Origin of the sequence: Polaribacter reichenbachii (assembly GCF_001975665.1) — a bacterium.
GTDB lineage: Bacteria > Bacteroidota > Bacteroidia > Flavobacteriales > Flavobacteriaceae > Polaribacter > Polaribacter reichenbachii.
Window position 1 is genome coordinate 3,315,587 of sequence record NZ_CP019419.1, and the last position, 115,343, is coordinate 3,430,929.

Genomic DNA, 115,343 nt, shown 5'->3' on the forward strand with positions numbered 1-115,343 from the left:
AATAGTTTATTGTAAAGCATTACTCCCATAAAAGGAAGCGCATCTGTACTCTTTTGTACTACTGAAAAGGATTTGGTAACAAAGGTTGATGTGGTTAATGAAAACGGATCTAAAATGGCTTGCCAAAACTCATTGGTAATGGCTTTTGTAAGCATAAATATTACAAATAAAAAGATGCCTTGTGTGTATACAACCACAAGATTTCTGCTTAATGCTCCTGTTACAAAAAACAAAGCCGCTCCGAAAAACAAGGTCGGTAAAGTAATGTATACAAAAGTTTTTATGTACACCATAGCATTAAATGCTAATACATCTTCTGGGGAATGCCAAGGCATGAATTCGCCCAACATCATCCCAAATAAAATACCTGAAAAGGCAAAAACTAATACTGTAAAGGCACCTAAAAAACGACCAATTAAGTAATCCTTTTTACGCATTGGTGTAGAAAACAATAAGGATTCTATGTTGTATTCAAAATCTCTAAGTACAGATACGCCCATAATCATTGAGGCTAGAATCATAAAAAGACCAGTAATGGCGCCCATTGTTTTTGCAATGACTAAGGGTGAGTTTTTCTTCATTAGTCCCATATCATTTCCTTGAAAAACAAAGTCTACACCAACAATAGAAAATAGGAATAGAAACAGAAAAAACACATAAGTATCTGGTCTTTTACTACGATATTGTATTTCGAATTTATAAATATTGTACCACATTATTTATTGGTTTTAAGGTTTGTATTGTTAAAGATTTGAGAGAAATAGACATCTTCTAATGCTGCATCTATTTGTATAAATCCGTCACCCGGATTAACATCACTCAAAATATGAATGGTGGGTTTACCTAGAAATAACTTATCGCTAATTACTTTATAATTTTGCTTATACTCGTTTAATTCTTGTTTGTTGATGGTCTTTTTGTAGACTTTACCTTTTAGCTCTTCTAATATTTGCAACGGATTCCCTTTTAAAGAAACCTGCCCTTGGTTTATAATTGCCATATTTGTACAAAGCTCTTTTACATCATCTACAATATGGGTAGATAAAATAACGATCGTATGTTCGCCCAATTCGCTTAAGACATTGTAAAATCGGTTGCGTTCTACAGGATCTAAACCTGCAGTAGGTTCATCTACAATTAGTAATTTAGGATTATTAAGTAAGGCTTGTGCAATACCAAAACGCTGCTTCATTCCGCCAGAAAAGCCTTTTAAGTTTTGCTTTCTTACCTGGTATAAGTTGGTTTTATGTAATAAGGATTCTACCAATTCTTTACGCTCCCCTTTATTTGTGATGCCTTTTAGTACTGCAAAATGATTCAGTAATACTTCTGCTGATATTTTAGGATATAAACCAAACTGCTGTGGTAAATAGCCTAATACTTGACGTAATTCGTTTTTTTGTTTTAATACATTGATATCTCCTAAAGCAATAGTACCAGTATCTGCCTCTTGTAATGTTGCTATGGTTCTCATTAAAGTAGATTTACCAGCACCATTTGGGCCTAATAAACCAAACATACCTGTAGGAATTTCTAGAGAAATGTTTTGTAATGCCTTAACTCCATTTGCATAGGTTTTTGATAAATTGTCGATTATGAGTTCCATATTATTTGAGTTTAGATTGCTAATTTGATACAAACATATTGTGGTTTAGGAGCATTAAAAAATGTTTGGGACACAAGGATGTTAAGGAGTGATGAACTACTAATTTGAGGTTATAACTTTATTTATAACCATTTGAAAGTTGTTTGTCCCTGATTGGATACCGTTTATCAACTTATTTGTGTAAGGGGAATTATTTAATTAATATTGACTTATGAAGTGGAAAATATCCGAAGACAAAAAAAAGAGTATTAAGCGTTATTATGTCATAACCTTGTTAGTTACAGGTGTAATTGTAGTGTTGTTTAATGATTATTTTGGCAAGCAAGAAGGCTTTTTAGAGTTTATTGCTCTGTACTTTATATTGCTCTTTATTTCAGTAGCCTATTGGGTTTTTAAACAAATAAAGTCTATTATTCGATTAAAGCATGAAAAGGAAAAGACAGAAATAATGCATTTAAAGAGTCAGGTTAATCCGCATTTCTTTTTTAATATGCTCAATAATCTTTATGGTTTGGTAGATGAAGACTCCAAAAAAGCCCAAGCCCTTATTTTAAAGCTTTCTGATATGATGCGTTATAGTATTTACGAGGGTGATAAAGACACTGTATTGCTATCCGAAGAAATTAGCTATTTAGAAAATTATATTGAGTTGCATAAAATGCGTTATCATAAAACCATAGATGTGCAGTTTCATAAGGATACCAACAATACGGATTATGAAATTATGCCACTGCTTTTTATTATTCTTTTAGAGAATGCCTTTAAGCACGGCGTAGAAAATTTAAGTACGAATGCTTATGTACATATCCATTTAAAAGCCCATAATAATCAAGTCTTTTTTGAAATAGAAAACAATTTTGATGCTATTGATACAGAACAACAAGTAGCCGGTATTGGTTTGCAAAATTTAAAAAGAAGACTGGCATTGGTGTATCCGAAAAAACATAACTTAAGCCTTTTTAACAACAATGGCATTTATACTGCTAAATTGAATATTAAATTATGATTCGATACTTAATTATAGACGATGAACCTATGGCACATACTATTATTAAAAAGTATTGTGCCCTGTTGCCTAATTTAGAATTTAAAGCCAGTTGTTACGATGCTATAGAAGCTTTATTGTATTTGAATGCACATGAAATAGATCTTATTTTCTTAGATTTAAATATGCCTAAATTAAAAGGCTTTGAGTTTTTAAAAACGTTAGCTAATCCGCCAAAAGTAATTGTAACTACTGCCTATAGTGAGTTTGCTATTGACGGTTATGCGTTAAATGTTGTTGATTATTTATTAAAACCTTTTAGTTTCGAACGCTTTTTAAGTGCGATAAATAAAGTAATTTCTTCGAATGCTACAAGTCTTAACCATGACAGTAATTCTGATACACTATCTGTAAAAAAGCATATTTTTCTTAAACAGCACAACAGCTATGTGCAAGTGGAACTCGCATCCATTTTATTTATTGAGGCTTCTGGTAATTATACCAAAGTGGTTACTGATCGTACTACTATTTCTATTAGAGAAAAAATATCTGATACTTTAGCAATGCTTACAAATAGAGACTTTATACAGGTCCATAAGTCATTTGCAGTTGCTAAAAAACATATTACTAGTATTGAAGGCAATCGGATTTATATTCAAGATTATGTAGTGCCTGTTGGTAAAATGTATAAGGGGAATGTGAATGGGCTTTTTGGGGGTTAGCTGTTGGGTGTTGGCTTTTGGGTGTTGTGTTTATTTCATATTAAGTATTTAATCATTAATAGTGCATTTTTGTTTAAGTAGTTTTTGCATATTATCTACTTCATTTTCAATTAAGTTTAATAGCTCTAGGCGTCGTGAATTATTTAAACCAATATTAAGCGAAGTACTGTATAATCTAGGTTTTATATCTATAGGGATAAATCGAGGAATATCTTCTTGTAGTTTTCGCCTAATGCTATCCGTAAAAATTTGATTATTGTAAAATTCATCATTAGCATTAAAGATCCCCATATCTAACCAGTTTCTAAAACTAGAAATTTGTTTAAAGTCAAGATCGAAATTATTAAGAATAGTTTTGCTGTAGCCATCTGTAATTTTAAAATAGGCGTTTAGAGCTTTGATAATTGTTTTGTCTTTTATTAGACCTAGATTACCACTAGATTTTATGTCTTGAAATGTGGCGTTGTTGGGTTGAAAGGTGTTGGTGCCTAACCGTATTGAAAATCTTAAACTCTTACCAAATTCAGTGGCATCGGATTTGTTTTCTTGAATGATTGAAATCATTTTATTTGAATAATCTATACGTTCTTGCACTAGTGTTTTAAGTACTTTAACTTGTTGTTTGTCTTGGTTTAGATTATCTAGCAGAAGACAATAATAGTTTTTCTCTAAAGTATTAGCTTTTCTATTTTCATTCCAAGTATTTATCTGTAATGCAATCAAAATTCCAATCACAACCAGAATGATTTCACCGATAGCATATTTAAAATACTTTTCAGTTTTTCCTTCCGAAAGCAAGTTTTGTCTAATTTTTCTAAAGAATTTTATCATTGGTTCGTGGTTTCTGGTAATGCAGCACAATTATAGTAAAAGCATAACTTTTATCAGTTTATAAATACAAACCTAAGGTAATGCTTAGTTTTTAGTACGTTTTACATTTTTTTTGTTAAATATATTAATTCACAAAGAAATGGCAAACTATTTTTTTGGATGTTGGATGTTTGGTGATTTGCTAAATTTACCCTATTTTTTTCTAAAACAAAATCCGCAGCATTGTGGATTTTGCGGACTTTGTTAAGATGTATTGTACTTTGTGTTTAGGACTGAAAACCCTATTATTTAAGCTATTGTTGTAAGTGGTATTTATTATTTTTTCTGTTGGACTTATTTAACTATTTCGTAGTGTTTTTGGTAGTTTTCTGGGGTTATTGCAATTTGATCTAATACAATACCTGTTTGATTTACATAGACTTTTAATGTTTGTTTGCCTACTTTGTCAATTGTTATGGGGCAAGTAATGGATGCAAAATTGCGTAATACATTTTCTTTCCATGTTTTACTCCTTCCTTTTGTATTTATAGAAAATTCGTTAATGGGTTTCTCATTTAGTTGTACAGCTATTTTATGATCAAAATTATTAGCATGCGTTGGCAGACTACGAATTTCTAGTTGATAAGTACCCGCCTTTTGAATATTAAATGTATATTCTACATAAGGCTTTTGGTTGTTAAACGTATGTTGTTTAAAAGGAAATAGGGTTAAACTTGAATTACTATATCCTAAACCCTCAATAACTTTCCATTGGTAGTCCTCTATATTATGGGCTTTTGAATATTCTTTTGCCTGTATAAATATTGGCTCTATTTGTACCGGTTTTATCTGCTGAGTTTTTTCGGTAGGTAGCGTGTTGTTTACGTGATAGCTTGGCATTTTAAATGCTGGCAGATTACGCGGTTGCATTGACATCATGTTATTCCATTTGCCATTACTGATATTTTGATTGTACTTCTCTGTAATGGTAATTATGCTATTATATGCTTTTTGTGCTTGCTCTGCTAACTTATTTTTCTCTGCAATGTCTTTACTTAAAAAAGATTGTTGCGCATATAGAAATTTTTGATTCATTAGTGCTGCGCCAGTTATCGGATATTCTACAAGTTGAAAGAAGGCATCTACACGTTCTTTTGATATGGAAGGTTTTATTGCGTTTACTCTATTCATTAATTCGGTATATGCCTCTATTCTGCGTTTTGACTCATCTTGATTGAACTCGGTTCTTCTTGTAGTGGTTGTTGGTTCGGTTTGGCTCCAGCCCATGTATTCTGGCTTGCGTAAAAAGGCTAGACGATAATATTCGTCTAAAATATCGGCAATTTCTTCGGCATTTTTTTCGCCAAACTCTCGCGTACTCCAATTTACCAAATGCTTTTTTATTGTTGCTTCATTGATACTATTGACATCCCAAGCAAGGTCAAGAAAAAATTCCATAGAGTATTCACCGGGTTTGATATCACCTACATTGGCAATCCATATTTTTTTAGCCCCGTTTTGATAGGCTCTTGACATCTCGTACCAGATTAAACCCGGTTGGGTTGTAGAGAGCCAAAGGTAATCATGGGGTCTGCCCCAATAGCTTAAATGATAATATACACCACTACCCCCTTTACGCTGTTGTTCATCAGTATTACTACGTCTACGGATATAACCATAATTATCGTCTGTCCACATTAGGGTAATATCCTCTGGAACATTTAGACCATCGTTATATAAATCTAAAACTTCTTTGTAAAGTGTAAAGACTTGAGCTATATCTTGGATGGGTTTGTTTATGGTATTGCTAAGCATTGTACGTTGATCGACAATAATTTTTTCAAGCAATTTTACCTTTTCTTCTTGTGTGGCATTTCCTTCCATTCCGGAATCATGTATACCACGCATCCCCATAGAAATAAGGTTATCACCATTTTTAGTTTCGGTTATTCTTTCTTGCCAATATTCCTTTATTTTATCGCTATTGGTAAAGTAATTGAAATCGCCATATATTTTTTTGTCCCATTCATCGACATTATTTCTAAGCATTGGTTCTGCATGAGAAGTACCTATGGATATTTTATATTTTTCTGCCATAGCTCGATTTCCTGGAATGCTATAAAATGCTTTTGTGGATGGGTGCATTGCTGGCCATATTGTATTTGCTTTAAGCCTTAGTAATAATTGAAATATTTTTTCATACGTTTTGGGACCAATATCGCCTGTTTGTTTTTCGAATGTTTTTGCCGCCCAAGGTTGTAATCCCCAATCTTCATCATTTAAAAAGATACCACGATATTGTACGGAAGGACTATCTTCTATACCCTCATGAGGCAAGTTTAGTACTATTGATTCTTGTTTTTTAGGATGCACATCTGCCCACCATTGCCAAGGTGAAATCCCTATTCGTTTGGCTACATCGAAAATACCATACACAGTACCTCTAACATCACTACCCACAATAAAGAGATTGTCTTGATGGTTTTTTATGAGGAATTTTTCCCATTTGTTCTTTAGCTGGTTGTTGTAGTTAACTGGTAGGTTTTTTATTAATGTATCTTTAAATTGCCCGATATAAATTCCTTTGTTTTCTGGCTGAAATTTATCTGTGTAGTTTATGGTAATTTTTCTACCCACGATGCTTTCTATATCTTTTGCCAAATCATTTGCCGCCCATTTTATGAGTTGATCAGCATCTTTATGTATATAAACATTAGTATTTGATGACTTTTTACTGATTACAAAACTATTCGTGTTTTTATTTTGACAGGATAGTATTACAAAAAATGTTATGTATAGAATATATACTTTCATGCTTTAAAGTTGTGGTTTTAGTAATTGACAACGTTTATGTGTCTATTTTGTTGTGTGGCTTACCCCATAAAATTAGCTAATAATTCGTTGTAAAAAAAATCTGTGCCGATTATTAGCAATAAGTAATTGATTCTGTGGGATATTGTAAAACGTTTCTTATTCTGCTTTTCATTTTATGTGGAAGTTTTTTTATAAGACTGCATACCCTGTTATTCTTTAGAGGATAGAAAAATGATAAATTTATGGAAGAAGCTTCATTATTATAAAACTCTTTTAGAAATTGAAAGTACATACCGTTTTTTTCTTTAGGCTTTAGTTTGCTAAAAACCTTTTTACGACAAAACCATACTGCCTCTTTTAATTTTTAGTTATACGTATTGCACTTTATGGTTCTGCCCCTTTTAGTATCTGGATGCGCCCTTATAGGACTTGCTGTAAAAAAGTATAGAGGTAACTTTTTTACCAGTTACCTCTTACTTTTAATACTAAGGTATTTAACGCCCTTGTACTTACTTTTATGCTATTGCATTTGTTACCCAACAGCGCTTATTCTCATTGCGTTGGTACTTGATAATTCATATAATTCTGTATTTATTTGTTGATAAAATATAATTCCGGTAGCCATAATAACGCCTACAGTATTTGGCAGCGGACTGCTAAACCCTAAGTCTACGGTTAAGGTTGTGACAGCCCCTAGCTCTCCTACTACAGGAAAAGCGTTGCTGTATGTAATACCGTTGACTTTGTTTTCTGTTGGCGCTACAGGTTCATACTTTTTTAAGCCAGCACTGTAAGTGTAGTTACTTAATACAGTACTTACTAAAATTAGTTTAAAGTGCGTTGCCCCTTCTGGTGGTCTTAAGAAATTGGATGCATTAAAGTCTGGCACCACCCAAGTAGCAATGCTTCGATTAGCATCTAAGGTTGGTGCTGTATATTCTGGGTAAAAGACAGTACTTAATGGTACTTTACTATTAAACTCAAACCCTTCTAAGACTTCGCTATTATCTAAAATTTCAAATTCTCGACGCCCACGTAAACCCGAACCTAGCGAATTGACACGTTTCATAATGCCGGTAATTCTACCGGTTATGGTGCTGTCTTTAATGTTTTTGATAATAGAACTAAACCCTTGTCTTAGTGCTTTGCCGACTGTTGCGGATGCACCAAATTCTGACATGTTTTCTCGTGTTCTTTTGTAATTTGGATCTGAGTTGATTCTGCTTTTGTCTACTCCTCCAGTGGTTTTTACAATGCTATTGCCACCACTTTCGTAAAAAGTTAATCCACCCAAAGACCCTTGTAGCTTGATAAAGCCTTTTTGTTTTGCCATTTTATAAGTGTATTGTGATTGCTATTCTTTTTTACTTCTACTACTTTTGTAAGCCTAGAAATTATAGCCATCTGATTGATAAAATAAATTTGTAGTTTTTACAAATTCTTTAAAATTCATTAGTCTAATGATATAGGATATCCGGTATTACGTTGTAACGTAATTAATTGGGTGTAAGAAATGTATAGCAATTAAAAGTGGGACGAATATATAACAAAATTTATTATAAAACAAATATAATTGTTATTTTTTAGTGATTTATGCGTTTTATTAAGATAATATCTGTTGTTCTGCTATTTTTTTACGTTTTATAGTATGAATTTGATAGTTTTTATTTTTGGGATTTTAAAACTTGATGTTTTGTATTTAGGTTTTTGCGTATTGCATTGAAATTATAAAAATTGTATTAAAAAGTACCTTTATTTGATTTATTTTGGTTGGAAAAAAATGCTTTTTTTAAGTCAAAAAATTTTAGTGTTTTTGGTGGTTGTTTTTTGAGGTTGTTTTTGAAGTGCTTTTTTGGTCTTTTTTTGGCCTTTTTTGGGGTATTTTTTGAGGTGGCTTACTATGGCTTTCCTATGACGTTGATATGACGTTGATATGACGTTGCTATGGGAGTGGTATTATGTTGTTGATTTTGAGTGTTATTTTTGGGTATTTTTTTGCCGTTTTTTTGGTGCTTTTTTGGGGTGTTTTTTTTGGGTTTGGAGTTTACATTTTAAAAATTAAAATTGTTGAAGAATTTGGAGGTTTTTTGGGTGTTTTTTGGTGGTTTTTCTTCTATTTTTTGATGATTTTGCTTGAGATTTATTTTATATAGAAACAATAATTTAGAGCATTTGTGCTTTATTTATTTTCTGAATTTTTAGCTTTTATTTGCTTTTTTTATTGCTTTTTTGTCTTTGTTTGGGATTAATTTGAATGAACAATAATTTAGACTTATCTATTTTTATGAGAGTTATTTATACGTTTTTGTGTATTAAAAATAGCGGATTTTATGCACTAACTTTTCGGATTGTAACAGACCTTTAATTTATTCATTTCTTTTGATTAAGCGATTAAAACGCTTTTTTTTATTACGTTGTTGTGTTTTCGTACTTTATTTTCTATTCTGTTTGTAGCGTTGGCAAATACATACTCTTTTGCAATTTTTGACTTGAGTGAATTGCAAATGTGTATGGCTTTAAGCGTTGGCTTAACCATTAAACATAATTTTATATTTGTCAATAGACTTGTCCCATTGAGCATTTTTTAAAATTTCTACGCTGGGATTTTGTATGCACAAAGGTTCATAATCTTCTTGATTAATTTTTTTTCTATTTATTAAATATAGCCAATATTCAGTAAGTTTTCTTTTAGCAACTTCCATTTCATTCCTTGACCAAAAAAAATAAGGACTTTCTCCTTCATAAGATTTGACCTCAATAAAACGTGTTGGCTTTTCATCTTGAACTGTGTTGAATGAAGCGATATCATAACCAGCATTGACAATATATTCAGCTATCCATTGAATTTCTTTTACACCATTTAATCGATTATGTTCATATTTTAAAACAAATTTTTCAGCTTCTTCTCCATAAATTTGTTGTTGCTCCATTAATTTTTTAAACTCTTCTATGCCTATTTTTCTCTTCTTTATTTGAGGAAGAATTACTTTATCAAAAATCTTTTTGTAGCGTGTATTTATGATTAAATTGTTAATTTCATTTGTAGGATGAACTTTCAAAACATTAAAATCTATTAAGAGTTGTTTTAAGTTACTATACTTAAAGCCAAAAGCAGAACTCTTTAATTGTAACGATTGGTAAACTATATCTTGAGAAAAATTTTCTGAACTAAAAATTTCGTAAATTTCATTAACTGATTCAAGACTTAAAAAGAGACGTTCTACAAATTTATCATTCATTTGATTCTTACTGTTTAAATAATTCTCAAATTTCTGATCGAGTTCTATATTGCCATTAACTTCGATAATTAGATTTATGCGAAAAGCAAGTAAAATGCAACCTTCAAAAACTGAATGATTGTCAATGACTCTGTTAAAAAAGAGCTGGTTTATATCTCCAATTCTCCATTTTTGTTTTTCAGAATCTTTAAGTGTAGTTAATAACTCAAAGAAAAAGTTTGGCGTACCAAGATTATCAAATTTTCTAAGATCTTTTAGCATAGTCTTTTAAAAGAGCTTTAATAATATCAGTTTCATCATTATCGTTAATTCTTGAAAATAAAGGAATATCATCATTAATGATTTTTTCCATCCTCTCAATCTTATCATTCAGTCTATTATTAATTACTGAATCAATAGAATTTTGAGAAATGACATAATAATAATAAGTGATTTGATTTTCATCAAGACCAACCCTATGAATTCTATCTTTGGATTGTATAAAATTGGATGCATTATAATCTCTTTCAAGATATATAGCGTTGTGACAACCTTTATGTAATGAAATAGATTCAGCAACAGAGAATGGATTTGCGATTACTACCTGAAAATCCATATTCTTAGGATTATTGAATTTTTCAATTGTTATTTCACGAGATTCTTGAGGAATTTCTCCAATCAATAATTCTGACTTGATACCATTTGATTCTAAAAATACTTTTAATTCTTTTGCATTTTGAATGAATATCGTCCAAATAATAGCTTTTCCGCCTGAAATTAAAATTACATCATTTAAAAGATTAAGTATTGTATTAAATTTTTCTGGCACAGCAAGTTTGTGATAGTTTACTATTTTGGTAAAAAATTCTGCATCACTAACAAACTCGTCATATCCTGATGTAAAACTTGTATTGGGATCCTGATCTGAGAAGTCTCCTCCTTGCTCCAATGAATCAATTAATGTTTTACTTAATAATGAGGGATTAGTTGATGCTTGTCTTAACCTAATTAGTTTCGCCCTATTTAAAACATCTTTAACTGTGGCAGATTGATTCTCTCTAAAATCTTGAATGTATTGCTCTTCAATAAAGTCGTAAATCTCCCTTTGGTGTGAGTCCATAGGAACTTCAATAACATTTTCAATTACTTGAGGAAGTTGTAAATCTTCTTTTTTTATTCTGATGAAAAAGGGCGAGATATTATTTTTTAGTTCTTCCACTTTATTACTTTCTGCTATGCTATTTACAGTTAAATCTTGAAGATTTTGGTAGTGAAGACCTAAAATTTCTTTGTATTTATAAGGGTATATAAATTTGTATAAATTATAAATATCTTGATAACCGTTGGGAACAGGTGTTCCTGTCAAAATAACGCGCGAAATAGCTTCTTTAGAAATCTCTGTAACACTTCTTCCCCAAACTCCTTCGTGATTTTTAATACGATGAGCTTCATCAACCACAACCATTGTTCGATTGGTTTTTAGAAAGTCAGTAATACTGTTTTGTAAATTCGGAACTCCTCCGTGATAAATAAGTGTTACTTCTGCGGGATTTCCAGAATAAAGGTGCTCAAGTTTTTCATCTTTAGAAATAGTATTATCTCCTGACAATCTTTGAAAAGAAGTGCTGAAGCCAAAACAAGATTTATATTCATTTTCCCAAGGTGCAAATGATGACAATGGACCAATAACCAATAATTTATCAACTCTTTGTCTATGATCTTTAGGTAGATTTTTAAGATATGCATATGCACCATAAACTATAGACGTTTTTCCAGCACCAGGAACAGCAAAATTACAAGAGTTTTGAGCGAACGCCATATGAAAGGAAGAAAGCAATTGCAAAGGATATAAAGTTCTCACTAAATTCTTATCAATTGAATTTTTAAATTCAGTAAATTTTTCTACTAATTCTGGATTATCTTTGAATTCATTGTTTCTTATAGAATTTGCATTTTCTTCAAATTCAGCAAATAGTTTTTCCTCTCTATCAAAACTTTTTACAGCTTGTGCAACATTTTCTAATAGCTGTGTTTCTATACCGACTCGCGCTAATAAATTTTGAATTTCTTGAAGAACTTGAACTTGTGAGACTTCTTCGAAAGGAATTAATATATTATTTTCATCTTTCTTAAAGTTCAATCTATTTAATGAAATTGATAATCTTTTATTATTTAAAATATAGTCTGTTGAACCAGATAAAACATAGAATGAATTCTCTTCCTTGCATAAAATGTCTACTTGAATATTTCTCATTATTATTTAAATAAGTAATAACCAAGATTCTGAATTTTCTTCACTTTCTTTTTTGCATCATCTATTTCGTCTTCTGGGATTTTAGAAATATCAATTTTTTCTAATAAACCTACTATGTGTGATAAAACACGATTAGGGGAAGTTCTATTTAATGAATCAAAAACGTTATTTCCCAATTTTTCAACTAAATCTTGAACTTCTGGATTTGAAAAATTCTTATGTCCTTTATTTATAGAATCAAAAGAATCAATACTATTTTGAACACCTTTTCCAGGTTTGTCTGCAGCTCTGTTGTATTGTAATTTTTGATTGTGTTTACGTACATTTTCTTTAAAAGAATCTTTAACTTTTTCTTTATACTTTGTGTCTCTATCGTCAAGATGGGACTTTAAGTTTGGTGAATCGTAATTGATTTCGATTTCTTTAATTTCGTTTGTGCTATCAAAATGTTCCAAACTAAAACTTGACCAAATATTTTTATCGCCGAAAAAATGATTTTCTTTAAGACCGTGAGCTAAAAGCCTAAATTCTTTACCTTCATACTTAACACGGATATAATCGAATGCAATAGATTTTAATTCATCGACATCTAAATTTGAATATGCCCATCCAGCCTTTTTACTTTCACTATTGTAATAATTATTTATCCAATTAGTTAATGTTATGAATTGATCTTCACGACCATCTAACTGAGTATATATTCCATCGTAATCTAATGTCTGTAAATATTCATCCATTGTATCAATAACACCAAGATATTCTCTCACTTTAGATGTCTTTTCTCCCATCCAATCTGAAATTCTCTTAATAGCCTCATCTTCTCCAATTGTTGGCTTCAATTTGTCTAATATAGTTTTAGCTTTTAAATATTTTTCGATAGGGTTATAACCAAGCTTTTCATCTTCTCCCATTTGATAAGTTGTTTCCAACTTCTCAATTTCTATTGGGTTTTCTTCAAGAGTGACAGGTAAGATAATTGCTTTAAAATAGTCATATTCTGGAATACGATTTAGAAGCATTGCTCGCCTATTTCCATCTATAATAATTCCATCTTTTGTTATTATGCCAACTCTTTGTTGGCCGAATTTCGAAATGCTCGAAAGCGTTTTTTTATTTCTATCTTCTTTAGATTCCCATAATAATTGCTCAATTTTTGCCTTTCCTTCATCTGTCTCAACATCAATTGAATGCTTCTGTTTTTCTAAGGATTTTGTACGACTTAAAATTCTACCGTTAAATTTATTGTAAACCAAATATTCAAGTGGAATCTTATAGACAGCCATAGATTCTAATTTATCTTCCCACATTATTTCTTGCTTCAATAAATCTTTGTTGTCTTTATTTCTGTCTATAACTGATTGAATTTTGTCAATCCTAATTTTCTTGTTCATAAACTATTTACTATTTGCAGTTGAAGATATTTTGTTAATAGCATAAAGTGCTAATAATTGAGTCTTAGGGATTGTACTTTTTTCTTTAAAGATTTTTTTGTTTTTCTGTTCAAAGATTTCTGTTGATAAATCTGTTTTTTTTATGATTTCAGCTAATTTTTCAATTAACTCAGTTGGTTCCATCAAATTATCTATAGAATTTTGAACTTCATACATATATTGTAAGTCGGATTTAGAACCAATTAACTCAGAAAACCCATTGTTGATTATTTTAATAAATTGTTTTCCACCTTTAAATGTTTTTATTTCATCTTCTAATTTGTGATAATAATTGTTTTGAACATTTTGAATTGGAAAGCCTTCTCCTGTTCCATATTGAATTGAAGTAAACCATTTATTTTTAGTCTTGCTATTTTGATCTATCCTGTAATTTGATAGAGTCACAGTTAAATTACCATCTTTAATTGCGTGTCTTCTAAATCTTGATTTTTTATTTCTTTTAGGTTGATTCTCAAAAGAATTTTCCGAAAATGTATTTAAATTATAATCACTATTAATATTAGTTTCTAATTCTAAAACGTAATCTTTAAGTTGTGGTCTTTTTAGTTGATGTAAAAGTTCATTTGCAAATGCTCGACTAACAGAAGGACAAACTGCATTACCTACAAGTCGCCATTTGTTATTAGCAGAACCTATAAATTGATATGTATAAGGAAAGCCCATAATACTTGCTGCTTCTCTTACAGTAGGGTTTCTGAACTCACCGTTTCCTTTTCTATTATACTCGGATTTATAAATTATAGCCTCTCTTGAAGTTCCACTTTTTGTTGCTGTAACAGTTCTACTTGGATTATTTAGATTTTCAGGAAATGACATTCTTCCCATATAGGGATGATTAGTTTTGAGATATTTTGATTGTCTCCACTCACTCTTGTATAAACCTGTATCGTAAAATTGGTCTGTAAGATTTGATTGAGCTATTTTTATAGATGGATATATTGGATCTTGAATTTCTTTTTCAAATATTGTTGAGTTTGGTCTTGGAATTTTAGCAAGAAGGTTTTTTAAGCTTTTCCATTTTTCTAACCCAGACTTTTCATTTTTGGAATGTGTTGGTTTTGGTATGATTAGCTTATTTTTTTCTATATATTCTCCTGAAATAGCACGTTTACGTGATTGATAAGAACCATAATCAGCTGAATTTATTAATGGTTGGTTATCTTTTAATATTATAGCTTTCTTATTTGGGCTTAAGCGATTTTCTTTTGCCCATTTTGCCAAGCCTAAATCTTTGAATGTATAGTAATCAGCTAAATAATTTCTTGAGTTTGATACATTTTCCATATACCAAGCTTTTAACTGTGAATCTCTTTGAAATTTTTTCACAGCAACTATTCTCAGAAAGACTTTAGTTAAAGTAACACCCGATTCTTTGTCGGCTTTTCCAGAAATATTAGAGCTTGAAAATGAAACGCAAGGTGGACTTCCAATAATCACATCAGTATTGGGCAAATTATCTATTTCATCGATTGAATCTTTAAAATCTAAAATATTTTTTACAGATGATTCCGTTTTGAAATTATGATTAAACGTGTTTATCGCAGGTTGCCAATTATCATAACCTTGTATTATTTCATATCCTGCCTGTCGAAATCCTTCTGAGAATCCTCCAGCTCCACAAAAAAAGTCAATTACGGTTAGTTTTTTCAAGAAATTTAAGTTTTAACAAATTTAATAAATTATTCTAATTAAAGCGTTGGCAAGAAACAGCTCTTTTGTTTTTTTAGCGTTGGCTTATGTGTCGGCAAAAAAACCAAATGTACTGTTTATGCGGTTGGATTTTTTAGTTAAAATGTTTGTTTTTAGAACGATTTCCGCATTATGCACAACGTGTTTATATATGGTTTGTTGCGTGGTTTAAGCTACTAATTTAGTAAATAATTACTGAATGGAAAATTCTCAAGGGTTTTGGTAATTGGGCTAAAAGCGAGCAATAAAGTTTATACACTGTTGGCAAGTCGTTTTCACCATAAAACTTCACACGCAAGATAATTCCCAATTAATATACGCACTTTTATATTTTCAGTTGTTGATGTAACACAGTATTGATAAATTCCTTCTTGAACAACTGTCCAATTATCAATAGGAATTCCATTTGGAGTAATATACATATTTTGCATTGCTCGACTTCCAATTTCAAGTGATTGTTGTAATTCAGTTACTGAAAGAAATGAATTCTGCTCTTCTTCTGTCAAAGTATGAATTGGAACAAAACCTAAATGTTTTGGTTTTTCATATTGTCTATCACTATTTTCATATTTCACGTGTCCAAAAGCTAATTTCAAGATAACATTCTCAATTCTTTCTGGTTCAATTTTAAAATATGATTCTCCATTTTCATTTACAAAAGCATTGTCCAATCGAATTTTTAATTTTGTTTGTCGTTTTAAAGTTTTTACGATACTTTTATTTGATAATCCTTTCAAATTAGTTGTACCTGAAATTAAACATTCAATCAAACAAGCAAAATACTCTTCGTCTAATGAAAACCCGTTATTACATTTTAAACAACTTGGAACTACTGGAAGATTTTCAGGATAAGGTTTTCCAAGAAGAATTTTAGAAGGTACGTGGTCTCGTGTGTCTGGAAGTTTTCCGCAATAAGCACATTGATTTTCTAATCTAATATCACTAAATGTTTCTATATGTCTCAATTTTTAATTCAATTTCAGAATTTTTTTAAATGTTTGCCAACTATTGTTAAGCATTACTTTAATCCGCTTATAAATACAAACTGCATGGGTAATGCTTAGTTTTGGTAGGTTTTACATTTTTTTTGTTAAAGATATTTATTTACTTAGTAATAGCCAACTTTTTTTGGGTGTTGGGATTTGGAGGTTTTTTTAAGACCTTGCTACTGGGTTCAAGGGGACTTTGGAGTGTTAATAAGGTTTGAGTTATTAGTTTTGAGTTTAGTTCGTTTACTTTGCTCTTTTGTCTTTAGTTGGGATTTATTTTAAGGAATAATATTTTAGATTTATTATACTTTATTTGAATTTTGTTTTCTTTTATTTCATTTTCTTTTTTCCATTGATGAAAAAAGAAACAAAAAAATCTAGACTTACTATACTTCACTTGAATTCTACCTCCTATTCCACTATCGTGTCCAGACCGTTCCACTGCGCTTCACTCTTTGGACACTTGCCGTTTCATAGGACTTGAATTACTACGTAAACCATAGTATGTCAGGGGTTGGAGTTTAATTCTTTTGTTTTTTTGACTCTTTGGTTTTGTTTGGGGTAAATTTGAAGGAATAATAGTTTAGATTTATTATTTGTTTTGGGAGTTGTTTTTTCTTTATGTTCTTTTCCATTGACCCTTCGACTGTGCTCAGGATAAATTCCAAGAACCAAAAATCTAGACTTACTATACTTTACTCGAATTCTACGTCCTATTCCACTATCGCGTCCAGACCGTTCCACTGCGTTTCACTCTTTGGACACTTGCCGTTTCATAGGACTTGAATTGCTACGTAAACCATAGTATGTCGGGGTTTGGAGTTTAATTCTTTTTATTTATTGCCCATTTGTCTTTGCTTGGGATTAATTTTAAGGAATAATATTTTTTAATTTTATTTTCTTGGATTCAATGTTGTAACGGTTTTGTATAAGATTAGTTACGTTTTTTAAGCACTAAAGTTAGCAAATAAAACCTAATAGAAAATCCGCGAGGATTTTCGTAAGTAGGCTGAACTAACAATAAATTATATATGTTGTTGTGTGTAGTGTTTTTAATATCTAACTTTTATTTCAGTTCCATTTTTCATATTAAAGATTGATTTCAAAATTCTAGTTAGTTCTTTATGAATAAATTCAATTTCATTTTTTGTTTCAGATTTATACCATTTTGAGTAATTAGGTGAAATATTTCCTTCGTTATCTTTTTCATTCGGTTTTGAAAACTCAAGATTTAAAATTTCCTCAATTTTATTTTCAGAGTATTTTTTATTTTCATTGAGAAATTCATTACTCACAATTTCTGTGTAAAATTCCTTACTCTTAACAAAACCTTTGTATTGAATATAATAAGAGTCAAATTCAATAATTAAATATTCTAAATTCGGATTTTTCAATAATATTTCTGTGAAATCTTTCTCAAATTTTTCCTTTTCAGTTTCCCATTTATAGGTTTTTATTTTTTCAAAATTTCTCTTTTTAAGTAATGCTAAAATTCCGATTGTAACTATTAAAACTCCAATTATTATTTTCATTTTCTGTTCGTTTTTTGCATTACACACAACGTTGATGTATAAGCATTACTTTAATCCGCTTATAAGTACAAACTACACGGGTAATGCTTAGTTTTGGTAGGTTTTACATTTTTTTTGTTAAAGATATTTATTTACTAAGTAATAGCAAATTAATTGTTAAGGTTTTTGTGTTTGTTGTTGGGATTTGGTTGATGTTTTTTTCTTTTTTTATGTTCTTTTCCATTGACCCTTCGACTACGCTCAGGATAAATTCCAAGAACCAAAAATCTAGACTTACTATATCGCTATGCGAGTTACCTACAACCAAAATACATTTTGGTTTTGGTAGTTTGAATTCTACCTCCTATTCCACTATCGCGTCCAGACCGTTCCACTGCGTTGAGTTCCCCAATCAAGTTGAGGACAGGCTTTGGACACTTGCCGTTTCATAGGACTTGAATTGCTACGTAAACTATAGTATGTCGGGGTTTGGAGTTTAATTCTTTTGTTTTTTTCTATTGATAAAAGCAAAATATCTAGAAAATATATTCTTCTTTATGTTCTTTTCCATTGATGAAAAGAACCAAAAATCTAGACTTACTATACTTTACTCGAATTCTACGTCCTATTCCACTATCGCGTCCAGACCGTTCCACTGCGCTTCACTCTTTGGACATTTGCCGTTTCATAGGACTTGAATTGCTACGTAAACCATAGTATGTCGGGGGTTCTAGTTAAAAGCTTAATTCCTTTTCTTTTTATTTATTGCCCTTTTGTCTTTGTTTGGGATTAATTTTAAGGAATAATATTTTAGATTTGTTATTCGCTTTGGGAGCTAGTTGTAACGGTTTTGTGTAAAGAAAGTTGCGGGTTTTATTCACTAACTTTTCGGATTATAACTAATCCTTACATTTATAAAAATCATTTTCGTTTATGTACTAAAACCGCTATTTTTTATATACGTTTTTAGCCACAGGTTTTTTTATTCAGTTTTTAGATGTTGTTTGAAATAGACAAAATGGTATTCAACGGATTTTGACCAATATTCAGAGTTGTGTTCTCCGGGTTGAATTGAAAATCTTATCGGCAATTTTTTTGACAAAGCCAATTCCTTAATTTGTAAGGTGTTTGAGAGCAAAGGGTCGTCTCTACCACAATCAATAAAAAATCCTTTATTGAATTCCTTTTGGTTTTCAAGCAAAGACGAAATGCTAAACTTTTTCCAATCATTTTCTTTTGGGTTTCCCAATGTCATTTCCATATCTTTTGTCATTCGTTCGCTTTCAAAGAATTTTAAGCTGACTTTTTTGAAGTTTTCGTAATCAAATTCGAGAGCTCCGCTTGTTGAAGCAGCTGTATTGAAAAAGTCGGAATGTTTTATAAATAAACTCAAAGCTCCATAACCTCCCATACTTAAACCAGTTATAAAAATATTTTTGTTGTCAATATCGTATTTTTCCTCAATTTTGGGGACAAGTTCTTGAAAGAAGAAATCTTCGTATTGAAAGTCTTTTAAATTCGAACTGTTCAAATAATAGTTGACGTATCCTTCTGGACAAACCAAAATCATTTGATAATCTGTTGCCAATTTTTTCAAATCGGTTGTTTTAATCCATTGTTCATAATTTTCGCTGTATCCGTGAAGCATAAAAACTAAGGGATAACTTTTTGAAGATTGATAATTTGCAGGTTTTTGAACGAGAACAGGAACTTTTCTTTCCAATTTATCTGATTTTATGCTAAAAACTTTTTGAGCAAAAAGCGATTGTGTTAAAACCATAGAAATTGTAATTAAAACGATATTTTTCATTTTTTGTATTTTTGTCAAAGGTCTTAAAAAACTGTTTTTAAAACAATAACTAACAAAATTGTAAGCTATTAAAGTATTGATTATGAGAAAAATAAAATCGACAAATTATACCAATGAGCAATTTCTGTTTCAAGTTTGTGAGTTGAATTCTGCAATTGCAATGATAAGTGGTCGTTGGAAATCTCAAATTGTTTATTCCATTTCTCAAGGCAACAATAGATTCCATTTGATACAAAAAGAGTTGCCCAATATTTCGGAAACTGTTTTGGCAAGGCAATTAAAGGAATTGGAAACTCACGCCATTTTAGTAAAAAATGAGATTCCAAATACAGTTCCTGTCGGAATTGAGTATGTTTTAACCAATAAAGGTTTGGATTTAGTTCCTATTTTAGAAAGCCTTTGTGATTGGGGAAAATTGTATGCAAATGGCAAAGAGATTACTTCTCGCTCTATTTCATAAGTTTCCTTTTAGACCACGTTTTTTTTAACTTATGTCTAACGTGTTTGTGTAGGAAAAGTTGCGGATTTAAGCACAAAAATTAATAAATAATTACTGACAAAGAAAATCCGAGAGGATTTTCGTAAGTAGACTCTAACTAGCAATTAATTTTATACGGTGTTGTGGGTAGTTTTTATTCGTTCAACTATTTCGGCTGTCACTTTACTAAAATTAGAATTCACTTCATTTTTAAATTCACTATTAGCATTATTTCCGTCAATATTATTCGCTCCCCATTTATAAATTTCAATAACAATTGGAATTAATTCAATTCCTTTTTCTGTTAATGAATACAGATATGAGGATTTATTATTTTTATCAACTTCTTTTTTTATAATATCATTTTTAAGTAGGCGATTTAATCGGTCAGCAAGAATATTTGTTGATATTTTTTCGATTGTTACTAACTCATTAAAGTGTCTGTTGTCAAAGAAAATAAAATCTCTTAAAATTAGTAAAGTCCATTTATCTCCAAAAATGTCAAGTGATAAGCTAATTGGACAGTCCGACCTTCTTTCAATCTGTTTCATATGCAAATATATAAAAATGCACTTGTATAATAAAAGTTCTTTTGTATATTTGTACTTGTAATTTACAAGTGCTATTAATATTTTAAAATTATATTATGTCATACACAACAATGGTTTCGATTAATGGAACTAAACAAGAAGTATTCAATGCTATTTCACAACACGTCCAAAAATGGTGGGGAAATACAGATAATTCAGTATCTTCAGTTGGTGATGAATTCACTACAAGTTTTAATAGTACTTATTGGAAGTTTAGAATCTCCGAATTTGAACCAAATACAAAAATTGTATGGAAATGTGTTGAAGCTAAACATATTCACAACGGTTATGATGGAATTGAAAAAGAGTGGGAAGGAACTATTGTTGAATGGGTTTTGGAAGATAAAGGTCAAAATGCAACAATTCTAAATTTCGCACATAATGGATTAGTTCCCGAGTTAAACTGTTATGAGATTTGTTTTTCTGCTTGGGAAAGATTTGTAACTCAAAGTTTAAAGAGTTTTGTTGAAACTGGAACTGGAATGCCTCATCTTTCTTAAATTACCCACAACGTGTTGTGTATGATTAGTGGCGTGTTTAAGCACCTAATTTAACAAATAAAAACCGAATAGAAAATCCGCGAGGACTTTCGTAAGTAAGCCAGAAGTAAGCAATAAATTATATATGGTGTTGGCATTAGTTATTTTTTATTTCAGATTCTATATTTACCCATTTCACTTTCCAATTCTTTTCTAGGTGTTCTCCAGTTGTATAAAAAAGAAATTTGTTGTCAGGTGTAACATATGGATTTCCTTGTCCTTTGTTATTAATTTTGTCACTCAATTTTTTAGTGTCTATCCATTTGCCCTTTCCATTATTATAACTAATCATCAAGTCAAGTTCATTTCCAATTGAAGCAAAAATCAAATAATCTTCTTCTGGTGAAATATATGGCGTACATTTTCCGAATTTAGATTTTATTTTAATTCTTTCTGCGTCTACAAATTTTCCATTTACATTTTTTGAGTGATAAATATCCATTTCACTATAATCCAAATTACTTGTGTGAAAATATAAAGTTCCAGAATTGGCAATTATAGGATGTGAAACTAATTTGTTTCTCAAATTTGGAATGTCAACAAAAATTGGTTTAGTCCATTTTCCGTTAACTTTGTCAGATTTCCAAATATGCCAAGTTTGGGGAATTCCTTCAATATTAATTGGTCTTGTTGAACTGAAATAAAGAGAATTTCCGTTCGGTGAAAAACTCATTCCGTGTTCGGAATATTTACTGCTAAAAAATGCCTTTTTTGGTTCAGACCAATCTTCTTGATTTTTTTCTATTACGAAAACTTCAAATTTCTCAAAGTTTTTATCAGAAATAGTATAATAATATTCTTGTAAGTCAGGACTAAATATTCCTTTGTGAATAAGCTTGTTTTGAGGAATTAAATTTTGTTTAAACTCAACAGGTATATTGCTTGGGATTTCCTCGGTTAAAAATTTCATTTTAGTGTTTTCGGTTTCATTTCTACAACTCAAAAAGACAATTGTAAATAGTAAGATGATTTTGAGTTTGTTCATTTCTTTAATTAATGCCAACTTAAGGCTAAACCTAACTTTTTTAATTATTCATATACCTCTCCCCTTTTTAAGTTCAAGAATATAAAGCAATACAAATGTTGTTATTGGGTATTTACTTTAGTAATTTCTTGTAATAGCTTTATAATTTTAGCCTAAAGATAAGAAAAACTGACAATACCTCTGCTTAATCAATACAATTATAGGCTATAATAAATAACTTTTAAAAGTTAAGAAACGTAACGTTGATGTGTATGATTAGTGGCGTGTTTAAGCAATGAATTTACTAAATAAAACACGAACGGCGAAATTCCGAAGGAATTTCCCAAGTGAGCCAAAACTAGCAATAAAGTTTATACGGTGTTAGGCACAGTTTTTATATTTCAATATTAGTTTTTCAAAATTATATTTTTCAACTTCTAAATGTCCATAAATACCATATTTCTTCATAAAATTCCATTTAGCTTTCTTGTCAATTTTTATAGGTAATGTTTTTTCACTCAATGGATTAATTTGTTTTCCAGTTATTTTAAAAAAATCTTCTTCGTAAATTTCAAAGTTCAAGCAGGGAAATTTCCTATTTAAGTTATATTCAGTATCCCAAATATAAAGTACTTCGTTTTCATTCAGTTTAATAATATACATATCATTTTCGTCCTCATATTCTAGAGCAATTGCAATTACTGTACTTTCAATTTGACAAGTTTCAACAGTTCCTTTGTGAAGGAATGAATTCAGTAGATTTAAAAATTCTTTATGCTGCTTTTTCATTTTATAGACTTCGTAAGGTGTAAATACTATAAACGCAAAAGCAAAGACAGCTGATGTTCCCAAAAGAAAAGTCCAAAAACTATCTGGAATTATTGATGTAATGTAAGTCAAACTTATTCCTAAAGAACCAGCAATTAAATAATGGTAGAATTTTATTTTACCTCCTTTATTCTTTTCTGCTTTATTTTTCAGACTTTTTAAAATTCGCAGTTCATTGGAATGTAAAACTCTTGTATTATATTCAATTTTCATAGTTAAATTTCGGAGTTCTCACTAATTGTGCCTAACTAATGTCTATGCTTAATTTTTATCAAATTAAAACTAGCCTCCTATTTTACCCTAAATATAAAACAAATCTTAATGTAAAATAGCCCAATAACAAAAAAATTAAGGCAACAAACCACCAAGAACACAAGCAAATGGTTAAAAAAAGCCACAAATAAACCACCTTTCTATATGTTTTGCTCCAGTTTGCTTCGGGTCTTGTTCGGAAAAGCATCTATTTAAAAAAAATACACCCAACGCTCACCCGAAGGAAACCCGAACAAGACTCGAACAAAACCCCCTAAAATCAAGAAAAGTGGTTCAGGTAATGTCAAGTAGTGTCATTCAGTGTCAGGTGGGTTCATTGAGTGTCAAGTAATGTCAATTAACGCCAAGTAATGTCAATTAGCGTCAACTGGTGTCATGTGCTTGGTTTTTAGAAAAATAGCTTTTAGATTTGGAGCATATTAATTTTTAAAACCATTCAATTATGGCAACATTCGAAAAAGGAATCCTTGGTGGATTCTCTGGAAAAGTAGGTAACGTAGTAGGTTCTCGATGGCGAGGAAAAAACGTTATGCGTAGTTTACCTCAACGTGGTAAATACACTCCAACTACAAAACAAGAGGAACAACGTTTAAAGTTTAAAACCGTAATCTCGTTCTTGAGCCCTATTGTAGGCTAGAACTAGCCATTAATTTTACACTTTGTTGGTGGTAGTTATTTATCCTCTTAATTTCTTAATTTTAATTTTTGTTTTGGTTTTATATTCTTCATTCGGATTTAAATTAATTGCTTTCAAATAATTGAATATTGCTTTTTCAAAGTTTCCGTTCTTTTCATAGGCGTCTGCAAGACTATCAAAGGTGTTCCAAGATTTTGGAAATTCCTTTGTGTTCAATTCAAAAACACGGATTGCCTTTTTAGAATTATTAAGACCTAAAAGCCAAAAGTAACCGACATCATTTAAGTGTGCTTCAAAATTATTATTTTCAAAAATCGGATTGTTTTTAATTACCTGATAATTAGAACTAAAATCTTCATTTTCATAAGTTGCTCTCAACACCGTTTCAAATGCCAAATTATTGATGTCTAAAATATCTCTATCCACTAAACTTGCAATATGATTTACAATATTATCTATGTTATACCATTTAGTAAGTCCATTGGTTAAAAAGATTATACTCAAATTCTTTTCGGGGAAGATTCGGTAAGCTGTACATAAGGAACCTGAAAAACCATAAGACTCATAATTGTTTACCATAATCTTATCCCATCCATAAGTGAAACTTTTATTAGACTTTGTGAATGGAAAACTTTGCCACATTACATTCATTGATTCTTTGTCTAAGATTTCATCTTTAGTTAGCTTTTTATCCCAATTGATAAACTCGTCCAAAGTAATATTCAACCCATTTTTGGAGTGTGCATAACTGCCTTGCAAATAGGGATGGTCAATCATCAATGTCCCTTTTTCAAACGGAAAATAAGGAGTTACACGATTCAGTACTATATCTCTGGAATCAGAAGAGAAAAATGTATTTTTGCCAAAATTAAACTGATTTTTAAGAATATAATCAGCTAAAATTTCATCAGTTACGTTTTCGATTATCTTTTGAAGTATCCAAAAACCTGTTTGGTTATAATCATATTTTTCTCCAGGTTCAAACTTGAAGTCTTGCTTAAATACTTTATTCTTTGCCTGTTCTTCTGTTAAGTCTTTAAACTCTGAAGTTGGTGACATATCTGGAAGTCCTGACGAATGTGATAATAGATGTTTGATTTTTATGTGATTCCAACTAGCTGGTAAGTCAGATATGTATTTTGAAACAATATCATCAAGATTAATTTTTTCTTTTTCAATTAACTGAAATATCCCAACAGAGATAATCGGTTTTGTTAATGAGTAAACTCTAAAGATTGAATTGTCAGAAATAGGTACTTGATGTTCAATATTGGCATATCCAAAATTCTTCTTATATATTATTTCACCATTTTTTACTACAGCTATAGATACTCCTGGTATTCCTTGTCTTTTTATAAGGTGCTTTATATAGTCATTAATTTTCGAATCTATTTCGGACTTATTTTGACTAAAACAAATTAAATGTGATATAAATAAAATTGTGATAAATAATTGTTTCATTCTTATTTGCTTTTATTTAAAGACTGATTTAAAAATAGAATGTTGCAATGAATTTAGGTTAGTTTTAATTAGCACGAACGTAGTTGTGTTATGGAAAGTTGCGTGGTTTAGCACTTAACTTTACAAGTACACACCGAACTGAAAATCCGCAAGGATTTTAAGAAGCAGGCGAGAACAAGCAATTACTTATAGCCATTGTTGGTAGTAGTTTTATTTTCCCCAAATAGTTTAAAATCTAGTGAAAAGTAACCGCTACCACTTATTAGTAGACTAATATAACAAATTAAATAAATAAAACTTTTTTCCTGAAAAATAAAGTCTTTTCCACCATTGACTATCCACGTTGCTACAATCATTGTAATTATTAATGGAACGCAAATCCATCTTGTTAGAAGACCCAATACTAAAAAAAGGGAACAAAAAAATTCCGCAAATACTACTAAAGCTAAACTCGTCTCAGTTCCAATTCCTAAAGGGTCTGCAAATTCTGAGCTGATTTTACTAAAATTTATAAACCTTGGATATCCGTGTAGAAAAATCATTGAAATTGAAATACCAATTCTCAATACAAGTAAACTGAAACTTACTCTCTTTGAAGAACTAGTCACAACCGATTTTTTAAATAACTCTATTATTTCCATATTTTTAGTCTGTAAATTTTTGAAGTATTATATTTCTTGAACCTCTCAAAATGTTGTTATCAGCTTTGGTTAGTGTTGTAATATTGGAAAGTCCGCCATCTCTTTCTATCTTATCCAAATAAGATGCTACTCTTGGGTCATCCGAAAACCACAAGCCAGTTAGCCAATATTCAGGATATTCAGGGTGTTCAATAGTATAATGGATATGTGCAGGTTCTCCATCGTGAGTTTCATATGGTGCAGGACGTATAGTTTCAAATTCATACTTACCATTAGTATCTGTTTTCATCCAACCACGCAAATATCCGTGATATTTACCGTGTCCACTTTCATTCCCTTTTTTTGGATAAATTCCTTTGTTGTTTGTATGATACACGTAAACAATAACATCCTTAGCTGGAGTTTTACCATCTGGAAAATATACTGTTCCAGAAATAATAAGTTTTTCTCCAGGTTCGCTTTTTGGTGGAATTGTGGTTCTCCAGGATACATCTTTTGGGGCTTCGAATGCTCCGCTCCAACTGGGCTTATTCAAGTTTGAAAAGGGTGTTGTTATATTTTTGTTTTGCTTATTAGTCGATTGGGAACAAGCATTAAAAGAAAGTAGGAAAACTACAATACAAATCGTTAGTATGTGTTTTATAATAATCATTACATTAAATTTAGTTGACCTCAAAAGTCAAGAAAATTTAATGTAATAATTATAGAATTGGTGTTAAATAGGCTTAAACGAGTGATTTTATTGCTTAGTGGTTTAGCAAATTGTTCCAATTTGGACGATAATGTCTGCTCAATCTAACAGAATGTTGATTTGTTAGAATAGCATCGTAATCCCCATTTTTTCGAGAAGAAATTTCTTTAATATGGTTTTTATTGATAATTGCTGAACGGTGAACTCTAATAAAAGTATTCGGGTCTAATAAACTTTCAAGTTTTTTTAAACTCTCATCGTGTAGTAATTTCTGGTCTAATGAAAATATTGCTGTGTATGGTCTGTCTGTTTTAATGACTAAGACTTTTGATAAATCTAATTTTGTTATTCGAGTACCGTTTTTTACAGTTATAAATTTTTGTTCCATAACTTTGTTGTTTGGATTTTTTTTTCTGTTTAGGTAGTCTATAACAAAAGGAAGAAAAAAATAGACTAAGATTGTGATTTGTGATTGACTCGAAATAGCGTTTTTAAATATTGTTGAAAATCGATGTGGTATTTCATAAATTAGATTACTCCCTATAATAAATAGGGTACAAAAAAAAGAAATATGTAAAACAGTAAATACAAGACTAGATGTAAAAGCATAAAGTATTTTAGCTTTCTTTATTTTTGGCTGAACTCTTATTTTAGCATATTTAGCAAGTTTTATAAATGGAATAAAAAATAGCCAATAAGTATTATAAAGCATTGTGTCCGACCAATAAAACCCAGTCGATTTAAATCTTGAAAAAAGATAGTCCTGAAAAATTGCTAGTCCATATATCAAAAAACAAAACAAGATTATTGTTCTTAAATTTGTATTTAATAATTTTCTATTCAATCTACTAAGTTTTGGTGTTCTGATTGTCATTTTTCAAATTACTACCAATTATAGTATAAGCATAACTTTTATCAGTTTATAAATACAAACTATATGGGTAATGCTTAGCTTTGGTAGCTTTTAGATTTTTTTTAAAGATATTAATATACTAAGTAATAGCAAATTAATTGTTAAGGTTTTTGTGTTGGGTTCAGAGTTCAAAGTTCAAAGTTTAAAGTTTTGAGTTTGGAAAGTTTCTGAGTTGCAAAGTTGCAAATTTTGGAGTTTATAATTCTAAGTTTAGCTTTCAAAGTTTAGCTCTTTTCTTTTTTCCATTGATGACCCTTCGACTGCGCTCAGGATTGAGAAACAAAAAAATCTAGACTTACTATTCGCTACGCGAGTTACCTACAACCAAAATACATTTTGGTTTTGATAGTTTGCTTTTTTATGTTCTTTTCCATTGACCCTTCGACTACGCTCAGGATAAATTCCAAGAACCAAAAATCTAGACTTACTATACTTCACTTGAATTCTACCTCCTATTCCACTATCGCGTCTAGACGTTATTGAAGCTGAATTAAGATAACAGCGTGTGCAGGTACTTTGAGTGCCAATACTTCATTTTTTATTTTTCCAATCTTAAAATCTGATATAAAAACCTTCTCCTTTTCGCCGAAGTGGTTATAATCAGTAATTTCTTTACCTGTTACTATTTTCCCTTTTACTGATTTAAAATCCCTTCCTAGCTGCAAATCCATTGGAATTGCTTTATTAGGATTGGCATTTGTTATGGTTATACTTGTTACGCCATTTTTCTGCGAAGCAGACGCGGTTAAAGCCGGAATAACCTCGCCATTGTACTCATAGTTTTCAGTTTCAAGATTTATAGGAATAAGATTGGCATCTTGGTGAACATTGTACATTTTAAATATTTGGTAAGTAGGGGTTTTGACCATTTCTTGGTCTTTAGTTAAAATAACCGACTGCAATACGTTTACAATCTGGGCAATATTTGCCATACTGATACGATCAGCATGATTGTTAAAAATATTCAGGTTAATACCAGCAACTAAAGCATCTCGAACTGTATTCTGCTGTTGTAAAAAGCCTTCTTTGGTTCCGGGTAATTTGTCGTACCAAGTACCCCATTCATCAACAATTAATTTCATCTTCCCTTCTGGATCGTATTTATCCATAACAGCAAGATGTTGTTTTATATAATCTTCAATATACATAGTATTGCGCAATGTAGAAAACCACATTTCTTCTTCAAAATTGGTTGATGAGCCTTTTTCACTCCAATTGGCTGTTGGTAATGTATAATAGTGCATAGATACTCCCTGAGCAAGGTGGTTTTTACCTTTTAACCCTTCAAGAATGGTCTCCGTCCATACAACATCATTTCCAGAAGGGCCACATATAACTTTCTGAAAATCGTTTCCACGTATGTATGAAGAGTAGTTTCTAAAAAGGTTTGCATAATAATCAGGAGCCATATCACCACCACACCCCCAGTTTTCATTTCCTATACCCCAAAATTTTACATCCCACGGTTTTTCACGTCCATTTTTTTTACGCAATTCAGTCATTGGGCTTTGATTGCTAGATGTAACATACTCTACCCATTCAACAGCTTCTTGTACAGTACCTGTACCGACATTAATACTTAAATAGGGTTCAATACCTGTTAATTCGCAAAAGTCTAAAAACTCGTGTGTACCAAAGCTGTTATCTTCAGTAACGCCTCCCCAAAATACATTAACTATAGAAGGGCGATCTTCTTTAGGTCCAATACCGTCTTTCCAATGATAAGTGTCGGCAAAACAACCTCCAGGCCAGCGTAATACCGGTACTTTTAATTCTTTAATAGCTTCAACAACATCTTTTCTATACCCTTTAATATTTGGGATATCCGAATCTTCACCAACATAAATCCCTTCATAGATACAGGTTCCCAGATGCTCAGAAAAGTGCCCATAAATTTCTTTACTAATTTTAATATTTGATGAATCAATATCCAACTTAAGATTATTTTGAGCGAACAAATTTACTGTCAATAAAAGGCTAATAATCAAAAACTTTGTTTTCATTTTTTTATTATTTGATATATTGTTTTAAATTCTATTGCATACAACTATAATATAAGCATCACTTTTATCAGTTTATATATACAAACTACAAGGGTAATGCTTCTATTTTACTTTTTTTGTTAAAGATATTAATATACTAAGTTATAGCAAATTTATTGTTAAGGTTTTTGTGTAGGTTATTGGGGTTTGAATAATGGTTTTTCTTTTGACTCTTTATTTTTTCAAATGTCATTCAACTACTTTATATAAAATCGGTTGTGCACCAACATTATTAGCATAAAAATTGTCGAGGACATATTTCTTAAATGTCTTTTTGAAAATTAAATCTGGTAAAATGTCTATATACTTATCCCATCTACAATGATTAACTATTGAATATGTCGTTATGTTTTCATTTAAAGGATATAATAAAGTCGAATTATCTAATTCAGTTTCCTTTTCAAACCAACCCGCTGTGTATTCCCAAACCTTTAAGTTTTGTTCTGTATTTTCTGCTGAAAAATAATTAAAAAGAAATACCCCTTGCTTTTTATGATTTACACTTCCAATTCTTTTTATATTTAAAGCTGTCATTACTTGAAAATAACTTGACACTTTCTCTATTTCACATAACATCATTTTGTAGGTGCTATGGCTTTTAATTTCTGAGCATATTTTTTCTGAAGAAGCCTCAATTAAAATAACAAAATCAAATTTTGCCAAATGTATTTTATTTAAATTCTCTTTTACATATTCTCCCATTCCTGGTGGAATTATTGTAGCCTTAAAAAGGCTGATTTCAATTACACCACTAATTTGGTTTAACTCTTTACACCAATTTTTACATTGCTTTATGAGCTTTTTCTTTTTATAACTCGTTGTTATGAAAAATGGTGTAAAATTTTTATCAATTTCTGAAGCTATGTGAATATAGTTTGATTTTGTAGGTTTTATTAGAGAAACCTTATCGTAATTCAGCTGTTTGTTTACTATTTTTAAATTATTGTTTTCTGTCATTTGTTATCGTTTTTAAATACTCTAACAAATTTACAATGTGATTTTTCTACTTCTTTTAACAAATGATAAAAACGTTATTTATTTGCTCTAATTCTACTTAAAGAAACCTGTGTAATTCCTAAATAACTTGCTAAATCTCCTAAACTTATTCTTGGCAGTATATGAGAATTTTTTGAAATAAAATTCTCATATCTTTTTTTTGCATCTTCTTCAAGAATTTCACTTATACGTTCCATCATATTTAGATTGGCAATTGTCATAAATTTCCGAAAAAAAGTTTCTAATGAATGATGTTTTAAACATAGTTGCTCGAACTTATAAAAAGGTAAGGAATAATATTCTGTGTTTTCAATAGCAATTATTTCATATTTTGAATGTTGTTTAGAGGTATAACTTTCTATATCAGCAAACAATATATTCTCCGCAAAAAAACGCATTATAAATTCTTTTCCATCTCCATTAAAACAGAATTTTACAATTCCTTTTTTAATAAAAAATAATTCATTCGAATGTGAATTAACATTCAATAGAAAATCATTTTTATTTACCTTTTTAAATTTTACAATTGAATCTAAATCAATTATGCAGTCATTATCAAGAGGTGATACTTTTTTACAAAAATTAATAAATTCTATCATTTTATGGTGTGAGTAGTAATTGTGGCTAACTATTGTTAAAGCATCACTTTTATACATTTCTAAGTACAAAATACAAGGATAATGCTTCTATTTTACTTTTTTTGTTAAAGATATTAATATACTAAAGAATAGCACATTATTGTATGCTAGTTTTTCTATTTTAAAACACCCTATTATTCTTAATACATTTTGTTTTCGTTGGCAGAGTTTTTTGGTATTTGCTGAATGGCGTCCCAATGCTCTACAATTTTTCCATTAATATCAAATCTAAAAAAATCCATTGTCACATATTCGTCATTATCAGGCCAAATTTGATGCGTATGTAAAGCCACTAAATCATTTTCTGAAATCACGCGCACGAATTCGATTGTTTTATTTGGGTATTGAGTTTGCATTCGCTCAAAATATTCTATAAAACCTTCAATTCCATTTTCCACGTCAGTATTATGCTGGATATATTTCGATCCGACATATAATTCCGTTGCTTTTCTTGGATTACCTTCGTAAGCCATTTTGTAAAAGTCGACAGCATTCTTTTTTAGATTTTCATTCATTCTGCTTGTTTTTTTCAGTTTGCTTACAACGTCTTTGTATAGAAAAAGTTGCAGATTTAAATATTAAAGTTAGTATATAAAACACAAACCAAGAAAAATCCGCGAGGACTTTTGTAAGTAGGCTCTAACTAGCAATTAATTTTACACGGTTTGTAAGGCGTAATTTTTTATAATAAATTGTTCTTTAAAGCCTAATTTTAAATATAATCCTTTTCCCATATTAGATGATTGTAATGTGATGTAATCACTATTCGCTTCTATAGATTGATTTATTAAAAGTTTCATTATTTGTTCTGCGTAACCTTTTCTTCTTTGTTGTGGTATAATACCAAGAGCATGAATACCAGCTACTTTATTTGTTGTATGTAAAATGGTTGTTCCGACAGCTTCATCTTTGTCATAAGCAATATAGAAGTTAGTATTTCTATTTGGAGTTTTTAATAATATTGGATTTATATAATACCCAAAAGATTTAGAAAAAAGGATAGACCATTGTTGAGCTTCTTTTTCGTTAGACACTTCTTTAAGATTTAAAGTGTTTAATTCAGTAATTAAATCAGGTGTTTTTAATGACATTCCTATTTGTTCAAACTTAAGATGAAATCCATATTGCTCAAGTATTTCAAAAGAATTACTATTGTAAATATTCCAATAAGGTATAGTTAAATTTGTAGAACACGTTATTATTTTTTCTTTAGCTAATGTTATAATGTCTTTGTTTATTTCTTGATGAAACCATAGCCTATTTGGCCATTCAGAATTTTTAATTAAACTATAATCAAAATTCATTTCACTAAAATATGAGTCGAATGGTTCGTTTATTGTTTGCCATAGCGAAGTCAAGTTTTCAATATTTGATTTTATACTGTTCATTTTATATTAATTAATATGATTCCTAGTATCATTGATACTATTCCTATTGTTTTTTTTAAGTTTATTGGTTCTAAAGGTAAATTTAACCAACCAAAATTTCCTGCAATCACAGCAAAAATTAATTGACCACAAAGTCCAATAGAAATCATTGTAGAAATTCCAAGTTTAGGGATAGTGTAATAGTACAAACTTATTCCGATAACACTAAAAAAACCACCGGTAAACCATAGGTAGAAAGGAACTTCCTTTATTTGTATTAATGTAGGTAGCGATTTAAAATTTAAAAATACAAATACTAAGGCAAATAAAGTGCTGCTAAAAAATGCAATTAAACTTGCTAATAAAGGGTTTCTTAACAAAACACCCAATTGCGCATTTAAACCTCCTTGCATTGCTAAAAATATACCACCAACAAATGCTAATACTAATAACCCATAATTATTCATATATTTAAAGATTTCTTAATTCAAATAAGGATTCAGTAGATTTTCTTACTTTCTTAGCGTACCTAGTAGAATCATTAGCAGAACGATAACCAATAGTTGCAATAACAGCACTATTTAAACCCTGCTCATCAAGATTTAATATCTTATTGTATTCCTTAGCATCAAAGCCTTCCATAGGGCAGGCATCTATTTTAAGTTCTGCACAAGCATTTAGTAAATTACCTAAAGCAAGATAAGTTTGATTAGAAGTCCATTTATCTTTTTCTATTTGAGACTTATTATTGATATCTGCTTTAATAAATTCAGAATAACCTTTATAGTCAAGAATATCAACTTTTTCTATTTGAGATTTTAAGGCAAAGTATTCTTCTATATGTTTTTCTGTAACGACTGAATAATTGCAAAAGACAATTAAATGAGAAGCCTCCGTTATTTGACTTTGTCCGTAAGAAGCTGCTTTTAATTTTTCTCTTAGTGCTTTACTTTCAATAATAAGTACTTTATACAATTGAAGTCCGTAAGATGATGGTGATAATTGAATAGCTTTTTTTATTAACTCTAAGTTTTCTGAAGAAACTTTTTTAGAAGAATCAAATTTTTTAGTAGCATGTCTCCACTCTAAGTTTTTTATAAAATTCATAATATCTTTTTATGTTAATTAATAGTTCAAAGATAAAATGAGCGATAAAGTTATGACTTTACATATGTTGATTAAGGAATTTTATTTTAGGGTTTTCCTAATTCTACTTAATTGTGTAGGTGTAATTCCTAAATGAGATGCTATATGTAACTTTTGTATTCTTTGGTCAATGTTTGGGTGCTTTTTTAATAATTTAAGATATCTTTCTGTGGCATTTTCCATTACTAAAGAAACTTCTCTTTGTTCTTTTTCTATAACCCAATTATTTTCTAAATAAGCGATATAGAAGTTTTTTAAGTCGATATTTTGCTCAATTAACTGCCTGTATTTTTTATAATTAAGATTGATTAGAATAGTTTCTTCCAAAGCTTCCAATGTGAAGCTTGAAGGAGAGTTTAATAAATATGAAACTGTTGAACCCGCAAAATCTGTTTCAAGAAAAATATTTTTATTGTAGATGTTTCCATCATAATCAGTTACAAATGCTCTTAAAGCGCCTTCACAGATAAAATGTATATTTTTTGCAATTTGTCCATTCCTTAGTAAAATTTCGTCTTTTTCTAATTTCTGAAATGTGAGTATAGATTCAATTAATGCCCAAGATTGATCTGATATTGGGGCATAGCTTTCAAACTTTAGTTTTAATTCTGAAATGTACTTTTCTTTTGTCAATCGTCAGTTTTTTTCTTATGTCTTACAACTATTGTATAAGCATCACTTTTATACATTTCTAAGTACAAACTACAAGGATAATACTTCTATTTTACTTTTTTTGTTAAAGATATTAATATACTAAAGATTAGCAAATTAATTATTAAGGTTTACCTATACTTCACTTAAATTCTACCTCCTATTCCACCTATCGCGTCCAGACCGTTTCACTCTTTTAATACTTGCCTTTAATAGAACTTAAATTGCTCCGTAAACTATAATGCGTTGTGATAGTTTATCTATTTTGGTTTTATTTAGGGTTTTAAAGGTGTTTCTAAATGATTTGTTGCGGGTTTGTTAACGAGGATTTTTCGAAGTTAAATCAGATACAGACAAACATAAAATTACATATGATTCAGCACTAAACCACAATTATTTTTATACAGCTTAAGTTAGCAACTATTGATTTATCTTATATTTAAGTATAATTCACGTCTAAGACCTCCTTCATTAAAGAGCGCTCTCATTCTTTCTTTTTGCCCTTTAGTAAACATATACATGGCATCGTCTGCTACATAGTCCATAAAATTCATAAACATATCATTGCTACCGCATGATACTTTTGGATATGTTGGTCGTTGCCCGAGGTAAGATTCAAATTGAGTTGGTGTATCATCTACAAGATCAGATGAATCGCAGTTTCGTTCACCAGCAAAAATGTGCCTCAGATTTAACCAGTGTCCAATTTCATGTGTGGCCGTTCTTCCATACTCATGATTAATGGCTAATGGTTCTAAAGTTCCAAATACTCTTGGATCCATGACTACTCCATCTATTCTGATATCAGATCCAGGTGGATTAGCATAACCAGGTAATGCTAAATTCCCAAAACGATCTGAATAATCAGCAATCCAGATGTTTAAATATTTATCATTGGGCCAAGCATCTTGCCCACCTTTGTTCGTAAAATAGAGCTTACGATCTTCAATTGCTCCATTTTCTTCTTGTCCGTCACTAGCTAATACTGTGCTTTCTGTTCTAATAATTCCAGTTGTTGGGTTTCCATTGGGGTCGACTGTTGCTAGCCGAAACTGAATACCTACATCAGCGACTAGATGCTTGAATTCATCAGGTGTATTTATGTGATCTGGATTTAATTTTCTAAAGTCTTGATTCAAAACGTCTATTTGAGAAAATATTTTTTCATCGCTAATAAGAAATGGATCTGGAGTATAATTAATTACATGAACTACGATTGGAATCGTAATTATCTCATTTATAGGCACTGTTGGTGTAACTTCAAATGGGATATCATTTTCTTTAGTACAAGATGCAATTAACATTAAAACTAGAAGTGCTACTAAATTTTTATTCATAAAATAATTCTGGATAACATTCTTTAAATTAACAAGAAACAAATAATGTTTCGCACCTTGTTTTTGGTAGCAAATATATTTAATCTTCTAAATAAAAAATTACTAAGAATTAAGTATTTTTTTAAGAAGTGTTAACAACAGTTAATTTGTCAAATTACCATTTATATATGTTTTTAAGCATTTAATAGTACTCAACTTATCAATTTGAATTGTTAAAGGATTTTTGTTTAAAATAATAAAATCGGCATATTTTCCTTTTTCTAGAGAGCCAATTTTGTCTTCCATATTTATCTGCCAGGCGGCATATGTTGTTAATGATTTAATGGCTTCTAAAACTGCTACACGTTCATTGTTACCTAAAACATCTCCTGAAGATGTTTTGCGTTCAACAGCTGTTTGTATTAATCTAAACGGATTGCTTATAAACATAGGTTGATCTGCATGAATAGAGTATTTAATTTCACTTTCTTTTACAGAGCCTAATGGTAATATATTTTCTGCTCGTTCTTCTCCTAATAAACTGTTTTTTAAAGCATCACCATAGTAATATAAATGATTGATATGAAAACTCGGGGTAATATTCAGCTTTTTCATTCTACCTATATTGCTCTTTTGTAAAAGTAAACAGTGTTCCAGTCGATGTCTTGATTTTGTGAAATCAATAACTTTGTCAAGTTCTTCAAAAACATCTATAACTTCATTCGTTGCAGCATCACCTTGTGTGTGAATTGCTATTTGCCAATCTTTATTATGATATTCTTTTATAAAGTTTTTTAATTTATTTTTTTCGATTAAAGCTTCTCCTTTATGATTTTTGGGAATATGTAATTTCTGAGTTGTAAATGCTGTATTTAAATAGTCTTTATTTAAATACATTGAGCCAATATACGGAGAGCCATCGTACCAATGTTTGATACCAATAATATCATAAAAATCATTTTTTTCTTTATTGTTGATAGGCATTAAATGTGCCATATCATGACGCATATACATAAAATGCCTTGGATTTTGTTGTCTTTTGGGTAAAAAGCCAAGTTTTTCTAATAAACTACCGAATAAGCTGGGGTTTTCATTAGATAGATGTTTAAAAAGCATTAACGGTTTTTTATCTTGAATCGTAATTCCTGCAGATACTATTGTTGTATTGCCATTTTTAGCATAATTAGACATTGTTTTTACAGCTGCATTACTTAATACTTTTGGTGTTAAAACCTCAGATTTTAAAATATCAAAAAAAGGTTTTATAGCTAGTTGTTCTACAATAGTACCATTGAGTTCACCATTTTTATCTTTACCATAATAACTGTGGTTAGAAGGATTAGGGGTAGCTTTATGTATACCTACCATTTCAAAAGCTTTAGAATTTGCCCAATAATTATGTAAACTTTGACTAAAGAAAAGCACTGGGTTATCTGGAGCAATTCTATCTAAATATTCGATAGAAGGAGGAATTAAGTCATTTACTAATATTGGGTCAAGGCCTTTGCAAATAATCCATTCTCCTTTATTTGTTTCTTCTACAATGCTTTTAAATTCATTCCAAACAGCTTTGTTTGTGCTAAATTTAAATCCAGATAAATCATGCATTTTTGATAAAAACATACTAATAGAAAAATGAGTATGTGGATCAATAAATCCAGGTAGTACAGTAGCACCATTTAGGTCTATGATGGTTGCTTTAGTAGAAATGCTTTTTTCTACCTGATTATTTGTTCCTATTTCTATTATTTTTCCATCAGCAACATACATAGCTTCAACTAAAGGTTGTTGCTCATTTAGCGTTATTATATTACCTTTTTATATATTGTTGGAGCCGTTTTTTGAAAATCTTGCTTAAGGTAGAGATATGAAACAGCTAAAAGAAATATAAAAAACAATAGCCATTTTAAGAGTTTACTCATAGTTTTACTTTATTGTAAAAAACGTTGTTGTATAAGAAAAGTTGTGTTGTTTAAGTAATGAATTTACTAAATAAAACACAGATAGAAAGCCCGCGAGGACTTTCGTAAGTAGGCTATAACTAGCAATAAATTATATACGATTTTGTAGCCAGTTATTTAATTCCAAATTTCATTCGATTCTGTTAAAATGACAGGATATTTATCAGTTACTAGTATTGTTTGTTCGTGTTGAGTTACATATCCACCTTTATTTCCCACTAAAGTCCAACCGTCATTCAATTCTACAGCAACAGTTGAATTTGTTGAAATAAAAGTTTCTATTGCTACTGTCGTGTTTTTTCTGAATCTTTCCCTGTTACTTTTCACTCTGTAGTTTAAAATATTTTCAGGCTCTTCGTGTAAACTTCTACCGACTCCGTGACCAGCCAAGTTTTTAATAACTTTAAATCCTGACTTTTTTGCTTCAGTTTCTATTAAATATCCTATTTCAGAAATTTTGACTCCACCTTTTATATTGTTTATAGCTTTACGTAATATATTTTTAGAAGCATCAACAAGCGGTTGGTGGTTATGAATGTCTTTTCCAAGAACAAAAGAGCCACCATTGTCAGACCAAAATCCGTTAAGTTCAGCAGAAACATCAATATTAATTAAATCTCCTTCTTTTAATATTTTTTTATTTGATGGTATTCCGTGTGCAGCTTCTTTATTTACACTTATACAAGAATAGCCAGGAAAACCATAAGTTTTATACGGTGCAGATTTAGCACCATAACTCTTTAAAATTTGACCACCATATTCATCTAGTTCTTTAGTCGACATTCCAATTTTAGCATATTCCCTCATTAATTTTAATGTAGTTCCAACAACTTCACTAATTTTTTTCATTCCGATTAATTCAGATTCTTTTGTTATTGACATTTCGTTTTATTTAATTAGCTACCGTGTTTGTGTATGATTAGTGGTGTGTTTAAGCACCTAATTTAGCAAATAAAAACCGAATAGAAAATCCGCTAGGATTTTCGTAAGTAGGCTAGAAACAAGCAATTAATTTTACACATTGTTAGCCAACGTATTTTTTGATTATCATTGCCGAACAATGACCACCAAAACCAAAACTGTTGCTTAACGCATAATTAACTTTTTTCGAAGACGTTTCTCCTAATGACAGGTTTAATTCCTTCGGTATGTTTTTATCAATTTCGGTTGTGTTAACAGTTGGTGGAATTAAATCTGTCTTCACGGATAAACAAGTTGATATTGCTTCTATAGCACCTGTTCCGCCTAGTAAATGTCCGGTCATAGATTTAGACGCACTAATTTGTACTTTTTCAATACTTGATTTAAACAGTCTTTCGATTGCTTTAATCTCAGATAAATCCCCTAAACCAGTTGATGTTGCGTGTGCGTTTATATAATCAATTTCATTTGGTGTTATTTTGGCTTCTTTTATTCCGTTTTCCATTGCTAAATATGCTCCTAATCCTTCGGGATGTGTTCCGGTTATATGATAAGCATCTGAACTTTCTCCTCCACCAATAATTTCCGCATAAATATTAGCATTTCTTTTCAATGCCGAATCAAGACTTTCAATAATCAAAGCTCCTGCACCTTCTCCAACAACAAAGCCATCTCTGTTTGTGTCGAATGGTTTTGAAGCGGAACTAAAATTTTCATTGTTGGTGGACATTGCTTTCATAGCATTAAATCCTCCAATCGAAGATTCTGTAATAGGTGCTTCTGAACCACCCGCGATAATAATATCTGCTTTTCCTAACCTGATATAATTAAAGGATTGAATAATGCTTTGTGTTGATGAAGCACAAGCGGTAACAGGGCAATAATTGACACCTCTTAACCCATTGTTTATTGATATTATACCAGCCAAACCATTGGATATTATTTTAGGTATAAAAAACGGATTAAAACGAGGGTTGAAATTCCCATTTGTATAATCAATTATTTCCTTTTCAAAGGTTTCAAAGCCACCAATGCCACTCGAAAAAATCACACCAATTCTATTAGTGTCCAATTTCGAAAAATCGAGATTAGCATCTTTGATGGCTTCTTCTGCTGAGATTAATCCATATTGACTAAACCTATCAAGTTTTCTACCTTCCTTACGGTCAAAATAATCTAAAGCGTCATAGTCTTTTATTTCACAAGCGAATTGTGTTTTGAATTTGCTTGCATCAAAACGTGTTATTTTATTTGCACCAGAAATTCCTTTCAATAGATTTTCCCAATACTGTTTTACATTTTTTCCAATAGGTGTAATTGCTCCTAGTCCTGTTATTACTACTCTTTTCATATTTATATATCTGTATCATATACCTTACGGTATATGAGTGATTAAATTTTTTTACTTCTGTTTTAATTGTATAATTTCTGTTTCTAGATGTTCTATGTTATTTAATAATATCTCTGGTTTATTCAATGTTTTTGCTAATAAAATGCTACCCTCAATTATAGCAATCATTCGATACGAAAATAGGTCGATATCTATTTCTTTTAGTTCGTTTTTATTAACTCCTTCAATTAAGATTGATACAATTTTTTTGTGCCAATTATGAATTGTTTTTACAACTTCTTTTTTTAATAATTCATTTCCATCATCAGTATCAACAGCAGTATTTAATATTGCACAACCTCCATTCTTAAAAATTGGTTTAAATGATGTTTTATAATGATTTAGAAATGTAATTAATTTATTTACTGAATTATCTTCTTTCTCTATTTTGTCAATTATTTGACGAGTCTGAAATTTATAATTGAATTTAAAAGCTTCTAAAGCGACTTCGTTTTTATCTTTGAAATTGCCATAAATACTACCCTTTGTCAATCCAGTAGCATTAGTCAAATCGGATAAATACGTTCCTGTATATCCCTTTTTATTGAATATAGAAGCAGTTTTTTCAATTATTAATTGTCTAGTTTTTTCCGACCTTACCATTTTACAAATATACTCTACGGTATATGAGTTTCCAAATTTTTGTATTGATTTTGATTTTTTTCTATGATTTTCATTGGTTGATTGGATATGTTGGCTGACTATTAAGCATAACTTTTATCAGTTAATAAATACAAACTACAAGAGTAATGCTTAGCTTTAGTACGTTTTATATTTTTTTTATTTAAGATATCAATATACAAAGAAATAGTAAATCAATTGTTAAGGTTTACTATACTTCACTTAAATTCTCCCCCCTATTCTACTATCGCATCCAGACCGTTTCAATCTTTGTACACTTACCATTTCTTAGGATTTGAATTGCTACGAAAACTATAAAATGTAGTTGTGGTAGTTTAATTATTATGGTGATTATTTTGGGGTTTTGAACATATTTATATGTGAAAATATATGGGGTAAATGCACTTATATGTAAATAAATATATTGTTAAATAAAAGGAATAGCGGTTCAAGTGTAAACTTAAACCGCTATTCCTTTTATACATTGTCGTATGTAGTTTTAAATCAGCTTATGTAATTTAAAAACCATTAATTTCTCATTAATTCCTGGCAAGTATAGGTGCTTTTTTACTTCGTCCCCAAGCAATAAAAAGTGCAAGTCCTAGTAAAATCACATTCATTCCTATTGCAGAAAACTCTCCTCTATACGCATGAAATCCACTAGCTAATACCATAACCAAGGCTAATCCAAGAGCTGCCAATATCGTTAAATTAGGTTTCCATCTAAAAATAGAAGGGATTAATAATCCTAAACCACCCAAAAGTTCACTAATTCCTATAAATTTAACTAATGCAAGCGGAGTATTTGCTACCCATGGAAGAGCTTCTGTAAGTGCTTCAACAGGTTGTGTCGCTTTCATTAATCCAGCCATAATAAACATAATTGCTAGTAATCCTTGCGCAATCCATAAACCGATATTGACTACTTTGTTATTTTTCATTATTCGTTATTTTAAAATTGTTATACAGTTCAAATTTCGTCCTTATTTAGAGGCCAAGCATTGATGTACATCAAGAAATGACATTAACCTTTTGATTAAACTTTGTATATGGTAAAGAATGCCCGAATTCTAAACTTGCGTCATAAATTGATCTAAATAACTTGGTGTTCTAGATGTTATATCTACAAATTACTCTAGTCACCAACTTAAGCTGCTAACCATTCCTTCAAAGTAATTTTTGATTTTCCGAGTAAGCGTTCTGTATTCACTGGACTTCCTGCTTCTTTTGTTTTTTCAAAATACTCAAACATAGGAATAATCTCTTTTAATTTTTTATTACCAGATACAAAGGCGATTGTTTTTAGCATCCAAAATGGTGCATTGGCAACCTTTTTAATAGTAGGGTGCTTTACTTTAATATATTGCTCCAATGCTTCATTTATTGTCAAACCTTCAGGACCATAAGTGCTGAATTCTTTATTTAAGCATTCTGATTTTTGATAGGCACTGGCTAAATGCTCACCAAAGTCTTTCGAAGCAATCCATCTTATTTTAAGTGGTTGCTTACCCATAACATTGGCTTTGCCGTCTTGTATCATTAATGCCAAAGACTCCATAAACCAAGTAGGTCTAAAAATCATATAAGCAATGCCACTTTCTTTAATCAATTGTTCTGATTTGTATTTGGCATATATAAATGACAACTTTGAGCAGTTTTCTTTACATACAGTAGCTCCACTCACATAACTAATAAGTTTTATCTGTTGTTTTTGGGCTGCTTGTACAATTTTCTGTACAGCAACTAACTCGTCTAATTGCGATAAGGTTATGTGTATGGCATCACAATCTTTAATTGCCAATGCCAAGTCCTTATCATTAAATACGTTTCCTTTTACCGTGTCGTGATTCGGGTAGTTAGCTGCCTTTACGCTTCGAGAAAAGAGTTTAAGTTGAAAACCTGCATTCTCAAATGCCTTTATCGTTTCTTGAGCTACCATTCCGCTTGCACCTAAAATGGCTATTTTTTTTATCGATAGTCCTGACATAATTTCTGAATTAAAGTTTAATGAAAAGCTCGTTTTTAGGTTTTCTAACTTTTTTCATATTAGCCAACCAGTCATTTTCAGAATCTCTATAACCTAATGCTAGGAGAGCAGAACTTTTAAGTCCTTTTTCTTTAAGGTTTAATAATTCATCTAAGGCATTAGGGTCAAAACCTTCCATAGGTGTAGCATCTACTTTTTGCTCGGCTGCTGCGGTTAGACCTATTCCTAAAGCAATGTATGCTTGTTTTGCTGCGTGATGTGCGTGCCAATCTTCTGGTAATTGACTGTACATTCCCCAAAGATTATTTTTATAGTCATCCATCGTGTTAAGTGGAAGACCTCTTTCAGAAAGTGTATAATTAAATACTTTTTCCAATTTTTCCAATGTATAGTTTTCCCAAGCAGCAAAGACTAACAAATGAGAACATTTCGTTATTTGACTTTGCCCCATTGCAATAGGTTGTATTTTGGCTAATAATTCCTTGTCAGAAATTACAAACACATTAAAGGGCTGTAAACCAGAAGATGACGGTGATAATTGAATAGCATCAAGAATGGTTTCCAATTTTTCTTCTGAAACGGTTTGACCGTTCATTTTTTTAGTGGCATATCGCCAATTTAAATTTTCTATTAAGTTCATGCTTGTGTATATTTATGTTTAAATTTTAAATGTAGGTACGCTTCTAATAATTTCTATTCCAGCACCTACCGTTTCATATCTTCCTTTAGCTATTGTTGCTTTAATTTTTATTATGTTTTATCTAAAACAAATGTAGAAGGTTAATAAAAGCTAAACATTGATGTACATCAATAAATGAATTTGATTTATTTTCTGTGCGCTAATTCATTTCTAACTCTGCTCAAAGCTTCCGGAGTAATTCCTAAATAGGAAGCAATCATCTTTTGAGGAATTCGTTGAACAATATCTGGATATGTTTCAATAAAATGAAGGTAACGAATAGTTGCATTTGAACTCATTAACATAATAATTCTATTCTGCATTGTATTCAATCGTCTTAACAGTGGTTCAATATCAGGATTGGAGTTTTTTAATTCTTCCTTAGTAGCTACTTTTATACTACTGTCTTCAAGTGCATCAATAAATAATTGACAAGGCGTATCTATATCACAATTATCTGTCACTAACCAATTTTCAGCACCAAACATATAAATATGCTCTTTCCCCTTGTCGTCTATGATATAACTGCGCAGCAAGCCACTTTCAACTATATATACTTTCGTATTTAAATCTCCTTTTCGTTGAAGTATTTTTCCTTTTTTTACTGTAATTATTTTCAATTTTGTGTTTTTTGTAATTGCAATATGTTTATGTAAGGAAAGTTAGTAAATAAAATGCAACCCAAGAAAATCTGCGAGGATTTTTGTAAACAAGCTTGCACTAGCAATTAATTTTATACGGTGTTAGCCATAAGTTTTTAACTATCTGCTAATTTCTTTATTTTTCTTTTAAGAAAAGCTGTTTTATCTTTTTTAACCTCTTTTAATAGTTTTTTTGTTTTATCCGGAATGTCAGAAAAATATTTTTCTCCCCATAAATTAATTTCAATAAGTACAGGAAGCAAATCAATTCCTTTTTTAGTGAGTTTATATAACACTTTTGATTTGCTATTTGGATGTTCGAGTTTCTCAATTATCTTATTCTGTTCTAAAGTTTTTAATCTTGAGGCTAAAATGTTGGTTGATATTTTTTCTTCTGATTTTAAAAAATCGCCATAAGTACATTGTTTGGCAAACATTAAATCTCGAATGATTATTAATGACCACTTATCTCCCCATAAATCAAGAGAGCAACTTATGGGACAATTCGACCTTTCTTTATCTTTTGACATAAATTATTTTTAATTCACTTGCATTATGCAAGTGAATTTATATATTAGCACTTGCAAATCGAAAGTAAATATATAATATAAAATTTTAAAAGATGAAAAATTCAAATGCAATTAAGACAGAATATGCAAATATTGATAATTTTAAAATTGCCTATCGAAAAAGAGGTAATGGCATTCCAATTATATTAGCTAATAGATTTAGAGGAACTTTAGATACTTGGGACCCGCTTTTTTTAGATTTATTAGCGGAAAACAATACTGTAATTACTTTTGATTATTCGGGTGTAGGCTATTCTGAGGGTGAATTGCCAATGGATATTAAAAAGATTGCAAGTCAAATAATTGAACTTGCTGACTATTTAAAGATTGATAAGTTTTTTGTATTAGGTTGGTCATATGGTGGTTGGGTCGCACAATATGTAACATTTATGAATTTGTCAAGAGTTTTAAAAACTGTTATTATAGGCAGTAATCCAATTGGAAAAAATGAAGTACCTCTTGAGCCTTTGTTTCTGAAACACGCCTTAAAACCAATAAATGACTTAGAAGATGAAATTATTATTTTTTATGAACCTAAATCAGTGAAGAGTAGAAAAGCAGCTAAAGAATCTAGAAGTAGAATTCATTCTAATATAGATATTTCAAAAATTCCATCTAGTGAAGAAGAATTTAAACGCTATTTTGCTGTTGCTCCATCTGTGGTAGAGGATAAAGAAAATTTTAGAGAAAAGTATACAACTTTACAGACACCAATTTTAGTTATTTCATCTGACCACGATATATCATACGCTACGGAAAATTGGTTTCCACTTTTAAAAAACGCTCCTACAATTCAACACATTATTTTACCCGATTCAGGTCACGCAATGCATTTTCAATATCCTAAATTATCGACTGAGTATATTAATATTTTCCTAAAGAATTAAAAAAATAGATTCTTTAATAAATTGTGATTAGCTTGATTAACTTGTGGCTAACGACGTTGTTGTATATGGTTTGTTGCGTGTTTCAAGCAACTAATTTAGTAAATAATTACGGGCAAAGAAAGTCCGCGACGACTTTCGCAAGTAGGCAAGAAGCTAGCAATAAATTATATACGGTGTTGTAGTGCATTTTTAGCTTTCTTATCTTAAGTCAAGGTGATTTTTGTTTTCCGTAACGATATTTGCATAAATAAATAATTTAAAAATGGAAAAAAAAATATTTATAAAAGTACTTTTAATAATCTCTGGAAGTATTGGGATTTGGATTGGATATTCTCTCTTATTTTCTCCAGTTACTTTTGAAGCGTCTGCAGGTATCAATCTCGGAAAGGACATTAATTTACTAAGCGAAATAAGGGCTCCAAATGGACTATTGCTAGTTAGTGGAATAATAATTATTTTAGGAGCCTTTTTTTCTAAATTGACAATTTATTCTATTCAATTATCTTGCTTAATCTATCTATCGTATGGATTGTCTCGTATAATTAGTATTATATTTGATGGCTTTCCAAGCAAACCACTTCAAATAGCCTTGTTTGTCGAACTTTTAGTTGGATTAGTATCTCTGTTTGTTCTTTTGCAATTTTACAAGAAAGAGATTAAACAGGCATAATTGTAATTTAATTTATTCAGATTTTCCCTTTGTCAAAATCCTTTTTCTGATTCTGCTAAGGGATTCAGGAGTAACCCCAATATAACTTGCAATTAAATGCAAAGGAATTCTATTAAGAAGTTCAGGACGTTTTTTTAAAATTGTCTGGTATCTTTCTTCAGGACTATAATGGCTAAGTAATTCGATATGTTCTTGAGATTTGACATAATCGTTAGGCATTAAAGTGTTTATCAAATTTTCAAGTTTTGGATATTTTTTATGTAATTCCTTTTCTGCTGTTCTAGTTCCTGTAGTTAAAATAGAGTTTTCAATGGTTGACAAATAATACTTTGATGGTTTTTTTTCTAAATAACTGGAATATAGAACAGCAGCTTCTCCTTCACAAAAAAATGCTGTCGTCTTTTCTTCTCCATTAACTATCTGATATTGTCGAAGACATCCTTCTATAACAAAAAAGCATTTAGTACAGATTTGACCTTCTCTTAAAATTGTAGTTCCTTTTTTGAAATTCTCCAATTGAGTGTTTTCCACAATAGCATTGATTTCCTCTTGGGTGAATTTGTCGAACTGTGAAATAAAATGAATTAAAGAGTCTTTCATATTTTTAGTTGTCCTTTCGATATATATTCTTGATTTGCAGAGAGCTTCTTCAAATGCACTACAACTACAATATAAACACAACTTTTGTCAGTTATATCAATACAAATAACAAGAGTAATGCTTAGTTTTAGTATGTTTTACATTTTTTTTATTAAAGACATCAATATACTAAGAAATAGCAAATTAATTGTTAAGGTTTACTATATTTCACTTAAATTCTACCTCCTATGCCACTATCGTGTCCAGACCGTATCTTTACGTTGAGTTCCCCAATCAAGTTTAGGACAGGCTTTGGACACTTGCCGTTTGATAAGTGTTGAATTGCTAATTTCGTTCTGATAGTTTATCTATTATGGCATTTATTTAAGGTTTTTGAACGTCTCAAATATGGTTAGTACGGGAATTAAAAGTAGTGAACTTTCGATTAAGCACTTAGCAAAAACTTTTTATTTTGTTTTATTTTTTTCTTTATAAAGCCAAATCAAAAAGATTTGGCGGACTCTATAAAAATACACTAAACTTTGGATTAAATACTAAACCCGTATTAATTTAGCCATTGTTGTGCTTAGTAATTATTTTTAATTATAATTGGTAATAGGTGTCAAGTAGTTGATGTTTATTGTAATATTTGTTTTTACGTTAATAATGAAGTGAATGTTAAATTATAAAATATTAGAATTCAATACCAATTTAACTCCTACAATTAATAACAATACAGCAAATGCTTTTTTTAATGTTGCTGCGCTTAATTTATGTGCAAGTTTTGCTCCTATACGAGCTGTGAAGAAGCTAGCTAAGCTTACACAAAAGAAAGCATAAGTGTGTACAAAGCCTAATACACCATTTGGTAATGTTTCTTTTACACTGTCATCTAGAAATTGTCCAAAGATTAGAAATCCAATAGCACCAGCGCTAGCAATAGGCAAACCACAGGCAGCTGATGTACCTACTGCATTTTGAATTTTTAATCCATAACTACTTAATAAAGGCACAGTTAATGTACCTCCGCCAATCCCAAAAATTGAAGAAACAATTCCTATAAAACCACCTAAAGCGGTTTGTCCAGTAGGTGATGGTAGTTTACTAAAGTCATTTTCTTCTAAGGCTTTATTTTTTATAAATAACATTTTTATCCCTACTAAAAAAGCGCCTACGCCAATTATTGCTTGTAAAGAATTACCGTGAATAACAGATGCAACAGCTGCTCCAAGTAATGAACCGATTATCAATCCTGGAGCCATACGTTTCCATAGGCTCCAGTTTACTGCACCACGACTATTATGTGCTCGAAGTGAACTTATCGATGTAACTATAATGGTCGTTAAAGATGTTCCAATACCTATATGTGTAAGTACAGCATCTGGCAAACCTTGTGCTTTAAAAATATAAATTAATGCTGGTACAATTATCATACCTCCGCCAATACCAAACAGGCCTGCAAGTATGCCTGCAAAAGCACCAGCAATTAGATAGTAAAGAATAAATATATCCATAAGTTATTGTTTTAAGAGTTTGTATTTTACAACATAAAAAGATTAAACAAAGTATAAATAAAGAGGCCGTTTTTTAATTAAATAGTATCAAAGCGAAAATTCTTTACGTATAATTTCTGTTCCTGCTGTTAAAGCATTTAACTTGTCTTGAGCTATATTTCTAGATAAAGGAGCCATACCACAATTTGTACAAGGGTAAAGATTTTCGATATCTACAAACTCAAGAGCTTTACGTAATGTGTCAGCTACCTCTTCGGGTGTTTCAATGCTGTTGGTTGCCACATCTATTGCACCGACCATTATTTTTTTTCCACGAATCAGTTCAATTAAATCCATAGGCACTCCCGAGTTTTGACATTCTAAAGACACAATGTCAATATTAGAATTCTGAATTTTAGGGAAAATTTCTTCGTATTGTCTCCACTCAGAACCCAATGTCTTTTTCCAATCATTATTGGCTTTTATTCCGTAACCATAACAAATATGAACTGCAGTTTCGCAATCTAAACCATCAATAGCTCTTTCTAATACTGCCATTCCCCAATCGTTAACTTCTTCAAAAAAAACATTAAACGCTGGTTCATCAAACTGAATAATATCTACACCTGCATCTTGTAGTTCTTTGGCTTCTTCATTGAGTGCTTTAGCAAATTCCCACGCCAATTTCTCTCGGCTTTTGTAATGGTTGTCATACAAAGTGTCAACCATTGTCATTGGTCCTGGTAATGCCCATTTTATAGGCTTATTGGTCTGTTTGCGTAAAAATTTAGCATCATCAACAAAAACTGATTTTCGACGAGCAACATCACCATAAACTACAGGAACACTTGCATCATAACGGTCACGAATTTTTACAACTTTACGATTTTCAAAATCAACACCACTTAAAGATTCTATAAACGTTGTTACAAAATGTTGGCGTGTTTGTTCGCCATCGCAGATAATATCAAGACCTGCTAATTGTTGTTCTTGTAACGAAATACGTAAGGCATCTTGTTTTCCTTCAAGTAATTTGTCGCCTTTTAATTTCCAAGGCGACCAAAGTTTTTCGGGCGTTGCCAACCAAGCAGGTTTGGGTAAACTTCCAACTGTTGATGTTGGTAATAATTTTTTCATAATAATTTGTTTAAATTAAATAGTGAAATTAGAAGACCACTGTTCTAAGAAACTTTTATAAGGCTTAATAAAATGCTTCTCAGCAAATTTACCTTGCTCAATTCCTAATCTAGTGCGCTCTTCTCGGTTGTATGAAATTTTTGTTAAGGAATGGTCTTGGTTATTCAAGCTAGGATTATAACTTAGCCCTGCAACAGCATTAGCATTATAAATTTCTGGCCTATAAATTTTTTGAAATGTTTCCATTGTGCTAATGGTACTAATTAATTCAAGGTTGGTGTAATCAGCTAATAAGTCACCAAAGAAATAAAATGCCAGAGGTGCAACACTGTTAGGGGGTATAAAATAGCGAACCTTTAAGCCCATTTTTGCGAAATAATCTTCTGTTAAAGAAGATTTGTTACTCTTGTATTCAAAACCTAATATAGGGTGATGATTTCCTGAACGCTGATAGGTTTTATTACTTGATACACTTAAACAGATTACAGGTGGTTTTGTAAAGTGTTTTTTATAGGTTTCTGAATTCACAAAACACTTAAATATATTACCGTGTAATTCACCAAAACCATCAGGAATGCTATACTGTTCTTTATCTTTATTATATTCTGAAAGTAATACGCTAAAATCATAATCACGCACATAAGAAGAAAAGTTATTTCCAACAATACCTTCAATACGGTTACCTGTTTTATGGTCGTTAATGTGTGTTTTTAAAACCTCAATTGATGGAAATGTTGCTCCACTATTATCAATATCGATATCAACAGAAATAATTTCCAATTCAACCGAATATCTATCGTTATTTGCATTATCCCATTTAGCCAAGCTATTAAAACGATTATTAATCATTTGAATAGTATTGCGTAAGTTTTCTTGACGATTTGCACCTCTAGCTAAGTTGGCAAAGTTGGTTGTTCTACGTGTATTGCTAGAAGGAATATAGTTTTCGTTGAAATAATTATTCTTTATTATGAATGTAATGTTATCCTTGGTTGTACTATGAGGGCTTTTAATAGCCTTGCTTTCTTTTGTACTTGAATTGTTTGATAAGATCGATTTCATTTATTAGTAATTTGTAGTTTTTATACCTTACAAATGTGAAAATAAAAGAGTAATCATTTTAATTATGTATTAAAATTAGATAATTTGTCTTTTTAATGTATTTTTGAAGATAATTTATCTTTTAGTAAGTAGAAAAATGAAAAAAACAGATAATTACTCTTTAGAAAACTTAGATATGGTTGACTTGAAGTTGCTTAGAATACTTCAAAATAATGCAAAATTGACGACTAAAGAAATAGCGGCTCGTGTAAATTTATCTCCTACACCTGTTTATGAAAGAATTAGACGATTCGAAAAAGAAGGCTTAATAGAAAAATATACAGCCATTGTAAATGCTGAAAAAGTGGGTAAAAAATTAACTGTCTTTTGTAATATTACTTTAAAGGAACATACAAAAGAAATAGGAAACAAGTTTGTAAAGGATATTGTTTCTCTTAAAGAAGTAGTTGAATGTTACAATATTTCAGGGGATTATGATTTCTTATTAAAAATTATGGTTGATGATATGAAACACTATCAATCTTTTGTCATTAATGAGTTAGGTTCGGTAAAAAATATAGGAAGTGCACACAGCACTTTTGTTATAGGAGTTATAAAACATAGTTATACAGTGCCTATATAAAATATTATAACGTATTAAATAGTTATTTAGTCAAATTTTATTTTACCTAAGATTTTGCCTCTAGAATATGAGTAATTAAGCACAATGTGTATGGTTAGTTGTGTGGCTAAACAATTAAAGTTATTAAATAAAACACTAACCAAGAAAATCCGCGAGGATTTTTGTAAGTACGCTTTTACCAGCAATTTTTTTATACGGTGTTGTACAGCGTTTTTAATTTAATGTTTTCATTGCCAATTCTGCTATTTCTCTGGTGATTTTTGTTGGAGAATTACAATCGCAGTTATTCAGTCCAACAACATAAATATCATAATCAGGAAGATATACACCCATAGACTTGAATCCGAAAAAGTGTCCACCATGTTCTCTGGTAGCAACTCCATTTATTTCTTTAATGTGCCATCCATAACCATAGTTAATATGCTCTCCGTTATTCAATGTATAGTTCGTAAATGCTTTTTTAGCTGTTTCTTTGCTAATTAGAAGGTTGTTTTTTATGGCTTCTTGCCAAGTAAACATATCATTGACGTTAGACATCAATGCACCTGCAGAATAGGCAAAAGAATAGCTTACTTGTCTACGATTAACATAACCATTTTTATTATGGTAACCTGAAGCTCTGTTTTTAATAACTTTTCTATGACTTCCATATTGTGAAGACGTCATTCCTATTCTTTTAAAAATTTGTTCTTCAACAAAATTAGCATAATGTTGTCCAGTTACTTTTTCAATGATATAGCCTAATATTACATATCCTGAATTATTATATTTAAATTTATCTGCTGGAAGAAAATCCATAGGTTCATTTTTAAAAAAGTCTATTAGCTCTAAAGGTGTTAAATCTTGTGTCGAAATTGTATTTAATCCCTTAACTCTGGTGAAATCTTTAATTCCTGATGTGTGTGTTAATAAATGATGAACTGTAATTTTATGTCCATTTGTTGGGTAATCAGGAATGAATTTAGTTATTTCATCATCCAAATTCAGTTTGCCTTTTTCTACAAGCATTAAAATAGATACTGCTGTAAACTGTTTTGTCATAGAGGCTATTTCGAAAACATTTTCCGTATGCATTGGAAGATTTAACTCAAGATTTGAAAGACCAAAAGCTTTTTTATAAACGATATTGCCATTTTTAGAAATTAAGAAGGTTGCTCCTGGAGTATTAGGCAGGTATTTTTCCAGGAGTATACTGTCAATTTTGGATTCGAAATTTTGTGCAAAGATTTCAGATTGTGAATTAAGAGATAAAACTGTAATTAAGATGAATAGGTACTTTAAATAAAGAGCGTTTTTCATTTTTTGTTGTTTTTAAATATTGTTTAATCGTTGGACGTGAGATCAAACAGTTAGGTTACAAAAAAAATGACATATTGGAATTATTGATTAAAGTTATTGAACTCAGCGTAGTTTTTCCAAATGCTGTAAAAGGTGTTTGTACAAGGTTTGTTGCGTGGTTTAGCAAATTCAAACCAAATAGAAAATCCGCAAGGACTTTCGCAAGTAAGCTAAAAGCAAGCAATAAGGTTTATACTTTGTTGCCACCAGTTATTTTATTCCGATAACTATTTCAATCGGTTCGTTTTCATAATCAAATTCAACTTTTTTCATTTTGTGAATTGGACTGTCAAATCCTACAATTAAATTTCCATTAAATGACCTTAAATCTAAAACACGAAATTTCTTCTTGTATTTAGTCAGTGTTTGTTTTTCCAAGTCTAAAAGTCCAATTCTTTGAAATTTTCCGCCAAAAAAAGATTTTTCCCAAATCGGAATTGCTATTTTCTGACCATTTCTTGTCCAAATTGCTGGTCCACCACAATTCTCACTTACTAAAACTGCTTTTGATTCATTAATTTTCAGCTTACACATTCCGCTCAAAGGTGCTCCCATTCCAATTTCATTCAGGTTTGAGTATTCTAAAGTTCCGCTATTTTGATTTTCTATTCCGTTTGAGTTTTTATTCGGAAAATCCCAAGCATTTGGATATTTCAAAGCATCTATTGAATAGCCAATAATTCGGCTTATTGAAACTTCATCAAATCTTAATGCTTGCAATATTGTTCTCGCTAAATATTTATCGTGTTTTTTAGCTTTATCAAACAATGTCATTAATCCACTCGCAGAAAGACGCTCATTTCCTGTCATTCCTCCAATTCCAATTACGCTATTTGCTTTTTCGTAAATTTCTTCTTTCGTCATTTATCTAATTGGTACAACGTTGTTGTATAAGATTAGTTGCGTGGTTTAAGGACTAAAGTTAGCAAATAAATCACAGATAGAAAATCCGCGAGGATTTTCGTAAGTAAGCAAAAAGCCAGCAATAAATTATATATGGTGTTACTTGCAGTATTTTTTTCAATTTTGTTCTTGATTCCATTCATATTCTAAATTATATAATTCGTAATCAGAGAATTTCAATTTTTCAATAATACCATTATATATTTTATCAGGGTTATTTTTTAATGCTTTCCAAATTTTTTCAAAATGTACATCTCTTTGAAAATCCTCTGTTTTCATAATAGAATTTTCTAATAATTTTCTAGATTCTAAATTTTTAAAACTTACAATAGTTTCGTAAAGAACCTTAATAATTATATAATCAAATCCAGTTTTTTTGTCTAATTCTTGTTGATGTATTTTTCTAACGTCACTAAATAAAACTTCATTAGGATGATTTATTACAGATTTTAAACCACAAGTTTGTATTTCAGTTCTTTTGCTATTAAGGAGTTTGATAATTAATGGCAAATTTTCTTTCTTCTTAAATCTTGATAAAGCTATAACAGCTGAATTTTCTCCTAATAATGCAAGTCTTTTTAATTGAGAATAAAACTTTTCTTCTGGCTCAATTTTTTCAAGAAGTTCGTTTTTATAATTTAGTATTAAATTTTCATTAAAAATGACTAAACTATCTAATTCTTTTTTTTGCTTTTTTAAAGAATCATTTCTCAAAGAGTATTTATAAAATAAAGAATTAATTAGATAATCATTAACCCTTGTTTCATCTCCAATACAACCATATTGAGTATAAACAGTTGTAGAATCTTTCAGGTTGTTTTTTAAAATTTCAAAACTATTTTTATTTTTTTGCTTTACTAAAATATCATAAGTGTAACATTTAACGACTGGATTTGGATGTTCCATTAATGCCAATAATTCATATTCAGAAGCATTTTTCTTAAACTCTATAAAGTTATCCCATTGTTTTGGTTTTGTTGGAAGTTCTCCAACAAAAGGCCCTGTGATTTCTCCATATTCAATAATGTTTGAAATTATTGCTTGAGTTTTTGAACTTAATTTTCCTTCATTTAAGAAATCAATTTTTTCTTTCTTTAAATTACAAGAAGTAAATAAGATTAAGAAAGATATTAAGTAAGCAATTTCGTTTCTCATATATTGCAAGTAACGGTTGTGTATAAGAATAGTGCGGTTTTGTATGCGAGGATTTTCCGAAGGAAAATCAGATGTAACAAAAGCGCACGAACTCTTGATTAAGCACTAAACTACGCATTATTTTTATACGATGTTGTACACAGGCTTTTTATTCAGTTATATATTCAAATACTATTTTCGGATTTATAGATTCCGATTCTTTTTTTTGTTTAAAAATCTCTAACTTTTTATTGTATCGAATTGTTAAAGTATCAAAATTTTTCCACTCAAAATTTACATCTTTTGGTTTTATAAATCCAGCACTTGCAACAAAGATTGGTTCAGGTTCATTTTTTTCGTCGTAATTGCATTCAGTCGCGTAAATATGAATTGATCGATTCGTAGTCGCATTTCCAGTCATTTCAGTCATTTTTATTTTCCGCAAACTTTCGTAATCGCATTCCGCTTTTAATTCGGTTTCAGTTGGTTCGTCGAAAACCTCAAAGTTTGCCATTAAAACAACGAATCCGATAATGGCTATAATTCCGAGTAGTAAAATCCCAATTATTATCTTTTTTATCAAGTTTGAGTGAGTTTTTAGCTTGTGTACAACGTTGTTGTGTAAGAAAAGTTACGTGGTTTAAGCAATAAAGTTAGTAAATAAAACACAAACCAAGAAAATCCGCGAGGATTTTCGTAAGTAGGCTAGAACTAGCAATAAATTATATACGGTGTTGTAGCACGTTTTTATTCTGATTTTTTATAAGTCAAGATTATATCTTTATCGTCAGGTTGTATATGTTTTATTGTTGGATAATTATTTGCCTTTACTAAACTATCCCAATTTGTTTTAAAATCTTCTGAATTTTCAGGTTCAAGATATGATTCAGTTCCGTTTTTATATGATTCTTTAATCGATTTCGATTCGTAAAGCAATGTTCTAGTTAAATATTCTAATTGTCCAACAAGTTTTCCGTCTTGATAAAGTTTTATAAAACCATCGCACGTTGTTCCTCCACAATCTCCAGTAGGCAACACATAAATTCCGTTTTTATTCTTTTCTAAAATTGATTTATCATCAATCAATTCAAGAGTTTTATTTGCATAGTTAACATTCACAAGTAACCAATTTCCTTTGTTAAAATTTCGATTTTCTAAAATGTTGTCGGATTTTGAACAACTTGATAGTAAAATAAAAATGGTTGCTATTTTAATTGTTAATTTCATTGATTTTCTAAAATAAATTCATCGAACAGTATTTGTTCATTTTGCTTTTCAGTCGTCATTTCTGATAGTTTTAAATCACTCATTCCTCTTGGCGAATAGAAAAACGTTTTCCAAATTGGTCTATGTTTAATGAAAATATTTTTTCCTCCAAATTCATCGTGAGTATAGATTCCAACCCAGAATTTAGAGACGATTAAAATTCCGATTATTAATATTAAAATCCCTGTCTTTCTTTTCAATTCGTGAGTTTTCTCAAATGTGCTACAACGTTGTTGTATATGGTTTGTTGCGTGTTTCAAGCAACTAATTTAGTAAATAATTACCGACCAAGAAAGTCCGCGAGGACTTTCGCAAGTAGGCAAGAAGCCAGCAATAAATTATATACGGTGTTGGCAACTGGCTTTTATTTCCGTTCTAAAAATCTTATGTCATTCATATTAAATTCGTTTTTATAAGTTCCGATTTTTTTTAAATAATAATATCTTAATCTTTCCGAACACGATTTATAATTGTCAGAACCTGTTACAGAATATTTTAGCATTTTTATTGGCTTAAATTCGTTTTTGTTAAATACAAAACCTTTTCCAAAATATTCAATTCCGCCATTTGGATAATTTTGATATTCGTTAAAAACTTTATTTATTAATAATCCTGCTACAATTTCATTTCCATTCTCCGAGTAAAATAATGTGTCAATAATCGATGCTTTATATTCAACTTTTTCTGGTAAATCAATTGCAGTACCTCTTTCAATCGTGTCATTATATGTTTTACCATTAAAATATCTCAAAGCTAATTCTGCTGGTCTTTCGACTATTTTAACTTTTATTAAACTGTCAACTAATTTTTGAATTCTGATTTTATCAAGTTCATAAGTTTTTGGGTCAACTCTTACATTATAAACAAATTCTTCTGGTGTTGTCGTTTCTGTTATTTTCAGAGAATACTCTTTTGTCAAATGAGTCATTGACAGAATTGCAAGTGGACAACTTAAAACTAGAAGAAACCAAACACTTATTTTTCGAATGTTATTTTTGAAGGATATTAAAATAAATACAATTGTTGAAAGAAACAGAACTATTGATGTAATCGTAAAAGTGTCAATTACATTTCCTAATCCAGAACCACTTTTGTCATTAAAAATATGGAAGATTGAAACTATAATTCCAACTGCTAAAATTCCATATAAAATTTTAATTCCGTGTTCTTTCATTTTTTAGCGTTCTGATTTTAGCTTGTTGCCAACGTGTTTGTGTAAGATTAGTTGCGTGTTTCAAGCAACTAATTTACTAGATTAATCACGAACGGCGAAATTCCGAAGGAATTTCCCAAGTGAGCTAAAACTAGCAATTAATTTTACACGGTGTTGTAGGTAGTTTATTATTCCTTTTGTTTTATTAAACTTTTATCTTGTTTTTCAAGATTATAATTTTTCAATATGTAATGATTAAACAAACTTGGAGTTTCTTTATCATAAGATTTGACTTCTAAAATTAAACCACTTAGGTCAATTTTTTTCTTTAAATCAAGTATTTCGTAATATTTAAAAGGAATTTTGATTTTGTCATTGACATAAATTTCGTTTACATCTATAAGTTCACCAATTGATGATTGTCTTATTTCTGTTATAGTTATTTTATAACCTTCAGTACCATTTATAATTTTTTTCTCGTTTTTATTTATTTCTATTTTATATTCAGTTTTCCATATTTGTCTTAATTTTTCAGTTATTTCAAAACTGCTATTATAAGTTTTATTTTCTTTATATAAAGTTCTATTTTTCTTGAATTTTTCAGGAATAAATATAATATCACTATCAATAGTTTTTATAAATACAGAATCAGGATAAATGAAAATATCAGTTTCCGACGATAATTTATTTAATTTTTTCGTTGCTTCTAAAAGTCCTTTAGAAATTTTTTCAACCATTAAACTATCTTCTTTATTTTTAACGTCTTCATATAAAGTTTTTAATAATTCATTATTTGCTGAATTTCCGACATTTAATGTAAGAGTATACTTCAAATGTGCGTCAGTTACTTTTTGTGAAAATGATTTTATTGTAATTAGTAATAAAATTATTAAATATTTCTTTTTCATATTTTTTTGGTAATTACCTACAACGTCTTAGGCTATGTTTAGTTGCGTTTTCGTAGCTAAAAGTAAGTAAATAAACACAAACAAGAAAATCCGCGAGGATTTTCGTAAATAATAAATAAAGTAGCAATTAAATATAGCCATTGTTGGCATTAGTTTTTTTTAATTCCATTTATTTTGTCAATCTCTTCAGCTATAGATGTAATTTGTTTCCAATGAATATTTGTTATTTTTTCCCAGTGTCCGTTTATAGAATCTGTAATTATAAACTTAAAAATTAAACCAAAATAAAACAACATAACCAAAATGAAATATTTATTAAATTCCAACGTAATAAAGAAGTATATCATAAGTCCAATATTCAAAACATACGTAAAAACAAAAAAAAGAAATTTCTTAATATATGAGATAGCTTTTTTTCTTTCAGGAAGTATTGGTTCAATATATTTTCTTGATAACAGAGATATAGCTGTTGATACAAGTATTAATAATATTCTTATAGTGTTTTCACTCATATTTTGTAATTTTATTATTAGTTACAATATTATTCAAATACTTAAAATAATAGTCCGAAAATATTGGTAATTAATGCCAACGTGTTTATATATGGTTTGTTGCGTGTTTATGCAACCAAGTTAATAAATAATTACTGACATAGAAAATCCGCGAGGATTTTCGTAAGTAAGCAAAAAGCCAGCAATAAATTATATATGTTGTTGGCTGTAGTTTTTTAATATGTTCTTATAACTTCGTCATATGTTCTACACCAATTTATAATTTTTCCTTTGTCATTAAATTCAATATGATAAGTCTCGTATAAATATTTATTCGTTATATGAATATTCACAAAAATGCGTTCAGTTCCGTTTATTTCTTTGTGTGGTGCTGTTATCTGTAATTTTGGATAAGTTCCGTTTCCATTCCTTTTGATTTTGAATTTCTTTTTGTCCAAATTCGAGAAATCAAGTTCAAATCTATCGGAATCAATATTTAATTGAGTTTCTAAATAAGATTCCAATTCTTTAAATTGAGTTTTACTTTTCCAACTTATTCCTAAACAGATTGGATTGTAAAATCCCGTTCTTGGTGGATGAAAATCCATAACATATGGATAAACTTTTATTTTCTTTTTTGAAGGAAAAGAATCAATTATTGTTGATTGATAAAAGTCAAACGCAATTTGTTCATAAAATGGAAATTCGGTTTGCGAGATTCCAATTCCGCAATTGAGTAAGAAAGTCAGAAGTATTGCTTTTTTCAAATCACTTTATTTAGTATTCAATTCCAATTTAATTCAGTTTGCTTTTATAGAAAAGTCTTAATTAGTAAACACTATATTTCGTTTAGTTAACGGACTTTTAAATTACAGCCAACTACAGTATAAGCCTAACTTTTATCCGTTTATAAGTACAAAATACAGGGCTAATGCTTAGTTTTACTACCTTTTATATTTTTTTTTAAAGATATTAATATACTATGGAATAGCAAATTAATTGTTAAGTTTTTGTGTTGGTTATTGAAGTTTGTATAATGTTTTTTCTTTTAGCCTTCTGTCTTTGCTTGTGATAAATTCGAAGAACCAAAAATCTAGACCTACTATACTTCACTTAAATTCTACCTCCTACTCCACCTATCTCGTCCAGACCGTTGCCTGTAGAAAGAGGTTTTAATCTACAACTTTGAGCTATAAATTTTGAGCCTTGAACAGTACACTTTTTCGTATATGCACAAACAAATATTACAATACGTATAGGACATATTAAAAAGTAAAGAGGCAACTTTCTTATCAGTCACCTCCTAATTTTAAATACTAAGGCATCTTACACCCTTATATACTTTTAATTGCATTTTTAATGCTTACCCAACAACGCTTATTCGCATCGCATTGGTACTTGATAATTCATATAGTTCAGTATTAATTTGTTGATAAAATAAAATTCCAGTAGCCACAATTACACCTACAGTATTCGGCAGCATACTGCTAAAACTTAAGTCTACGGTTAAGGTAGTGTCTGCTCCTACTTCTCCTACTATAGAAAAAGCGTTGCTGTATGCAATTCCATTAACTTTGTTCTCATCAGTAGCTACAGGTTCATACCTTTTTAAGTCAGCAATGTAAGTGTAGTTACTCAATACAGTACTTACTAAAATCAGTTTAAAATGAGTTGCCCCTTCTGGGGGTCTTAAAAAATTGGAGGCATTAAAGTCTGGCACCTCCCAAGTAGCAATGCTACGATTGGCATCTAAGGTTGGTGCAGCATATGCTGGGTAAAAGACGGTACTCAATGGTACTTTACTATTAAACTCAAACCCTTCTAACACTTCACCATGATCTAAAATCTCAAATTCTCGTCGACCACGCAAACCCGAACCTAGCGAATTAATACGTTTCATAATGCCGGTAATTCTACCAGTTATGGTGCTATCTTTAATGTTTTTAATAATAGAACTAAAACCCTGCCTTAGTGCTTTTCCCACAGTTGCAGAAGCACCAAATTCCGACATATTTTCTCGTGTTCTCTTAAAATTTGGATCTGAGTAGATTCTACTCTTATCTATTCCCCCAGTGGTTTTAACAATACTATTGCCACCACTTTCGTAGAAGGTAAGTCCCCCCAAGGAACCTTTTAACTTGATAAAGCCTTTTTGCTTTGCCATAATTATAAAATATTATGACTGCTATTCTTTTTTTTATTCTAATACTTGCAAAAGTCCTAGAAATCATAGCAATCTGATTAATAAAATAAATTTGTAAATCTTACAAATTCTTTGAAAACCATTAGTCTAATGATATAGGATATCCAATACTACAATCACGTAATTATTTGGGTGTAAGAAATGTATAGCAATTAAAAGTACTACGAATATAATGCATTTTTTATGATACTACCAAATTTTATGCTGATTTTTTTCGAATTTAATATTTTAGTAGATTATAAATTGCACTTTTAACGGTATCACACCTCTAACTTTATCGAATCATCATTTTCCCTAATTTCACCCAAAAACTTTAAAAACCCCCACACCAACACCCAACAAACTAAAAACCCAAAACTAGGCAAATCCTATGCTGAACTTGTTTCAGTATGTCATCAAAACTCAAAACTCTTAACTACAACCCCCGACATACTATAGTTTACGTAGCAATTTAAGTCCTATGAAACGGCAAGTGTCCAAAGCCTGTCCTCAACTTGATTGGGGAACTCAACGCAGTGGAACGGTCTGGACACGATAGTGGAATAGGATGTAGAATTCGAACTACCAAAACCAAAATGTATTTTGGTTGTAGGTAACTCGCGTAGCGATATAGTAAGTCTAGATTTTTTTGTTTCTTTTTTCATCAATGGAAAAAAGAAAAGAGTAAAAGAAATAGCGTTATTGAACATCTTTCAACCAAAACAATCTCATATTTCAAACACCCAAAACTCAAAACTTAAAACTAGCCTTCTCTGACATAGAACTTGGAAGCGAGTGTCAAACATTTGAAGAATCCGTAAAAATAAATGCTGTTTGAGCATAGCGAGTTCATTTATTTTAGGATTAGAAAATAGTTTTGACCGCTGAAAGTTCAAGTCTAGATTTTTTTGTTTCTCAATCCTGAACGCAGTCGAAGGGTCATCAATGGAAAAAAGAAAAGAATAAAAGAAAAACGGTCATTGCGAGGCGTTTTCCAGCCGAAGCAATCTCAAACTTCAAACCCAAAAACTTTACCCCACACCAACACCCAACAGCTAACAGCAAACACCAAGCACCCAAAACTAGACGAAGCCTATACTGAACTCGTTTCAGTATGTCATAAAAACTCCTAACTAAGTAGAACCCCCGACATACTATGGTTTACGTAGCAATTCAAGTCCTATGAAACGGCAAGTGTCCAAAGCCTGTCCTCAACTTGATTGGGGAACTCAACGCAGTGGAACGGTCTGGACACGATAGTGGAATAGGATGTAGAATTCGAACTACCAAAACCAAAATGTATTTTGGTTGTAGGTAACTCGCGTAGCGATATAGTAAGTCTAGATTTTTGGTTCTTGGAATTTATCCTGAGCAAAGACGAAGGGTCAATGGAAAAGAACATAAAGAAAAAACAAAACACCAAAATTAAAATTAAAATTAGATACTATATTTTAAACTCCAAACCCCGACATACTATAGTTTACGTAGCAATTCAAGTCCTATGAAACGGCAAGTGTCCAAAGAGTGTAACGGACTGGACACGATAGTGGAATAGGACGTAGAATTCAAACTACCAAAACCAAAATGTATTTTGGTTGTAGGTAACTCGCGTAGCGATATAGTAAGTCTAGATTTTTTTGTTTCTCAATCCTGAGCGCAGTCGAAGGGTCATCAATGGAAAAAAGAAAAGAATAAAAGAATAAAAGAAAAACTCCACAATTTAACAATCAAAATAAAGCTCAATTTAATACTCAAAAAAACAACAAAAAAAAACAACAAAAAACCACCATAAAACAAGACTTCACCTTTACCCTAGGGCAAAGCCATAGGAAAGCCATAGGAAAGCCATATCAAAGCCATAGTTAGTCACCTCAAGAATTACCCCTAAAAAACGCAAAAATGCACTAAAAATACACCCACAAATTAACCCAAAAAAAAGCACACAATTTCCCTCCATTGTAAACCCATAAAATCACGATAATTTTCCCCCATAAAAAATGAAATTATCAAGACAAAAATTTATATAAAACTTACGTAAACTAGTAAGCACCCAAACTCTAAACTTTGAACTCTAAACTTTGAACTTTGAACTTTGAAACTTTGAAACTTTGAAACTCTGCAACTAACACACCAATACCCCAAACACCAAGCACCCAAAACTCTAAACTCTAAACTCTAAACTTTGAACTTTAAACACTCATAACTATCAACTTATAACTAATTAGAAACCCCGACATACTATGGTTTACGTAGCAATTCAAGTCCTATGAAACGGCAAGTGTCCAAAGCCTGTCCTCAACTTGATTGGGGAACTAAACGCAGTGGAACGGTCTGGACGCGATAGTGGAATAGGACGTAGAATTCAAACTACCAAAACCAAAATGTATTTTGGTTGTAGGTAACTCGCGTAGCGATATAGTAAGTCTAGATTTTTTTGTTTCTCAATCCTGAGCGCAGTCGAAGGGTCATCAATGGAAAAAAGAAAAGAATAAAAGAGGTACTAATAATAAGATTGCTTCACTCCATTCCCATTCCATTCGCAATGACGCCTACCACCAATACCCCAAACACCAAGCACCCAAAACTCTAAACTTTGAACTTTAAACTTTAAACTCTGCAACTCTCCAACTAACACACCCAACAGCCAACACTAAAAACAAAAAAACCGGTACTATTACTCAAAAGAGTAACAATACCAGTTTATAAAACAATACAAAAAGACTACATTATTCCCCAGCCTCTTGTTTTAATTGGGCAAACTGATTCGATAACTCAATATACCTATTTTCAGCCTCTTGCCCCGGTTTTTGATCAGCACTACTTATCATATACAACAAGTAAGAAACCTGTGCCACAAACATTTGTTGCGGATACACTACACTATCATTTTTAAGTTGTTTTAGTACTTTTTTAGCTTTATCAGACTTGTCTTTTTCTAGTTTTGCCTGTAGCTTGTTCGCCTCAGATAGTAAAACCGTTACTTTCTGTTGTAAAGCAATCTGATGTACTAAATCTGTTTTAGTCAATCCACTTGCAGCCACTCTAGGATCCATTTTAATCTCAAAAGGCTGCTCAAAAGATTGTCCATCTACCTTTAATCTAGCCGTATACATTCCGGGTGCTACTAAAGGCCCTCTTTTATAACTTCTTCTTTTATTGCTAGACCAAGCTCCTTTGCTACGTAAATCCCAATTGAAACGATTAATACCCGCTTTGGCTTCTAGTTTAGTATCTACATATCGAAACACCTGACTCAGGTTCATGTCTTCTACCTCTTCTACTTTAGAAAGTAGTTTTTTATCACTGATAATGCTAGCCACAATGTTTTTATTGGCATCTAAAATTTCCAATGCAATGGGTGCTTTGTTCCCTTTTGGCAAATAATAATCGATAATAACACTGGTTCGTGGGTATTGTGCTACTCCTTTTGTACGCCCAACTTTCGGATAACGATAACGAATAATATCATCGGGCTGAAACAATACAGGCGCATCGCCTAAAGTAGTAATATGGGTATCTCTTAAGGCAGTAATATTATCTAGAATCCAGAAGGCACGACCCATCGTACTTAGTATTAAGTCTCCACGAAATATCTTAATATCCGTAATTGGTGTTACTGGTAAATTCTGCTGAAAAGATTGCCAGCTTTTACCATCGTTAAAAGAAACAAACATTCCGTATTCTGTACCAGCATACAATAAACCTGGTCGCACTGGGTCTTCTCTTACCACTCTAGTATAGTAATCATTAGGAATACCATTGTCTGCGGTAGAGATCAACTCCCAAGAGGCTCCATAGTTCGATGTTTTATAAATAAACGGTCTTGCATCACCCAACAAATGTCTTTCTACAGCAATATACGCCTTAGCAGGGTCAAATTGCGAAGGTGCTACAGACTCTACTCGTCCGCCTTTTGGCATCTTTTTAGGTGTTACATCCTTCCAAGTTTTTCCACCATCTTGGGTTACTGATATCACTCCGTCATTAGAACCTGTCCAGATTAATCCCTCTTTTAATTTCGATTCTCTAATGGAATATAACGTACTATAATACTCTTCTCCGGTGATGTCTCTGGTAATTGGGCTTCCCGAAATTACTTGCTTATCGGCTTCAAAAGCCGTTAAATCTGGTGATATGGTTTCCCAACTTTCGCCATCATTAACGGTTTTGTGTAAGTACTGCGAACCATGATACACCACATCTGGGTTATGAGGCGATACGTGAATCGGTGCCACACGTTGAAAACGGTATTTTAAATCCTTCGGATTATGTCCATAGATATTGGCTGCACCTACATAATAACTTTTTTCGGTACCGGTTGTTTTATCGAACACAAAAAAGCGCCCTTTACAATTGGCATACACAATATTGGCGTTGCCCGGTTTGGGTACGGCTGGCCCAGTTTCGCATCCTCCTGTATTCATAATCCAACCTGCACCCGGATATTGAATGGCACTTGGCGGAAAACTAGGTACAGAAACAGTGCTACTATTGTCTTGTTGCCCTGCGTATAACCAATACGGATATTGATCGTCTACCTCTACCTGATACAATTCTGCAGTAGGTTGATTAAATTGTGTAGACCAAGTTTTACCTCCATTATGAGAAATGTTGGCACCCCCATCATTGGCTTGTATCAATAACTGCGGATTGTTGGGATTCAACCAAATATCGTGATTATCGCCATGAGGTACACTCATTCTTTTAAAACTTTTTCCACCATCGGTAGATTTTAAAAGCGGATTCGCATTCGAGAATACAATATCTGGATTGGTAGGGTCTAATTCTACATTGGTATAGTAAAAAGGTCTATTTACCAAACCTTTATTGCTAGATACTTGTACAAAAGATTTCCCTTGATTAACGGACTTGTATAAACCACCTTCTTTACCCGGTGCTTCTATTACCGCATATAAAATACTAGAATCTACTGGCGATACTGCTAAATCTATTTTACCTATTAACCCTTTTGGCAATCCGTTTTCTAGTTTTACCCAATCTTTACCCCCGTTAATAGATTTATAAATTCCGCCTTCTTCTTGCGTTCCTCCAGAAATAATGGTCCAAGGTTTACGCTCTGCTTTCCAAGCGGCTGCATAGACAATATCTGGGTTGTTGGGTAATAACTCTAAATCTGCAAAACCTACTGCATCAGAGATAAATAAAACCTTATCCCAAGTTAATCCCCCATCTGTGGTTTTGTATATCCCGCGTTCGCTGTTGGCTTTAAAGGCATTACCAATGGCAGCCACCCAAACCGTATTGTGGTTTCTTGGATCTATTTCTACTGCCCCAATTTGCCCGGTTTCTTTTAAGCCTAAATGTTCCCAAGTTTTGGCACCATCAATAGATTTGTAAACGCCTTTACCGGCAATTACATTACTTCTTAATCCGTCAGATCCTGTACCTACATAGATTACATTAGGGTCGTTAATGGCAACTTCAATTGCCCCAATAGATGGGGTAGCAAAATAACCATCAGATACGTTTTGCCAAGAAACTCCATAATCTTCTGTTTTCCAGACACCACCACCAGACGCACCTAAATAAAAGGTGCCCGGTATTTGTGGTGTTCCTGTAACTGTGGTGACTCTTCCTCCTCGTTCTGGACCAACAGTTCTGTACTGAAAAGCGTCGAAATCTTGTGCAGATACAGCTACTGTAAGTAGTAAAAAGAGGGCATTAATTTTTGCTGATATATATTTCATATACTTATTTTATTAATCTTTTTTCATTAATTCGTAACCCTGATTAATTCCTTTTTCTAGTGCAGGTACTCCACGTTCCATCCACATTGGTTTTTGAGCACCTTTTAAATAATAGTCAAAGAACTGCGCCATACGGATGTTAAAGTCTACTCTATTTTGCATTTTTAAAGGCCAGTGTGGTTCGCCATTATAATTCAATAACCAAGATGGTTTGCCCAATCTACGTAAGCTTACAAAAAACTCAATACCTTGATACCATGGCACGTGCCCATCTGCATCATTGTGCATAATTAATAACGGGGTGTTTATCTTATCGATATTAAATATCGGTGAGTTTTCTACATATCGTTGCGGAAACTCCCAAGGCGTACCTCCTATTCTACTTTGTGTATGCTCGTATTGAAACTGACGACTCAAACCGGTCCACCAACGAATACCTCCATAGGCACTAATCATATTTGGTACAGGTGCACCAGATTCGGCTGCTTTAAAAATATTGGTTTTGGTAACTAAATACGCAATTTGATAACCACCCCAACTGTGTCCTTGCACACCAATATTGTCTTTGTCTACAAAGCCTTTGGCTATTTGCGCAGTAATACCTGGTATTACACAGTTTAAGGCACTTTCTCCAGGATAACCATCTCTATACACAATATCCGGAATAAAGATTAAATAGCCTCTACTGGCATAGAATGGATAGTTAATGGTAGATCGACCATAAGTTGGTGCTGAATGTCTGTACAAACGATCTGAGTTTTTCTCATAGAAATTCACAATCATTGGGTATTTCTTATTCGGATCGAAATCTTCTGGTTTAATCAATAATCCTTTTAACGGTATACCGTCTAAAGAAACCCATTTTACCATTTCAATTGTACCCCAGTTGTAGTCCTTTTGTTGCGGATTGGCATCTGTAATTTGTTTCGGTGCTTTTAGGTTGATATCTGTTGCCCAGTAATTCGGAAACTCTGTAAAGTTCTGACGTGTGTACAGTAATCTTTTCTTTTTATCCGTTTGTGCCAATTTATAACCACCATAAGTATGCCCGCTTTCTACAAGTTGGGTGAATTTCTTTTTCTTTAGATTGTAGGTTGCGATTCCACCTAACTTGGTTTCCTCATTAAACGTTCTTAAGAACCAGTCATTTTTACTTGATAAAGACTTTTCTTCGTTATCTAATTTTACATAACGATAGTTGGTGTTTTTAGCCCTACCATTGGTTAGTTTTTCTGATGCTCCAGTATCAGGATCAAAAGCCCAAATGTCATAACGATCATAGATTAATAGTTTCTCGTCGTTCTCTGTCCAACCCATAGAACGATATCCTCTAGGGTCGTCTGGATAGTCATGTGTTTCGTTGTAAAACTGCTTGCCTTTGGTTAAGGCTTTATAATCTAATGTTTTTAGGTTATAAGTAAACCAAGTAGTGTCTTTACGAGAATAACCATACAAGTAGTTTCCTTTAGGGCTTAAAGAATTACCGCCATAAATCTTTTTACCTATAGACGCTTTTTCTCCTGTATTTAAATTCACACGCATCATATCCATAGCACGCTGTCCTGTCCATTGGCTTTCTAACATATAAGGTGTGTTGTTACCAATTATGGCATAATCTGAGTTGCCTTCGTCTGCATAACGCACCACATCATAATCCTCATTTGCGACTTGTACCATTTTGTTGCTGGTAAAATCATACAAAGACAAAAAGGCTTTTTTCTTGTCTCTTTTTACTTGCATTTCTTGTACAGTGTATAGTCTTGGCTCGTTATACATCCATACTTCTACGTTTACAATTTCGTCTGCAATTAAGGTAGTGTCTTTTACAATAGGTGGCTTTCTTAAACCGAAAAACAAACGCTCTTCGTTTTCTGAAAACGTTAACCTTTGGTCTGGAGAAACTAATAATTTTGATGCATTCTTTTCTGATAGCACTAATTCTTTGGCTGCAGTTTGCCCTTTTTGCCAACCGACTAACATTGGTTTTTTAATTAAGCTTTTGGTGGAGTCTGCATCTACTACAAAACCAATTTTAGTACCAGAATCAGATATTCCGATTTGAGGATATTTGGTTTTTGCGTGACTTTGGTAGATTAAACTAGAAGTTCCTTTGCTTACATCGTATTGATATACGCCACTTTTTAAGGCATCTTTAATCCCTGTAGTTGCGTAAGTAATGATTTGCCCTTCTTTAGAAATAGCGTGTTTGGTAACGAATTTTAGGGTATCTTCTACACCGCTTTCTAAGTCACGCACCACAATATGATACCCATTTTTACTAGAAACCTTTTTGGTTTTTGGCTTTTTGGTCTTGGCCTTGCTTTTCGTTTTTTCCTTTTCTTTAGACTTGTCTGTCTTTGTTTTTTTAGGAGTTGCTTCCCCCAATTGATAGGCTACAATACCCGACCATTTCTCTGGGATTTTATAAGACTTTACATTAGGAATCTTCTCTACTTTTTCTTTGTTAATGTTAAAAATGATTAAAGTATCTGTTGGATAATCTTTCTTTTTTACCTTTTTACGTTTTAACTCTGTGATGCTGTCTTTCCAAGCATTTACAGAAAATAACACGAATTTAGAATCGTAGGTAAACTTACCACCTTTGGTTCTATTATAAGACATAATTGGTGTGCCCGAAATGGTTTTTAAATGGAGTGTTTCGTCTTTTTCGGCTTTGTTGAGTCCGTATAAAACATACTCCCCAGAATTGGAAATGTTTGCGTTTTTAATTTGGTTCCATAATGCTTTGTCTTTGTGCTGCATGACTTTTTTCTGGGCTTGCAGAGAAATGGCTAAGCAACACAATACAATTGTTGACAAGATTTTCATAAAGGTGTTTGTTTTAATTTGAATTTATATGTGTAGTACTGTTGTACTACCTAACTACTGAATTTAAAAAGTGAATGCCTTTTACAACATTCACTTTATTTTGTTTATTATTTTCTGTTAATTATTAATTAAGCCTTGCCCTTCTATCCAAGGAGCACCAGCTGCTTTTAAACCTTTTTCGATATTGGTTAGATTGTTTTCTGATATTGCTTTTAATTGCGATTTTACCTTAACTAATTGCGATTTAACACGTGCTAATAATTGTTTATGCGTACCTGTGGGTCCATAAGTATTACCAAAAGCTCTCCAAGATAAACCATTACCATCATTAGCAGTAGGGTTCGATTTTTCGCCTACTTCTCCTTTTACAGGGTTACCATTCAGTTCTTTTTGAATGGCTAATAATTGTAATCTGGTATCGTTAATGTCTTTTAGTAAAGCATCATTTGGTGCTGTAGTTTTGTTTGCTGCTCTTTTCATGGCTGCAATGATTTTCATTTCACGATCCATTAAGAGATTTGTTGCCATTAAATCTTGCTGAAAAGCAAATACTTCTTCTCTAAAGTCATTTACCTCTTTGTACGATTTTCTTGGTAATGCTCCATCATACATTGGTACTACATTAAAGGTTTTTGGTGCTTGTAAAACCGTTGTTACACCATCTACACGTTTTACTAATGTAGCTGTATATGTACCCGGAGTTACCATAATATTACTTCTACCTCCAATTCCGTCTCCACGACCGTTTAAACTTTCTCCTCTTTTATTCGGGTAATTCAATTGCCAGTTTACGCGGTTAAAGCCTTTTTTGTTGGTTGCTTTTACGGTATTAACTATGTTTCCGTTCGCGTCCTTAATAATAAATAATACGAAAGGCCCATCTTGATTGGTTTCCTTTTCTAAGGCCTCCCAACCTGGAAAGTCTGTATTGGTTTTTTCTCTCTTTTTACGGATGTCTTTTAAAGAATTGATTTTATCTGACATATAGTAGGTAAACTTAGCTCCAAATGGTGCGTTAGGCGCTTTATATTCTGCATCTCCCTGTCCTGAAACTCTACTTGCCTCTTTGTACCAAAGTGCATCTTTTATAGGAAACAGTGTTACCTCTTTAGATAACATCTCTTTGTTGAACATTCTTAAAGGTTTAATATCATCTAAAATAAAGAATCCTCTACCAAAAGAAGCCGCTACCAAATCATTTTCTCTTCTTTGAATGGTAATATCTCTAAACGAGATGGTTGGTACTCCGCCTTTTAGTTTTAACCAGTTGGTACCTCCATTATAAGTAAAATAGATTCCGTATTCTGTAGCCGCAAATAATAAATCTTTATTCACGTGGTCTTGCACCAATCTCCAAACTAATAAACGCTCAGGTAAATCTCCGTTGATTAACTTCCAACTTTTACCTTTGTTGGTACTCTTAATGATGTATGGTTTATAATCGCCATATTTATGATTGTCTACAGCTGCATATACTACGTTTTCATCAAATAAATCTGCACGAACATCATTTACAAAAGGTATATGCTCAATACCCTTTATACTATTAATCTTAAACTTATTCCAAGTAGCCCCACCATCTTCAGTAGCTTGTATCATTCCGTCGTCTGTACCTGCATAAACTAATCCCTCTTGTTTAGGTGATTCTGCCAAAGAAGTAATGGTATTATAATCTGACATGGCTTTGGTATCCCAAGCATTATCCCAACTTTGTTGTTTGCCATAATACGGAATGGTCATTCTTTCTGTTTTCTCTGTTAAATCTCCAGAGATTGGTGACCAATCATCTCCTCTATTTTCTGACTTCCATACACGGTAAGAAGCAAAGTATAATCGCTTCGGATTGTGAGGACTTACTAAAATCGGAGCATCCCAATTGAATCTTTCAAAAGGGTCGCCCTCTAACGCTTGCGGTTGAATAAATACAGTTTCTTTAGTCGTTTGGTCTATTCGCCATAATGCCCCTTTTTGAAACTCGCCATACGTAATGTTAGGATTACCAGGTTCTATGGCAGATTGATGTCCATCTGCCCCTAAGGTTTTCCACCAATCAGAATTGGCAATTCCGTCTGAATACATAGACTGAGAAGGTCCACCATGAGACCCATTGTCTTGCGTACCTCCATAGATTTTATAGAAAGGTTTGCTATCGTCTACTGCCAATTTAAAGTATTGTGTAACTGGTAAGTTTCTGATGAACTTCCAGCTATTCGTTAAATCAAAACTCTCGTATAAGCCTCCATCTGTACCAAACAATACATAATTAGGATCTGTAGCTTTAAAAGCCATTGCATGACTATCTACGTGTTTGTTACGTTCGTTCATTCTGTGAAAGGTTTTTCCATGATCATCAGAAATAAGAACATAATTATTCATTAAAAATAGTTTCCCTTCATGATGCGGAGAAGCATATAACTCTTGGTAATATTGAGGCCCTGTACCTCCAGAAACAGTATTGGATTGTTTTTGCCAAGAAGCCCCTCTGTTGGCAGACATGTATAATCCCCCTTTTGTGCGGTCTGTTTCAATCACTGCATAAATAATATCAGGATTAAAAGGAGAAATGGCCAAACCTATTTTACCTAAGTTAGAACCCGGAATTCCTTTTGATAATTTTTGCCAAGTGCTACCCCCATCTATACTTTTATGAATTCCAGAACCTTTACCACCACCTAAGTAACCGGCTACAGTTCTGTGTCTTTGCCAAGTGGCTGCATACAAAACATCAGGATTTCTAGGATCTATAACTAAATCTGTTGCACCTACCCATTCTGTATCTCCTAAAGTTTGTGTCCAAGTTTTTCCACCATCCGTAGATTTAAAGATTCCTCTTTCTCCACCTTTAGACCATAAAGGGCCTTGAGACACTGCCCAAACTGTATTCGAATCTTTTGGGTGCACTACAATTTTAGAAATGTGGTCTGAGTTTTTTAAGCCCATATGTTTCCATGAAGCTCCATCATCATGGCTTACGTAAACTCCGTCTCCGAAAGCAACATGACGTCCACCAACGTTTTCACCAGTACCTACCCAAATGGTATGTGTATTGTTAGGGTCTATGGTAATTGACCCAATAGAATACGAATTTTGTTGATCGAAAATAGGTTTCCATGTGGTACCCGAATTGCTTGTTTTCCATACCCCACCAGAGCCTACAGCCACATACCAAACATTCTCGTTGTTTGGGTGAATGGCTATGTCTGCAATTCTACCCGAAGTAAATGCAGGGCCTATATTTCTAAGCTTTAGACCTTGAAAAGTTTGGTCGGTTAATTGTTGTGCATGCAAAGGCATTATTATTGCGATTAGCAATAGACAAAGCATAGTTAGTTTAGTTATTGTTTTCATTATTAGTTTGTGTTTACGAAATAGTTATTATTTGTAATAGCCCATCAAAACATTCATCTACAATGTTTTGATTGATGTGTTCTCATTAATTTATATATGCTGATATGGCTGAATTACACTTTGGTTATTCAGTTGTTAATCTGTCCTTTATATTAATTATACTGGCTCTAATTGTATTTGCCTAAAATACTAGTAAAGTAACTTTTATACCGTTTTGCACTTGATTATTGTGCTACCTATTTGGGATAAAAAAATATGGCTATACTGTTAATTTGGGACTTAAAAATAAGAACGGTTTCTATTGCAGAAGACTTGCTTTTTGCTTTGTTTGTTGCGTGTGTAAATGGATAGAAATGAGTGTAGTAAATTTCCTTGCATACGTTGGTAGTTTTGAATGAATTAATTGCATCTAATTTAAGAAGTTTTTAACAAATACACAGGGTAAACGCAGTTCTGCTCAGAATTTTAACGCATTTTAAAGAATACTTTAACATAATGAGAAGTCTAAACATTATTTTAACCTGTTGTGCATTTTGAAGTTACAATACAAGCAAATGTCAGTTCGAGTGATTTTGAGGAACGAAAAATTGTATCGAGAACTAATTTAGTAGCTAAAATTCTTATTCTAGATACAAATTTTTCTCATTTCAATCGTCAACTTTACTCGAATTGACAGAAATTTATCAAAATGAGCAACAGGTTATTTTAGTAAAATACCTGTACAATCTGTGAGTATATAATTGAAATGATTTACATCGTCTCTATTTAATTTTAATGTTCCTGTGATGGCCACAAGATCATCAGTCTTGAAATTACTGGGATTGGTATAATGAATTTCTACGGCAGTTTCTGGCCCAGATTGACCACAAAAATAACAAGAAGCCATTGGTCCTTTTGAGAGAATGAATGTATTATCTTCTTGAATGATATCTAAAAAATATCCTTTTATGGTTACTTGTTTTCCTTCTAAAGCTTTTACTGTAGCTAAAAATGTTGGGTACATAAAGTAATCATCAAATTCGGCAAAGTATTTGTCTGTAAAAGTAACATTTGATAATAGTTTCCAAGAGATTTCTTGTTGACTATAACTTACAAATGCTATACACAAAAACAAGAAAAGGATTATTTTATTTTTCATTGCTTAAAATTGTTGAGATGTTCATTTTTAACAAAGGGATTATAGTTAACACCACTGCAATGAATACCATTATCAGCATTAATCCCGCTATTTTTAATACCTCTAATAAAGGTAAATCTTGTAAAATGTTTTGTTGCACACTAATCGATTGGCTATTTATAAACATTGTTGCTCCCACTTTTATGGTGATATAACCAATGGTAAATGCCAAAAACACAAGAATTAGCGCTTCGTAAACTACCATTTTTATCAACTGAAACCTTGTGGCACCATAGGTTCTTAAGATGGCCAAATCGAAAGCACGCTCTTTCATCATTTTATATAAACTCATAAAGATACTTAGTGAAGCTATGCATAGAATTAGATAGCCAATTATTGCAATTGTCTTAAAGCCTACACTGGTATAATCATATAATTTATGGAGTTCATATTTGGGCAATACAGCCTGTAAATTGGTGTTCTCATTTATCTTTCTAGGAAAATTCAATAAGGCACGTTTGCTTTTTAAACTAACTAATAAAGATGTAATTTCTTTTTGATGATCTGCAGAATGTTGATGTGCAGTATGCTCGTCTTCATCATAATGTTTTTCTTCCTCTTCATGTTCTTCATGCTGATGTACTTCCCAAATACTTTCTAAACGGGTAACAATTAAACGATCGATTACTTTTTGTGTAGGTTTTAGAATGCCTACTACTGTAAATTCTTCGGTATGTACCTCAAGGTCATTATCCAATAAACCGTGAGCGCTTAAAAAAGTATCGCCTATTTTTAAATTGAGTTGTTGGGCTACTGTAGCTCCCAAAATCACCTCCATTGATTTTTGAACAAATTGCCCCTGCTCTAGTTCTGCTTTGTATAGTTCTGGATATTTTTCTGTACTACCAACAATTCGGAATCCTTTGTAATTATCGCCATAAGAAATAGGAATTACCCATTTTACCATAGAATTCTCAGTAATTTTCTGTGCTTCTTGATAAAAAATATTACCAGTAGGATTGTCTAGATGCAACACAGAAGCCAATACCAATTGCAGTGGACTGCCTTTTGCACCAATCACCAAATCGATGTTTTCTAGGTTGTTTTCTATTTGATTTTTAAAAGAAAGTTCTATTTGTTTGATACCTAACAACAAGGTTATGCTCAAGGATAACGTAATGATACTTAAAACACTGTATAATGGTTTTGCCTGTATATTTTTAAGAGTGATGCTAAAAACATTCATAAGCTTATGGTATTTTGGAAGTAGCATTTTACTCTAGCATCATGAGTAATAACAATTAAATGCGCTTTGGTTTGTTGTGCCTGTTGTAATAATAATTCAATTACTTTTTTACAATTGAAGTCGTCTAAACTCGATGTAGGTTCATCTGCTAAAATTACTTTGGGATGGTGAATGGCAGCCAACGCTATCCCCAGACGTTGCAACTGCCCTTCACTCAACACATGAATCTTCTTATTTTTATATGCTGATAAATCGAGTTGTGTTAACAAGTTCTCAATTACATCAGTTGTTATTCTTTTTTTACTAAACAAAATGCGTGCTTTTAGGTTTTCTGTAACCGTTAAAGACTGAATAGCGTGTTTTTTCTGAAAAACGAGTCCGATATTTGCACCTCGAAACCCATCTAATTCTTTGTTTTTTAATTTATTAATGACATTGTCATCCATAGTAATTGTACCACTTACAGGTTTTAATAAACCCGCTAAAAGATGTAAAAACGTAGTTTTACCTACCCCCGACTTTCCAAGAATAAGCAAGTTTTCTTGCGCTGATAAATGTATATCAGGGAATCTGAAAATGGGCTCACTATTTTTGTATTGAAAGGTTAGGTTCTTTGTTTTTATCATGTACTGTCAGTTCTAATATGCCTATTACTTTTTACATTTTATGAAATACATTGGTTGATTTTCTTGTACTTCATTTATTTCAAAAAGACCAAAATGTTTAAATTCTAACTTTACAGCTTCTTGATTGTAATAATATATTTTGACTCCTTCGTGAAATTCGTAACGATCCTTTTCTATTTGTTTTCCTTTTTTATAATTGGGTGCATCTTTAGTTATCGCAGTAAAAAACATATATCCGTTTTCATTCAGTTGGTTGTAGCAGTCTTGAAGTAGCTTTATTCTTTGTTTGCTATCTAGTAAATGAATAAGGGCGTGACAAAAAATTGCATCGTACTTTCTATCCTCAAAAGGCATTTGGGTTACTGAGCCGTGAAAAAGGGTGATTTCTCTTCCGTACTGTTTTTTTGCGAGTTCAATAGCTGTTTTAGAAATTTCTATTCCGCTTACTTTAATTCCGTTTTCAATAAAAGGCTGGGCATTTCGCCCATACCCTATTCCTGGAATAAGAACATTCTTCAAAGACTTTTCTATGATGAAGTTTTTTGCAAGTACTGCAGCTTTTGTAGAGTTCATACCCCACATTTCTTGCTTGTTATGAAATGCTGTTTCCCAAAATTCTGTCATTGCTTTAAATATTGTTTTTATTGCACTCTACTTTCTCTTATGCTATCCTTTATGCTGGCAAAGGCCATTGATCTTGAGTAGGAAATAATTTTGTTTTCCAGATTTCAATTTCTTGTTCTGTTAATACACACTCTTGCAATGCTGCAATCATATGTGCTTTGTTAAGGTGTTGCCCTATAAAAACCAATTCCGTTTTACGATCTCCAAAGGTGGCATCCCAATCCGATTCAATCATTTCTTTATTATCCGCAAAAGCAGCATAATTTATTCTTTCAGCAAAAGGCATTGACGCCCACCAAACTCCTGCAAAATCTGCTTTACAAGAACCTCCAGCTGAGCTCCACAATAAAGCCTGATTAGATCTAGAAGCTAACCAAAACAAACCTTTACTTCTAATGATATTTTGCGGAAAAGATTGATTTAAATAATTTAAAAAACGATCTGGATGAAAAGGTGCTTTACTTCTAAATACAAAAGAACTAATGCCATATTCTTCAGTTTCTGGAACGTGTTCGTTTTCTAATTCTTTTATCCAACCTGCAGAAGCCTCAGCTTTATCATAATCGAATAACCCAGTGTTGATTACATCGTTTAAATCTACTTTAGAATGATTGGTGCAAATTATTTTAGCCTCAGGGTTTAACTTTTGAATGATGGCTTTTAATTCTTCTATATTATCACTAGAAACTAAATCTGTTTTATTTAATAAAATTACATTGGCAAACTCAATTTGGTCGGTTAATAAGTTTACAATGGTTCTGTTATCGCCTTCTATATCTGTTAGTTCTCTTGTTGCTAAATAATCTGAACTTGAAAAATCTTTTAAGAAATTAAAAGCATCTACCACAGTAATCATATTATCGATATAACTGAATCTGCTTAAATCGATTTTACCATCTTCACTCTCAAAAGTAAAAGTTTGTGCTACAGGAATTGGTTCACTTATTCCTGTACTTTCTATTAATAAATAATCGAATTTATTTTGTTTGGCTAACTTTTCTACTTCTATCATTAAATCCTCACGAAGCGTACAGCAAATACATCCATTAGACATTTCTACTAATTTCTCTTCGGTTCTAGATAGTGTGTTTTCGTTTTCTATAAACTGAGCATCTATATTTACCTCGCTCATATCATTAACAATAACAGCTACTTTTAAGCCCTCTTTATTGTGCAAAACATGATTTAATAAGGTAGTTTTACCAGCCCCTAAAAAGCCACTTAAAACAGTTACAGGTAGTTTTTTCATTTTATTTAAATCGTTTGTTTGTATTCATTTAACACACTTTCTACTATTTTTTTGAGCAATAAAGGTTCACTACCTGGTCCTATCGTTAATAACTTAGCACCTGTTATCGGTATTCCTCTAAAGGCTCTTATGGTTACTTGTCCGTCTGGTGTTCTTTCGAAATAGGTATATGTTTCTTTTTTATCTATTAGTGTACAGCCATTTACACGTAATATGGTTTTTGGTATTTCTTTACAAATACTTTCTATGATTTCTTTATTGGGCAAAACAGGTAAATCCACAGAACAAGAAGACCAATGTGCTTTTAAATAATCTAATTTTTCTGGAATATTATTTGAAGATGATAACTGAGGCAACAATGAAATATCAATTTCATCCATCGTAATAATTTTAGCAAAAGCATTGTAATCTTTTAACTCTTTAATTACCAACTCTTTTCTTTCTTTAAAACAATCTTTTAAATGGGTAAGCACTATTAATGAAGATACTTGTACTTGATTTGCTTCTAAATCATTATGCTCTTCTCTTTTTTGCCAGTTATGCACATCTACTACCGCTATTTGTATGGGAGGTAAAAACTGCTCATTTAAACCAACTCCTAAAAATTCCATTAAAGCACAAGCATCAGATGTTCCATTTGCTTCAATTAAGGTTACTCCCTTATTTCGTTTCGGAATTCTATTTACAGCATTTCTCAGTTCATTAATTCCGCTACAACAAATACAGCTACCTGTTAGTGCTTTTATATCCTTTATATCTACCAGATTTAAAAACTGTTGCGCATCCATATTGGCATTTTCATAATCATTTAAAATGATAAAAGGGCTCCATCCATTTTCTGAAAAACTATTGCTTAAATATTTTAACAACGTTGTTTTCCCTGCCCCTAAAAAACCTACTATGGTAATAATCACTTCCATATTTTGAATTCTATTTCTATCTTGAAATAGTTGATTTAATGCTTCGGAATTATCCTTCTAATTTATTTAGATGATTCATTTTTTCAATTAAATCTCCCGTAATTGCCACCACGGCAGGCTTCGGAATATTATCTTTATCGAAAGGCCAAGTACTGGTTGGATTACTTAAATCTTTTGTTTGCTCACCTGGGTGTTGTACACTTAAAAACAGTGTTTTACCATCTGGAGAAAACCAAGGCCCGGTTAGTTCTGCATCTTTAGGTGCAGAAGCTACACGAATTACTTTACCTGCATCTTTACCCAATCTCGGAATTACAAATAAACTATTGTTTTTAAAAGCCATGTAAGGTTTGTCTGTTCTGTTCATAGCTCCACCAGACATGTCTGTGGTAATCCAAAGATTACCTGCCATATCAAAAGCCAAGTTATCAGGACAAGAAAAACCATTTTCTGTACCACCAGCGATGTATGTTGATGATTTAAACGTTAAGGCATCAAAAGCTCCGTTTGTTTCTACTATTTTTAAAATAGAACCATGATGATCTCCTTTTGGTTTGTTATTGGTTAAGGTGATAAAAATATGGCCAGTAATTGGATCTATTTCTATATCTTCTGGTCTGTTTAAAGGTGTTGCACCAATTAATTTAGCAGCCTCTCTAGCTCTGATTAAAACCTCTGTTTGGTTTTTAAACTTTGCTTTTAAAACCGGCTGATTTTCATAATCTAAGGCCAACCATTGTCCGTTGATGGTATCTGCAACATAAAGTGTTCCCTCTTTTAAAGAACCTGGTTTAGAAGATACAAACTTGTACAAATGTTCATCATTATGATCATCTCCAGTATATGCTACTACTCTTTTATCTTCTAATTCATAGAGGGTACAACATTCGTGTGCAAAACGACCTAAAGCAATATGTTTTTGCGCTTTACCATCTTTCGGATTCACTTCTACTACCCAACCATAATGCTCAGGAGGATAATTGTAAAAATTCTCCCATCCATATCCACTATTCCTGTGGCTTTCTACATTATTGTCATCATACTCTGTCTCTCCGAAAAAACCATCATAGTTTTCCTCGCAAGTAATAAAGGTTTTCCATGGGGTAATTCCTCCAGAACAATTTGCCAATGTTCCTTTTACACTGGTTTTTCCTTTTATGGGTGCATCCCAATTTAAGGCAATGTCTGTTTGTGCTGTAATTCTTCTGTTGTGCGGATCGTTTTGAACCACTTGCCAAATTCCGTTTTCCTCTTTAATTCTTATTATGCTTCCGCCAACATTGTACATTTCTTTATCTACTTGCGCTTTGGTTCTATGTGCTTTGGGATTATCGAAAGCACGATAATCGAAATCAGAAACAAAAAGTTGATTGACGTATTCGTGGTTTACCCACAACAAACCATCTTTAGGATTATTCTCATCAAACGGAATAAAACAAGTATAATCATTATTAAATCCGAAAGTATCTGTGTCGCTTATGGCATCTCCCCATTTGACTATAGTGTGATAATCTAAACCCTTTGCCAATAACAAATCGTCTTTATCAGAAGCCGGAATTCCTTCTAAAACCAAGTCTTTAAGAGCTTGCAATCTCTCTTTAGACATCTTGCTAAAATCTTTTGTAGGTGTTGCTGTATTACCACAACTCATTAAAAACTGAGGTAAAACTAGCGATGCTAAACTCGCTTTACCCATAAATGAAATAAACTTTCTTCTATTATAATCCATTTTAATTTGTACTTAAAATTTTTATTGATGATGATTTATACTTTTTAATCGCTCACTATTTTTAAGAATTCATTTCTTATTTCGGTTTCAGAAAAACAGCCTCCATACTCTAAAGTGGTTGTAAAACTACTTTGGTCTTTTATGCCTCTAGAAGATACACACAAATGTTTAGCAGTAACCATTACAATTACATCTTGCGTATCTAAAACCATTTGTAAATCGTTTAAGATTTGCAATACCAATCTTTCTTGTACCTGAGGACGACGTGCATAATAATCTACCAAACGATTAATTTTAGACAAACCAATTACCTTGTCTTTTGGGATATACGCTACGTGTGCCTGCCCAACAATTGGTAAAAAATGATGCTCGCAAGCAGAATCTATATTGATGTTTTGCTCAACCAACATTTTTTGATAACTGTATTTATTATCGAAAGTAGAAAGCTTTGGTTTATTAACCGGATTTAAACCATAAAACAACTCTTTTACATACATTTTTGCAACACGATAAGGTGTACCAGATAAGCTATCATCTGTTAAATCTAGCCCTATTTCTTCCATAATCATTTTAAAATGATGCTGAATATTTTTAATTTTTTCATCATCAGATTTATCAAAAGCATCTGCACGCAAAGGTGTTTTGATACTTGTTGAAAAATGAGCATCACCCTCTATTATAATTTGTTCTTTATCCTTCATGAGTACAACATTTATCTGTGTTACATTGGCAATATTTTCTATTGTATAAGTGTAATGCTATTAACGAAATAGTTGGTAAGTAGATAAAACTTTCTGGTATAGGAAATATCTCTAATTTTTCGTTTATAATAACGATAAAAAGGATGAACCAGCTTAGCCAAAGTGCAGGTTTAATCCAGTTTTTACTTGTGGTTTGCGTAGAACGATAAACTGCAATAAAAGAAACTACTAAGAAAAAATAGTCGAAGAACTTCCACCAAAAAGGAGCCTCATTGCCAAAATTGAATAAACTACTTTGTGCTAAAAAAATAAAAGGTGTTGCCACACAATGAATTAGACAAAGTGTACTGGATATAGCACCAATACTATCTGCTTTTTGATTTGATAATATCATTTAAAATCTTATTAATACAACTGAGTTGCAAATCTAATAATAATATTTGTTATTACAACTAAGTTGCGTTATATTTGTTATATGGGAGTCATCAGAAAAACAAAGGCGGTAGAAGTGTTAATGAGCGAGTTTAGAAATAGTGATTCTGCAATTTCTGCTAAGCAATTAATAACACAATTAAAAACACAGTTTAATAAAACTACGATTTACAGGATTTTAGATAAGTTAGAAGATGATGGTCTGCTGCATTCCTTTTTAGGAAAAGACGGAATTAAATGGTATGCAAAATGCACAGGATGCTCTTCTACAGAGCATAAAGATGTGCATCCTCATTTTCAGTGTTTAGATTGTGGTAAAGTAGATTGTATACCTACTAATGTTACCTTGCCCAAAATACCAAGTAGACAGATTGAAGTTACTCAATTATTAATTCAGGGTAAATGTGAGTCTTGTGTTGATGCTATTTAAGGATAAAATACGTTAAGTAAATGGACTTACTTTGTAAATAACAATTCATTTACTAACTGATGTCTTTAAAAGATAATAATAATATGGTTATTTATAAATTAATGACATATCCTATTTATGTTGTTAATTTTTAAAAAGAATTCTTATTGATAAACTCTAAAAACTTTGGTTTGTATTGCTCAGAAACTGTAATTCGCTGTTTGTTAATAATGATTTGACTACGTTCAATGACTTCAATATTTTTTAAAGAAACGATAAAAGAACGATGTACACGCATAAATTGAGTACTTGGCAATTCTTGTTCTAAAGTCTTTAAGCTCATTAAGGTTAAAATGGCTTTTGGGTTGTCTTTTAACCATATTTTTATGTAATCTTTTAATCCCTCAAAATATAAAACATCAGCCAATTTAATACGAAGTTGTTTGTATTCTGATTTTACAAAAAGAAACTCTTTTTCTTCGGATACAACAGGTTGTTTTTTGCCTTTTACCAACTCAAACCAAGTGTTTGCTTTATTCGCTGCTGCTAAAAACTCAGCATAATCAAAAGGCTTTAACAAGTAATCTAAAGCTTCTACTTTAAAACCTTCTAGTGCATATTCATCAAAAGCAGTGGTAAAAATTACCCGTGTTTCTTTAGGTAACATTTTAGAGAATTCAATACCCGTTAAATCTGGCATTTGTATGTCTAAAAACAATAAATCTACAGGTTCTTGTTGTATAAATTGTAACGCTTCTATAGCACTAGTACACTTCTTTTTAAGAGATAAAAAAGGCGTTTTTTCAACATAACTTTCTACTAGATTTAATGCCATAGGTTCATCATCTACAACAATACAAGATATTTTTAGATTGCTCATTTTTTATATAGTTTCTATTTCTAAATTTACTACAAAACGATTCAAAATTACTTCTGTCTGGAAGATATATTTATCAGGATATAACAATTGTAAACGTTTTTCTAAATTCTGAAGACCAATTCCTGAACCACTTTTATCATTCGATTTTTTAGGGAAGTTTGTATTCTCTATGGTGAATAAAACGGTTTTATTGGTGCAAGTCATATTCATATTTATGCTACTTGGTTTGCTAGCAGCTACACCGTGTTTAAAAGCATTTTCGATTAATGAAATAAACAATAAAGGTGCTATTTGTATGCTTGTTTCTGTTTTAGGAAAACTGTAATCGATAGTTGTTTTATCTGATACACGCAGTTTCATCAACTCAATATACTTTTTCATAAAATCTATTTCTTTGGTTAATGAAATGGATTCCTCATTGGTTTCGTACAACATATAACGCATTAACTTGCTTAAACTATGAATCGATTTTTTTGCTTGCTCTGGCGAAAGATCTACCATTGCATAAATATTATTCAAAGAATTAAAAAAGAAATGTGGTTGTAATTGATAATGTAAATGTTGTAACTCCGATTGTAATTTAAAATTGATAGCTTCCTTACGCTCTGCCTCTGTTTTTACCCAACGTTTGGTAGTTTTTACAACGATAGAAAATAGCAAAGGTGCCATATAAGAAACCATTTGAATGTAAATAAACATTTTAAAAGGCGGACCTGTACTATTCTTGTTACTAGAGGGTCTGTTTCTGGTAATATTCTGAAAAAAAACATCTTCTATACTCTCTTTTATGTAAATAAAAAAAACAATAAATATGATGTTTATAAGTACAAACCAAACTGTTTTTTTAGTAAACAAGTATTTATCAATCAATAAAAAATAATTTAGGTAAAACAGAATTGAAGAAAGTAGTAATGGAATCCAGAAATGGATAATGACTCTATCTAATTCTTGTTCTTGCCCATAAGACAACAAATAAGGCATACTAAAAAGCACAAACCAAACCAGTATGTGCGAGAGTAATGTGATGTTTTTATTTTTAATCATATTGTTTTATACTGATGGTTTATTAAAATGATGTCTATTATTTTATCTTGAAATCAATTCTACTTTTTCTATTGTAAAATCTACTTGAATAGACAAAATTTTAATTCATAGTATAAATATAAAACAAATCCTTTTTTTTGCTGTAAAGAATAGACGTTTATAATGATTTAGTATACCAATAAGGATATTTTATAGATGGTAATTGGGAAAGATTGATATAAAAATTTAGAATAGTTTTTATATTTATGATCTGTACTGAAGACAGTTTAAGAAAATTAGATTCTAATCAATCTCTATATATTCTGATTTCCCTCCAGATAAATCACCATTTAGCCAATTCCAATCGAATTTTAATTTTAGTTTTCCATTGGGTAATTTTTCAATGATCCCTTTTGATTTCCCTGCTTTTAATTCACCATTCGTAGTTAAACATTGATACAAGAGTTCTATTTTGTTGGTATCTTCAATTTGTTTACCAATGATTAGGCCTTTTACAATAGAACCTCCTTTGTATTTTCCTGTTATTGTTGTCCCTTCTTGAAAATACTGAAAGTAAGTTTCATCCGAAGATAATCCGTTTTTATTTTCTGAGGTTACAAATTTCTTTTGGTCTAAGTTCAATGTTACTTTTTTTAAGGTTATTCTAATTTAAATCATCGTTTGTGATTGTTAGTTCAAAGCGCAGAGAATTATCTGGTGTATTTGCATTATTTATCATTTCCCAATCTGTATTTGTTATTGTTGAGAGTGTTAAGATGGGAGTTGTTGAGTTTACATCAGTAGCATAAAACTTTAATTCTTTTAAAACTTCTTCTGGTCTAAAATATGACATATCTACTAAATCATAAAAAATTTCTGATTCTTTACTATTTAATAATACACTTTCATTTTCTTGTCCGTTTGTATAACCATCATTCACTACAATCTCTAAACTAAGGTTTGTATCTGTTTGATTATTAATGTAAAATTCTGTAAACGCTATTGGTTCAGTAATAATAGTATCTGAGTTTTTACAACAGAAAAGCATCAGACTAAAAATAAGGATAAATATACGTTTCATTTGCTTTTTTTATTTGATAGTTTTATTCTTTTTGATATTTATAGCTGCACCCTTCTATACAAATGGGGCCACTGGTAGGTGTAAGAATAAAGTAATTGCCGTAAAATTCTAAATTATAGCTAATAAAACCTTGTTCGTTTTCGAATTCTGCACTGATTTCAGCACAATTATAATCCAAAAGTAATTCATCTTCATTTATAGAAAAATTACCCTCAGTACATTCTGCAAATCTATTCGATGTAAATGCTTTGTTTTCTGAGAAAATAATTTCATTACCATTTTCGACATCTACCCAATATTGAGGGCCACCAGCACTAATATAAGCTTCGGTTTGCACCCATTTTCCTGCTATTAAAGTTTCGTTCACAGAAATTGGCTCATCAGATGGATTACAAGCCATAAAGAATATTAGAGAGCAGATTAAATAAGATTTGTATTTCATAGGTTTGATTCTTTATGTTATAGATGCAAATTATCTATAAGGGTTGCGTGTAAATATTGTTAATCAGAAATTTAATCTTAATTGGTCGTTTTCAGCCATCGCATTCCAATCTTTACAAAGTTGATCAAAATCTTGCTTCATATTTTTTATGTCTGATAGATGCATTGCTGGAACTTTAATTCCGTTTATACTTTTAGCTTCCCAATGAACAATCTCAATATATTCATCAATATTTACAGCCCCAGAACCAACAGCTTGAAGATTTCTAGCCATTATTTCTGATAGCCAAGTTTCTGCACCTAATGTTTTGATGGTTTCTTTATCAGACAATTCAGCTATTGTTTTTCCTGATTTTATTTTACCATAAAATCCATTTTCTAGTTTAAACTCTTTCTCTACAATGAAATGCGCAATATCGTGATTAGGAAAATCTGGCCCAAGATTCTGACTAGTGTTACTGCCGTCTTTTCTGATACAAGATAGCGTACTTCTGTTTTTACCCTTTGTTATTATTATTTCCATTGATAAAATTATGTACTAAAGTTAATTAATAAAATACTGTTCTATTCTTTACAAGTTTAGAGCTAGCAAACTAATCCTGTTTTAAAATCCACGTGCCTATTTTTACAAATTTTACAAAACTCAAGACATTCTTTTAATTCCATATTCATTTTTTTAAGTTAATTTATATTTTTACTTATTAATTTATCTAAATCAATTATTTTCAGATTCAATAATCTGTAAAACTAAATCTTGTAAATTAGCATCTTTAAAATCTGGTTGTAAGTAATAAGGATGATAAATTTCTTCTTTCCTTTGAATATATGCAGTTTTAAGTCCTGCTTTTTTTGCACCAAATAAATCCCAATCGTGAGTTGCAATCATTATGATATCTTGTAATTCTAATCCTTCTTCTTTTGCTGATGATTGATAAATATCTTTAAAAGGTTTATATTTTTTAATGCTATCAACTGAGTAATACGAATCAATTTTATCAATAATTCCTGAATTTGTCAATTGTTCTTTCATCATTTCTAAAGAAGAGTTTGAAACTGCAACTACACGTATGTTTTCTTTTTTAAGAAGATTTAACGCAGGCAGCACATCATCATAAGCAGGTAACCTTTTGAATTCGCCAAGTATTTGTGATTTTGTCTTAGCAGTTAAGGGTTTATTGTTTTCAAAGAAAAGATTTTCTAAAGCTATATCTGCTAATTCTCCAAAATTACGATACTCTCCCATTATTCCCATAATGCTTGAACTGTATAATAATTTTGTGAACCAATATTTTAAAACATATTTGTCATTAAAATGTTTATCGAATTGTGCTTGCAGTAAACTCAGATTCAATAAAGTTTCATTCATATCAAAAAATACAGCTTTTATCATCTTTATTTTGTTTTATAACCTGGTTTAATTTACGCTACACTTTTTTAGCACTCTTTATAAAAATTAAACTAAAACCGATTAAGGTTAAAGCATAACCAAAAATCAATCGAAAAGGTAATGGAATAATATGCCACAAAATAAGATTGGCTACTAAAATAAAAACAATCCCTACTTTTTCTATTTTTAAATAGTTTAGGCTTAAAATTAATAAGCCAAGGTTAAATATTTTAGAACTTGGTCCTATTGTCATAAACGTTTTCCAGATAGAGGGTACTTGAGATATGTGCTTTGTAAAATCTGAACGCATTTCATCAGTAGGAAAACTCCACCAAATAAAGTCTAACACACACATTCCTATTATACAAACAATACCAATTAGTGTTAAAGGAATACCAAACAGATTGTATATTTTTTTAGGAAAAGAAACTACTTGAGGAATTAATAAAACTACGCCTACTAACAAAAACCAATGTGCAAAATCAATAGGTTCTTGGGCATACACAAAATCATTGCCTTTAGACAAAATTATTTGACCTATAAGAAAGAAAATTAATCCTATTAGAAAAGAGATTCTGTAAGTCATTTAAAATTTATTTTAGTTTTTAATACCTCTATGCTACACCTTAGGTTTTTAAAATAGTTTTTTTGTTTAAACAGTGAATTTAGCAAATAAAACCGAATATACAATCAGCGAGAATTTTAGAATCTAGACAAGAACAGGCAATAAATTTTGTAGAATGTTGCACAACATTAGTTATTTCATATAATCTAACGCCTTAATCGTGATTTCTTTTCTTAATTTCGGGAATAATTTTTTATTGGTATTCTCATTTGGTTCAATATTAGTAGCAAAAAAATAAGTTTTATTCTTCATTTTAATATAGCCTACAAACCATCCGTTATTATTTCCATTTCTAATTGATAAACCCGTTTTTCCATATAATTTATACCTTTCGTTTTTTTCAATAAAAGATATTTTTCTAAGCACTTCTTCAGTTGTTTTAGAAATTTTCAACTCTGAATTAACAAGACGTTTTAAAAAGTCTATTTGTTGAAATTGATTGATTTTTGATGCTCCTTCTAACCAAAATACATCTAAATTTTTCGAGGTAACATTCATATCTCCAAATTGTAGTTTTTCGAGATATTCATTCATTCTTTTTTCACCAATTTTATTCGCAATTTCTTGATAACAAGGTACACAAGAATACTGAAAAGCATCTCTTAATATTAAATCTTGTTCCCAAATTTTATATGCTCTTTTTTCTCCATTCCATTTAAATAATGTGCTATCATTTTTTACAACCTTAGTTTCTAAAGCAATTATAGAATTCGGAATTTTAAATGTAGATGCAGGTAATTGCCCTATTTTAGCCCAATCAAAGTTATTTGAATAGAATAAATCTTTTTGTAAATCATAAATTAGAATAGAACCATTAACATTACTTGAATTCATAATTGATTGAAATTCAGGTACAAGTATTTCTTTTGTCTTGCTTTTTTCATTACAAGAAACTAAAATACTTACTATTAAAATAATGTTTACTATTGTCTTTTTCATAGTGTTGCCAACGTTTTATGTATATAAGAAGTTACGGGGTTTTGTATTCTAAAACTTTCTGAAGAAAACAAAAATAAACTAAATAACTAACTTTGGTTTAGCACAAAATAGTAATTCTATTTTTATGTTGTTGGTGTAACTCTTTTTAAAACCAGTTATCGTATTTAATATCAAATCGACCACCTAAGACTTCAACTATTTTATTTGTTTCAGGATTGATACAAGTAAAATAAAACACAGACAGAAAGTCTGAAAGCACTTTTACAAGTAGTCTAAAACTAACCATTAATTTTACACGTTGTTAGCAATAGTTTTTATTTTTCATAAAACTCTTTTAGCACAATATTTTTGTCTTTAGTTAATCTTTTTAATTCCTTTAAAATATAATATCTATGCATAAATCCGCATAAAACAACAATTTTTTTGCCTTTATTTTGTTCTGAAATTGTCATGATATTTTTCGCCATTGTTTGGTTTCTTAAATCCCAAAAATCTGCCCAAAGTTGATATCCATTTCTGTAACTTATTTTTTCACCATTTGGTTTTATTAAAAATCTAGAAGAAAATTCCTTTCTAGTATTGGTTATTTTTGGAATCATTTGATACTGGTAAAATTGACGTTTTTCGCATAAACTATCTGCTATGGAATTATTCCAATTTTCAGGACTTTTTGCAGCAATTACTTTTAATGGTTCTAAAGCTTCTTTGTAAGTTTTAAAAATTTCAGCTTCAGTTGTTGTTAGTAAATTTTCATTATACAAACTGTCCACTAATTTTAATGTTAATTTGTCAGTAGGTCGCATTCCATTATCAATTCGATATTGATTTCTACCTTCAAACTCAAATGGTCTTAATTTTGTCTCTGGGTATTTTGCTTGATATTTATCAGAAGCAATAAGTTCATTTTCCATTACTTCTTTTAATTTAAAATCTGGAGTGAATTTAATGGAATCTAATTCTAGTAGTATTAAATCAGGTTTTACTTCTTCTAAAATATTAAAAAGAATTTCCGAATTAAAATTAGGAACAGCTTTGTGCTGAGTTCCCATAACAATAATTTCAGTAGAAACCGCTGGTTTTTTTATGTTGTTACAGGATAAAAATATTACTGATACTATTAATAGTAATGTGATTCTTTTCATTTATTTAATTTTGATGTAAATAATTGTTACTAAAATACTACTAAATAGTTTGTTGCGTGTTTAAACATCTAATTTACTAAAAAGTACCTACCCGTAAGTAGGCAAAATGACAGCAATAAATTATAAGCATTGTTGTGTGTAATTATTTTCTAATTTCATTTTCTAAATATAACATTTTCAACTCTTTATGATATGCTTTAATTCTTGAGTAAGCTGTTCCATCAACTAATAAGATAACTGTTAACATTGCAATAGTTGTAATGCTAATTGCTCTCCAAGTTGGTGTATTAACAAACAGAATTAATAATGTTGCTACTATAATTAAAATTGGAATTACTTTAAATACAACTGTATATTCCTTTAATGTACTTTCAGAACGTTCTATTTCGGATTGGTAAAAAGTAGCTGTATCAGTGTTAAAGTCTTTTTCAAACTGTTTAACTCTTTGTATGTTGGTGTAGTTAAGGCCGCTACCAATTATCAAAAGTAAGATGCCTGCAACTAAAGTCGGAATTATGTATGCTCTGGCTAAATCTGTTTTTCCTAATTGCCAAAATCCAATACTTGCAACTAAAAATCCAATCGCAAATAAGATGAAAAAACGTGTTGAGAATACTTCAGCTTTTGCCCATTCTGTGGCTAATTTTAATAGTTCCATTTTAGTTTAGTTTATATTTTTCTCTGTATTCTGTTGGGCTTACACCTTCTTTCTTTTTAAATAGTCGTGAGAAATATTGCGGATATTCAAATCCCAACTCGTATGCTACTTCCGAAATACTTTTGTTCGGTTTCAATAAAATATTCTTTGCTTCATCAATTAAACGCAAGTGTAAATGTTCGGTAGTCGTTTTTCCTGTTTCTTTTTTTAGTGTATCACTTAAATAGCGTTGCGAAACAGACATTTTATGAGCTATTTGTTCTATGTTTGGAATCCCTTTTTCTTGTAGTACTCCTAATTCAAAATATTCAGATAATTGTAGATTAAATCGCTCCAACAAGTTATTTGATAATTCTTTTCTATTCAAAAACTGTCTTTCATAAAATCGATTGGCATACTTAAAAAGCGTACTTAATTGAGAAATGATAATTTCTTTGCTAAAGGCATCTTGGTTGTTCTGGTATTCTATTTCAATATTTTCAACTATCGATTCTATTTGCTTTTCTTCTTTTGGCGAAAGATGTAATGCTTCATTTACTGAATAGGAAAAGAAACCATATTTTTTTATTTGTTGTGCTAATTCTGTTCCTTTCAAAAAATCTTCGTGGAAGTTTATTGAAAAGCCTTTTCGCTCAAAAACCACGCTACTATCCCATTGTAGAATTTGCCTTGGTGCAATGAAAATTAAAGCTCCATTGGTAAAATCATATTTTGTTCGTCCGTAGTTTAAGTCGCCTTTTACAAATTTCTTTAAGCTAATGGAATAGCAATCGTTTGTAATTGGTGGCGAACTTTCTCTTGGACAAGGTAAATAACCATCGCCTTTTGAGTTGAAAACACTCAACATAGGGTGTTCTGGTCTCGGTAGTTCTAAATAATCTAGATAAGTCGATAATGTTTTAAAGTGCTCCATAATACAAATTTAGAAATTCCATTTTATACCTGTTTCTTTTTCCGAAAGTTCCCATAGCCGTTTTGCTACTCTTTTATCTTTTGCGTGTGATTCTAATTTATGTGCTCCAACGGGACCAGTCCAATTATTTCTTCCCGTTGGACCATAAAAACTACTTTGGTCTAAATTAGGTTCTGTAGCACACATCAATTGCGGATAAGCACCTTTTTCAGCCGATTGTGTTAATGGCGACAATTTCATTAGATTAAAGATGAATTTCATCATAAAACTACCACTAGTATTTATCAAGTTGGTTCTTGAAGAACCAGGATGACAAGCGTAAGCTTTAACATCTGATTTATCTACTTTTTTTAATCGATCTTGTAGTTCATAGACAGACATAATTTGAGCTAATTTGCTTTGACTATAAGCGTTATTAGGTGTGTAATCTTTATTCCAATTCAAATCGTCAAATTTGATGGTTTTAATTCCCATATCATATCCCAAACTTCCTACCGTTACAATTCGTCCTTTGGATTTCTCAATAAGTGGGAACAATAAAGCTTGCAATGTCCAATTTCCATAATAATTTGTTCCCATTTGACTTTCCCAACCGTCAACAGTTAGCGTTTGTTTAGGTACTTGTGCAATTGCTGCATTGCAAATAAGTGCATCAATTTGAGGAACTGTTTTTATAACTTCTTCTGCTGCTTTTTTTACAGAGGTTTGTTTGGATAAGTCCATTTGAATGTTAGTTACTTCAATGTCTTTACCCAATTCTTGTTTTAATGTTGCGATGCTGTCTTCTGCTTTTTTAGGATTCCTATTAAGCATTACCACTTTTGCTCCTTTTGATAGTAATATTTTTGCTGCTTCAAATCCTGTTCCGCTTGTAGTTCCTGTTATTACAAATGTTTTATCTGTCAAATTTGCAATTCTGTCTGGCGTCCAACCTTTTTTACCAAATTGAGTTGTATTCATTTTGTCTCTTTTTATTAGAATAAATTATAAGACAAAGGTCGGTTAGTAATAGTCTTAATTCCTTATACGTATTTTCAAATGTTGTATACTATTTGGTTTGAGTGCTAACTTGTTTTTATATGGTTCGTTCTGTGTTTTAAGCAACTAATTTAGCAAATAAAAACCGACAAAGAAAATACCAGAGGATTGTTGTAAGAGAGCAAAAAGCGAGCAACTAATTTTGTATGGTGTTGGCAATAGTTATTTTATTTCCACTAATCCAAATCCAACAGGAAATTCATTAGTTTTCTTAACTGAGCATAAAGAATCTAATGGAACGTGGTTGCTGTAAAATAATGCCGACACTTCTTCTTGAGAATAGTTTTTTAATTGTATAAATTCTTTAAGATGATAAGGCATTCCTTCTCCACCCATAGCAACATTACTTTTAGATTCTATATGAAAATGTAAATGCGGTAAGTCAGAATTTCCGCTGTTGCCCAATAAGCCTATTATTTGTCCTTTTTTGATTTTATCTCCTATGTTTACTTTAAGACTATTCGGTATTAAATGCCCATAAAGCGCATATAAGTCATTCCCAATATCAATGATTACATAATTACCAGAAATTGTTTTGCTAGTAATACGCACAGCCATTTCTTCTGATAGTGGTTCATTTTCTATGATATTATCTTTTATATCTACAACAACTCCATCAGCAACAGACACTATTTCTAGACCATAGCTGTACCAGTTTTTATTTTGTTTAATATTGTTTTTTGCAAATTTTCCATCATCGTTCACAAAAATCCAATCAAGAGCAAAACGTTGCGGATATATCACTGCTCCATTTAAAAAAAATCTACTGTTTTTATGTCCTTCTGCTTCATACAACCATTTTCCTTTTTTATTAAATGGTAGCCCTAATGTGAGTTTTATTTTATTTGGAATATCTAAAATTGTTGATTCAAAAGTGTATGCTATAGATTCTTCATCACTTTTATTTATATTAAAATGAAGTCTGTGAAATATTTTTACAGGAATATTTTTAACGTCTTTAAACTTTAGGTTCAAATTAAGAACTCCAAATTGATTTGCAGAAATTATTTTTAAGTCATTATCACCTCTTAATTTAGGTCGTTCAAGATTCTTATTTATGTAGGAAGAATCAAAAGTAGCAATAGGTACTTCGGTTGATGATAAATCAAATATTTCAACTTTTTTTAATGCTATAGATGTTTTAAAATTATTGAAAATATTTAATTCGTATGCGAGATAATTTTTATTATTTGCATTAATTAAATTGCTTAAAAAGGAAACGTTGGTTGCAAGCGGAAAAGTAGATTCTTTAAGTTTAGGTGGAATCTCTTTAATAGGTTTTTCAGTACCATTTTTTGGTTCTCCAATGTTTTTGCAACTTGTAATTATTAAGAGATAACTTAATAGTAATAAATACTTCATAAATTTTATTTTAATATTTAATCTTTTAGCATCCATTTTATTAAACTTTCCTTATCAACAATAGACCAAGAATGCGGGTTTCTTTCTCCATTTGCACGGTAGCCTTTATTTTCTGTTTTTATCAATTCTACTTTTTTATTATTAAATCTATTTTGTAGAACTGTATTCAATTTTTCTATTGAAAAAGAATTTAAATCTTCAGGTTCAAATTGTCTGTTTATTTTCCAATAATTGATATCAGGCTCTGTGTAGAACCTTAATTTAGTGTTATTTAAATTAGCAATATTTTCAATGAAGTTAGTTTGTGAAGTAAATGGCGAATTCTTTTCAAAATTAGTAATCCCATTTTTGGGGTTACCTAAACTGTTATTAAAAAGATTTGTTATCCAAGTTCCTTCTTGAACCGAAATCTCGGAAAAATTTCTCTCAATATTCCTTTCACATTTTTCATAAAAAGCAAGTAAATCAATAGGCGAATCCACTATAAAAACCCCTTTTGGTTCGATTTCATTTTCTGTTTTTATCAAATGGTTAGAAAGTAATAAGGATATGTTTCCACCAGTTGAAAATCCACCAATATAAATGTTGTTTTTTGGCAACTTATTTTCCTTAAATATTCTTTTAAGAAGTTCTGTTAACTCTGTTTTATCATTTTCCGTAAGCCAAAATTTCTTATTGAAATTTAAATACAGAATTGCTATGTTATTATTTTTTGCATCTTTTAGAATATTAAATTCTCGTTCAATAGTTTCTGCATTTTCAACATAATTCCCAAAAAGTATTAAGACTGCGTTTGCATTTTTTATAGGTTTATTTAATTCATAATTATCTTCAACTATTTCTTTGTATTCCGTTCTATTAGTATTTTGATTTTTCTTATAAGGTTTATTTTTACAAGAAACAGAAATCACTAAAATCAATATTATTCCTATGAATCTCGTCATTTTTTTATAAGTATTACTAACATATATATGGTTTGTTGCGTGGTTTAAACACTAAATTTAGTAAATAATACACAGATAGAAAGTCCTCGAGGACTTTCGTCAGTAGGCTATAACTAGCCATTAATTATACCCGGTGTAGTAAGTAGGCTTTTATTCATAATATTTTTCTAACGCTCTATTAAAATCTATGAATTCAAGCCATTTTAAATTTTCTAAATCTATAATTTCATTTGTTCTTTTTTTGTCATTTAAATATTCTATATCTTTCGGATGAATTTCAATTAATTTTGCTTTAAATAATTCAGTTTCTTCAATTCCGTAATAAATTGAGGTATAATTAAAGTCTAAAAAAGCAAATTGTCTGTTTTTCATATTTATAATAATAAATGGAAATCCATCTTTTAAATTTTTTGAGTTACTCGCAGGTTTTCGGCAAACTATACATTCAGATTTTTCAAGAAAGCTAAATGTTTTTTCGTCTTGAAAATAAATCCAAGTTTGACTTGAATTCAGTTCAATTTTAGGATTTTTAAAGTTTGAGTAAATTCCGATTAAACCAGCATAAGCTCCCATTCTCGATTCGTTTATATTGTAAACTACAATTCCGTATTTATTGTTTGGTGAAGAAATAAAATAATCATTTGACCAACTTTCAGATTTATAATCAATCAGTTTTGTTTTGTCAATATTCCAATTTAATTTTTCATTCATCTTTTAGATTCTAATTTTGGTTTTTAGCTTACTTATAACGGCTTCGGCTATAAACAGTTGGCGATTTGTTGCCCTAACTTTTCAGTTTACCACCAACCTTTGTTTTATGATTATACTTTCGTTTTATCACTTTCGCCCCAATTGTTTATAGCCATTGTTAGCCATAGTAATTATATCTTTTCAAATTCTAATCCCATAATTTTCATTGAAATAATCTTTCCGCTCTTATTTCGTATGAATTGAATTGAGTAATTGGGAATACTAAATAAGTCTTTAGATAATGCTTCAATTTCAACGTTATACGCTCCTTTTCCATAATAAAATTGCAATTTATCATCTTCAAATTTAATTTCTTTAGCTATTTGCAAACTCTTGTTTAAATAAATGCCTTCAAGTTCTTTTAATTCTAATTCAGTATGCTTATAAGGTTTAAGTTCTTTGAATAGCCAAGGTTTTTCACTTTCGTTTGCGTAAAATCGATATTGTTTGTTATTGGCTTGAATATCAAATTCCATAATTATTCCGTCCATTAAAAAACTTTGATTACCAATAGGTTCTAATTTTCCTATTTCTTTTCCATCGCTTGTCGTTAGAACTAAATGATTTTCTTTTAGTTGAATGATTCCAGTTTTTATATCTTCATACTCATTACCCAAAAAGATGTAAGAACCCTCATATTTTTTAAGGGCATCAATAGGCAGTTCAATAATTATATTCTCTATTTCTTGATTAGTGTTAACTTGCTTTTTATTTGGAATATATAAATCTACAAGTTGAAAAAATCGTTCTTCGAAGTCTTCTTCAAACGTGTTTTGTGTGGAAAAAAAGGCAATATCTAATTCTGGAAAATATAAGTATTTAGAAACGAATCCTCCCATAATCATACCGTCAAATCCCAAAGCGGAATAACCATTATGCGTTTCAAACTCAACACCCAATCCATAGTTAATTGTGGTTCCATCATTTAGCTTTGCTTTGGTGTGCATTTTCTTCCACAAATCGGGTTTACCAATGGTTGCATTTTGAATACCTTGATGCCATTTAAACATATCTCTTGGTGTTGTCAAAATTTGACCATCTCCATTGTAGATTGTAGCAGGTAAATCCATTTTATAATAAGCTTCCTCATCTTCAATATATCCAATGGCTCTATTTTTTATTATGTCATACGTTCTATTTTTCTTAATCGTGTTTTCCATTTTTAATGGTGTAAAAATATGTTCTTGCAAAAATTCTGCAAAAGATTTTTTTGATACTTTTTCAATAATATTGGCAAGCAAAATGTAGTTTGCATTTGTATATTCAAAATATTCTCCAGGTTTAAAGTTGAGTTCTTTTAAATTAACAATTATATTGCTAACTCTGGGTTGCGTAAGTAAGTCATTAAAAGACAAATCTGCCAAATAGAAATATGGGTCAACTTCTGGTATACCGCTTGTTTGATTTAATAATTGTTCTATTGATGGGTCGCCTTTTTTATACCTAGAAAGGTTATTGATGTATTTATAAGCAGGTTCTTTAATGGATAATTTTCCTTCATTCTCTAATAACAAAATTGCTGCTGCAGTAAATTGTTTTGCAATGGAACCAATGTCGAATACGGTTTCGCTAGTTATTGGAATGTTATAATCAAGATTTGCAATTCCATATTGTTTTTCAAGTACAATTTTATTGGCTTTAAATACAGCTATTGAAAATCCGGGTTGATTGCTGGTTAGTTGGTATAGACTGTCTACCTTTGAATCAATATTTTGAGAAGTTGCTAATTTTGGAATTAGTAGTAAAAATATTATTAGTATTCCAAACTGTTTTTTATTCATAAATTTTGTTTTTCTTTCTCTAAAGACTCTTTTAATTTCTCATTATTACAGTTGAGTGAGGTATTATTATTGCCAACGTGATTGTGTATTGAAAGTTGCGATTTTTGTGAACGGCTATTTTCCGTAGAAAAATATAAGTGAGCAAAAAAGCAACAACATTTGATTAAGCTAAAATTAAGCAATTTTTTATACACGGTGTTAGCTTTTAGTGCTTTATTCCAAATAAATTTATTTCTTTTTCTATTCTCAAAATATTTCTAATTCTTTCATTTTATTAAGAAATTAATTCAGTTTTTTCATTATTAATTTAAACTAAACAACTTAAATTGTATTATTCAATAAATAGTTTTTTCTTATTTTACAAAATGTTTTTCAATAGATAAAACTATTAACTGTCAAAAAAAATTATACATTTTCTAATGTAATTCTGCTTTATTAAACTAGAGTTTAAATTCAAAATTTTTAATAATATTTGAATCTAAGTTTGTAAACTGTTTTTTTTCAGTTTTATTAAGTCAATTATTGTTATTACTATAAAAAATATAAATAATAATATTCCTAATGGAATTGTGATAAATAAAAACCAAGGAATAACTCCCCAAAAACAATTAGATTCATTACAAGATTCATTTGTTATCAAATTGGTTATTGTAGCTCCAATATATCCGATTATAAATGGACTTAAAGCTATGATAAATATTAAAATTATTCCAATTGGAAATTTTATAAAATCTTTTTTTCTTTTAAAATAAATCATTTTTATTTTTTCTCAATTTTTCTCAGGTAAACTTGCTTACGCATTAAAGCCAACGTATTTGTGTTATGAAAAGTTGCGTGTTTTAAGCACTAAAGTTAGTAAATAAAACACAGATAGAAAGTCCGCGAGGACTTTCGTAAATTGGCTAAAACCAACAATTAATTATACACGGTGTTGTACACCGTTTTTTATTCCGCTTTTCTAATTGCAATTTCTTTAATTATTCCTTTTTCAACTTTTTCTATATCTGACAAAGTTATTTGAAACCAAAATTCCTCTCTATTTTTGTTAAAAAAACTAAAAGTAAATTCATCCTCAATTCCCTCAAATCCTCCACAATAATTTTCCGTTTGAAATTGGTCGCAACTTTCAATTAAGTTCCATTCCTTTAAATCAAGATTTTCCCTTAAAATTTCTTTGCAAATTAAAATGAACTCATTATTTATTTTATGCGTAATTTCCATTTTCAATATTATGTGATATTTTTATTCTAAATCTGTATCACTTTCTTTAATAGTTATAATTTCAAATTCGATAGATTTTAAAATATCTAATAAAAAGTTTTCAGTTTTATTCTTTTCGTAACAAGGATGAGTTAAGTCAATTCTTGTCTTTAAAATCCATCCACATTCTTTATTCGAATTATTATAATATTTTCCTTCAATATCCTCATTTCTAAAAAGTTCAAACCAAGTTCCAGTTCCTTTATTAAGATTCCAATAAAAGTATTTTAAAACAAAAGGTAATCGAGCTTCAAGCATTGATTTACTTTTCGTTTTTGACATTGTTCTATCAAGAGTTTTTAAATAATCATTCACTCTTTGAACGATTATTTTTTCATCTTTTGCAGAAGACTTAATTCCATAAATAGTGTGTTTTTTCATAGGTATTTCGTCAAATGGAGTACAACGTTATTGTGTATGGTTTGTTGCGTGTTTTAAGCAACTAATTTAGTAAATAATTACCGACCAAGAAAGTCCGCGAGGACTTTCGTAAATTGGCTAAAACCAAGCAATTAATTATACACGGTGTTGTAACTTGTTTTTATTCCTTCTCAAAATAAATATTTGTTGAAATACTATCTTTAACTACGGAATCATTAAACATATAATCAAACGAAATCTTAATTACTCCTAAAATTTCTTTATCTTCTTTTTCAAAGTATGCAATTCTACTACCACTAAGAAGCATTTTTCGCTTAATCTGAAGTATTACAGATTCTTTGGTATTTACTGAATCTATTATCGGATTTGTAATAAAAGTTTCTAAAAGATTAATTTTAGGTTTCATATCAAAGCCTTGAGCTTCTTTAAGAATATATGGTTTGTCATAAAATTCATAATTAACAATTCTAAAATTTTCATTTATAATACTTTTAGTTCCTTGATAAGTAAATTCAATTTTTAAACTGTCAATATTTGTAAAACTATCCATTTTTGTTGTAACTCTATAAGGTTCAACTCTTATTAATGGTTTAATTAACTTATAAGAATTTATATTTGTGTTTTCTTTCTTTATACTAATTTGCAATAATATGTATCCAACAATTAAACCTCCTAAAATAGCTATTGTCCAGGGGTCATAGAATATTTTTTTAAGATTTAATCTACCGTTAGAAGATAGTTTTGAATACCCTCCAAACTTTATGAAATCATAACCTTTTTTTGTTATTTCTGGGTTTATTAATTTATAATCTTTATCAAATTGAAAATTTACTAATTCATCTTCATTTATTCTTCTTAAATATTTCATTGAAGTATTAGTTAATAATTCTAATTGTTGATTTGAATCATTTTCTCTTTTGACTAACTCTTTTAAAATATTATCTAGTGTTTTAATATCATTTTCGTCTAAACTTAAATTAATGTTTGGACTTGTAATATTTATGTTAAAATCTGATTTCTTCATTTAAAATAAGTTACAACTAGCTCATAAACACAACTTATATAAGTTTATCCCTCTTTTTTAGTGGAATATACCTATACTATTTAATTTATTATTTGTGTTTACATATGTTTTTTTTTGATAAATATAAACTTTAGTTTTTTAATGTCAAACTTACAGGCTAGTTTTTATTAGTAAGTAAAAATTATCCTATACTTCCCTAGTTTGTTTTTTAAGGCATAATTAGTTGTAATTACAGGCCTTTTTAGTGTTTAGTTTGGTTTTATAGTTAAGTTACCTTGTAAATTTCATTTAAAAATCAATAAAATGGTTAAAAAAAGCCACGAAAAAACCACCTTTCTATAAGTTTTGCTCCAGTTTGCTTCGGGTCTTGTTCGGAAAAGCATCTATTTTAAAAAAATACACCCAACCCTCACCCGAAGGAAACCCGAACAAGACTCGAACAAAACCCCCTAAAATCAAGAAAATAGGGTCATTGAGGGTCAGTTGGGGTCAGTTAGGGTCAATTAGGGTCAATTAGGTTCAAATAGGGTCAGTTGGGGTCAGATAGGGTCAATTAGGGTCAATTAGGGTCAGTTGGGGTCGTGTGCTTGGTTTATAGAAAAATAGCTTTTAGATTTGGAGCATATTAATTTTAAAACCATTCAATTATGGCAACATTCGAAAAAGGAATCCTTGGTGGATTCTCTGGAAAAGTAGGTAACGTAGTAGGCTCTCGATGGAGAGGGAAAAACATCATGCGTAGTTTACCCCAACGTGGTAAATACACTCCTACAACCAAACAAGAGGAACAACGTTTAAAGTTTAAAACCGTCATCTCGTTCTTGAGCCCTATTGTAGAGATTCTAAGTCAGTATTTTGGGAGTCCGCAGGGCGATAAATCAAGAACTAACTTGGCTACCTCCTATCATCTTAAAAATGCAGTAGTAAGTACCCCACAAGGTATGGTCATGGATTATGCAAAGGTGCTGATTAGCAAAGGAGATTTAAGGGGTTTAGATGGGGCAACCGTAGCTGCTGCTACAGGGCGTTTGTTAAACTTAAATTGGCAAGACAACAGTGGCCAAGGTAAAGCTACCTCAACAGATGCTTTAATGGCAGTGGTGTATGCACCAGATTTAAATTTGTTTTATAGTGGTACAAACTTGGCTACTAGAGATGCAACCTCTGTAAGTATTACTTTACCTCCATTTATGTTAGGGTTCGAAGTAGAAGTTTGGGCATCCTTTTATAAACCAGACACCAATTTTGCAGCCACTAGTACTTATCTAGGTGCAGTAACCGTAGTGTAAACTTTAAATACATAACGATACATGTTAACAACGGATAAGTATATGCGTGTTAGGAATTCATTTGGCAATTATGATGCACTAACACGCTTTTTTAATTTCGTGTTTTTAAAGCCCCCACAAAAAGTGATTAAATTTAACTGTTATTTCTTAAACTTATTAAAGGTATTAAAAGTAGTTTTAATTAATACTCTATTAATTAACTTTTTAGGATACAAACGCATTTTACCTAGTTTACAACTTGGTATCATATCCTTTTTTATCCATCGCTTAAGAGTACTTTCACTAATCTTAAAATACATTAAAACATCTTCGAAAGTAAGCCAGATTTCATCATTTATATCTTCTATCGTGTAACCGTAATTGGGTTTATTATCCCCATCTTTATTCTTTGACATAGGTTTTTGTTTTTAGTTAATATATATCCTTGAATATTAGACAATTGACACACAATATAACAATTTTTTATAGAAATGATAATTTCTACGTAAAAACAGGGGTTTTTACCTAGTGTATTGATTGGGTGTTATTTAGGTGGTTTTTGTATGTATTTATATAAAATGTTAGTAATTACCAAGTGTTGTGTAATACTTTATAAAACATAAAAAATAGAAGCCTATCACCAACTTATTTGTTTAAAATACAGTGTAAAATTTTGCTATTTACTTATGAATTTTAGTACCTTTCTAAACTATTAGTAGATTGCTTACTGATTAAAAAAAGAAATTAAAAGAGAAAAAATATTGACTTGATACCATACAATTAAAACTAAAATTTTTTATTTTTTTATAAGTAAAATACTAAAAATCAAATTTTAATATTTAAGTATAATTACCAAAATTTTAAAAGTCAAAGAATTATTAATTGAAAGAACAGAATTAAATAAATGATTACAAAACAAGCATTAGGAAGCACACTTTTTGGAATGGCAGACATTCTACGTGACAAAGTAGAAGATTACAAAGCCTACATACTTTCACTACTCTTTTTTAAACGTCTTTCAGACAATTACGAATGGGAAACCGAGAACGAAATCAAGGAATTTGTAAAACGTGAAGGTAGACAACCAACCGAAGCGGAAAAAAGAATAATCGTAGCTCAAAAACACGATTTTAAAATTCCCGAAGGTTGTTTTTGGAAAGATGTTCGTGATGCTTCACCTGACAAGAAAAACGAAAAACTGAACAAAGCAGTAAACGAAATTGCAGATGCTAATGTTGACCGACAAGGAAAAGCAGTTTTAAAAGGTGTCATTAACACAGTTCGCTGGAACGAACCAGCACCTGACGGTTCTGGTAGTAAAAAGTTAAGTCCACAGGTTTTGACTTCTTTGGTTAGTTATTTAGATGCTGTGGATTTAAGCAACAAAAATGCTTCTGTTGATGTTTTAGGTGATGCTTATGAATATTTAATAAAGCGATTTGCAGACGAAAATAAAGGCGGAACAACCGCTGGACAATTCTATACACCTCAAGAAGTTGTTGATGTCATTGTTCGTTATCTAAAACCACAGAAAAACACAACGGTTTACGACCCAACTTGTGGTTCTGGTGGATTCCTTATTAATGCTGCTAAATATTGTAAAACTAACTACAATAACTCAAAAGCTGTTCGCTTATTCGGGCAAGAAGATGTTTGGAACACTTGGGCGATTGCCAATATTAATATGATTCTTCACGGATTGGATGCTCGAATAGAAAAAGGCGATACCATTCTCGACCCAAAATTTGTGGAAGAAGACAACGAGCTTGAAATCAAACAATTTGATTTAGCAATGGCTAATTTCCCTTTTTCACAAGAAAACTGGACAAAAACAGGGAAACCAAAAAAAGACAGTAAAGGAAAAACCAAGAATAAAAAAGACGGCTCACCTCAATTAGAATATCCTAAAGATGGTTTTACAGACCCTTATGGAAGATTAGTGTATGGTCAACCACCTTATTCTAATGGAGATTTTGCTTTTTTACAACACATTGTTGCATCTATTAAAGACAATGGAAAAGCAGGAGTTGTTTGCCCGCAAGGTGTTTTGTTTAGAGGGCAACCTGAAAAAACCGAAGAAGAGGACGGACAAAACCGAAAAGCAGATGACGAATATTTAATCCGTAGAGGATTTTTACAAGGGAAAATTGACCACAATGGCGAGTTTACAGAAATGCATAACATTATTGATGCTATTGTAGTATTACCTAGCAATTTGTTTTATGGCACAACCATTCCAGGTGCTATTTTATTTATAAATAAGAACAAGCCAGCAGCACGCAAAGACAAAGTGCTGATGGTTTATGCTGCCAAAGAAGGTTGGTATAGAGAAGAAGCCAATATGAATGTGCTTTTGCCTCACGATATTTTAAGAATTTCTACCATTTTAGAAAGTTGGGGAGATTTAGAAATTGCCAAAACTTGGATTGATTCTCAAAAAACAAGATTAAAAACTTTGATACAAGAAGACCTTGATTTCAAACTATTAGAAATTAAAGAGTATTACGCAGAAGACATAGAAATTAAAAAGGAAAAACTAGCAAAAGCAAAAAAAGTAATTACAGACAGAGAAGCTGCCAACAAAAAACCAACGAAAGGACAAGAAAAAGCTGTCGTAACTGCTCAAACAGCTTTAGACAAATTAACCATCGAAAAAGAAAACAAAATTAACGCAGCACATAAACAAGCGGAAAAAGAAAGACAAGCAATTGATGATGTAGAGCAAGAGTTGATTACAATGTTACAAGACCCAGAGCAACGTAAACGCTATTTTAATATTGCAGATATGGAAGAACTGGAAGAGAACGAGTTCAATCTTAACATACCTCGTTATGTAGATACTTTTGAGCCCGAAGAAGAAATTGACTTAAAAATAGCGATTACCGAATTTAAAAATATCATTGGTAAAGAAACCGAATTAGACAAGTCTATTAATGAACTTTTAAACGTGTTAAATTAATGGAAGATTGGATTGAGATTCGGTTAGGAGGTTTATTTGATGTAAATGTAGGTGGTGATTTAAGAAAGGCATTTTTTTCCAAAAAAACTGATGATTTTTATAGGTATCCTATTTATTCAAATTCGTTAGATAACAAAGGTTTATATGGTTTTACTTCAAAACCAAGACATCCCGCAAATAGTATAACAATTACAGGACGTGGATTTATAGGACACGCTGAATATAGAAATACAGAGTTTGACGCCATCGTTAGGTTACTGGTTTTATCACCTAAAGAAAAAGTCGATTGTCGTTTTGTTACCTACTTAATAAATAGTAGAATAAGATTTGCGATTGAAAGTACAGGCGTCCCACAATTAACTGCACCTAAAATTCTAAAAAAGAAAGCTTTTATTCCTAGGTCTGTTCCTGAACAAACTGCAATAGCTACAATAATTTCCAATATAGATGAAGTTATGGATGCTACAAAAAACAGTATTAAAGCAGCCGAAAAACTAAAAAAAGCTTTAGTTCAAAACTTACTAACTGGCAAGCTAAAACCAGATGGAATTTCACGTAAAGAAGATGAGTTTTATGAAGATGAAAAATTTGGAAAAGTACCTCTTGGTTGGAAAATTAAAAGTATTAAACAGCTTTTTGATTTCTTTCCTACTTCTTCTTATTCAAGGTCAAAACTCATTGATAAAGGAGAAATAGGATATATACATTATGGTGATATTCATACAAAGTTTGATAGGTTACTTGACCTCTCGTCAGAATCCGTTCCGTTTATACCAAATGAACTTGAAAAGAAATATGAAAAACTAAAGGATGGAGATTTAGTAGTTTCAGATGCTTCCGAAGATTGGGATGGAGTAGGAAAATCTATTGAAATAATCAATTCCAATTCTAAAAAAGTAATTGCAGGTCTTCATACATTACACTTAAGACCAAAATCGGATGATTTAATATTAGGAATTAAAGGATATATTATGAATTTATACCAAGTTTCTACTTCAATCAAAAGAATGGCGACAGGTGCAAAAGTTTATGGAGTGTCAAAATCAAGTTTGTATAAAATCTTACTTCCAATTCCTTCTGAACCTGAACAGCAAGCTATAAAAAAGAAATTAGATGAAGTTTCTAATGAAATCAGTCAAAAACAAGATAAAATCAACAAACTTCAACGCTTAAAAAAATCATTAATGCAAAATTTACTAACTGGTAAAGTTCGTTTACCAGAAGAATTTATTGCACAGTTTGAAGATGAAATTGAAGTAACCAATACGACTACAACAGCACAATAATATGGGACATTTATCAGAACTAAAAGGTGTAGAAAAACCAGTAACTGAATGGTTAAGTAAAATGGGTTGGTCATTCAAAAGTAATGAGGATTTAAAAACCTACGAGCGTCCTTTTTCTAAACCCATTATTGAACAAATATTGGTAGAAAAAACAGCTTTAATAAATAATATAAGCGAAGAAGTTGCACAACACGCAGTTGAAATGCTGATGCAAAACTTAAACAACCCAATTCCTATTCTTGGAAATGAAGCATTTTTAGACAAATTGGTTTCAGGTGTTACGCTTTCGGTAAAAGACAAAGACATTGATGTACTTTTTATCGACTTTGAAAACATTTGGGAAAACGATTTTATTGTAACCAATCAGTTTTGGGTACAAGGTTACAAAATGGTAAAAACTGATATTGTCTTGTTAGTTAATGGTGTTCCTTTAGTACCAATAGAAGCAAAACAAAGAGCAAGAAAAGGCACAAATTGGATGGAAGGTGTTCGCCAATTTTCAACTTACGACCAAAGAGCCGATAAATTATATATGTGTCATTGTTTTGGTGTAGCTTGCAATGGTAGGATTACAAAATATGGAGTTCCTGGAGCTTCATCATCTTATTTCAATGAATGGAAAAACACCTTGTTAGACGTAAGTCAACCCAATCCAATTTTAGAACCAACTAATGACCTTTGTCCAACCTATCAAGATAAAAAAGATGGGTTTTGGAATTTTGATGTTGACCGTTTACCAAATGGCGAAGTATTGGAGCGAATGAAACTCGGTATCATTGGCTTATTGCAACCAGCAAGAGTGTTGGATATTTTAAAGCACTTTTTAGTTTTTGAACGAGAAGAAGGAAAAATTGTAAAGAAAGTAGCTCGTTATCAACAATTACGAGCAGCCAATAAAATTGCAGATAGAGTTATAAAAGGCGATTTAGACCAAGGTGTAATTTGGCATACACAAGGTTCTGGAAAGAGTTTAACAATGCTTTACACAGCATATAAACTTCGTCAGAGCAAGGAACTAAAAGACCCAACTATTTATATTGTAGTTGACCGTAAAGATTTGCGAGAACAAATTGGTGGAACTTTTGACGATTGCGAATTTCCTAATGCGAGACCAGTAAATAATATTGGAGATTTAAAACATATTATCAAAACTTCACCTTCAGGGGTTTTTATTACAACCGTTCAAAAATTTGATGAATTAGGCGACCGACAAGATTTGCGAGACAATGTAATTGTTTTAATTGACGAAGCACATAGAACACAATACGGTAATTATCAAATGGAATTACAAGCAGTTTTACCAAACGCCAAACGATTTGCATTTACAGGAACACCAATACCAAAAACACACCAAGAATTTGGAATAGTTGACCAAGAGAAAGGAAAACACGAATATTATTTAGATAAATATAGCATTCAAGATGCAATTGATGATGGAGCTACAAAACCAATTCGCTACACTTTTGGACCTACGGAATGGTTTTTAGACAAGGAGAAATTAAAAGAAGGTTACGAAGAAATAACAGCAGAACTTACAGAAGATGAAAAGAAAGCAGTTGAAAGAAGAGTTTCAGCTTGGAAAGTCTTTTTAAAGCATCCTGACCGTGTTGAAACACTTGCAAAAGATATTGCAACGGATTTTAAAGAAATGCTCGAACCACAAGGCTATAAAGCTCAAATAGTCGCTTGTGATAAAGAAGCTTGTGTTTTGTATTACAATGAACTGATGAACTATTTCGACCGTTCAGAAGTCGCAATAATATTCTCAACTGGACATTACGAAGAAGGCGAAAAATACGAACTCTACAAAGACCATTACAAAGAAGATAAAGAACGTAAAAAGCTTATAAAACAGTTCAAGAAAAGAATTACAGAAGAAGAACAAAAAATGGGTAACAACCTAAAAATCTTCATTGTCTGTAATATGCTTTTAACTGGATTTGATGCACCAATTGAACAAACAATGTATTTGGATAGTCCTTTACGAGACCATAACCTTTTACAAGCAGTAGCAAGAACCAATAGGCCTTATGATGATAAAGTAACGAAGTTATCTAAAGAGTTTGGGCGAATTGTTGATTATGTTGGAGTGTTCCAAAACTATAAAGAAGCATTAAACTATGACCCAGAAGATATAGGCGAATTTGAAGATGTAGAAAGTTTAGTAAAAACATTCCCTAAAGTTTTAGACGAAGCTTTTAAGCCTTTTAATAACATTAAACTGGAAGATAGTTATGAATGTACAATGGCAATAGTAAGAAAGCTATCTGAAATTGACCACGGAAAATTTGAAAACGACTTTAGAGAAGTCATTCAACTTTGGGAATCAATTTCACCACATCCAGCATTGCGTGAATCAAAAATAAAATACTTGTGGCTGAATGAGATTTATGAAATCTATTTAGAAGAATTTAAACGATTAGATTTTGATGCAGAAATCTATGCAGCCAAAACACGTAAATTAATTCAAGAAACTTCTAAACTGCTAAATTTCAAAGGTCATTTACCTGAAATTTCGATTGATTCGGATTACCTAAACAAACTGAAAGAAATCAAGCTTGACCCTTCTGATAAAGCAGAAAAAATAATCAGAGATATTGAAACCGTAATTCGTAAGAATGAAGTAAATAGTGCTGTTTATGTTGAGTTCCAAAATCGTTTGGATGATTTGATTAAACAAAAACAAGAAGAAAGTTTAGCAATTGAGGAAATCTTAAATCAACTCGGAGGCCTTTATTCAGAATTAGATGATATTGCTTCACTTCCAGAAAGAATGGGCTTTCCAGACAAAGGAAGTTTTGAGTTTTTTACAATCATAAAGAATAATTCAGGAGAATCATTTAATGAAGAATTAGTTAGAGAGTTTTCATTTGAAGCAGCAGAAAAAATAAAAGCTAAAATTTATAACGGTTGGCAAGAGGTTCCGAGAGAATTTGACCGATTGAAATATGAAATTTTGCTCTTGTCTGTAAATCCAAAGTTTGAGGAATTAAAGATTGATGGAAATGATGAATTGATGGAGCAAATTATGAAAGCTGTTTTACAGAATTATAAGTTAAGTTAATGGAGTTGCCAGATAACTACATATTAATCCGCAAGGAAGTAAAACACGCTCGACTTCGAGTAAGTGAAGATGGAAAAGTACGCATAATTGCACCACCAGACTTTTCAGAGGAAGACATCAATTCTATGTTGAAGAAAAAAAACAGATGGATTGATAAAAACCTTAAGTATTTTAACGGAATGTCATCCATTGAATTAAAGAGAAATCAATTATTGCTTTTCGGAAATAGATACGACTATTTTTACGACACAACCTATTTGCAAAAAGTTACAGTTGACCACGAACACAAAACAATAAATTCAAAAAGAGATTTACTTGACCCAAAAGTTCAAAAAAAATGGTATCGAAAAGTTGCTAAAAACCATTTAACAAAACGGACAAAACAACTTGCAAAAAACTTGAATTTTAAACACAATAGAATATTCATTCGAGAATCCAGAACAAAATGGGGTAACTGTTCGAGAGAGAAGAACATCTCACTGAACTGGAAATTGATAAAAGCACCTGAATATGTAATTGACTATATTATAATTCACGAATTGATGCACACGGTTGTTATGAATCACACACATAAATTCTGGACTTTAATGAAATCATATTATCCGAATTACAAAGAATCAATAAAATGGCTAGAAAAATATGGAAATAGTTTATAATATCTATTTTCAATAAACAAAATAACTAATATAAACTATTTCATAAATAATTAAAGAAACTGATTAAAATTCTTTTATAAATTAAACAAAGTAATTAATCCCATAAAACAATACCAACCCTATTGCATTAAAAAAATATAAAAATAAATATTATATAACATCCATATTCATATTATGGTATTAATGCGCAATGTATTGCTGTTATAGTATTAGAGACGCAAAGCATTGCGTCTCTAATACATATTTGTGTTACTCGTAACGTAATGCTGTAATTGGGTCTAAAGCAGCGGCTTTACGTGCAGGATACCATCCGAAGAAAATACCTGTAACCGCACAAACTGCAAAAGAAATTATTATAGAATATAAAGCAACACTTGTAGGCCAGTTTAAGAATTTCTCTATAAAAACCGTTGCTCCAAGCCCTAGAAGCACCCCTAAGAGTCCGCCAGTAATGCTAATTAAAATGGCTTCGATTAAAAACTGCATTAAAATGTCTGAACCCTTACCCCCAACAGCCATACGCAAACCGATTTCTTTGGTACGCTCTTTTACAGAAACATACATGATATTCATAATTCCGATTCCGCCAATTAACAAAGAAATACTTGCAACTGCTACTAATAAAATGGTTAACATTTCGCTGGTAGAACTAAAGGTTGATATCAGCTCTTCCATAGAACGCACTGTAAAATCATCATCTTCAAAATCTTGCAGTTTGTGCTGATTCCGTAAAATTTCGGTAACCTGAGTAACCGCCTCAGGCGCATCATCTTCACTAACCGCAGATGCCATAATTTGATTTAAATAATCGATGGCCAAAATACGTTTTTGTACGGTGGTATAAGGCGCAATTACTACATCATCTTGATCTTGCCCAAAGGTATTTTCTCCTTTTTCTTCTAGTACTCCAATTACTTTAAAAGGAATGTTGTTAAAACGGATCATTTGCCCTACAGGCTCTTGTCCGTTAGGAAACACATTATCTACTACAGTTTGCCCAATTAAGGCCACTTTAGCTGCGGATTTTACTTCGGCATCTGTAAACATAGACCCGCTTTGCAAATCGACAACCTTAATGTTTAAATACTCTGGATTTACCCCATAAATGGTGCTTGGCCAGTTGTTAGCGCCGTTAATCACTTGCCCCCCACTGTTTACTACAGGCGTACTATAACTTAATAAAGTAGCTTGCTCTTTTATTTTCTGATAATCTTCTAGCACCAAGGTTTGTACATTACCCCCACTACCTCTGGCAGGACCTCTAGTATCTGCACCCGGTCTTATGGTAATCATATTAGATCCCATACTAGATATGGTAGTTCTAATGCTTTCTTTAGACCCCTCGCCAATGGCAAGCATGGCAATTACAGAAGCCACCCCAATAATAATACCCAACATGGTTAACAAAGTTCTGGTTTTATTCAGTACAATGGCTTTAAACGCAATTTTTAATAAATTGAATACTCTCATAATTAATGGTCTTGTTGTGGTAATTTTGCCAGCTCTTGGGCTGCAGAAAGTACCTTGTTGTTTTTATAATCTTGTATAATATTACCATCTTTTAATACAATAGTTCTATTGCTAAAAGTGGCAATATCTGGCTCATGCGTTACAAAAGTGATGGTTATGCCTTTCTTGTTCAGTTCTTGAAACAACGCCATAATCTCGTAAGAGGTTCTGGTATCTAAATTACCAGTGGCCTCATCTGCCAATATCATTACAGGGTTGTTTACCAAAGATCTGGCAATGGCTACACGTTGTTGCTGCCCCCAGAAAGTTGTGCAGGTGTATGATCCATTCTATCTCCTAAGCCTACCATTTTCAAGGCATTTATGGCTCTTTCTCTGCGTTCTTCTGTAGATACTTTAGAGTTGTATAATAATGGCAACTCAACGTTTTCTATAGCAGAAGTTCTTGCGAGTAGATTATAGGATTGAAAAATAAAACCAATCTTTTCGTTTCTGATAGTAGCCAATTGATTTCTACTTAAATTCTTTACCAAAACACTATCAATTTTATAACTACCAGCCGTTGGCTGATCTAAACAGCCTAAGATATTTAGCAAAGTACTTTTACCAGAACCACTAGACCCCATGATGGTTACAAACTCACCCTGATTTATGGTAAAGTCAATACCTCTTAAAGCGTGAACGGTTTCGCTACCCATTGTAAACTCACGCTTTAAGGCTTCTATTTTTATGATTTCTTTTGTCATGATGTTTTACTTTTTCTTGTTAGATCCTGGTGGTTTTGGCATAAAAGGACTCTCGTTACTGCCCCCTTGTATGCCAAGTGCAGCATTGTTGGTTGCCTTTAAGCTATATACCAGCACATCACCAGCATGAATTCCGTCTATAATTTGCACATTTACCCCATCACTTGCCCCAACAGTAACCGGAGTTGGTTTAAGGGTTCCATTTGCTTCTTTTACCCAAACTACTGCGCCTTGTGGTTGTTCGTTTTTATTCGATGGTCCTTGTGGCGCAGTAGTATTGCCTTTTAACTGCTGATGATAAGCCATTAAAACTAGTGGCTCTGGGCTAAAATTAATCGCTTTAGCCTCTACTGTTAATACATTGTTAAGCTCTAAGGTATATACAGAAATGGTTGCTGTTAAGCCTGGCTTTAGTTTTAAATCAGGATTATCGGCTTTAATCACCACAGTATAGGTAACCACATTCGAAGTAACAGTAGGATCTAAACGCACCTGAGTAACTGTACCTTGAAAAGTTTCGCCAATATAAGCATCAACCGTAAACTCAACACGTTGCCCTTCTTTTACCTGACCAATATCGGCCTCATCTACATCTGCCTCTACTTGCATTTCTTTTAAATCTTGTGCAATGGTAAATAAAGTAGGTGTACTTAAACTCGCAGCAACCGTTTGCCCCTCGTCTATGGCTCTCGATAAAACTACTCCGTTAATTGGCGAATAAATATTGGCATATTCTAAATTGGTTTTTGCCGATTGTAAATCTGATAAACGTTGTGTAACTGTACCTTTAGCCGTATCGTAATTGTATTGCGCTTCATCAAAATCGGCTCTACTAATAACTTGATTGTCGTATAAACTTTGTTGTCTATCATAGATCGTCTTCATATAATTTCGCTGATTCACGGCATTATCATAAGCCGCCTGTGCTTGTATTTTGGCTGCTTTTAAATTGGTTTTGTCTAATTCTGCAATCAGCTGTCCTTCTTTAACAGTACTGTTATAATCTACATAAATATGCTCTACAACACCCGATACTTGTGTACCTACTTCTACCTGAGTAATGGGTTCTATAGTTCCTGTTGCAGTAACCATTGTAGTTACATTACCAGTTTGAGCAGTAATGGTTTTTGCTTCTATAACTGCAGCCTCTTCTTGGTTCATAAAACTATAGGCTACCACTGCAATTGCAACCAGTACAATGCTAATGATGATGATTTTCTTATTTTTTTTCATGATGATATTCTTTAAAGTTTAATTTCTTTTCCTTGATAAAATTGTAATAATTGATGATATAATATGTTCAAGTATTTGGCTTGCAAATAGTTTTGTTGTGCGTTGGTATAGGTATTTTGACTGATGACTAAATCTGTTGTACTTAAATCGCCTAATTCATACTTCTTTTGTGCTAGTTTATAACTTTGTTCTGCTGCTTCTTTAGAGGCTTCTGATGCCATAACTTGCTCTTGTGCAGAAAGTGCATTTTGATAAGCGGTTTCTACCTTTTGATAGATGTCTTTTTCTGTAAGTTGCTTTTGAATCTCTGCCTTTTTAATATTGATGTTGGCGGTTTTAACTGCAGCTTTGGTTTGATTCTTATTAAAAATTGGGATGCTTAACGATAACCCTATTTGTTGGTTAAAATTAACATCAAACTGATCTGAAAACGTATTATCGCTGATGCTGGTATACCCACTACCTATGCTACCAGTTAGTGCTAAGGTGGGTAAAAAGCCCCCTTTTGCAATTTCTAGTTCCTTTTCGTTAGCTGCAATATTTACATTACTGGCTTGTATTTCTGGCAAATAAGCTAATGCATTGTTATACACTGCTATTTTGTCTAATTCTAGGTTAATGCTGTTGTTGTTTTCATCAATCGCAGCGACATTCATATCATCCAAAGGAGACAATTCTAACAATTGTTTTAATTGAATAATGTATTGTTGATAAGTGTTTTTAGCCGCAATTACATTGTATTTGTTAGTTGCTGCCTGACTTTGCGCTTCTGTGTAATCGCTTAAAGCAATGGTACCCGCATCTAATCTTGCTTTGGCTCTTAGTACTTCGTTTTCTGAAGCTTTTACATTGTTTTCTGCAATAGCTATGTTTTCTTTGGCATACAATGCTTGCAAATAAGCCTCTAAGATGCTTAAAACAATATTATTTTTTTCTACTTCTTCTAAAAATACACTTTGTTCTAAAAGCAATTTGCTTTGTTTAATTTGATTGTTGATTTGATTCCCTTGAAACAGTGTCATAGAACTGTTGATATTCACGTTTGTATTGTGAATTTGATCGGTTACATAATCGCTTGTAATCGGGTCTATGGTGCTACCATTAGAAAAGTTTTGAGAAGCACTACCAAATAAACTTGGTAAACGAGACGATTTGGTTTTGTAATAGGCAACTGCAGCATTGTCTTTATCTAGTGCTGCATCTTTTACAGTAATATTATTTGCCAAAGCATAATCGATACACTCTTGTAATGTCCATGTTTTTGTGGAAGTCGTAGTTTCTTGTGCTATTGTAAGCTGCGCAAAAAACAAACTTGCTATAAGGATATATATTTTCATTTTTTTCTGTGTTTTTGAATAACACTGTAAAGGTGAACTTATATACATTTATATTAAAGTGTAATAGAAGTTTGCAAGGTTTGACTATACTAGTTGGGTGTTTTTATCGATGGCTTTTTGGGTATTGGGTGTTTGCTTTTAGCTTTTGGCTTTTAGCGGTTGGATGTTAGCGGTTTGCTGTTAGCTTTTGGCTTTTAGCGGTTGGATGTTTAAAGTTCAAAATTCAATATTAAATAAAAGAGTGAGAACTGCCTACCGCATACCGCCTACTGCCTAATGCCTACTAGTGTTAGCTTTTAGCTATTGGTGGATTAAAGGATAGATTTTATAATGAAAATGCAAACTGCATACTGCTAACTGAAAACTGCACACTGAAGACTGCCTACCGCATACCGCATACTGCCTACTGCATACTGCATACTGCCTAAAGCCTACATAAAGTTCAATATTAAATAAAAGAGTGAGAACTGCCTACTAGTGTTAGCTTTTAGCTGTTTGCTTTTAGCTATTGGTGGATTAAAGGATAGATTTTATAATGAAAATGCAAACTGCATACTGCTAACTGAAAACTGCACACTGAAGACTGCCTACCGCATACCGCCTAATGCATACTGCCAACTTCCTACAGCCTAAAGCCTAATGCCTACATAAAGTTCAATATTAAATAAAAGAGTGAGAACTGCCTACTGCATACCGCATACCGCCTAATGCCTACTAGTGTTAGCTTTTAGCTGTTTGCTTTTAGCTATTGGTGGATTAAAGGATAGATTTTATAATGAAACTGCAAACTGCATACTGCTAACTGAAAACTGCTAACTGCACACTGAAGACTGCCTACTGCCAACTGCATACTGCCTACTGCCTAATGCCTAAAGCCTCCAATTCTTTAAAACCCTTTTTACTGGGTTGTTCTGCTCTATATAAATCATCACTAATTTTATAAAGATTCTTAAAATGTTTAGAGACTACTTTTTGGTATTTATTTTCTTGAGTATGGGCAAGCTGTATTGTTAAAATACAGAAAAACGTGAATACAAGAGTGCTTTTCATTTGTCGGTTTTCTATAAAAGAATCAATAATAATGCTAAACCTTAATTTTTAAGAATAATTATATGTTAAATTAAAATTATACTAAAATCGTAGTACTCTTGGTTGATTTCTCATTGTCTTCATCAAAATAGAAATCGATTCTACCAAGGTTTAAACCATAAGCACCTACTTGATTTATAAGTATGTTTTTGCCTTCACTATTTTTTACGATGGTTGGTTTTGGTAAAAAAGTATGCGTATGTCCGCCAATAATTAAATCGATGTTTTTAGTCGCTTTGGCAAGGTTTAAATCAGATATTTTATTCGGATTACTTTTGTAATAATAACCTAAATGCGATAAACAGATAATTAAATCGCACTTCTCTACATTTTTAAGCTGCGCTGTAATATCTTGTGTAATTGTTACAGGATCTAAATAGCCTGTTTCTTTGTACATCTTTTTATTTACTAAACCTTCTAATTCGATACCTAAACCAAAGATTCCTATTTTAATGCCCTCTTTTACCATAATTTTATACGGTTTTACGTGCGTATCTAAAACAGTATTTTTAAAGTCGTAATTGGCAGAAACAAAATCGAACTTCGCATTAGGCAATTGTTTGTATAAACCCTCAATCGAATTGTCAAAATCGTGATTCCCAATGGTAGCCACATCATACTTTAACATACTCATTAGTTTGAATTCTAATTCGCCACCAAAATAATTAAAATAAGGTGTACCTTGAAAAATATCGCCAGCATCTAATAATAAAGTATTGCTATTTTCTTGTCTTATTTGCTGAATTAAAGTCGCTCTTCTGGCTACTCCTCCTCTATTGGGATTTCTACTATGTGTAGCACTAAAAGGTTCTATATGACTATGCGTATCATTGGTATGTAAAATAGTAATATGCTTTTGCTTTTTAGCCATCATAGAAGGTAAAACCAAACCACCAGCTAAAGCCAATGTAGAAACTGCTCCTGTACGTTTTATAAAATCTCTTCTTTTCATTATTTTAGTTTTATACGGTTATCAATTCCTGTTTTTAAAGTATCTACTTTCTGAAAATAATCAATAATACAATCCCTCATTTTATAGTCTAAA

Annotated in this window: 104 protein-coding genes and 1 pseudogene (2 of these 105 running past the window's edge); 14 read left to right on the forward strand and 91 right to left on the reverse strand. The window is 31.3% G+C overall.

Going from position 1 to position 115,343, the window contains the following annotated elements; genetic code table 11:
* A protein-coding gene (locus BW723_RS14085) for an ABC transporter permease/M1 family aminopeptidase (protein ID WP_068359842.1) crosses the window boundary here: on the reverse strand, positions 1 to 716 show its start. It extends 2,575 nt beyond the left edge of the window; only the first 716 of its 3,291 coding nucleotides appear in the window; it begins with the start codon at positions 714 to 716; its stop codon lies beyond the left edge, outside the window.
* A complete protein-coding gene (locus BW723_RS14090) occupies positions 716 to 1,606 on the reverse strand; it encodes an ABC transporter ATP-binding protein (RefSeq protein ID WP_068359840.1) in 891 nt (296 codons plus the stop codon). Before BW723_RS14090 ends, BW723_RS14085 begins: the two co-directional genes overlap by 1 nt.
* Before the next feature lie 211 nt (positions 1,607 to 1,817).
* Here BW723_RS14090 and BW723_RS14095 point away from each other — a divergent pair, with 211 nt between their 5' ends.
* Both BW723_RS14095 and BW723_RS14100 read left to right on the forward strand, forming a co-directional pair.
* A complete protein-coding gene (locus tag BW723_RS14095) occupies positions 1,818 to 2,612 on the forward strand; it encodes a sensor histidine kinase (RefSeq protein ID WP_068359838.1) in 795 nt (264 codons plus the stop codon).
* Positions 2,609 to 3,313, forward strand: coding sequence for a LytR/AlgR family response regulator transcription factor (locus BW723_RS14100; RefSeq protein ID WP_068359836.1), 705 nt, complete (start codon positions 2,609 to 2,611; stop codon positions 3,311 to 3,313). Before BW723_RS14095 ends, BW723_RS14100 begins: the two co-directional genes overlap by 4 nt.
* 48 nt (positions 3,314 to 3,361) lie before the next feature.
* Here the strand turns inward: BW723_RS14100 and BW723_RS14105 are convergent, their stop codons facing one another.
* From BW723_RS14105 to BW723_RS14155, 10 genes are all read right to left on the reverse strand, one after another.
* Complete coding sequence (locus BW723_RS14105; protein ID WP_068359834.1) at positions 3,362 to 4,144, reverse strand: DUF6090 family protein; 783 nt, start codon at positions 4,142 to 4,144, stop codon at positions 3,362 to 3,364.
* A 333-nt stretch (positions 4,145 to 4,477) separates the two neighbouring features.
* Entirely contained in the window at positions 4,478 to 6,937 is a 2,460-nt protein-coding gene (locus BW723_RS14110) for a glycosyl hydrolase 115 family protein (RefSeq protein ID WP_068359832.1), read from the reverse strand.
* A gap of 532 nt (positions 6,938 to 7,469) precedes the next feature.
* Positions 7,470 to 8,270: a hypothetical protein gene (locus BW723_RS14115; RefSeq protein WP_068359830.1), complete on the reverse strand. Its 801-nt coding sequence runs from the start codon at positions 8,268 to 8,270 to the stop codon at positions 7,470 to 7,472.
* Between the two features lie 1,195 nt (positions 8,271 to 9,465).
* Complete coding sequence (locus BW723_RS14125) at positions 9,466 to 10,437, reverse strand: protein NO VEIN domain-containing protein (protein ID WP_068359826.1); 972 nt, start codon at positions 10,435 to 10,437, stop codon at positions 9,466 to 9,468.
* Positions 10,421 to 12,409, reverse strand: a complete 1,989-nt coding sequence (locus BW723_RS14130; protein ID WP_068359824.1) for a DEAD/DEAH box helicase — start codon at positions 12,407 to 12,409, stop codon at positions 10,421 to 10,423. The genes BW723_RS14125 and BW723_RS14130 overlap by 17 nt, the downstream gene beginning before the upstream one ends.
* A gap of 2 nt (positions 12,410 to 12,411) precedes the next feature.
* A complete protein-coding gene (locus BW723_RS14135; protein ID WP_068359822.1) occupies positions 12,412 to 13,800 on the reverse strand; it encodes a hypothetical protein in 1,389 nt (462 codons plus the stop codon).
* A 3-nt stretch (positions 13,801 to 13,803) separates the two neighbouring features.
* The gene (locus BW723_RS14140) at positions 13,804 to 15,510 is read right to left on the reverse strand and encodes a DNA cytosine methyltransferase (RefSeq protein WP_068359820.1); all 1,707 of its coding nucleotides are present in this window, start codon (positions 15,508 to 15,510) and stop codon (positions 13,804 to 13,806) included.
* 314 nt (positions 15,511 to 15,824) lie between these two features.
* Positions 15,825 to 16,514 (reverse strand): hypothetical protein, encoded by a 690-nt coding sequence (locus BW723_RS14145; RefSeq protein WP_068359818.1) that lies wholly within the window; start codon positions 16,512 to 16,514, stop codon positions 15,825 to 15,827.
* Between the two features lie 1,076 nt (positions 16,515 to 17,590).
* A complete protein-coding gene (locus BW723_RS14150) occupies positions 17,591 to 18,070 on the reverse strand; it encodes a hypothetical protein (RefSeq protein ID WP_068359816.1) in 480 nt (159 codons plus the stop codon).
* Positions 18,071 to 19,031: 961 nt separating this feature from the next.
* Positions 19,032 to 19,859 (reverse strand): alpha/beta hydrolase, encoded by an 828-nt coding sequence (locus BW723_RS14155; RefSeq protein ID WP_068359692.1) that lies wholly within the window; start codon positions 19,857 to 19,859, stop codon positions 19,032 to 19,034.
* A gap of 82 nt (positions 19,860 to 19,941) precedes the next feature.
* Between BW723_RS14155 and BW723_RS14160 the strand changes: the two genes are divergently transcribed.
* Positions 19,942 to 20,319, forward strand: a complete 378-nt coding sequence (locus BW723_RS14160; RefSeq protein ID WP_068359614.1) for a winged helix-turn-helix transcriptional regulator — start codon at positions 19,942 to 19,944, stop codon at positions 20,317 to 20,319.
* A 149-nt stretch (positions 20,320 to 20,468) separates the two neighbouring features.
* On the opposite strand, the gene BW723_RS14165 is transcribed toward BW723_RS14160, so the two are convergent.
* Entirely contained in the window at positions 20,469 to 20,888 is a 420-nt protein-coding gene (locus tag BW723_RS14165) for a winged helix-turn-helix transcriptional regulator (RefSeq protein WP_083139681.1), read from the reverse strand.
* A 95-nt stretch (positions 20,889 to 20,983) separates the two neighbouring features.
* Here BW723_RS14165 and BW723_RS14170 point away from each other — a divergent pair, with 95 nt between their 5' ends.
* Positions 20,984 to 21,427, forward strand: a complete 444-nt coding sequence (locus tag BW723_RS14170) for an SRPBCC family protein (protein ID WP_139059093.1) — start codon at positions 20,984 to 20,986, stop codon at positions 21,425 to 21,427.
* A 136-nt stretch (positions 21,428 to 21,563) separates the two neighbouring features.
* Here the strand turns inward: BW723_RS14170 and BW723_RS14175 are convergent, their stop codons facing one another.
* Together BW723_RS14175 and BW723_RS14180 are read right to left on the reverse strand one after the other, a co-directional pair.
* Entirely contained in the window at positions 21,564 to 22,376 is an 813-nt protein-coding gene (locus BW723_RS14175) for a TolB-like translocation protein (RefSeq protein ID WP_068359620.1), read from the reverse strand.
* Positions 22,377 to 22,811: 435 nt separating this feature from the next.
* Positions 22,812 to 23,471: a hypothetical protein gene (locus tag BW723_RS14180; RefSeq protein ID WP_068359622.1), complete on the reverse strand. Its 660-nt coding sequence runs from the start codon at positions 23,469 to 23,471 to the stop codon at positions 22,812 to 22,814.
* A 502-nt stretch (positions 23,472 to 23,973) separates the two neighbouring features.
* Between BW723_RS14180 and BW723_RS14185 the strand changes: the two genes are divergently transcribed.
* Positions 23,974 to 24,168 carry a DUF6266 family protein gene (locus BW723_RS14185; RefSeq protein ID WP_068359625.1) on the forward strand — a complete coding sequence of 65 codons (195 nt, stop codon included), beginning with the start codon at positions 23,974 to 23,976 and terminating at the stop codon, positions 24,166 to 24,168.
* 39 nt (positions 24,169 to 24,207) lie between these two features.
* Here the strand turns inward: BW723_RS14185 and BW723_RS14190 are convergent, their stop codons facing one another.
* The 22 genes from BW723_RS14190 to BW723_RS14295 form a co-directional block, all read right to left on the reverse strand.
* Positions 24,208 to 25,629: a serine hydrolase gene (locus BW723_RS14190; protein ID WP_068359627.1), complete on the reverse strand. Its 1,422-nt coding sequence runs from the start codon at positions 25,627 to 25,629 to the stop codon at positions 24,208 to 24,210.
* A gap of 182 nt (positions 25,630 to 25,811) precedes the next feature.
* Positions 25,812 to 26,270 carry a DoxX family protein gene (locus tag BW723_RS14195; protein WP_068359629.1) on the reverse strand — a complete coding sequence of 153 codons (459 nt, stop codon included), beginning with the start codon at positions 26,268 to 26,270 and terminating at the stop codon, positions 25,812 to 25,814.
* A 4-nt stretch (positions 26,271 to 26,274) separates the two neighbouring features.
* A complete protein-coding gene (locus BW723_RS14200; RefSeq protein ID WP_068359631.1) occupies positions 26,275 to 26,805 on the reverse strand; it encodes a dioxygenase family protein in 531 nt (176 codons plus the stop codon).
* A 211-nt stretch (positions 26,806 to 27,016) separates the two neighbouring features.
* A complete protein-coding gene (locus tag BW723_RS14205; protein WP_162274043.1) occupies positions 27,017 to 27,805 on the reverse strand; it encodes a LytR/AlgR family response regulator transcription factor in 789 nt (262 codons plus the stop codon).
* A gap of 545 nt (positions 27,806 to 28,350) precedes the next feature.
* The gene (locus BW723_RS14210) at positions 28,351 to 29,877 is read right to left on the reverse strand and encodes an alpha-N-arabinofuranosidase (RefSeq protein WP_076686404.1); all 1,527 of its coding nucleotides are present in this window, start codon (positions 29,875 to 29,877) and stop codon (positions 28,351 to 28,353) included.
* A 228-nt stretch (positions 29,878 to 30,105) separates the two neighbouring features.
* On the reverse strand, positions 30,106 to 30,873 hold the full coding sequence (locus tag BW723_RS14215) for a hypothetical protein (RefSeq protein WP_068359635.1): 768 nt from the start codon (positions 30,871 to 30,873) through the stop codon (positions 30,106 to 30,108).
* 74 nt (positions 30,874 to 30,947) lie between these two features.
* A complete protein-coding gene (locus tag BW723_RS14220; protein WP_162274044.1) occupies positions 30,948 to 31,511 on the reverse strand; it encodes a Crp/Fnr family transcriptional regulator in 564 nt (187 codons plus the stop codon).
* A 179-nt stretch (positions 31,512 to 31,690) separates the two neighbouring features.
* Positions 31,691 to 32,065, reverse strand: a complete 375-nt coding sequence (locus BW723_RS14225) for a nuclear transport factor 2 family protein (RefSeq protein ID WP_068359639.1) — start codon at positions 32,063 to 32,065, stop codon at positions 31,691 to 31,693.
* Positions 32,066 to 32,206: 141 nt separating this feature from the next.
* Positions 32,207 to 32,938 carry a GNAT family N-acetyltransferase gene (locus BW723_RS14230; RefSeq protein WP_068359641.1) on the reverse strand — a complete coding sequence of 244 codons (732 nt, stop codon included), beginning with the start codon at positions 32,936 to 32,938 and terminating at the stop codon, positions 32,207 to 32,209.
* Positions 32,935 to 33,384: a DMT family transporter gene (locus tag BW723_RS14235; protein WP_068359644.1), complete on the reverse strand. Its 450-nt coding sequence runs from the start codon at positions 33,382 to 33,384 to the stop codon at positions 32,935 to 32,937. The genes BW723_RS14230 and BW723_RS14235 overlap by 4 nt, the downstream gene beginning before the upstream one ends.
* Before the next feature lie 4 nt (positions 33,385 to 33,388).
* On the reverse strand, positions 33,389 to 34,024 hold the full coding sequence (locus tag BW723_RS14240) for an NAD(P)H-dependent oxidoreductase (RefSeq protein WP_068359646.1): 636 nt from the start codon (positions 34,022 to 34,024) through the stop codon (positions 33,389 to 33,391).
* An 81-nt stretch (positions 34,025 to 34,105) separates the two neighbouring features.
* Positions 34,106 to 34,696 carry a Crp/Fnr family transcriptional regulator gene (locus BW723_RS14245; protein WP_068359648.1) on the reverse strand — a complete coding sequence of 197 codons (591 nt, stop codon included), beginning with the start codon at positions 34,694 to 34,696 and terminating at the stop codon, positions 34,106 to 34,108.
* A gap of 446 nt (positions 34,697 to 35,142) precedes the next feature.
* Positions 35,143 to 35,961 carry a zinc metalloprotease gene (locus tag BW723_RS14250; RefSeq protein WP_162274045.1) on the reverse strand — a complete coding sequence of 273 codons (819 nt, stop codon included), beginning with the start codon at positions 35,959 to 35,961 and terminating at the stop codon, positions 35,143 to 35,145.
* A gap of 231 nt (positions 35,962 to 36,192) precedes the next feature.
* Entirely contained in the window at positions 36,193 to 37,800 is a 1,608-nt protein-coding gene (locus BW723_RS14255; protein ID WP_068359652.1) for an amidohydrolase, read from the reverse strand.
* Positions 37,801 to 38,108: 308 nt separating this feature from the next.
* Positions 38,109 to 38,873, reverse strand: a complete 765-nt coding sequence (gene map / locus BW723_RS14260; RefSeq protein WP_068359654.1) for a type I methionyl aminopeptidase — start codon at positions 38,871 to 38,873, stop codon at positions 38,109 to 38,111.
* Between the two features lie 142 nt (positions 38,874 to 39,015).
* A complete protein-coding gene (fabF, locus tag BW723_RS14265) occupies positions 39,016 to 40,263 on the reverse strand; it encodes a beta-ketoacyl-ACP synthase II (protein ID WP_068359656.1) in 1,248 nt (415 codons plus the stop codon).
* A gap of 51 nt (positions 40,264 to 40,314) precedes the next feature.
* Complete coding sequence (locus BW723_RS14270) at positions 40,315 to 40,905, reverse strand: TetR/AcrR family transcriptional regulator (protein ID WP_068359659.1); 591 nt, start codon at positions 40,903 to 40,905, stop codon at positions 40,315 to 40,317.
* Positions 40,906 to 41,462: 557 nt separating this feature from the next.
* The gene (locus tag BW723_RS14275; protein ID WP_068359661.1) at positions 41,463 to 41,864 is read right to left on the reverse strand and encodes a DoxX family protein; all 402 of its coding nucleotides are present in this window, start codon (positions 41,862 to 41,864) and stop codon (positions 41,463 to 41,465) included.
* A 206-nt stretch (positions 41,865 to 42,070) separates the two neighbouring features.
* On the reverse strand, positions 42,071 to 42,910 hold the full coding sequence (locus tag BW723_RS14280) for an SDR family oxidoreductase (protein ID WP_068359663.1): 840 nt from the start codon (positions 42,908 to 42,910) through the stop codon (positions 42,071 to 42,073).
* A gap of 10 nt (positions 42,911 to 42,920) precedes the next feature.
* On the reverse strand, positions 42,921 to 43,550 hold the full coding sequence (locus tag BW723_RS14285; RefSeq protein ID WP_068359665.1) for an NAD(P)H-dependent oxidoreductase: 630 nt from the start codon (positions 43,548 to 43,550) through the stop codon (positions 42,921 to 42,923).
* 185 nt (positions 43,551 to 43,735) lie between these two features.
* A complete protein-coding gene (locus tag BW723_RS14290; protein ID WP_139059096.1) occupies positions 43,736 to 44,209 on the reverse strand; it encodes a Crp/Fnr family transcriptional regulator in 474 nt (157 codons plus the stop codon).
* Positions 44,210 to 44,346: 137 nt separating this feature from the next.
* Positions 44,347 to 44,760, reverse strand: a complete 414-nt coding sequence (locus BW723_RS14295; protein WP_068359669.1) for a winged helix-turn-helix transcriptional regulator — start codon at positions 44,758 to 44,760, stop codon at positions 44,347 to 44,349.
* 92 nt (positions 44,761 to 44,852) lie between these two features.
* Here BW723_RS14295 and BW723_RS14300 point away from each other — a divergent pair, with 92 nt between their 5' ends.
* Both BW723_RS14300 and BW723_RS14305 read left to right on the forward strand, forming a co-directional pair.
* On the forward strand, positions 44,853 to 45,686 hold the full coding sequence (locus BW723_RS14300) for an alpha/beta fold hydrolase (protein ID WP_068359671.1): 834 nt from the start codon (positions 44,853 to 44,855) through the stop codon (positions 45,684 to 45,686).
* Positions 45,687 to 45,948: 262 nt separating this feature from the next.
* Entirely contained in the window at positions 45,949 to 46,356 is a 408-nt protein-coding gene (locus BW723_RS14305; protein WP_068359673.1) for a DUF4345 domain-containing protein, read from the forward strand.
* A 12-nt stretch (positions 46,357 to 46,368) separates the two neighbouring features.
* On the opposite strand, the gene BW723_RS14310 is transcribed toward BW723_RS14305, so the two are convergent.
* From BW723_RS14310 to BW723_RS14325, 4 genes are all read right to left on the reverse strand, one after another.
* A complete protein-coding gene (locus BW723_RS14310; RefSeq protein ID WP_068359695.1) occupies positions 46,369 to 46,956 on the reverse strand; it encodes a Crp/Fnr family transcriptional regulator in 588 nt (195 codons plus the stop codon).
* Between the two features lie 662 nt (positions 46,957 to 47,618).
* Positions 47,619 to 48,449, reverse strand: coding sequence for a sulfite exporter TauE/SafE family protein (locus tag BW723_RS14315; protein ID WP_068359675.1), 831 nt, complete (start codon positions 48,447 to 48,449; stop codon positions 47,619 to 47,621).
* An 87-nt stretch (positions 48,450 to 48,536) separates the two neighbouring features.
* Positions 48,537 to 49,565, reverse strand: a complete 1,029-nt coding sequence (locus BW723_RS14320) for a methionine synthase (protein ID WP_068359677.1) — start codon at positions 49,563 to 49,565, stop codon at positions 48,537 to 48,539.
* Positions 49,566 to 49,580: 15 nt separating this feature from the next.
* Positions 49,581 to 50,627: a DUF1852 domain-containing protein gene (locus BW723_RS14325; protein ID WP_068359679.1), complete on the reverse strand. Its 1,047-nt coding sequence runs from the start codon at positions 50,625 to 50,627 to the stop codon at positions 49,581 to 49,583.
* A 136-nt stretch (positions 50,628 to 50,763) separates the two neighbouring features.
* Here BW723_RS14325 and BW723_RS14330 point away from each other — a divergent pair, with 136 nt between their 5' ends.
* Positions 50,764 to 51,249, forward strand: coding sequence for an Lrp/AsnC family transcriptional regulator (locus BW723_RS14330; protein WP_068359681.1), 486 nt, complete (start codon positions 50,764 to 50,766; stop codon positions 51,247 to 51,249).
* 213 nt (positions 51,250 to 51,462) lie between these two features.
* Here the strand turns inward: BW723_RS14330 and BW723_RS14335 are convergent, their stop codons facing one another.
* The 23 genes from BW723_RS14335 to BW723_RS14450 form a co-directional block, all read right to left on the reverse strand.
* Positions 51,463 to 52,548: a serine hydrolase domain-containing protein gene (locus BW723_RS14335; protein ID WP_068359683.1), complete on the reverse strand. Its 1,086-nt coding sequence runs from the start codon at positions 52,546 to 52,548 to the stop codon at positions 51,463 to 51,465.
* A 249-nt stretch (positions 52,549 to 52,797) separates the two neighbouring features.
* Complete coding sequence (locus BW723_RS14345) at positions 52,798 to 53,451, reverse strand: hypothetical protein (protein ID WP_068359687.1); 654 nt, start codon at positions 53,449 to 53,451, stop codon at positions 52,798 to 52,800.
* A gap of 156 nt (positions 53,452 to 53,607) precedes the next feature.
* Entirely contained in the window at positions 53,608 to 54,645 is a 1,038-nt protein-coding gene (locus BW723_RS14350; protein ID WP_068359689.1) for a hypothetical protein, read from the reverse strand.
* Positions 54,646 to 54,793: 148 nt separating this feature from the next.
* On the reverse strand, positions 54,794 to 55,207 hold the full coding sequence (locus BW723_RS14355; protein ID WP_068359690.1) for a hypothetical protein: 414 nt from the start codon (positions 55,205 to 55,207) through the stop codon (positions 54,794 to 54,796).
* 164 nt (positions 55,208 to 55,371) lie between these two features.
* Positions 55,372 to 55,851, reverse strand: a complete 480-nt coding sequence (locus BW723_RS14360) for a hypothetical protein (protein ID WP_068359806.1) — start codon at positions 55,849 to 55,851, stop codon at positions 55,372 to 55,374.
* On the reverse strand, positions 55,848 to 56,150 hold the full coding sequence (locus BW723_RS14365) for a hypothetical protein (RefSeq protein WP_157578342.1): 303 nt from the start codon (positions 56,148 to 56,150) through the stop codon (positions 55,848 to 55,850). Before BW723_RS14365 ends, BW723_RS14360 begins: the two co-directional genes overlap by 4 nt.
* Before the next feature lie 104 nt (positions 56,151 to 56,254).
* Complete coding sequence (locus tag BW723_RS14370) at positions 56,255 to 57,064, reverse strand: hypothetical protein (RefSeq protein ID WP_076686408.1); 810 nt, start codon at positions 57,062 to 57,064, stop codon at positions 56,255 to 56,257.
* A gap of 167 nt (positions 57,065 to 57,231) precedes the next feature.
* Positions 57,232 to 57,951, reverse strand: coding sequence for a hypothetical protein (locus BW723_RS14375; RefSeq protein ID WP_068360702.1), 720 nt, complete (start codon positions 57,949 to 57,951; stop codon positions 57,232 to 57,234).
* 149 nt (positions 57,952 to 58,100) lie between these two features.
* Complete coding sequence (locus BW723_RS14380) at positions 58,101 to 58,463, reverse strand: hypothetical protein (RefSeq protein ID WP_068360705.1); 363 nt, start codon at positions 58,461 to 58,463, stop codon at positions 58,101 to 58,103.
* A gap of 215 nt (positions 58,464 to 58,678) precedes the next feature.
* Positions 58,679 to 59,209: a hypothetical protein gene (locus BW723_RS14385; RefSeq protein WP_068359808.1), complete on the reverse strand. Its 531-nt coding sequence runs from the start codon at positions 59,207 to 59,209 to the stop codon at positions 58,679 to 58,681.
* Between the two features lie 596 nt (positions 59,210 to 59,805).
* The gene (locus tag BW723_RS14390) at positions 59,806 to 60,606 is read right to left on the reverse strand and encodes a hypothetical protein (RefSeq protein WP_068358759.1); all 801 of its coding nucleotides are present in this window, start codon (positions 60,604 to 60,606) and stop codon (positions 59,806 to 59,808) included.
* Positions 60,607 to 63,350: 2,744 nt separating this feature from the next.
* Positions 63,351 to 66,332 carry a WD40/YVTN/BNR-like repeat-containing protein gene (locus tag BW723_RS14395; RefSeq protein WP_068358762.1) on the reverse strand — a complete coding sequence of 994 codons (2,982 nt, stop codon included), beginning with the start codon at positions 66,330 to 66,332 and terminating at the stop codon, positions 63,351 to 63,353.
* 12 nt (positions 66,333 to 66,344) lie between these two features.
* Complete coding sequence (locus BW723_RS14400; RefSeq protein ID WP_068358764.1) at positions 66,345 to 69,095, reverse strand: alpha/beta hydrolase family protein; 2,751 nt, start codon at positions 69,093 to 69,095, stop codon at positions 66,345 to 66,347.
* A 183-nt stretch (positions 69,096 to 69,278) separates the two neighbouring features.
* Positions 69,279 to 72,509: a WD40/YVTN/BNR-like repeat-containing protein gene (locus BW723_RS14405; protein WP_068358767.1), complete on the reverse strand. Its 3,231-nt coding sequence runs from the start codon at positions 72,507 to 72,509 to the stop codon at positions 69,279 to 69,281.
* A 700-nt stretch (positions 72,510 to 73,209) separates the two neighbouring features.
* On the reverse strand, positions 73,210 to 73,647 hold the full coding sequence (locus tag BW723_RS14410) for a hypothetical protein (protein ID WP_068358770.1): 438 nt from the start codon (positions 73,645 to 73,647) through the stop codon (positions 73,210 to 73,212).
* Positions 73,637 to 74,872, reverse strand: coding sequence for an ABC transporter permease (locus BW723_RS14415; RefSeq protein WP_068359193.1), 1,236 nt, complete (start codon positions 74,870 to 74,872; stop codon positions 73,637 to 73,639). Before BW723_RS14415 ends, BW723_RS14410 begins: the two co-directional genes overlap by 11 nt.
* Positions 74,869 to 75,498 (reverse strand): ABC transporter ATP-binding protein, encoded by a 630-nt coding sequence (locus BW723_RS14420; RefSeq protein WP_068358773.1) that lies wholly within the window; start codon positions 75,496 to 75,498, stop codon positions 74,869 to 74,871. The genes BW723_RS14415 and BW723_RS14420 overlap by 4 nt, the downstream gene beginning before the upstream one ends.
* A gap of 24 nt (positions 75,499 to 75,522) precedes the next feature.
* Complete coding sequence (locus BW723_RS14425; RefSeq protein WP_068358777.1) at positions 75,523 to 76,122, reverse strand: class I SAM-dependent methyltransferase; 600 nt, start codon at positions 76,120 to 76,122, stop codon at positions 75,523 to 75,525.
* Positions 76,123 to 76,171: 49 nt separating this feature from the next.
* The gene (locus BW723_RS14430) at positions 76,172 to 77,371 is read right to left on the reverse strand and encodes a GTP-binding protein (protein WP_076686410.1); all 1,200 of its coding nucleotides are present in this window, start codon (positions 77,369 to 77,371) and stop codon (positions 76,172 to 76,174) included.
* Between the two features lie 5 nt (positions 77,372 to 77,376).
* A complete protein-coding gene (locus BW723_RS14435) occupies positions 77,377 to 78,291 on the reverse strand; it encodes a GTP-binding protein (protein WP_068358783.1) in 915 nt (304 codons plus the stop codon).
* A gap of 49 nt (positions 78,292 to 78,340) precedes the next feature.
* On the reverse strand, positions 78,341 to 80,020 hold the full coding sequence (locus BW723_RS14440) for a PhoX family protein (protein ID WP_068358786.1): 1,680 nt from the start codon (positions 80,018 to 80,020) through the stop codon (positions 78,341 to 78,343).
* Positions 80,021 to 80,064: 44 nt separating this feature from the next.
* The gene (folE, locus tag BW723_RS14445; RefSeq protein WP_068358789.1) at positions 80,065 to 80,721 is read right to left on the reverse strand and encodes a GTP cyclohydrolase I FolE; all 657 of its coding nucleotides are present in this window, start codon (positions 80,719 to 80,721) and stop codon (positions 80,065 to 80,067) included.
* Positions 80,711 to 81,115 carry a MerC domain-containing protein gene (locus tag BW723_RS14450; protein ID WP_068358792.1) on the reverse strand — a complete coding sequence of 135 codons (405 nt, stop codon included), beginning with the start codon at positions 81,113 to 81,115 and terminating at the stop codon, positions 80,711 to 80,713. Before BW723_RS14450 ends, folE begins: the two co-directional genes overlap by 11 nt.
* Before the next feature lie 81 nt (positions 81,116 to 81,196).
* Between BW723_RS14450 and BW723_RS14455 the strand changes: the two genes are divergently transcribed.
* Entirely contained in the window at positions 81,197 to 81,583 is a 387-nt protein-coding gene (locus BW723_RS14455) for a Fur family transcriptional regulator (RefSeq protein WP_068358795.1), read from the forward strand.
* Between the two features lie 130 nt (positions 81,584 to 81,713).
* Here BW723_RS14455 and BW723_RS14460 read toward each other — a convergent pair whose 3' ends face one another.
* The 20 genes from BW723_RS14460 to BW723_RS14560 form a co-directional block, all read right to left on the reverse strand.
* The gene (locus tag BW723_RS14460; protein ID WP_068358798.1) at positions 81,714 to 82,442 is read right to left on the reverse strand and encodes a LytR/AlgR family response regulator transcription factor; all 729 of its coding nucleotides are present in this window, start codon (positions 82,440 to 82,442) and stop codon (positions 81,714 to 81,716) included.
* 3 nt (positions 82,443 to 82,445) lie between these two features.
* A complete protein-coding gene (locus tag BW723_RS14465) occupies positions 82,446 to 83,486 on the reverse strand; it encodes a sensor histidine kinase (RefSeq protein ID WP_068358801.1) in 1,041 nt (346 codons plus the stop codon).
* A 282-nt stretch (positions 83,487 to 83,768) separates the two neighbouring features.
* Entirely contained in the window at positions 83,769 to 84,107 is a 339-nt protein-coding gene (locus BW723_RS14470; RefSeq protein WP_068358804.1) for an avidin-fold protein, read from the reverse strand.
* Between the two features lie 22 nt (positions 84,108 to 84,129).
* A complete protein-coding gene (locus BW723_RS14475; protein WP_139059080.1) occupies positions 84,130 to 84,546 on the reverse strand; it encodes a hypothetical protein in 417 nt (138 codons plus the stop codon).
* A 22-nt stretch (positions 84,547 to 84,568) separates the two neighbouring features.
* Positions 84,569 to 84,988 (reverse strand): hypothetical protein, encoded by a 420-nt coding sequence (locus BW723_RS14480; protein ID WP_139059081.1) that lies wholly within the window; start codon positions 84,986 to 84,988, stop codon positions 84,569 to 84,571.
* Positions 84,989 to 85,051: 63 nt separating this feature from the next.
* Entirely contained in the window at positions 85,052 to 85,510 is a 459-nt protein-coding gene (locus BW723_RS14485) for a hypothetical protein (RefSeq protein WP_068358814.1), read from the reverse strand.
* Positions 85,511 to 85,702: 192 nt separating this feature from the next.
* Positions 85,703 to 86,377 carry a haloacid dehalogenase type II gene (locus BW723_RS14490; protein ID WP_068358817.1) on the reverse strand — a complete coding sequence of 225 codons (675 nt, stop codon included), beginning with the start codon at positions 86,375 to 86,377 and terminating at the stop codon, positions 85,703 to 85,705.
* Between the two features lie 34 nt (positions 86,378 to 86,411).
* Positions 86,412 to 86,960, reverse strand: coding sequence for a hypothetical protein (locus BW723_RS14495; RefSeq protein WP_139059082.1), 549 nt, complete (start codon positions 86,958 to 86,960; stop codon positions 86,412 to 86,414).
* A 171-nt stretch (positions 86,961 to 87,131) separates the two neighbouring features.
* On the reverse strand, positions 87,132 to 87,938 hold the full coding sequence (blaOXA, locus tag BW723_RS14500) for a class D beta-lactamase (protein ID WP_068358824.1): 807 nt from the start codon (positions 87,936 to 87,938) through the stop codon (positions 87,132 to 87,134).
* Positions 87,939 to 88,252: 314 nt separating this feature from the next.
* Complete coding sequence (locus BW723_RS14505) at positions 88,253 to 89,080, reverse strand: hypothetical protein (protein WP_068358827.1); 828 nt, start codon at positions 89,078 to 89,080, stop codon at positions 88,253 to 88,255.
* A 142-nt stretch (positions 89,081 to 89,222) separates the two neighbouring features.
* The gene (locus BW723_RS14510) at positions 89,223 to 89,738 is read right to left on the reverse strand and encodes a hypothetical protein (RefSeq protein WP_068358830.1); all 516 of its coding nucleotides are present in this window, start codon (positions 89,736 to 89,738) and stop codon (positions 89,223 to 89,225) included.
* Between the two features lies 1 nt (position 89,739).
* Entirely contained in the window at positions 89,740 to 90,651 is a 912-nt protein-coding gene (locus tag BW723_RS14515; RefSeq protein ID WP_068358833.1) for a helix-turn-helix domain-containing protein, read from the reverse strand.
* Positions 90,652 to 90,660: 9 nt separating this feature from the next.
* Positions 90,661 to 91,611 carry an SDR family oxidoreductase gene (locus tag BW723_RS14520; protein WP_068358836.1) on the reverse strand — a complete coding sequence of 317 codons (951 nt, stop codon included), beginning with the start codon at positions 91,609 to 91,611 and terminating at the stop codon, positions 90,661 to 90,663.
* A gap of 240 nt (positions 91,612 to 91,851) precedes the next feature.
* Entirely contained in the window at positions 91,852 to 93,051 is a 1,200-nt protein-coding gene (locus tag BW723_RS14525) for a M23 family metallopeptidase (protein ID WP_162274046.1), read from the reverse strand.
* A gap of 17 nt (positions 93,052 to 93,068) precedes the next feature.
* Complete coding sequence (locus tag BW723_RS14530; protein ID WP_076686412.1) at positions 93,069 to 93,962, reverse strand: hypothetical protein; 894 nt, start codon at positions 93,960 to 93,962, stop codon at positions 93,069 to 93,071.
* 183 nt (positions 93,963 to 94,145) lie between these two features.
* Positions 94,146 to 94,706, reverse strand: a complete 561-nt coding sequence (locus BW723_RS14535; RefSeq protein WP_068358844.1) for a hypothetical protein — start codon at positions 94,704 to 94,706, stop codon at positions 94,146 to 94,148.
* A gap of 170 nt (positions 94,707 to 94,876) precedes the next feature.
* On the reverse strand, positions 94,877 to 96,526 hold the full coding sequence (locus BW723_RS14540) for a serine hydrolase domain-containing protein (protein ID WP_068358847.1): 1,650 nt from the start codon (positions 96,524 to 96,526) through the stop codon (positions 94,877 to 94,879).
* A 945-nt stretch (positions 96,527 to 97,471) separates the two neighbouring features.
* A complete protein-coding gene (locus BW723_RS14550; RefSeq protein WP_068358856.1) occupies positions 97,472 to 97,747 on the reverse strand; it encodes a hypothetical protein in 276 nt (91 codons plus the stop codon).
* A gap of 21 nt (positions 97,748 to 97,768) precedes the next feature.
* Entirely contained in the window at positions 97,769 to 98,167 is a 399-nt protein-coding gene (locus tag BW723_RS14555; protein WP_068358859.1) for a hypothetical protein, read from the reverse strand.
* A 160-nt stretch (positions 98,168 to 98,327) separates the two neighbouring features.
* Positions 98,328 to 99,191 carry a hypothetical protein gene (locus BW723_RS14560; protein WP_068358862.1) on the reverse strand — a complete coding sequence of 288 codons (864 nt, stop codon included), beginning with the start codon at positions 99,189 to 99,191 and terminating at the stop codon, positions 98,328 to 98,330.
* Between the two features lie 647 nt (positions 99,192 to 99,838).
* Here BW723_RS14560 and BW723_RS14565 point away from each other — a divergent pair.
* On the forward strand, positions 99,839 to 100,480 hold the full coding sequence (locus BW723_RS14565) for a DUF6266 family protein (RefSeq protein ID WP_068358865.1): 642 nt from the start codon (positions 99,839 to 99,841) through the stop codon (positions 100,478 to 100,480).
* A 140-nt stretch (positions 100,481 to 100,620) separates the two neighbouring features.
* Here BW723_RS14565 and BW723_RS14570 read toward each other — a convergent pair whose 3' ends face one another.
* Positions 100,621 to 100,875 carry a helix-turn-helix domain-containing protein gene (locus tag BW723_RS14570; RefSeq protein WP_068358868.1) on the reverse strand — a complete coding sequence of 85 codons (255 nt, stop codon included), beginning with the start codon at positions 100,873 to 100,875 and terminating at the stop codon, positions 100,621 to 100,623.
* A 488-nt stretch (positions 100,876 to 101,363) separates the two neighbouring features.
* Between BW723_RS14570 and BW723_RS14575 the strand changes: the two genes are divergently transcribed.
* From BW723_RS14575 to BW723_RS14590, 4 genes are read left to right on the forward strand one after another with little or no spacing between them, the layout of a single operon-like run.
* Positions 101,364 to 103,418 carry a type I restriction-modification system subunit M gene (locus BW723_RS14575; RefSeq protein WP_068358871.1) on the forward strand — a complete coding sequence of 685 codons (2,055 nt, stop codon included), beginning with the start codon at positions 101,364 to 101,366 and terminating at the stop codon, positions 103,416 to 103,418.
* Positions 103,418 to 104,704 carry a restriction endonuclease subunit S gene (locus BW723_RS14580; RefSeq protein WP_068358874.1) on the forward strand — a complete coding sequence of 429 codons (1,287 nt, stop codon included), beginning with the start codon at positions 103,418 to 103,420 and terminating at the stop codon, positions 104,702 to 104,704. Before BW723_RS14575 ends, BW723_RS14580 begins: the two co-directional genes overlap by 1 nt.
* Before the next feature lies 1 nt (position 104,705).
* On the forward strand, positions 104,706 to 107,768 hold the full coding sequence (locus BW723_RS14585; RefSeq protein ID WP_068358877.1) for a type I restriction endonuclease subunit R: 3,063 nt from the start codon (positions 104,706 to 104,708) through the stop codon (positions 107,766 to 107,768).
* The gene (locus BW723_RS14590; RefSeq protein ID WP_068358881.1) at positions 107,768 to 108,424 is read left to right on the forward strand and encodes a M48 family metallopeptidase; all 657 of its coding nucleotides are present in this window, start codon (positions 107,768 to 107,770) and stop codon (positions 108,422 to 108,424) included. Before BW723_RS14585 ends, BW723_RS14590 begins: the two co-directional genes overlap by 1 nt.
* A 249-nt stretch (positions 108,425 to 108,673) precedes the next feature.
* On the opposite strand, the gene BW723_RS14595 is transcribed toward BW723_RS14590, so the two are convergent.
* The 6 genes and pseudogenes from BW723_RS14595 to BW723_RS14625 all read right to left on the reverse strand — a co-directional run.
* Entirely contained in the window at positions 108,674 to 109,894 is a 1,221-nt protein-coding gene (locus BW723_RS14595; RefSeq protein ID WP_068358885.1) for an ABC transporter permease, read from the reverse strand.
* 2 nt (positions 109,895 to 109,896) lie between these two features.
* Positions 109,897 to 110,639: pseudogene (locus tag BW723_RS14600) on the reverse strand (ABC transporter ATP-binding protein).
* Positions 110,640 to 110,645: 6 nt separating this feature from the next.
* Positions 110,646 to 111,872 carry an efflux RND transporter periplasmic adaptor subunit gene (locus tag BW723_RS14605; RefSeq protein WP_068358891.1) on the reverse strand — a complete coding sequence of 409 codons (1,227 nt, stop codon included), beginning with the start codon at positions 111,870 to 111,872 and terminating at the stop codon, positions 110,646 to 110,648.
* Between the two features lie 11 nt (positions 111,873 to 111,883).
* Positions 111,884 to 113,209: a TolC family protein gene (locus tag BW723_RS14610; protein WP_068359198.1), complete on the reverse strand. Its 1,326-nt coding sequence runs from the start codon at positions 113,207 to 113,209 to the stop codon at positions 111,884 to 111,886.
* Positions 113,210 to 114,335: 1,126 nt separating this feature from the next.
* Positions 114,336 to 115,250: a bifunctional metallophosphatase/5'-nucleotidase gene (locus tag BW723_RS14620; RefSeq protein WP_068358897.1), complete on the reverse strand. Its 915-nt coding sequence runs from the start codon at positions 115,248 to 115,250 to the stop codon at positions 114,336 to 114,338.
* A protein-coding gene (locus tag BW723_RS14625) for a 5'-nucleotidase C-terminal domain-containing protein (protein WP_068358900.1) crosses the window boundary here: on the reverse strand, positions 115,250 to 115,343 show its end. Its footprint extends 653 nt past the window's final position; only the last 94 of its 747 coding nucleotides appear in the window; its start codon lies beyond the right edge, outside the window; its stop codon occupies positions 115,250 to 115,252. The genes BW723_RS14620 and BW723_RS14625 overlap by 1 nt, the downstream gene beginning before the upstream one ends.

What these genes read in the sequence shown, in the direction of transcription:
- BW723_RS14090 (WP_068359840.1), bottom strand. Translation starts at nt 1,606, where the DNA reads ATGGAACTCATAATCGACAATTTATCAAAAACCTATGCAAATGGAGTT.
- BW723_RS14095 (WP_068359838.1), top strand. Translation starts at nt 1,818, where the DNA reads ATGAAGTGGAAAATATCCGAAGACAAAAAAAAGAGTATTAAGCGTTAT.
- BW723_RS14100 (WP_068359836.1), top strand. Translation starts at nt 2,609, where the DNA reads ATGATTCGATACTTAATTATAGACGATGAACCTATGGCACATACTATT.
- BW723_RS14105 (WP_068359834.1), bottom strand. Translation starts at nt 4,144, where the DNA reads ATGATAAAATTCTTTAGAAAAATTAGACAAAACTTGCTTTCGGAAGGA.
- BW723_RS14110 (WP_068359832.1), bottom strand. Translation starts at nt 6,937, where the DNA reads ATGAAAGTATATATTCTATACATAACATTTTTTGTAATACTATCCTGT.
- BW723_RS14115 (WP_068359830.1), bottom strand. Translation starts at nt 8,270, where the DNA reads ATGGCAAAACAAAAAGGCTTTATCAAGCTACAAGGGTCTTTGGGTGGA.
- BW723_RS14125 (WP_068359826.1), bottom strand. Translation starts at nt 10,437, where the DNA reads ATGCTAAAAGATCTTAGAAAATTTGATAATCTTGGTACGCCAAACTTT.
- BW723_RS14130 (WP_068359824.1), bottom strand. Translation starts at nt 12,409, where the DNA reads ATGAGAAATATTCAAGTAGACATTTTATGCAAGGAAGAGAATTCATTC.
- BW723_RS14135 (WP_068359822.1), bottom strand. Translation starts at nt 13,800, where the DNA reads ATGAACAAGAAAATTAGGATTGACAAAATTCAATCAGTTATAGACAGA.
- BW723_RS14150 (WP_068359816.1), bottom strand. Translation starts at nt 18,070, where the DNA reads ATGAAAATAATAATTGGAGTTTTAATAGTTACAATCGGAATTTTAGCA.
- BW723_RS14155 (WP_068359692.1), bottom strand. Translation starts at nt 19,859, where the DNA reads ATGAAAAATATCGTTTTAATTACAATTTCTATGGTTTTAACACAATCG.
- BW723_RS14160 (WP_068359614.1), top strand. Translation starts at nt 19,942, where the DNA reads ATGAGAAAAATAAAATCGACAAATTATACCAATGAGCAATTTCTGTTT.
- BW723_RS14165 (WP_083139681.1), bottom strand. Translation starts at nt 20,888, where the DNA reads ATGAAACAGATTGAAAGAAGGTCGGACTGTCCAATTAGCTTATCACTT.
- BW723_RS14170 (WP_139059093.1), top strand. Translation starts at nt 20,984, where the DNA reads ATGTCATACACAACAATGGTTTCGATTAATGGAACTAAACAAGAAGTA.
- BW723_RS14175 (WP_068359620.1), bottom strand. Translation starts at nt 22,376, where the DNA reads ATGAAATTTTTAACCGAGGAAATCCCAAGCAATATACCTGTTGAGTTT.
- BW723_RS14180 (WP_068359622.1), bottom strand. Translation starts at nt 23,471, where the DNA reads ATGAAAATTGAATATAATACAAGAGTTTTACATTCCAATGAACTGCGA.
- BW723_RS14185 (WP_068359625.1), top strand. Translation starts at nt 23,974, where the DNA reads ATGGCAACATTCGAAAAAGGAATCCTTGGTGGATTCTCTGGAAAAGTA.
- BW723_RS14190 (WP_068359627.1), bottom strand. Translation starts at nt 25,629, where the DNA reads ATGAAACAATTATTTATCACAATTTTATTTATATCACATTTAATTTGT.
- BW723_RS14195 (WP_068359629.1), bottom strand. Translation starts at nt 26,270, where the DNA reads ATGGAAATAATAGAGTTATTTAAAAAATCGGTTGTGACTAGTTCTTCA.
- BW723_RS14210 (WP_076686404.1), bottom strand. Translation starts at nt 29,877, where the DNA reads ATGAAAACAAAGTTTTTGATTATTAGCCTTTTATTGACAGTAAATTTG.
- BW723_RS14215 (WP_068359635.1), bottom strand. Translation starts at nt 30,873, where the DNA reads ATGACAGAAAACAATAATTTAAAAATAGTAAACAAACAGCTGAATTAC.
- BW723_RS14220 (WP_162274044.1), bottom strand. Translation starts at nt 31,511, where the DNA reads ATGATAGAATTTATTAATTTTTGTAAAAAAGTATCACCTCTTGATAAT.
- BW723_RS14225 (WP_068359639.1), bottom strand. Translation starts at nt 32,065, where the DNA reads ATGAATGAAAATCTAAAAAAGAATGCTGTCGACTTTTACAAAATGGCT.
- BW723_RS14230 (WP_068359641.1), bottom strand. Translation starts at nt 32,938, where the DNA reads ATGAACAGTATAAAATCAAATATTGAAAACTTGACTTCGCTATGGCAA.
- BW723_RS14235 (WP_068359644.1), bottom strand. Translation starts at nt 33,384, where the DNA reads ATGAATAATTATGGGTTATTAGTATTAGCATTTGTTGGTGGTATATTT.
- BW723_RS14240 (WP_068359646.1), bottom strand. Translation starts at nt 34,024, where the DNA reads ATGAATTTTATAAAAAACTTAGAGTGGAGACATGCTACTAAAAAATTT.
- BW723_RS14255 (WP_068359652.1), bottom strand. Translation starts at nt 37,800, where the DNA reads ATGTATGTTGCTGATGGAAAAATAATAGAAATAGGAACAAATAATCAG.
- map (WP_068359654.1), bottom strand. Translation starts at nt 38,873, where the DNA reads ATGTCAATAACAAAAGAATCTGAATTAATCGGAATGAAAAAAATTAGT.
- fabF (WP_068359656.1), bottom strand. Translation starts at nt 40,263, where the DNA reads ATGAAAAGAGTAGTAATAACAGGACTAGGAGCAATTACACCTATTGGA.
- BW723_RS14270 (WP_068359659.1), bottom strand. Translation starts at nt 40,905, where the DNA reads ATGGTAAGGTCGGAAAAAACTAGACAATTAATAATTGAAAAAACTGCT.
- BW723_RS14275 (WP_068359661.1), bottom strand. Translation starts at nt 41,864, where the DNA reads ATGAAAAATAACAAAGTAGTCAATATCGGTTTATGGATTGCGCAAGGA.
- BW723_RS14280 (WP_068359663.1), bottom strand. Translation starts at nt 42,910, where the DNA reads ATGTCAGGACTATCGATAAAAAAAATAGCCATTTTAGGTGCAAGCGGA.
- BW723_RS14285 (WP_068359665.1), bottom strand. Translation starts at nt 43,550, where the DNA reads ATGAACTTAATAGAAAATTTAAATTGGCGATATGCCACTAAAAAAATG.
- BW723_RS14295 (WP_068359669.1), bottom strand. Translation starts at nt 44,760, where the DNA reads ATGTCAAAAGATAAAGAAAGGTCGAATTGTCCCATAAGTTGCTCTCTT.
- BW723_RS14300 (WP_068359671.1), top strand. Translation starts at nt 44,853, where the DNA reads ATGAAAAATTCAAATGCAATTAAGACAGAATATGCAAATATTGATAAT.
- BW723_RS14305 (WP_068359673.1), top strand. Translation starts at nt 45,949, where the DNA reads ATGGAAAAAAAAATATTTATAAAAGTACTTTTAATAATCTCTGGAAGT.
- BW723_RS14310 (WP_068359695.1), bottom strand. Translation starts at nt 46,956, where the DNA reads ATGAAAGACTCTTTAATTCATTTTATTTCACAGTTCGACAAATTCACC.
- BW723_RS14315 (WP_068359675.1), bottom strand. Translation starts at nt 48,449, where the DNA reads ATGGATATATTTATTCTTTACTATCTAATTGCTGGTGCTTTTGCAGGC.
- BW723_RS14320 (WP_068359677.1), bottom strand. Translation starts at nt 49,565, where the DNA reads ATGAAAAAATTATTACCAACATCAACAGTTGGAAGTTTACCCAAACCT.
- BW723_RS14325 (WP_068359679.1), bottom strand. Translation starts at nt 50,627, where the DNA reads ATGAAATCGATCTTATCAAACAATTCAAGTACAAAAGAAAGCAAGGCT.
- BW723_RS14330 (WP_068359681.1), top strand. Translation starts at nt 50,764, where the DNA reads ATGAAAAAAACAGATAATTACTCTTTAGAAAACTTAGATATGGTTGAC.
- BW723_RS14335 (WP_068359683.1), bottom strand. Translation starts at nt 52,548, where the DNA reads ATGAAAAACGCTCTTTATTTAAAGTACCTATTCATCTTAATTACAGTT.
- BW723_RS14345 (WP_068359687.1), bottom strand. Translation starts at nt 53,451, where the DNA reads ATGACGAAAGAAGAAATTTACGAAAAAGCAAATAGCGTAATTGGAATT.
- BW723_RS14350 (WP_068359689.1), bottom strand. Translation starts at nt 54,645, where the DNA reads ATGAGAAACGAAATTGCTTACTTAATATCTTTCTTAATCTTATTTACT.
- BW723_RS14360 (WP_068359806.1), bottom strand. Translation starts at nt 55,851, where the DNA reads ATGAAATTAACAATTAAAATAGCAACCATTTTTATTTTACTATCAAGT.
- BW723_RS14370 (WP_076686408.1), bottom strand. Translation starts at nt 57,064, where the DNA reads ATGAAAGAACACGGAATTAAAATTTTATATGGAATTTTAGCAGTTGGA.
- BW723_RS14375 (WP_068360702.1), bottom strand. Translation starts at nt 57,951, where the DNA reads ATGAAAAAGAAATATTTAATAATTTTATTACTAATTACAATAAAATCA.
- BW723_RS14380 (WP_068360705.1), bottom strand. Translation starts at nt 58,463, where the DNA reads ATGAGTGAAAACACTATAAGAATATTATTAATACTTGTATCAACAGCT.
- BW723_RS14390 (WP_068358759.1), bottom strand. Translation starts at nt 60,606, where the DNA reads ATGGCAAAGCAAAAAGGCTTTATCAAGTTAAAAGGTTCCTTGGGGGGA.
- BW723_RS14395 (WP_068358762.1), bottom strand. Translation starts at nt 66,332, where the DNA reads ATGAAATATATATCAGCAAAAATTAATGCCCTCTTTTTACTACTTACA.
- BW723_RS14400 (WP_068358764.1), bottom strand. Translation starts at nt 69,095, where the DNA reads ATGCAGCACAAAGACAAAGCATTATGGAACCAAATTAAAAACGCAAAC.
- BW723_RS14405 (WP_068358767.1), bottom strand. Translation starts at nt 72,509, where the DNA reads ATGAAAACAATAACTAAACTAACTATGCTTTGTCTATTGCTAATCGCA.
- BW723_RS14410 (WP_068358770.1), bottom strand. Translation starts at nt 73,647, where the DNA reads ATGAAAAATAAAATAATCCTTTTCTTGTTTTTGTGTATAGCATTTGTA.
- BW723_RS14415 (WP_068359193.1), bottom strand. Translation starts at nt 74,872, where the DNA reads ATGAATGTTTTTAGCATCACTCTTAAAAATATACAGGCAAAACCATTA.
- BW723_RS14420 (WP_068358773.1), bottom strand. Translation starts at nt 75,498, where the DNA reads ATGATAAAAACAAAGAACCTAACCTTTCAATACAAAAATAGTGAGCCC.
- BW723_RS14425 (WP_068358777.1), bottom strand. Translation starts at nt 76,122, where the DNA reads ATGACAGAATTTTGGGAAACAGCATTTCATAACAAGCAAGAAATGTGG.
- BW723_RS14430 (WP_076686410.1), bottom strand. Translation starts at nt 77,371, where the DNA reads ATGAAAAAACTACCTGTAACTGTTTTAAGTGGCTTTTTAGGGGCTGGT.
- BW723_RS14435 (WP_068358783.1), bottom strand. Translation starts at nt 78,291, where the DNA reads ATGGAAGTGATTATTACCATAGTAGGTTTTTTAGGGGCAGGGAAAACA.
- BW723_RS14440 (WP_068358786.1), bottom strand. Translation starts at nt 80,020, where the DNA reads ATGGATTATAATAGAAGAAAGTTTATTTCATTTATGGGTAAAGCGAGT.
- folE (WP_068358789.1), bottom strand. Translation starts at nt 80,721, where the DNA reads ATGAAGGATAAAGAACAAATTATAATAGAGGGTGATGCTCATTTTTCA.
- BW723_RS14450 (WP_068358792.1), bottom strand. Translation starts at nt 81,115, where the DNA reads ATGATATTATCAAATCAAAAAGCAGATAGTATTGGTGCTATATCCAGT.
- BW723_RS14455 (WP_068358795.1), top strand. Translation starts at nt 81,197, where the DNA reads ATGGGAGTCATCAGAAAAACAAAGGCGGTAGAAGTGTTAATGAGCGAG.
- BW723_RS14460 (WP_068358798.1), bottom strand. Translation starts at nt 82,442, where the DNA reads ATGAGCAATCTAAAAATATCTTGTATTGTTGTAGATGATGAACCTATG.
- BW723_RS14465 (WP_068358801.1), bottom strand. Translation starts at nt 83,486, where the DNA reads ATGATTAAAAATAAAAACATCACATTACTCTCGCACATACTGGTTTGG.
- BW723_RS14475 (WP_139059080.1), bottom strand. Translation starts at nt 84,546, where the DNA reads ATGAAACGTATATTTATCCTTATTTTTAGTCTGATGCTTTTCTGTTGT.
- BW723_RS14480 (WP_139059081.1), bottom strand. Translation starts at nt 84,988, where the DNA reads ATGAAATACAAATCTTATTTAATCTGCTCTCTAATATTCTTTATGGCT.
- BW723_RS14485 (WP_068358814.1), bottom strand. Translation starts at nt 85,510, where the DNA reads ATGGAAATAATAATAACAAAGGGTAAAAACAGAAGTACGCTATCTTGT.
- BW723_RS14490 (WP_068358817.1), bottom strand. Translation starts at nt 86,377, where the DNA reads ATGATAAAAGCTGTATTTTTTGATATGAATGAAACTTTATTGAATCTG.
- BW723_RS14495 (WP_139059082.1), bottom strand. Translation starts at nt 86,960, where the DNA reads ATGACTTACAGAATCTCTTTTCTAATAGGATTAATTTTCTTTCTTATA.
- blaOXA (WP_068358824.1), bottom strand. Translation starts at nt 87,938, where the DNA reads ATGAAAAAGACAATAGTAAACATTATTTTAATAGTAAGTATTTTAGTT.
- BW723_RS14505 (WP_068358827.1), bottom strand. Translation starts at nt 89,080, where the DNA reads ATGAAAAGAATCACATTACTATTAATAGTATCAGTAATATTTTTATCC.
- BW723_RS14510 (WP_068358830.1), bottom strand. Translation starts at nt 89,738, where the DNA reads ATGGAACTATTAAAATTAGCCACAGAATGGGCAAAAGCTGAAGTATTC.
- BW723_RS14515 (WP_068358833.1), bottom strand. Translation starts at nt 90,651, where the DNA reads ATGGAGCACTTTAAAACATTATCGACTTATCTAGATTATTTAGAACTA.
- BW723_RS14520 (WP_068358836.1), bottom strand. Translation starts at nt 91,611, where the DNA reads ATGAATACAACTCAATTTGGTAAAAAAGGTTGGACGCCAGACAGAATT.
- BW723_RS14525 (WP_162274046.1), bottom strand. Translation starts at nt 93,051, where the DNA reads ATGAAGTATTTATTACTATTAAGTTATCTCTTAATAATTACAAGTTGC.
- BW723_RS14535 (WP_068358844.1), bottom strand. Translation starts at nt 94,706, where the DNA reads ATGAATGAAAAATTAAATTGGAATATTGACAAAACAAAACTGATTGAT.
- BW723_RS14540 (WP_068358847.1), bottom strand. Translation starts at nt 96,526, where the DNA reads ATGAATAAAAAACAGTTTGGAATACTAATAATATTTTTACTACTAATT.
- BW723_RS14550 (WP_068358856.1), bottom strand. Translation starts at nt 97,747, where the DNA reads ATGGAAATTACGCATAAAATAAATAATGAGTTCATTTTAATTTGCAAA.
- BW723_RS14555 (WP_068358859.1), bottom strand. Translation starts at nt 98,167, where the DNA reads ATGAAAAAACACACTATTTATGGAATTAAGTCTTCTGCAAAAGATGAA.
- BW723_RS14560 (WP_068358862.1), bottom strand. Translation starts at nt 99,191, where the DNA reads ATGAAGAAATCAGATTTTAACATAAATATTACAAGTCCAAACATTAAT.
- BW723_RS14565 (WP_068358865.1), top strand. Translation starts at nt 99,839, where the DNA reads ATGGCAACATTCGAAAAAGGAATCCTTGGTGGATTCTCTGGAAAAGTA.
- BW723_RS14570 (WP_068358868.1), bottom strand. Translation starts at nt 100,875, where the DNA reads ATGTCAAAGAATAAAGATGGGGATAATAAACCCAATTACGGTTACACG.
- BW723_RS14575 (WP_068358871.1), top strand. Translation starts at nt 101,364, where the DNA reads ATGATTACAAAACAAGCATTAGGAAGCACACTTTTTGGAATGGCAGAC.
- BW723_RS14580 (WP_068358874.1), top strand. Translation starts at nt 103,418, where the DNA reads ATGGAAGATTGGATTGAGATTCGGTTAGGAGGTTTATTTGATGTAAAT.
- BW723_RS14585 (WP_068358877.1), top strand. Translation starts at nt 104,706, where the DNA reads ATGGGACATTTATCAGAACTAAAAGGTGTAGAAAAACCAGTAACTGAA.
- BW723_RS14590 (WP_068358881.1), top strand. Translation starts at nt 107,768, where the DNA reads ATGGAGTTGCCAGATAACTACATATTAATCCGCAAGGAAGTAAAACAC.
- BW723_RS14595 (WP_068358885.1), bottom strand. Translation starts at nt 109,894, where the DNA reads ATGAGAGTATTCAATTTATTAAAAATTGCGTTTAAAGCCATTGTACTG.
- BW723_RS14605 (WP_068358891.1), bottom strand. Translation starts at nt 111,872, where the DNA reads ATGAAAAAAAATAAGAAAATCATCATCATTAGCATTGTACTGGTTGCA.
- BW723_RS14610 (WP_068359198.1), bottom strand. Translation starts at nt 113,209, where the DNA reads ATGAAAATATATATCCTTATAGCAAGTTTGTTTTTTGCGCAGCTTACA.
- BW723_RS14620 (WP_068358897.1), bottom strand. Translation starts at nt 115,250, where the DNA reads ATGAAAAGAAGAGATTTTATAAAACGTACAGGAGCAGTTTCTACATTG.